Raw genomic sequence first — 115,343 nt, forward strand, 5'->3', positions numbered from 1 at the left:
GTGGCCACCCTTGTGGCCACCATCGTCGTGAGAACCATCATGGTCGGATTTACCGCCGCCCCAGTCAATATGGGGCTCGATGCTGGGGTTAACCTCAATGTGACGGTCTTCGCTATTGTCGACGTCACCGTTGTAGATGGTGCCATTGTTGTCACCGCCAACAACTGTGCCGCTGTTGTCTCCGCCAACGGAGGTGCTACCGGAGGTGCCACCGTTAGCCGTGCTACCGCCACCGGCACTGCCGTCGCTACCGGCGGTGCCGCTCGTCGAGCCGCCTTCGCCGCAGCAACCGCCGCCGGGCGCCTGGCACTGCTCGCCGATGTGCTCGACGCCGCGAGTCAGGTCATTACCGGCTGAGGTCATGACGGCGTAGATGGCCTCGATCGCCTGGAGGGCGGTCATGAGGACATCGAGGACAGGTCCAATACGATTGGTCCACTTCGAGGTCTTACCAGCCACCTGGGCTGTCGCAGCGGGCGTCGCGAGGCCGAACGATAAGATCTCTTCCGCGACGACCTCGAAACACGTGACAACGATATCCGCGATGGCGCTCACGACGGCGTCGTGGATATTGTCGACGGAGTCGGCGACCTTGGACAGTGCTTCGCCGAAAGCACCCGACGCCTCGGACACGCCGTTGATCGCGCTGTAGACGACGGCTTGACGCTCCTGGTAGGCACGTACGGCTTCGCCGTGCATGTCGGCAAAGTCACTCTCAGCTGCGCTCTCCAGCTCTTCGGCAATGGATGCGAGGGAGCTGGAGATGGAATCCCAGCTGGCGCTCATGCCGTACACCTGCCCGGAGTCGCCGGTCAGCTGGTTGACCCAGGATTTGAGCGGATCCACGTGCTGCATGATCCATTCGACGACCGAGCCAGCGATGCCACCGACAGGATCCAGCACCAGATTGCCGACCTCCTCAACGAGTCCCTGCGCGGAATCAACGAGGTGGGTGACATCGCCCGAGCGCAGATCCTGGGCAGCATTGTAGAGAGTGTCGAAGACGGCCAGGCCCTCTGTCGGGGTGGTGTAGTCGATACTCCGAGTGTATTCGGGGGCTTCGGGACTCACTTCTTAACTCCTTCGAACAGGAAGCGACGCAGCGTCCGCTCCTCATCCTGACGCTGACGGTAGAGGAATGTTTCGATGTCCTTATCGCCGCGATTATCCTGTCGCTCGAACAGTGAACGCACATCGTCCGTATTCGTATCGGGGTTGGCCTTGGAGAACTCCTCGATACGGGCGGACTGGGCCTTCTCCTGCTGCTCAACGAAGCTGCGGTAGCTGGCCTGCTGGTCGTTGCGCTGCTGCGACATGAAGGTATCGAAATCCCTGGATGTCGCCTGCGGGTGTTCCTGGACGTACTGACGGATCTGCGTTTCCTCGTCTGCGCGCTGACGCGACAGGAAGTCCGTCATCGCGTCCTGCTGCTGTTGCTGGTTGGACTCGATGAGGGTCTTCATCTGGGAGACATCCGTACCCGGGTGTGCCTCCGCGTAGCGTGCGAGAGCCTCGTTCTGGTCTTCCTTCTGACGCTCGTAGAACTGCGACAGGTCGGTGTTTTCGTCGTCGCGTTGCTTCTCGAGGAAGGCACGAAGGTCATCGTCGCTCGAGGTGATCTTGTCATGGCCGCCGAGCAGGCTGTCGAAGTCATTACCGGGGGCACTGTGATCCCCGTGCTTGCCATCGGAACCATCGTGACCGTCGGAACCGTCCTTGCCGTCGTGACCGGAACCGTCCTTGCCATCGTGGCCGGAACCGTCCTTGCCGTCATGACCATTCGAACCGTCGTGACCGTTCGAACCGTCCTTGCCGTCGTGACCGGTCCCATCCTTGCCATCGTGACCGTTCGAACCGTCCTTGCCGTCGTGACCGGTCCCATCCTTGCCATCGTGACCGTCGGAACCGTCCTTGCCATCGTGGCCGTCGGAACCGTCCTTGCCATCGTGGCCCGAACCATCGTGGCCCGAACCATCGTGGCCCGAACCATCGTGGCCCGAACCATCGTGACCGGAACCATCGTGACCGGAACCGTCAGAGCCGCCGGAACCGTCAGAGCCGCCGGAGCTATGCGTGCCAGGGGTCGGAGGAACCGGGGTGGAGGGCTTGTCGTCTCCGGAGCCATCGCCGCCGCCGCTGGAATCACCGCCACCGCCGCTGCTGGAACCGCCGCCGCCGCTGCTGGAACCGCCGCCGCCGCTGCTGGAGCCGCCACCGCCGCTGCTGGAACCACCGCCGCCGCCGCTGCTGGAACCACCGCCGCCGCCGGGCGACGGCGTCGGAGAAGGACCGGGCTGAGGCTGCGGCTGCGGCTGCGGATTCTCCTGCCCCTCATGAGCCTTCTTAATATCCTCCTTGATTTTCCGCTCAAGATCGTCCATCTCCTGAGCCCATTGAAGGAGGCAGTTAACGAGACGCTTCTCGGCACCGGCGCAGTCGGTGATCATCTTGGTCAGATTCTCGATCTGCGAATTGACGGGAGGAGCAAAGAAAGAACAAATGAGGCCGAATGCATTGCCGCTGACCTGACCATGCGTCGCGTTAGCGACGCCCACATTCGTGTCGAGGGTCGATGCGTTGTCGCTGACCGTGGACGCGTGGCTACGGATTGTTTCCGTATTGACGCCGAGATCCACCCCGCTCATCGCTGACCAGCACCCAACGAACCGAGCGTCGAATCGACGCTATTGAGGTACTCCTTGAGGGAACCGCCGTCCTCGCCGAAGCGCATGGTCGTCTGCGTACGCACGTAGTCACGCATGTTGCGCCCGGCGTCGGCGTATGCCTCCATGATCGCTTCTTCAACGTCGCGACCGCTGCCTTCGAGCGCGTCATCATCGATGGACAGTCGGACGAGCCGGCCGTTCGGATCGACCTCCACCTCGACCTCACGGCGGGAGTCGAAGCCGGTCGCCTTCGCGCTCTTGAGGAGTTCAACGAGGTCGCGGGCATCGGTAGCACGCTTTTCGGCGGCAGCCATCTGAGCTCGGAGGGTCTGTTTTACTTCTTCGGGGGTACGCCCCATCACATCTACCATACGGTTATCCTAACTGAGTTCCACGGTGTACGTACACCTCTTCATCTGACGAGACAGTTCAGAGATTCCGGCCTCGCCAGATGCCGTCTATACGTTCAGTATTGAAGCATATTGGCTGAGAGCGCCTCGCGTCCACTAATCTGCGTGATAGCGCGGGCTCGTCCCCAGATGAGCCGGGTATCCGTAGGCATCCGAGTTCAACACACCTTCGTCGACGCCCCGGTAGACGTACTCATCGTCGTTGTAGATAAAACGCGGATCAGCAACCCCGTCTGCATAGTCCTCAAAGTCATCGAAGGTGACAACGGGATTACCGCCCTTGTCTTCGAAGGGATTTGCGTCACGATACTGTGTGGGGTCAGAAGCGAGGAAAGCCACCGGATCAACCTCACCGTAACCGGTGCGTTCATTCCACTGTCCACCAGACCCACTGGCCGTGGCGGCGAGCGCCTGCAGGATCTGATCTGCCGTTATGTCGCTGCCAAAACCTGCCCACGCCAGCGCGAGAACACCGGCGATCAGAGGCGCGGAAAACGACGTTCCCGCGACCGTGTAGATACTATTCGTGCTGGCCCTCCGCGCGACCCCCTCGCCGACAGCGACGAGGGACACACCATCACCCCAGTTCGAGTAGTCCGCGTATCGCCCATCCGTCTCGAGAGCGCCGGCACCAATGACACCACCCCACGGGCCGAGAGTGTCATCCGGATTGCGTTCTCCGTCATTACCCATCGATACGACGATCGGCACCCCTTGAACGACGGCGCGGGCCACCGCCCAGCGCAACGCCTCTGTATCGCTGCGGGAAAAGGACGTGGAGATAGAGATAATGTTTGCACCGTCATTCAGCGCCTGTTCGATGAGGCTCGGTTGATCCGCCAGAGCATGGGGATTACTCCCGAGGGAGCAGTCCGACCCGGCGTCACGCTTGAGACCTGCCTGTGCGTAGCTATAAATCGTCGCCCCGGGGGCGACACCGAAGTCGGGAGCGACCAGAAACTGAGCGATATACGTCGCGTGATCGTTAGTGTCCTGATCTGTATTAACGGTGCACGGGGTCTTGTCTTGGATATCAGCCCCCTGTAGCTCGGGAATCGAGGTGTCGATATACCCATCGATGACGGCGATGATCACACCCTCTCCCGTGTATCCCTGTGCGTGCAAAGACGCCAGAGAATAGCGCGAAAAATAGGCCTCGTCGGCAGCTGTAATTTTGTGGTCCTCCGCTTGGGCGGGAGCAACGGGGACGACGGGTGCCACCACGATGCCTGCCGCCAGCGCGCACGCCGACACCATCACGCCCAGGGTGCGCAGGCCTCGAGACCAATGGAAAGAAAGGCTCATGTTTTCTCCTCTTTCGTCACTTCGCTGACGCTGCCACCGCTGGGGCACTATTGCTGGGCGTGATAGCGCGGGCTCGTGCCCAGATGGGCTGGGAAGCCGTAGGCGCCAGAATCCACTACCCGTTCGTCGATTCCTCGATAGACGTACTCGTTATCGTTGTAAATGTCTTCGGGATCCACGAGGCCATCGACATAATCGTCGATGTCGTCGGAAGTCAGCACGGGATCGTCACCCTTGTCCTCGAAAGGGTTCTCGTCCGGGTACTGAGTCGGGTCAGAGGCGAGGAAGGCCACCGGGTCGATCTCCCCGAAACCGGTCCGATCGTTCCATTGACCGCCCGAGCCGCGAGCGGTAGCAGCCAGTGCCTGCAGAATCTGCCCCGATGGCACGTCACCATCGAAGCCGTCCCATGCCAGGGCCAGGACGCCTGCAATCAGCGGCGTCGCAAACGAGGTTCCTTCGACCGTCTTCAGCTGATTGGTGCTGGCCTCACGCGCGTAGAACTGCCCGACGGCGGCGATGGAGACTCCGTCGCCCCAGTTCGAGTAGTCCGCGAATGTTCCGTCGGTTGCGAGCGCAGCGGAACCAATCACACCGGCGAAGGGACCCATGGTATCGGATGCGTTGTACTCGCCGTGGTTACCCATTGATACAACAACGGGAACGCCTGCCGCTACCGCGCGGGAAACCGCCCACCGCAGCGATTCCTCGTCGGCCTCATTGTAGGAGGATGTGATAACGATGATGTTCACGCCGTCGTTGAGCGCCTGCTCGATGAGACTCGGTTTGCGCGCGAGGGCAGCCGAATTGGAGCCGAGGGCGCAGTCTGAATCCACGTCCCCCCAGTCGTCCGCGTACGCGTAGTTGTAGATCGTCGCGCCAGGAGCGACCCCGAAGTCGGGCGCAACCAGGATCTGGGCGACTTCGGTCGCGTGATCGTCAGACTCCGCTTCATTGGTGACCTCACAGGGGGTCTTGTCCACGATATCTGCACCCTGAAGTTCGGGGATTGAGGCGTCGATATGACTATCAATGACCGCAATGATGACGCCGTCGCCGCGATACCCGCGTGCGTGCAGGTCAGCCAGTGAATAGCGGGAATAGTAGGCCTCGTCGGATGCCTGTACCTTGTGAGAATCCGCGTGCGCGGCCGGTGCAGGAGCCACCAACGTGCCCACCGCGAGAAGGCAGGCCGACACCGTCACGCACAGGGCGCGCAGGCGTTGGAAACGATTAACCAATGGCGTCATTATTGTCGTTCCTCTCGGTGAATCGGGTGGGTGGGGGCGACCTGCGCCGTGTCAGCGGACGGCAGGGCGCGCGAGACGCGACGGTGCAGTGACCAGAGCTACGACGCCAGCCCCTGCGGCGCCTCGCCTCACGACAGGTCTTCGTCTGGCTCTTCGACGACCGCTGGCCTGCCGCGCAGGTGCGACAGGATCACGAGGCCGGCGATCATGGCGACACCGAGCACGGCGATCGCGGAGACGATGTAGGCGCGGACCGTCAGGTTGTTGTCCCGTTGCGTCAGGTTTGGCGAGGCGACGGCGGGGCGAGCGGGGGCGGGGTGCGCAGCCGCGTTGGGGTGCGCTGGCCCGTATCTCGTGCCGATGTCGGTGAAGGTCAGCGCGTCAAAGGGGGCGACGATCCCCCACCCGAGCCCATCGGTGCGTTGGTCGGCGGTGCCGCGTACGGCGCTCACCTCCAGGCGGTACTTCCACATCTCGGGTCCCTCGTCCGGGTAGGCCGACGCGACGAGCGCCGCGAAACCTGCGGCGTAGGCGGTCGCATAGGAGGAGGAGGGCAGCGGCTGGTTGCCCTCGTATCCGCCGACGAGGCAGTCGGCCTGGTTGAACCATGTCGTGAGGATGACGCCGGCTGGAACAGCGATCCCGACGTGCGAACCGTGCACCTGCTGGTCGGAGGCTGACCCGTCGGCGTTCGAGGCCGTCACGCCGAGGACGCTCTCGTAGGCGGCCGGATACACGACCTTGTTTTGGTCCTGGCCCTGATACACGTTGCCGGTCGAGGCCACGACGAGGGCACGGCCGCGCACGGATTGGATTGCCGCTTCGAGGTTCGCGTCGCCCTCGGCCGCCGACTGGGCGACGACGATGATTTGCGCGCCATGGTCGGCAGCCCACTGGATGCCTCGGCCGACCTTGGACATGAAGGTCTCTTCGCCTTCCTTCGTCGACGTACCCTGCTCGAGTCCAGTGTCCACGCGGACGGGAAGAATCGTCGCCTCGGGGGCGACGCCGATGAGGCCAGAGTTCTTTGACTCGGGCAGTTCGCGGGCAGCAATCGCGCCGGCGATTGCTGTCCCATGCTCGCCCACGTCGACGCGCCCGTCGGTATTTTCGCCACTCAGATCCACGCCGGGCAGGACCACGGGGCCGTCGGAGGACTGAAAGTGTTCATTGCCTGCGGCCACACCCGAGTCGACGATGGCGACAGTCACGCCCTTGCCGCGGGAGATCTCCCACGCGCGCCGCACGCCCACGGCATCGAAGATGTCGGGCTGGTTCTTAATGTACGACGGCGAGTTCTCGGAACATTTCCCGTCCCCCGAGTCGGCCGGGGCGGTCGGCGTCGGGGAGGGAGATGCAGTCGGGGTGGGACGCACACTCGGCGTCGGCACCGGGTCCGCGTGCGCGGGGGCCGGGCCAAACGCGCCCCCAGCCCCGGCCTCGTCCGACGGGGTGAGGGGGGCGACGAGGGCGGCGAGCGTCAGGCCGGCGATCAGGGATGCCCCGACGAGGCCTCGGCCCAGCGCCCGGGATCTGGCACGTATGCGGCTCACGACAGCCCCGCTGAGGTAGCAGCCGCCTGAGGCGTCAACTCCGATCCGGGGGGAATGATATTGCCCCACGCCTGCGGGATCATCGCAACGTCATCCGATGTCCACCCGAGGGCCTTGAGCGAGATGGCGGGAGCATCGCCAAGCGAATGTCGGTACCCCATATCCGAAATGAAAACGTAGGCACCAGCATCGCCACCGCCCGCCGTCAGCGCCGCGACGACCCCGGAACCGCCGGCCACCGTGACCGTGCGCGACGTCGTCGGACCACCCGTCGCAGAGACCGATTCGGCGTCGTACGAGGCCTGGATAGCACGTTGTTCCTTCATTGTGTACAGGCCAAATTGCGGAACAGTCTTGTCCTTCGTGTCCATCTTGGTGCACAGGACGGTGCGGCTGGCCGCGTCAAGCTTGTCATCCTTCCACTCCGGGTTCGCGAAGTCATCGACGGCGGGCCAGTCCTCGCCGATGAAGTCGGCCTGCACGGGCGCGACGTCCTTGAACATTTCCGTCGGATACTGCTCGACCTTCGGTGCGTCCTGGTAGAGCTTGGCCGCAGTCGAATTGAAGACAGCCAAATCGGAGTCGTTGATGACCAGATAGGAGTTGAGGACCTCGCCATTGGAATTGATCTGCTCGACGACCGTGCCGATCGTCAGGTTCTCATTCTTGAGTGGGCCCGGCAGATTCCTCGCAGGCTCGCCAGCGTTGGGGATGTCGCTGTAGCTCCACGGCTTCAGACGAGTGCCGGAGGGGAAGAGGTCGAGCCACTCGGGTTCGACGATGATCGGGTACGCCGTCCTGTTCTGGAAGGACAGGACCCAGTCGCCCAGGCGGCTCACGGAGGCGTCAATAAGGTACTTCTTGTGGGTCTTCGCATCGATGAAGTACTTGTCCTCGCTGCCCACCGCCTGCACGAGGGCCGCGGTGGCGGGCTGAAGCGGGAAGTTATCCGCCGGCAGGTCCTGGGCGATCCACGTGTGGTAACTGGTCGGCAGGTCGCAGGAGAGCCACGTCGAGGCCAGGTCTGCGGATGCAGGCACGTCGTCTGGGACGCCGGGCAGGCCGATCTGGGCACCGCGCGGGGTGTCTTTGAGGGAGGAGGCACTGGCGCTGACGATCGTCAGGCCGGAGTCTCCCGCGAGGAGCTTCGCGGTCGTCACGTTGCTGATCGGGTGTAGCACGCCGTTCACTGACAGGTAGCGCGCGCCCGTGTCCTTGACGTCGACCAGCTTGTAGTTAGCGTCCGTCAGGTCTGGTTTGGCCGCGAAGCTCCGCAGGGCGATGCCGATGACACACACAATGATGGCGACGACGGCGCCGACGATGAGAGGACGCACCGGGGAGGGAGTGTCGACCTCGCGACCGCCAGGGGTACCCGACGTAAAGGCGGTAATCAGGCGGTTTCGGTTGAAGCGTTGGGCTTCGAGGATATCTTTACTGGTCGGCATAGCTCAGCCCCACATGTAGACAGCCAGGGGAATCAGGGCAAACAGCGACAGCACCGAGATAGTGTCGGCGAGTCGCGTCAGGTGCGGACGCGCACGAGGCCCGACGACATTCGTGATGACGAGCACGAGGGCCGCCGCAATCGCTGTGAGGGCTACCCACGCCAGCATCGTTGGTTCCGCGCGGGTGGCGAGGCTCGCGGTGATCAGGATCGTCACCAGACCCGTGAGAACACCGAGGAGGACCTCCACGCGCGCGCGAATCGAGCGGGTTTGGAGGATCAGGGAGATCGATCCGAGGAAGACGAGGATCAACGGGAGGAGCACTGAACGTGTGCCGGGCGCGCTCATCAACGAGACCGCGAGGAAAATCGCTGCCAACGCCCCGCCCGCGCGCAAGGCGACGACGAAGACGAAGGAAGTGCCGACCTGGTCGGTGATCGTTTGGGCGGGAATCTGCTCGGTCGTGTTCGCGTCGAGGATGCGCACGGGAATGTGTGCCAGGGCAATCCACGGCGCGATCTGGAGGAGGACGACAATGAAAGCGAAGAGGGCAGCGGAGACGCCGACCTGTGAGAGGGAACCGAGAGAGACCAGGAGACCCGTCGTCGCTATCACGGTACCGAGGACGAGGGGCGCCACGATCGAGATGCGGTAACGCTTGGGCAGTGTGAGGATCGCGAGCGAGCCGACAAGGAGGCCGACACCGATCCAGATCCACCCGGCTGTGTCCCACTGGCTCTGCGTGAGACGAAGCGCGGATGCGCAGGTCAGAAGGGGCACTGTGTGCGCCAGCGCGATGCCGCTGGGCCGGGGGCTCTGACGCGTGACGACAGCCGACGTGCCGGTGACGAGGAGGGCGGCGATGATGCCGATGACGCCATAGACACGGTTGAGCAGCGTGATGCGCTGGGGGTCCAAGGATGCGAGGGCATCCGGGGGCGTGGTCGCCAGGAGGAGGGCGGCAACGAAAATGAGGGCAGCGGCAGACAGCGCAGCAAGAATATGAGCATCATCACGTGTCCAAGGAGTGGACACTCGTTCGACGATTTGACCCACCGCTTCAGTGAGGTCGTCGTAGACCATGTCGGCAGCGCCTTCACCAAGAGGCTCGAGCGTGAGGGCGGCTCCCGCACGCACACCCTGGGCGGACAGCGACTTCGACTGGTCCAGCAGACGACCTGACGCGGTCCTCACCGAGAAGCCATCATTTGTCGGCTGATCAGTGAAAGCACCAACGGTTTCAACCATTCCAGGCAACAGCTCCACGAGAGGGATCGACTGCGGAATCGTCACGTCACTGCGATCAACGCCATAGGTAATCGTGAGCGGAATCAGCGCCACTCCTCGAGATGTTTTCGTTGCCATATGGTCCTCCCGTTTGCCGCGTGATGGGGATTCTAACTACACGACACAACCCTGTAAGTCTAGATTCTCGGTCAGCTTTTGTCATGATTTTTCCGTAACATCAAAAATAATCGTGAAAACATGGTTAGTATTCATATGTCCCCATGCTCTCACGCATCCCCGCGGGAGAGTCCACTCATACAAATGGAGGTTCACATGGCAGACCAGAGGGCCGCAGAAGGCGCCCTGAAGCAGGGCTTCTCGGCAGTTGAGTCCACCAAGGCCGACATCGACAGCCACCTCAAGCGCCTCGAGGGCGACCTGTCGACCATCGGCAGCTCTTGGCAGGGTTCCGCGTCGGCGCAGTTCACGATGCTGATGGCTCAGTGGCAGGAAAACGCCGCAAAGGTTAACCAGGCCCTTCAGGACCTCGCAGATAACCTGCGCGCCACTGATTCGTCGATGGAAGCCAACGAGTCGGAGACCGAGAACTCGTTCTCCAACCTGCTCGGCGGACTGTGAGAGATTAGGTAGATTAGGAGACTGACATGGATTTCCAGGTAAACTACGCCGCGCTTGACGCCGCCGCCGCTGACATCACAACCGGTGCCAATAACCTGCAGAACTGCCTCGACGACCTCGAGCAGACGCTGAACCAGCTGCGTTCCTCGTGGGAAGGCCAGACCCAGGAAGCCTACGACGATGCTCAGCGTCGTTGGAACCAGGGCCTCGCGGGCCTGAAGGACGTGCTGAACCGCACCTCCAGCGCTGTCGACGCCGCTCGCTCCAACTACCAGACGACGGACCAGTCCAACGCTGCCCGTTTCTGAGAGCATGAGCGCCTAGCGCTCTGGGGAGGGCCGTTCCATGTGGGGCGGCCCTCCCCTTTTCCATGCGCGCTGTGTCATGTGCGCTATTTCTCGTGCGCGCTGTGTCATGTGCGCTGTTTCTCGTGTGCCCGTCTTGCCGGGCCCGCGTTTACTCACATCCGGTGTTCGGTGCGTGCACTGCGCGAATGCTCGACCGCTGGATCAACTTCGGACATACCCGGCGTAATTTTCCATCCGGTTGAATTGACTATGTGCCGGGCAGCAGAAAACCGCCCCTTCCTTCGAAGGGGACGGCGGCGGGACGCATCCGACTGAACAAACTCAGACACTCACGCCCGGGGTCAGAGCCGCGTGCAGGGCCCGGAGTCAGAGCCGCGTGCAGGACCAGGGGTCAGAGCCGCGTGCAGGACCAGGGGTCAGAGCCGCGTACAGGGCACGGGGCCAGAGCCGGGACTGAGACCGGGACGCGTCATTCGAGTCAGCGAACAGAATCCGCGTCAGCGTGGACGATCGTGGCGCGACGTTCACCCATGAGGATCTCGGTGCCCGCAGGGACCTCAACGGCCTGACCGCCGGTCAACGCGGTGATACGCCCGTCGGGGGTACGGATCTGCGTGCCGTTCGCGGAGAACGAGTCCTCAATCCACGCCCCACTTGCTGTGGGACCCACGCGCATGTGCGTGCGTGACAGGGACACCGTCGTATCGGGAACGACGACAGCGCGCGACCCTTCGGCGGCTGCAGGTGCCCGCCCCAGGGTCAGCGGCATGTCGATAAGCTCACGCTGGCCCGAGTCGAAAATGAGCCACAGGAGCTGCGCACGCGGCGGCGTCGCAGGCGCACCCCACTGGGACTGGCCGGCACCTCCCCACTGCCCCTGGGCGGCGGCGCGCTGGGCAGCCTGCACGTCGCGACGACTCGGCGGCGGTCCAGGCACGCCCGAGGCCGGGGCCTGGTACTGCACCGGAGCAGAGAACGGGGGCTGAGCGGGTTCCTGGCGCATGGGCCCACCCCAGCCGTCCTGGGGCGCGGGCGACGCGGAGGGCGCAGGCACCGCCGGGGGCTGCTGGGCTGGCACCTGTGCGGGCGTGGACCGCTGGGGTGCCGGACGATGAGCCTCGGGCGCGCCCTGCGGTGGTGCGAGGAGCGCATCGAACTGCGTTGGCTCGTGAGCGGCGGGCGCGGACGGGAGCGGCACCGCCGGAACCTGCGCAGCAGCGGGCACAGCCGGAACCGCGGGCACGCTCGGCGCGGACGGGAGCGGCACCGCCGGAACCTGCGCAGCAGCGGGTGCAGCCGGAACCGCGGGCGCGCTCGGTGCCACTGGCGCACTGTAGGGATCGTTCGCTCGCTGACCGGGAGCCGAGTAGTCGGGCACGGACGAAGGAACGGGAGTCAGCGGGGCACTCGGCGCATCCCACCGACCCGCACCTGCCTGCACGCCTTCGAAGCCGCTGGGTGCCTGGCCGGGGCGGGGATCATCCACCGCCTGTCCGGGACCCGCAGCGAGGGCCGCATGTTTGCGCAGGTCGACGAAACGCGTATGCGTGGGCCCATTGAGCCACGTGCGCCCATCATGGACCATCGCGTACGAGGCCAGCAGACCCACAACCGTCACCTGAAGCAGCGCACTCAAGGCCGTGTAGCCCATGGCCGCTCCCAGCGAAGGAGTCTGGGCGTCATCCTCGTCTCGAATGAGGCACACGCGCATGAGGGCCATACCCGGGGTCCGCCCCGACACCCCCAGCATGACGCCGGAGGCAACCACGGCCTCGGCGATGATCAGACCGACCGTCACCGGCGTGAAATAGACGAACCACGTCACCCCCACCAGCGCCCCGAGGACCGCCAGATCGATGACGTACGCGCCGACGAGCCGCGAAGCGGTCGCGCGGGCGAAAGGAGTCTTCGTGGTATCACCCATTACAGGATCGCCCTCCAAGCAAACTCGAAGAGACCCGAGGAGAAAATCGCCGCGGGGAGAAGTGCAAAAATACAGAACGACTGCACGAAGTCGAGGATCGTGCCGATCAGTGCGGCATGTCCCTTGGGCTCATACAGCGTCATCCAGGCCACCAGCGCGATGCCCGTCAGGACGAGGACGCACACGGGCAGGACGGGATAGATCTGCGCGCCGACCGCCCAGGACTTCACCCAGGCGCCAAAGAGGAAGGCACACCCGATGCCGGCGGCACCAATGCGCGGCAGGACCCTCCCCATCGGCGTGCGGGCGCTCCTCGGCGCCGTTAACAGGGTCACCACGGACGCGATGACGATCACGAAACCGCCGACGCCTCGGCCCATGGCCACCGTTGGCATCACCGTGCGAGCGAGGGGGATACCACCCGCGAGGGTGAACAACGTCGAGGCGGTCAGCAGCAGCGTGTAGCGGGCATCGGTGTGTCCGATCGCCGTCTTCATGCGCCCGCCGGTCACCGGCGTGGGAGGGATCATCACAGGCTGGCGGATACGCGAGGCAATCGTTTGCACCGCCGCCGCATCGATCAGCTGGCTGTCGGGCACGCGCAACGCGAAGCGCGGGGCCATGAGGAACAGGAACACACCCAGGGCCAACGCGAGCGGCGCAATATTAATCAGGTGGAAGAACGGGTAGGCGCCAATCGTCACGAGGACGGTCGCACCGAGCCACGCCATCATGGCACTGAGCGCCGTCGGCGTGTTCGTCAGCGAGAGCACCGCCAGGGACACGACGAGGGCCACCCACACTCCGACAACGGGCGCGAGCGAGAGGGCATGGATACCCGCCATCGACACGAAGCCGATGGCGCTGTAACCCGCGAGCGCCGGCATCAGGAGGAGCAGGAGGGACATCGAGCGCAGCCTGCGCGAGGCAAACAGCGGAATGATCGCAACCGCGCAGCACACCAGGGCGCATACTCCGCGCGCCCACGTGGGGATCGACGAGGCCGCGAGCGCCCAGGCGGGTCCGTCCTCCCTGTGGGCGAGCCCACTCAGCGCTGCGTCGCCCATCATGGGCAGCAGGCACAGTGAGGAGACCGCACCAATGAGGAGGAAGCATAGGCCGACCAGGGCGAGGGTGGGGGAGAGCCACTGATTCTCGTAGCGCTCCGAGGCCTCGTTGAGCTGGCGGGCGGACAGGACCCGGCTGGACAGGGCGATCGTCGACCCAGCGGGCAGGTCGCGGCCGAGGACCGCAGCACCGTCGAGGGGACGCCCGTCGGCGTAGGAGATACGCACGGACGGCAAGGTGAGGTCGATGGCCAGCATGGCGCACAAACCTGCGACCGTGGTCCCTGTGGGAGCAGCGAAATCGGAGGCCCCATCGGAGTCGATAACGGTCACGGACACCATGGTGGCGCTCATGAAACCTCCGATCTTCGGGAAACAACAGTGCCCAGTGTAATGCACCGAGGCTAACCGTCGGTTAAAACTTGGAAGAGCACTCAGCTACACTGGGGACAGTCGCATCGAACACGTACGCGCGCAGCGCGAGGAGACCTGATGGTTACACGCAAAAAACGGCGGATTGCCGCGGTTCCGGAGCAGCCTTCCGGCAGCTTGGCCCTGCAGATGCCGCCGGAGAAGGCTGAGCCCGCATCGATGGGCAACGTCCTCATGATGGTCGTCCCGATGCTCGGTTCGACGGGTGTCATGATTTTCATGGCGATGCAGAACAACGGTGGCGGGCGTTCCATGCTCATGGGCGGCGGCATGTTGGTCGCTATGCTGGGCATGGTCGGCTTCAACATGTACCGCCAGTTCTCCCAGTACCGTACGCGCGTGAAGACGCAGCGTCGCGAGTACCTGTCTTACCTCGCGGAGACGCGCGAGTCGATCCGCAAGGTCGCTAAGAAGCAGCGCGCCTACTACAACTGGGTCTACCCCGACCCCGACGCCCTGGTGACCCTGGCAGCGAACGGGTCTCGCCTGTGGTCGCGTGAGGGCAACACCTACGACGTGCTCACGTTCCGCTATGGCAGTGGTACGCAGCCCCTGGGCTTGACGTTCGAGCGTCCGCCGATCGATCCGATGACGGAGATGGACGTCGTGTGTCTGTCGGCGATGGAACGCTTCATCGCGGTGCACGATCACACGGACAACGTGGGTAAGTTCCTCTACCTGGGTGATTTCAGCCATATCGAGGTCGTCGGCGAGGGTGAGAGCGCCTACGACGAGATGCGCGCCATCATGATGCACTTGGCGTGTTTCATCGAGCCTTCCAAGCTCAAGATCGCGGTCCTGTGTTCGGCTGATCGTCTGGGCGACTGGGAATGGGTGAAGTGGATGCCACAGGCGCGCTCGGCCAACGTTCGCGACGCCATTGGCCCGGCTCGCATGATTTCCACGGAACCGCGTGAGTTGGTCGAGATGATCGGCCCCGATATCGCGATGCGCGGCGCGTACCGCCCGGGCGAGGAGATGCCTGAGTGGCCTCATCTCCTCCTCGTGTGCGACGGTGCCGAGTTCCCCACCTCCTCGCCTTTCGGGTCGATGGCGGGCGTGCGCGGCGTGACGATCATGAGCCGCGCCCGCGAGTGGACGCCGATGAAGTCTCACACTGCCCTGCGCCTCGTCATCCACCCCAGCCCGAATCGCAAGGGCGCGGACGTCGTCGACGTGGTGACCATGGATTCTGTGCCCGAGTCAGCCTTCGCGGATCGGCTCAGCGCCGTGCAGGCCGAGGCCGTGGCTCGTCGCATGACCCCCTTCGCCACCCAGGAGAAGCTGGAAGAATCGGACACGCCGGTGGGCCGCTCGGACGAGTCGCGCCAGAAGGACCTCATGGAGCTGGTCGGCATCGGCGACATTCGCGACTTCGACCCGGAGAAGCAGTGGGTGCGACGCGAGGGGCGTGCGCGCCTGGCCGCGCCCTTTGCGGTGACGCCCGAGGGCCGGCCCGTCGTCCTGGACATTAAGGAATCCGCCCAGCAGGGTATGGGTCCGCACGGCCTGCTGATCGGTGCGACCGGTTCAGGTAAGTCCGAGGTGTTGCGTACCCTCGTTCTCGCGCTGGCTTTGACCCACTCCCCCGAGCAGCTGAACCTGGTGCTCGTCGACTTCAAGGGTGGCGCGACCTTCGCCGGCATGGCGGACCTGCCGCACGTGTCAGCCATGATCTCGAACCTGGAGTCCGAGCTCTCGCTGGTTGACCGTATGCAGGACGCCCTGCAGGGCGAGATGGTGCGCCGCCAGGAGATGCTGCGCCAGGCCGGCAACTACGCGAACGTGTCCGATTACGAGGCGGATCGCCTCGCCGGCAAGCACGAGTATCCGCCGCTGCCGGCCCTGTTCATCGTCCTGGACGAGTTCACGGAAATGCTCATGGCCAAGCCGGAGTTCGGCGAGGTCTTCATCATGATCGGTCGTCTGGGCCGATCCTTGTCGGTGCACCTGTTGCTGGCTTCACAGAAGATGGACCTGGGTAAGGCGCGCGGCCTGGAGTCGCACCTGTCGTACCGCATTGCGCTCAAGACGTTCACGGAGAGCGACTCGCGCGAGGTCCTGGGTATCCCCGATGCCGCGAAGCTGCCTCCGCTGCCCGGTTCGGGCTTCCTGAAGGCGGGCGGCGACGGCCTCGTTCGTTTCCGCGCGTCCTACGTGGCCGCTCCCCCGCCGGCGCGCACCCTCGCGTCGATTGCCGAGGCCTCGACGGCCGGCGCCCCGAGCGCGCCGATCGAGATCCTGCCGTTCACGGTCGCTCCCGTCATCACGCGCGAAGCCCTGGGCGAGGAGGAAGAGGTCGATCAGAACCAGGAGATCGTCCTGGCCGGTGACGAGGTGTGGGCGGACATGTCCGAGATGGACATCGCGGTGGCCAAGATGAAGGGCAAGGGCTACCCGGCGCACCAGGTGTGGCTGCCTCCGCTGGAGATTCCCGACACGTTCGCGACTCTCATGCCGGACTTGGCGCCGGATCCGGAGCTGGGCTTCATTTCTCGCGCCTGGCGCGAGTCCGGGGTCCTACGTGTGCCCCTGGGCACGGTCGACCTGCCGCTTGAGCAGCGCCGCGAGACCCTGGTCCTGGACCTGTCGGGCGCGGGCGGTAACTTCGCGCTCGTGGGCGGCCCGCAGACCGGTAAGTCGACGGCGCTGCGCACGATCGTCCAGGCCCTGTCACTGACCTACACGCCTCAGGAAGTCCAGTTCTACGTGATGGACTTCGGTGGCGGTACCTTCGCGGGCTTCGCGGGCGCGCCGCACGTGGCCGGCGTGGCGACGCGCGACACCGAGGAGGTACGCACGCGTATGCTCGCCGAGATCGCGGCGATCATGGATGACCGTGAACGCTACTTCCGCGCGCACGGCATCGACTCGATGGATACCTACCGTCGTGGGCGCCTGGCGGGCACCTACGACGACGGCTACGGCGACGTGTTCCTGGTCATCGACGGGTGGGGTGCACTGCGCTCCGAGTTCGATGGCCTGGACCGCGAGGTCACGACGATGATGAGTCGAGGCCTGTCGCTGGGCGTTCACCTGGTCATATCGGCGGCCCGTTGGATGGATATCCGCGCCGAGGCGCAGGATATTTTCGGGTCACGCCTGGAGCTGCACACGGCGAACCCGAAGGAGTCGATCGTCAACCGCGAGGGTGCCGCTCGTATCCCGAAGGGGCGCCCGGGGCGCGGCATCGACATGGCGGGTCACGAGATGATGATCGGCCTGCCGCGCGCGGACGCGGAGCAGGATCCGTCAACCGTGTCGCAGGGCGTGGCGTACACGGTCAACAAGATTCGCGAGTGCCTGGTGGCGGGCGAGGGCCCGAAGCTGCGTCTGTTGCCGCAGCGCATCACGCTTGCGGAGATCCTCTCGCAGCTGCCGGATCAGCAGATCCTGCCGCGCGGCGGCGGCGACATGGTGCTGGGCGTGGAGGAGTCGCGCCTGGGGCCGCTCCTGTTCAACACTCGCACGGAGGCGCACCTGTACCTGTTCGGCGACGGCAAGACAGGCAAGACTTCCTTCCTGCGGTCGATTATTTCCGAGGTCACGCGCCTGTACTCGCCCAACGAGGCGAAGATCCTGGCGATCGACATGCGTCGTTCGCTCCTGGGTGCGATCCCGGACGAGTATTCACTGCGCTACCTGACGAACCATGCCGAGGCGATGAAGCAGCTGCGTGAGCTGGCGAAGTTCCTGCGCACGCGCCTGCCCGGTTCCGACGTGACCGCCGAGCAGATTCGCGAGCGCACGTGGTGGTCGGGTCCGGAAGTGTGGATCTTGGTCGACGACTACGACCTGGTGGCCACCTCGTCAGGTAACCCGCTAATGGAGCTCATCGACCTGCTGCCGCAGGCGGGAGACATCGGTCTGCATGTGATCATCACCCGTCGTATGGGCGGCGCGTCGCGCGCGGCCTACGAGAAGGTCCTGCAGATGATGAACGACCTGGCTGTCACCGGTATCCTCCTGTCCGGCAATCCCAGCGAGGGCGCGATCATCAACGGCGTGAAGCCGAAGCGCGCGATCGCCGGCCGCGCGCAGGTCGTTCACCGAGAGCTGGGCGTCGTCGCCGCGCAGCTGACGTGGACCCCGCCAGCAATTTGATCGTTTGTTGACACAGCGGCCCCTTCGTCGCATATGATTGACCAGTCTGAAAGTAGGAGAAAAACATGTCCTCTCTCGTGTCCCACCGCGCTCGCGCAGCCACGGCTTCCCTGTTGCTCGCTTCCGTCGCCCTGTCCGGTTGCAGCATCTTGGGTGGTGCGCGAAATTCCAGCGATATTTCGAAGTTGCCCAACATACCCGAGGGGCAAAAGCAGCAGCTGGTCAGCCAGATGCAGTCTGCGTCTGGCCCGGAGAAGCAGGAGATCGCCGCGAAGGCGACGGCCCTGAGCAAGATGGTGGGGACGGAGCTGGTTGCGGTGGATCCCCCGTCGATCATCGACCAGACCTTCAAGTTGGATCCCAAGGGTAAGACCGTGGTGAACAAGGACGACAAGATCTACCTGATGATGTCGGCCACCGATTACTGGCGGCTGGGCCAGGACACCTACGACCTGTGCGTGGAGCAGGACTGCGAGTACTACTCGTCGTGGACGGTAGACGTGGAGGGGTCGGGTGCCGACCTGACGTACGTGTGGACCCTGAAGGTCGATGGTGACGATCAGCCCAAGGAGCCGCTGGTCCGCCGCTTCAAGGTCGGTAAGTAAGCGGCCCTGCGCATCGACACACTCTCTTCTTTTCTCATCAACCATTTAGGAGTCAACAATGGCCGGAAATCCAGACGTCAGTTACGACGACGACCAGCAGCAAGCAGCTGTACCGAAAGTGACCGAAACCTGGGACGCGGTGACGGGATCGCGCAAGCATACCGAGGCCCTCGGGTCCGCGCAGACATCCACCTTCTGGGGATACGAAGACGGGCCCGCGGACCTGCAAGGCAGTGCTGCGAAGATGTTCGAAGCCGTATCCGGACTTCTCGCGGGCGAATCCAACATGCTCAAGACGTTCGAGGCACAGATGCATGAGGCCATGACCCGCTTCACAGGCGCGGAATACGACAACCAGCTGGAGTTCAAAAACACGCAGGCCGACCAGCAGATGCAGGCAATCCGCTCCCAGAACCCGACCAAGTTCACCGCGATGCTTCACGCACTCGGTTTGACCCTCGAAGATCTCGGTTCCGCTGCGGGTCCACTGATCGCGCCCCCCACTCAGTCCGGAACTCCTTCTGGAGTCTCGCCGACTACAGTACCCGTTACTCAAAACACGCAGCCTGATGCCTGAGCTTATCAACAGCTGATCGAAAGGAGTTATATTGTGGTTGCTTCACCGAATTATGAGCGTCTTAAGGTCTTCATGGAGGCGGCTCGCGCCAACAAGGGGCTTGACGCGTGGGACGGGGATCACGACAAGGCCTTGAAGGGCTTTGATGACGCCGTTGAGAACCTGCGCGCCTATCGCGAGAGCCACGGCTTTACCGGCGCGACGGGTAAAGCCATGGATCGCTGGGTTGACGCGTCCATCACCCGTATCGAGAAGTATCGGGAGGGCTACGAGCGCGGCTATCACACCTACTCTCGAGGCCGTAACGTGATGGCCACGGCGCTGTCTGAGGCTGAAAAGCTCTCGCCGGACCTCCTCGACGCGAACACGGCGGCCATGCGCGATGACCTGCTCGTGTCGGTTCCCTCCAGCGAGCCCGGTACGGGCATCCGCTTCATGGGCAAGCTCTACACGACCGGCGCCGCCTACGTCGCCGCCGTCGAAGAGCAGGCGAACGAGCAGCGCGAGGCTGCGGCGAAGCGCATCATCGACATGGTGAACGACCGCACCTTGACGATCAGTGGCATCATGAAGGGCCAAGTCGCGAACAAGCCCAGCGATCCGGGTACCGAATTGAGGGACTACGAACAGCAGGAGAAGGACAAGGACACGAATCCGGGCGGCGGCGGTGACGGCACCCAGGGCGGTGGCGGCACCCGTGGCGGTGGCGGTGCTGGTGGCGCTGGCGGCGGCGACTGGGGATACGGTAAGGGTGATGACTTTGGTCGCGCCGCGGATCGTAGCCCTTCTTCTCCCAACTACCCCGGTGGCTTCGACCAGCCGTGGTGGAGCGAGGCCGACGCTGCCGCGGCCCGCAACCGCATCATCTCCTCGGGCGCGGTTCCCACGCAGGAGCCCGCCTACGGAGAGGCCGGATCGCGCACAAACCCCATCACCGATCCCCAGGACCTCATGGGCAGGGATCTGCTGCACACGCGCGTGAACGGCACGGCCTACCGCAATGGCGTCGTCGGCGGGCATACCCCGGCGCCGCCCGCGGATATGGATCACCCCCTGTGGCGCCTCAACGGCGGCGCGGCCTCCGCCGACGCGAGCACCACGGGACGCCTGGGTGGTGCTGGCGTGCTCGGTGCGGGTGCCCTCGGTATGCGCGGTGCCGCCCGCATGGGTTCCGGCGGTCTCGGCGCGGGCATGCGCGGCATGACCGGTGGCCTGGGCGGCGCGGGCGCCTCCGCCTTGAAGGTCGGCTCCTACTCCGGGTCGGGTTTTGGCTCCTACAATCCCCCCGCGGGTGCGAACGGCCTGGCCGGTTCCGGGGCGGGCGCGTCGGGCGCGACGGGCGTTGCCGGTTCCACCGGGGCGAACGGTGGCGCGGCTGGCGCTGCCGGTGCCGCGGGCAAGGGTGGCTCGGGTTCGGGCTTCATGGGTGCAGGCGCGGGTGCCGGCGCGGGCGCGGGCAAGCAGGACAAGAAGGGCCGCAAGCGCCAGTACGTCGCCTTCAAGTTCGAGGACGACGAGGACGATCTGCCCGTCGGCTACGTCAACCCCATGTCCCAGACCTACGGGTCTGACACCACCATCACCCCGGCCAAGAGCACGGACGACGGATGGGATCCGCGCCAATGGTGAGCCTATCCTCTCACGCCGCGCCCCGTTCTCCCTTCTCTTTCGTGGGGAGGGCGGGGCGCGCCGCGCGCGCCCTGACCACCGTCGCCTCCGCCCTGGCCCTCGCCGCTGGCGCCCTCACCCTGGTGCCGGCCCCGGCCCACGCGGACGACGCGGTGCCCTCACAGGAGTACTTCTCCTACTACCCTCTGAATACCGTGCATCAGAAGGGGATTACCGGTAAGGGTGTCACGATTGCCGTCATCGGCGGTCCGGTCGATACGAGTAATCCGGCCCTCAAGGGGGCGAACATCACTGATAAGAGCCGCTGCACCATCCAAGACTCACCCGAGGGCGTCCGCCACAATACTGACATGGCGATCATCCTGGTCTCCCCCATCTCGGGCGTGGCACCCGACGCGACCCTGTATAACTATCAGGCCTCCGCCTCTACGACAACATCGAACGGCTCGTGCGACTCCAACGGGGACCGGCTCAACACCATTGGAGCTCTCATTAACCAGGCCGTCGAAGACGGCGCCCAATTCATCTCGATCTCTCAAAGCGTCTCCGACTCTTCCAACGAGCTCAAATGGGCGGTTACTAACGCGATCACCAAGGGCGTCATCATCGTCGCCTCGGCCGGAAACGGTGCCACCGACGAGAACATCACACAGCTGGGCAGGTATTCCGGTGTCGTCGGCGTGTCCGCCATCAACAGTGATGGCACCTTCGCCTCCTATTCCTCCTGGGGCGATGGCGTGGTCACCGCCGCCTTCGGCGGACCATACACCACGTACGACGTGAACACAGGGGAGCCGGTCACCGTTCACGGCACGTCCATATCCGCCCCGCTCGTGGCTGGCATGTTGGCCCTCGCGCGCCAGAAGTGGCCCGATGCCACCACCAACCAGATCCTCCAGCTCCTGGTCCACACCGGCCTGAACCCCGACCACGACTGGAACAAGTACACGGGCTACGGCGCGGCTGCCCTGGGATCTCTCGTCAACCAAGATCCCTCGCAGTACCCCGACGAGAACCCCATCATCCAAAAGAACGGTGGTTCTGAGCCCACCGCGCAGGAGGTGCAGGACTACATCGACGGAGTCGCAGGATCCTTACAGTTAGACTCCTTCCCCGACACCTACGTCTACCGCGGAGCTGTCCAAGGAGTCGTCTACGACCACGGGTCCATCCCCGTCCACCTGGGAACCAGCCCCCGCTACCACCGGAAGTGACCATGACACTCGCGCGAACCACCGCGCACCCCGCGCCCCGTTCTCCCTTCTCTTTCGTGGGGAGGGCGGGGCGCGCCGCATCACCCACTACTTCTTCTTACGCGTCGTCTTCTGCGTGGTCTTTTGCGTCGTCTTCTTGTGGTAGCGCGGACTCGTCCCCAGGTGCGTCGGGTACGTGCTGTCCCGGCTGACGACGAGGCGTTCATCGAGGCCCCGGTACTGGTAGGAGTTATCGTTCAGGATGACGCGCGGATCCACGACGCCATCCTTGTAGTCCTGCACGTCCTGGCGGCTCGGCACCGTGTTCTCGCCCTTGTCCATGAAGGGATTCTCATCCGGGAAGGACATCGGAGAGGTCGTGAGCAACGCGTACACGTCAAGCGCGCCATAGCCAGTGTACGGGTTCCACTGGCCGCCGTTTCCGCCCACACCGGTGTGTGCCAGGCCCTGCATGATCTGATTGCCGCTCGCGCCTGGCCACCGCTCCATCGACAGCGCCAGCGAACCCGCGACGAGGGGTGTCGCAAAAGAAGTCCCCCACCAATTACCGCGCTCCTGCGACACACCGGAGCGCACGTACGGGCGCGCCAGGGCCGCCGTCGACACGGGGCTCCCCCAGTTCGAATAGTCCGCGATGACGCCGTTGTGCTCGATCGCGGCCACGCCCACAACGCCACCCCACGCGGGTAGCCAGTCCTTCGAATCGCGGGTCGAATCGTTGCCGACGCAGGCGACCACCGGGACTTCTTGCGCAATCGCGCGCGCCAGAGCCCAGCGCATACCCTCGTAAGTACTGGGGTAACTCGCTGACGTCGTGATCACGTCCACGCCGTCGTTCAGCGCAGTCTCAATGAGAACCGAGAGGTCGGAATAGCCTCGCAAGAACTCGCCAATCGCACAGTCGGGCCCAGTCCAATCGCCCGCAAAGGACAGCCCGTATGCGCGCAGCGTCGCGCCCGGCGCAATGCCGAACTGGGGCGAGACAATCTCTTGCGCAATGACCGTCCCGTGGTCCCAATACTTATCCTGAGAATTAACCTGGCAGGGACGGTAAATCTCAATATTGGCGCCCGCCAACTCCGGGATGCCCGTGTTCACTGGCCCATCGATGAGGCCAATCGTCTTGCCCTTGCCCGTAATCCCCGAGTTCCGTATCGCGTCCAGGTAGTAGTAGGAGTAGAAAGGCTCCTCATTCGCTCCGATCGCACTATCAGCAGAGGCCGGAGCCGCGGGAACCACCAGAGCCGTGAGCGCGAGCGCCCCGGCCACACCGATACCTGTGCCACGCCGCGCGACGCGACCGAACCCGTGCTTCATCACTATTCCTTTCGCTGCGCACCCCGGCGGCGCGCAACACGTCAGTCTACCATCCGGTCATGCGCGCGAGCGTGACGGCCAAACCGCCGTCACCGCGCCTCACGGCACCGTGACACACTGGGTGACGGGTGCCGATTCGCGGCCCGTGGCCTCCACGACGACGCTCACCGTCAGACAGTTCTCACCGCTGACCGCGCTCGTCGTCAGGCTGTTGCGGCGCATCGTCTCAGCGACCACGGCCTCGCCAGGGCGCGTCAGCAGATACTTAAAAGCCAGCTCCGTGGCCTGGTACTGCCCCTGCTGGGGGATATCCCAGCCCCACCGGATCTCTTTCCCATTCGGCGTCGCGGTGAGCCCCGTGACCGCCTGCGGAGGAGCCACGCTCGTATCCGTCCCCTGGTCGGCACTGCTCGCAGACCCGCCCGTCGCCTCGGCGCTCGGCGTTGCCTCGCCGCCACCGCCGCCCAGGTGAACGCTGTGCCCGCCGCCGGTCAGCATCGCAACCACCAAGCCAGCGGTCGCCAGCACCATGACGAGCGCAAGAACCGGCAGCACCCACGCGGGACGCTTCGACTCCCCCTCGACCAAGCCGGTCCTGCCCGTCGTCGAGTTGCCCGCCCAGGCCTCGTTCGACGAGGGCTGGGCACCATCCGCGAAACTACCGCGCCGGGTGCGCGTACGCTCCGCGTCGAGGGCCACCGGGGAGGGGGCAGACAGCGCGGAGGCGGGCGCACTCGAAGAAGCGACGACGCTCAGCTTCATCTCCGTGACCGGGCGATGCATCTCGCGCTCGATCGTCTGCAACGCGTAGCCAAGGGCCGCGGCAGAGCCGAAACGCTGCTCAGGATCCAGACTCATCGCGCGACGAACGATAGCCGTCACCGCCTCGGGCACGCCCGGACGGTCGATACGCGACACGCGGCCACGGGCCACGCGCTGGGCCACCGCCTGAGCAGAGTTATCCCCATCCACGACCTCAAAGGGCGAACGGCCCATCAGCAGCGTCCACAGGGTCGCACCCAGCGCCCACACGTCCTGCGTCGGATGGGCGCGCGCGGTGCCCGCGATCTGCTCCGGGGGCGCCCACATCACCGAGAAACCGTCGCGGCCAGCGCGCGGATCCGTCCCCACCGGCTCCGAGACTCCGAAGTCCGTGAGCACCGGCGACCCGTAAGCGTTGATCATAATGTTGCTGGGCTTAATGTCGCGGTGCACGTATCCCGCACGGTGCAGCATCTCCGCGCCGCCGCACATGCGGATGATCATGGACAGGGCCCGGTCCGTCGCCATCGGATTTGCGCGCACCTGGTCGAGGATGTTCGCCACGGGGCAATACTCCATCACCAGGTACGGGCGACCATCCGGCGTGCGGCCCGCCCCGTAGAGCTGGGCGACAGCCGGGTGACCCGACACGAGGGCCATGACGTCCGCCTCGCGGGCGATCCCGGCCTCGCCGTCCGCCCCACGATCACGCCGGGCAACCTTCACGGCCACCTCTCGGCTGGGCAGCTCCTGGCGGCACAGGAACACGTCCGCGAAACCACCCGACCCCAGCGGCCGGATCCACTGGTATCCCGGCAGAACCGGGACCATCCCGACGCGAGCGTCGCTATCCATCAGCGTGTTCCTTTCCTACGACCCATACGCCCCGTCAACGGCCGACGCTTCGCCCCGGATGCGGCGGCCGCCTGGCGGCGCGCGCGGCGTCGCCAGCGCAACGACTTCAGCGACAGCGCATAGCGCAGCCGCGCGAACGGGGAGACCGAGGCCGCCCACTCGCGGCGCAGCTCATCCACGTCCTCCCACGCCTGCTTCGCATCTTCAGGGCGTGCGCCGCCCGCGGCGAAGTCCGCGACATCCGCGCGACGCGCCACGGTGACCGGGCGGGGAACCGCGCCCGAGAACAGCGACCAGCCGGGCACACGCACGTCGGCCGCCGAGCGTGTGGTGGGCTTGCGGGACTTCGCCGCCCCCGCCTCGTCGTCCTCAGATTTGTCAGGCGTCCACTGCGAAGCCAACGCCCACGCGACCTCCTGACGGGTCAGGTGCGGCTCCACCACGAGGCCCGAATCGATCGCCGTATCCACCAGCTCATCCCACGAACCGCGCACCGACTCGGCGGCCTGCGCGCCGCGGCGGGCCTTGCGGCGGCGAGACTTCGCGAGCAGCACCGCCAGAACCGGACCGACCAGCAAGAACAGGAACACGGACACCGTCCCGATAGCCATCCACGGGATGTGCAGGCCGTTCGGATCGTGCGGGTCCGTCGCCTGGTCGCGGGTGGCCGGAGGCAGCTCGACCGGCTGTTCCGGGGGCTCCGGCGGCTGCAAAACCTGCGGCTTGGGCACAGACTTCGGCTTGTTGACCTGCGTCGTGGGCTGCTGATCGCGCGGAGGCGTCGGGTCGAAGGTCGCCCAGCCCACGCCGGGGAACTCGACCTCGACCCACGCGTGCATGTCCGAGCCCGTCAGGTCGACGCCGCCCGACGTCCCCTCACGGTAGGCACCCATGACGACGCGGGCATTAATCCCCTGCGAGTGCAGCATGAGCGCCATAAGCGTCGCGTACTGCTCGTCATCGCCCACCAGCGCCTCGGCGCTGATCATGCGCTCAATACGATCCTGGGAGGAACCGGGGCGCGAGTTAATCGTGTCGTCGTTCGAGTAAAAGCCATCCGTGTGCAGGTAACTCTCGATGGCGCGGGCCTTCTCCAGGTCCGAGCGCGCGCTCGTCGTGTGCTCCGATGCCAGGGAGTCCACATCCTTGGGCACATTTGTGTCCGTGCCCGCGTAGCGGGCCGCATCCACGCTGGCGAACTCCGAATCCTCGTGATCGCGCGGCATCGTCGTGCTCAGCGAATAGTTGAACTGGCCCGTCGGCCCCGTCGTCAGGGCGGTCTCCGCCCACAGGTCGTAGTTCAAGCCCTTCTGCTGCTCAGCAGCGTTCGGGTCGGAAGGCTCAAAACGCAGCACCGATACCTCGCCAAACGTCGGCACCCACGGGCCCAAGAGCTGCGAGGTAGACACCGAGGCCTGCTCTCCCGCCGTTTCTGCGCTGCGTCCCGGGATCGTGGACCCGACGCGGCGGTACCCAGCGGTACCATCAGCGTTGTTCGTCACACCCATGCCGAACGTCGTTCCGTCGTACACCTCCATCGCGCCCAGGCGCACGCGCGCCCCCTTGGGCAGATTGGACACGCGGATCAGGGATTCGTCCTCCAGATCCTTGTTGTAGTGGCGGTAACTGGACAGCGGAGAGGGATACTCGCGCGCATCCACGGGCGGTTCGACGACGTCACGGCCCACAACGCGGTCCGAGGCCGTGGGGCCCAGCAGTGACGCCGCGGGGAGGGCGGCCGCGACCATCACGCCCACCATCAGGGCACCCATGCCCACGCGCCACCACACGTGCACGACCTGACGCGACGAGCCACCCATCGTCGTGGATGCAGTGGTCGACGACGCGGACATACCGATCACGATGTCGGCACCCATGCGGGCACGGCCAATCGCCGACGCCCACGCCCACCACACGATCAGGCCAACCCACCACGCAATAACGAGGAGAGACGAGGGAGCCTCGTGCGTGGGCCCCCACACGATCGCAATCACTCCGGCGAGAATCAGCGGCAAGGACCCCCACATGGGACGCCCGTAGCGTACCGTGACGACCCCCGCTGCAACCGAGCACACGAGGCACGTCATCCACGGGACCATCGCCGGACCAACATAGGAACCGGCAGGGGGCGTCAGCGTCAGAAGATCCTTCCAGGCCTCGACCGAACCGATCACCAGCGTCTGGAGAGTGCGCGACGTGGGAACCACGACCCACCGGGTCGTGTCGCGCAGGGCTGCCGCCCCGCCCAACAGGAAGTGAGCCGCGACGACGCAGGCCACGATCGACAGCAGGTCCCAGCGCCACTTCGCCGCCGCCCACGCGATAGCGAGGCCGGTCGCGACGCCCGCGAGCGCCGCGATCACACCCTGACCGCCACCAAAGACGGACTCGAACTGTACCACCGGGCCAGCGAACAGAATGGCAAGAATCAGGAGGGACCACGCGGGCATGGCGGCGCGGTGCACCGAGCCACCCATGGTGGTTTCTTGGGCAGTCGACCGACGCGTTCGACGCGGCGGCGCGGCCTGACGAGAGGGGGTGCGGGTAGGCGTACTCACGCGTTCACCCCCCGCGACACGAGCATCGGCAGGTCCTCCAGGGAGGGGCAATCGATGATGACGCCACGCGTGATCTTGCGCCGACGCCTCGCCCGTCCCGGGACCACGCGAATGACGGACACGACCACGTCGACCGGCGCGATATTCGCCAGGCGTGCCGCTTCCTCGTCGTCGACGCCCGCTCCCACGACGATCGACAGGACCGAGATCCCGCCGCGTTCCATGATGCAGCGACGGACGATGCCCGCGAAGTCGGAACGAGTCGAGGTCTCCATTTCGGAGAGCGCATCCAGCATCGCCACGGGCGTTCCCGTCGGAATCCACTCGTCCGCGGTGTGCATCGACACGGTGCGCGCCTCACCCGACCCTGCGATCGCCAGCGACGCAGCGACCGACACGGCTGTCTCGAAGGAACGCCGATCCCACGCGTCCATGCGCGTGTCGAGGAGCACCATGTGGTGGGAACGGTGAGTCTCCTCGAACTGGCGTACGATCAGGCGGCCCAGGCGCGCCGTCGAAGGCCAGTGCACCGCGCGCCGGTCGTCGCCCGGCTCATAATCACGCAGTGCGTGGAAGGACACGTCCGAACTGGTCAGCTTCTCGCTGGCCACACCTTCGACATCCATCTGCATACCCGTCGCGTCAAACGAGAAGCGCACCGTCGGCGGATGCACGTGCACCAGGATCGGCTCGTCCCAGGAGCGCACGCGGCGCAGCAGGCCCAGGCCGTCCATACGCACGGTGCGCGCCGGGCCCACGTTGATCACGCCGCGGCGCTTCGTCATCACCGAAAATGCCTCGTTCCACGTGCTGTTCGCGCTGATCGGAGGCACCAGGAACTCGCCACTGCCTCGTCCGATCGTGACCTCCACGATCGTCGAACCCGAGCGATGCCCGGACTCGTTGACCACGCGGATGCGCCCCACCGCCACCTGGCCGGCGACGATGCGATCATTCTTCATGCGCAAGGACACCGACAGCGGCGACGGGGACGCGACCGAGGCGACCGCGACCACGAGGGCCACCAGACCCATCACGGCGACGATGAAGCCCTCCAGCCATCCGAAGGCCGCAGCAGCGACGCCACCCGCGGTCGTTACCGCGATCACCGCCCACCCGACCGGCGTGAGCGCGCCCAGCCAACGGGCCGCCGCGTCGTAACCGGGCAGAGCCCGCACGCGTTCGCCCATGGCACGCCACGCGCCGTTGAGAAGTCGACGTAGTTTCTTCACGCGAACATCACTCCGGACGGCATTCGCCGATGAGGTAGGACCCTTGCTTGAAGGCATCCTCGCTGTCTGCCTGGGTGGTCAGGCGCGTCCAGATCGGGCCCGCACCATCCACACGCACCCACTCCGTGCCGTTCGTGCGGTCGTTGCGCACGGGGCACACGTGCGGCTCCGAGGAACTCGACCAGCCCGGCGCGCTCAGCGTGAACGTGTGGCACGAGGCCGGGTTGAACCCGCGCTCGTCGCCGCGGCAGGTCTGCACCCACTGAGCGCTCACGTCGAGCTTCGTCACGGCGTCCGGATGCTGGCTCATCGTCTTCGAGCCTTGCGCGTTTTCCGCGGTGACACTCGCCCGGTACCGTTTGCCCTGCTCCAGGTTCGAGAACGTCACCTCCGTGGCGTTACCGGGCACGGGCTTCGTCTCGCTACCCAGGGTCACGTAAATCGTGCTGACCGCGGGATTAGCACCCACGGGATCCCACTGGACCGTCAGGCTCGTCGAATTGACGTTCGTGATTCTCACGCCTACCTCCGAGGGCACACCCGTCGCCGTACCCGTCGCCGCAACGACGGGAGAGACAGCCAGCGTGTTGTTCAAACCGATGCCCGTCTGGCAGAAGTAGTACGTCGTTGGCGCCCACCCGTTGGAGGGCACGATCGTGCCATCACTAATCGGCTGGCCACTGCCGCACCCGTTCTCGCTGGAGGAGTAGCGCAACGTCAGGTCGGAGGCATCGAAGCCTCGGCCCGTCGCAACCGACAGCCCGCTCACCCTCAGCTCACCCGGCGTGTTCGTTCCCGACAGGGTCGGGGCAGAAATCGGCGCGGGGGTCGTCGCAATCGAAACCTGCGCGTAACCGGCGCCGGCCTGGTCGCCGTCCGAGTTCGTCAGCACGACCGACACCGGTACCCCGCGACCGGTCTGCACGCCCGACAGCGTCACAGACGTCTGGCCCGGCCCAGCCGTTTCGGTCACGCCACCAGCCGTGACCGTGGTGGGACCCCAGCCTCGACCATTGGAATTGCCCAGCGACCACGAGACCTCAACCGTCGCGCGGTTCGGGTCCGAACCCGCACCCACCGGCACTGCCGACACGTTACCCGCCGGATCGGGGGCACCGTGCGGGTAGCTCGCCGTCGGCGAGGACGGCGGCGACGGCGTCTCCGCATTGTTCAGCGCCTGAACGGACACCGAGTACAGCTCACCGTTCTTCAATCCGCCGATGCGGATCGAGTTCTCAGAGCCCGATACCGACTGCGAGATCGGCTGGCCACCCGACGGCAAATTAACGAACACCATGTACGTGTGGATCGCAGACCCCGAGTTATTGGGCTTCACCCACGAGATATCGAGGGCACCATCGACACCCACGACCGTGGGTGCCGCCATCTGCTCGGGTGCCGCGTCGATCAGCACCTCAGCCGATGCGGTCGACGGATCCGAATCCCCGGCCTCGTTGTGCGCGACGACCGTGAAGGAGTGCTTCACGCCGTTCTCCAGGCCCGTGACCTGGACGCCCGGATCGCGCGTCGTGAAGGTCCGGCCGCTGTTCCTATCGGTGATCGTGTAGCCCGAAATCGTGCCGCCGTTCGCGGCGCCCGGCTGGAAACTCACGAACGCCGTGCCTGCCCCCATCGGGGTCACCGACACGTTCTGGGGCGGATCGGGACGGTCCAGGACCTTCACGATGACGCGGCCCTGCACGATGCGATCAGGGTCATTCGTCGCATCCATGACGCGGTACACGACGATCATGTCGCCGTGGAAGCCCGCCTTGGGCGTCACCGACAGAACATTCCCGTCGCCGGAGGCCGTTCCCTGACCCACGTGAACAGACGCGTCGAGGACGACGAGCGGCTCCGTAAACGGGTTCGTCGTGTACTCCGCCAGATTCACGTTCGCAGTCTGACCAGCGTTGACCTTGATGCGCGCGTCCGTCGTCGTCACGAGGGGTTTCGAGGACTTCACGATCGTCACCGGAATATCGGCATTGACCGCGCCCGAACCGTCATCGACGCTGACCGTGATCGCGCCGACCGGCCCCTTCGGCTGGTCCTTCTTGCCGGTCACCGTCAGATTGAAGCCGTCCAGGGACACGTCGACGCCACCGGGGGCCTTGACCACGGCGTACGTGAAGGAACCCTTCGCCTGATCGTCCGGGTCATCCACCATCTGCGTGAGATCCACCGTCACGGCCTCACCCTGTCCCACGAGGATCGGGGTCGGGGTCAGACGCGGCGGTAGGTTCCTGGCCGGCTGGATCGTCACCGGGATCGTCAGCGTCGAGGACAGGGCCGAGGCATCGTCCGACGCGCCGTCACGCACCGTGAAAGACAATGACGCCTTGCCCGACGCCGTGTCGGGAGCGCTCACCACGAGGTGCGTCGAATCCTGCAGAGATACCGAATCCAGGCCGCCGTTGAACTTCACCGAGGCCGCGTCCGTAATGATCGGGGAACGCGAATGATCGCGCACGAGCACGTAGTCGCCGATATCGAGGGTCGCCGACGAACCCGCGCGGATCGCCACCGGAATACGCGTCATATCCAGGCGCGGAGCCAGCAGGTCGGTACCCGGGACGGTCACGACCGCGCTCGCGCTCAGGCCGTCGGGATCCGTCACCGTGTAGACGACGAGGCGACGACGCGCATCCGGGGAAATTGACAGGTTCTGCCCCGACACGCTCACGCCCGAGCCCTGCGCCGACACCGTCAGCGCAGCCGTCGTGCCGTCCGGATCTTCGTCATTGACGAGGACGGGAACGCTCACGGGCTTCGAATCGGCGGGTAGGTCCGCGACAGACACGACGTCGTCGCGGGCAATCGGGGCGCGCAGCGGCGCATCAGCATCCACCGTCACCGTCAACTGCCCTTGCGCGCGTCCGCCTCGTCCATCCTGAATCTGGTAGGCGACGACGAACACGCCATCGGCTGCGGGGGCCTTGACCGTCACCGCATCCTGCGCCACGGTGACGGTAGCTGCGGGATCCGACACCGACACGGTCGCCGGGTCCGTATCGACCGACAGGGCGTCACCATCCGCATCCAAGTCGTTGCTCAGGACGTTGACACTCACCTCGCGTCCCGGTCGAATCGTCACCGAGTCAGGCACGGCCGTCGGGTTGTGGTTCTGCGATCCCGGGGGTGCAATACCAACGCGCACGCGGGCGCGCCCCTGCACGCCGAGGCGGTCCTCGACAATGTAGGAGAACGTGTCCGTACCGGTCGCGTTGTCGGAGGGCGTGTACTCCAGCCACTCCGTACCCAGCACGACGCTGCCCTTCGCGGGCGGCTGGTCAATGCCGACCAGAGCGACCGAGTCGCCGTCCGGGTCGATGCCGGTGAGCGGCACGGGGATGCGCGTCATTTGCCCCTGAACGGCCCACGCGCTCAGCGCCTTGGGCACGGGGGCGCTATTCGCGTCGGAAGCTGCCACGACCTCGAACGTCACGGTCGACGTCGCGCGGTTACCCACCGAATCAACGACCGTGTATGCCACGCGCACGACGCCGGGCTCAGTACCCGCAGCCAAGCGCACCTGGTTGCCGGTCACGAAGACCGTGCCCAGCTCGCCACCCGACATGACCTGCACGCCCGGGTCAACGTTCAGCGACAGACCGATCGGCGACCGGTCATTCGACAGGACAGCAACCGAACCAATGTCGCCCGCGCGTACCTTGGCGGTATCAGGATTCGCCTCGGGCGGCGTTTCCTCGCTCTGGGCCTCCGTCGGGATGACGCTCACCTGAGCGGTCGCGGAACCCGCGCCGTTGGACACCGTGTATGTAAACGCGGTGACGTCGCTCAAGCCCGCAGGTGACGTAATGCGCAGCAAGTGACGCTCAATGAGGGTTACCTCGAGGCCAGAGTTCGCGGGCACGTCAATCGATTGGACGACGAGCACGCCACCCGACGGGTCCGTGTCATTCGCCAGCGGCGCAATCAGCGAAGCGCCACCGCTGGGCAAAACCGCCAGGTCATCCTCGGCGATCGGCACCGCATTCGTATCGTCCGCGACCACGTCGACGCGGATGACGCCGACAGTCGTTGACGGTCCGTCGGAAATCGTGTAGGTGAACTGGAAGGAGCCCGGAACCGACCCCGTGAACGTCAGCGTGCCGCGCGACAGGTCGGCGCTCACAGACGTACCCGCCGGTGGCGTGCCCGCAGCAACGAGGTTCAGCGTATCCCCATTGGGGTCGGTGTCGTTCTCGACCGGGTCGATCGTCAGCGGCTCGCCCACGCGTGCCACGTAAAAGTCCGCGCGCGCAATGGGCGGCACGTTGCCGTTCTCCTGCACGCTCACCTGCAGCTCGCCCGCGGTCTCCGCGTGCCCGTCCGACATGGTGACGGCGATTGCCTTGACGCCCGCGCCGGAACCCAGGTCGCGGATCTGAACTGTCCCGTCCTCAGAGAACTGCACGGCCATGCCATCGGGAGCCGTCGCCGACTTCAGGTAGAACTGGTCTCCATCGGGATCAATCCAGTCCGACAGCAGGTTGTACTCCACCTGCGCGTTCGCGCCAACCTTGACAACCGGGTGCTTGAGCTGACGCGGACCCTCGTTCTGGCTCCACGGGTGAATCGTCACATTCACCGTCGCCGTCGCACCCGCGAGGCCGTCCGAGGCCTCGTACGTGAAGGACGTCGACCCGCTCGTCATAGACTCCGGAATGTCCGTGATCTGTAGGGCGCGCCCGCCCCTCGTGCGCACGACCGTCCCGAACTCCGGGTTCGTCAGGGCGCGCGCCGTCAGCACGTCGCCGTCATCATCCGAGTCGTTGTCGAGGACCGGCAGGAGCGTCGAACGACCCGGGCGGATGCCGAAGTCATCGTCGACGGCCTCGGGCGGAGTGTTCTTGTCGTTGTGCTCCGGCTCGGAGACCTGCTCGCGATCATCGGGAGTCGGAGTATCTTCTTCCTCCTGCTCCTCGGTGGGGATCTGATCCCAGTTGTCGACGACAACCATGTTCTTGTCCGGCAGCCACAGCGTGCCCGTCGACACATCATTGAGGACGATGCGCGTGCGGTTCGTCCGGAAAACGGCGGACGTGGCCTCGGCGAGCGTAGGCACAGTCTGCGCCTGGTTGCGCGTCGAATCCGTGCAGGTGCGCACGAAGGCGCCCGAGCCCGCCCACGCGCCGTAGGAGCAGCCGCCGTGGAAAACCGGGGGTGCGGGCGTGCCCTTCTGACCGCCGTCCGAGGCCGGCTGGCGGTCCACCGACTTGCCGTTCAGGGAGACGGCCACGAGCTCAGCATCGGTGGCCAGCAGGACGGAGGACGCATCGTCGCCGGGGGCCTGCAGGACCGCGCCGGTCACGTGCTCCTCGGCGAGGTCGCGTACCTTGCCGCCGGGCAACACCAGCTTGTTACCGGCCTGGTCGTAGATGACGGGCTTGTCACCGACCGCGGTGATCGTCGGTATTCCGGCCGGGGTGAAATCCTTGATCTCCGTGGTCTTTGCACGCCAAGCCTGGCCCTCTCGCGTGAGCGTGACCAGCTTGGAGGACCCGGGAGAGTATGCGAAGACCGTCCCCGTGACCGACACCGTGACGACCCCGTCGCTCAGGTCGTTCGCGATTGCATCCTCGCGCACGAGCGACATGGAAGCCGGTTCGTTGGCATCACCCACCCACAGCAGGCCCTCGTTGGGGTCGAGGACGGCCAACACGGACCCGCCCTGGACCTGGACCGCATTCTCGGGCAGCGTGATCGCCTGGCCCAGCGAGAAGGACGTGGAGCGCACGGGCGTAACCGTACGGCCCACTGTTTCCCCCAGCGTCACGTCGCCGCCGGCCTGCCCGATGTCGAAGGACGCGGACTTGACCGAGACCGTGCCGTCGAGCATGAGCGCGTCGTAGTTGAGGTGGCCCAGGAGCTTACGATCCTGGTTCGTCACCCAAATGCCACCGTCATCGACGCTGACCTGGGTGACCTCGACGCCGCGGTAGACCACCGCGAGGACGCACAGCATCACGGACACCAGCAGGACGGCGATTGCGGGCATCCGCTTCGACCAGGTGTTTCGCGTTCGACGCGCCTTGTTCATGTCGCTTCCTCAGTCTTCATGTGCGCACTGTTGTGGGGCGGTATCTGTATCCGCGTGGCCATGGTGAGCCATTCCAAGGATACACACCGACCAACCCTATGGATAAACGCCCGAGACAACAACAGGTACTGAATAAGTTCAAACGCCTGGTGACTCGTTCGCGCCGCGTTCCCGCGCTTCCCGGGCGCACGAGAACCTGACCACAGCGACGTATTTGGATGCTCGTTCTCGTTCGACGAGGCCGGAGAGCCAGACCCTTACCTCCGCGGGCCCTCCGCGCTCGGCTCGCGTCGTTGTGCCCCCTTCGGCGCGCACACCCGCGGCCTTCTTCGCGCGCGCGGACCGCAGATGAGGGTGGGTCGGGTTACGGTGAGTGCATGGCGAAAGAGAAGATCACGTACCGCTGCTCCGACTGCGGCTGGACCTCCCCCAAGTGGGTGGGCCAGTGCCGCGAGTGCGGGGCGTGGGGCACGGTCGACCAGGCCGGCGAGGTCACGGGGGGCGCGCGCACGGCGGCCGCCACCCCACGGCGTCCCGCGCTGCCCATCGGCGAGGTCGACGGCGAGCGCGCCTCGTCGCGTTCGACGGGCGTGGGCGAGCTGGACCGGGTCCTCGGCGGCGGGATCGTGCCCGGTGCGGTGATCCTCCTGGCGGGTGAGCCCGGCGTCGGCAAGTCGACGCTGCTGCTGGACGTGGCAGCCAAAGCCGCGCGCACGGCGGCCGCGGGCGGGCGCGGCCCCGTCCTCTACGTGACGGGCGAGGAGTCGGCGGCCCAGGTGCGCGGGCGCGCGGAGCGCATCGGCGCGCTCGAGCCGAACCTCCTCATCGCGGACGAGACAGAGCTCGGCGTCGTCCTCGGCCACGTCGAGGCTTCGCGCCCCTCCCTGCTGATCGTCGACTCCGTGCAGACCATCTCCTCCTCCCAGGTCGAGGGCGGGGCGGGCGGCGTCGCGCAGGTGCGCGCGGTCGCGGCCTCGCTGATCCGCGTCGCCAAGGAGTCCGACCTGCCCACCCTGCTCGTCGGCCACGTGACGAAGGACGGCGGGATCGCGGGCCCGCGCGTCCTCGAGCACCTCGTGGACGTCGTCTGCCAGTTCGAGGGCGACCGCCATTCGCGCCTGCGCCTGCTGCGCGCGGTGAAAAACCGTTACGGCCCCACGGACGAGGTCGGCTGCTTCGAACTGACCGACTCGGGGATCTACGGCCTCGCCGACCCGTCCGGCCTGTTTCTGTCGCGCACGACGCGCGGCGTGCCCGGCACGTGCGCGGCCGTCTCCCTGGAAGGGCGCCGCCCGCTGCCCACGGAGATCCAGTCGCTCGTCGCTCCCTCCTCGGGCGGCTCGCCTCGGCGTACCACGTCGGGCGTGGACCACGCGCGCGTCGCCATGATCCTCGCGGTCCTGCAGGCCCGCATCGGCGCGGACACGTCGGGGGCGGACGTCTACGTGTCCACGGTGGGAGGCGCCCGCACGGTCGAGCCGGCGATCGACCTGGCGATGGCCATCTCGATCGTGTCCTCACTCAAGGGCGTTCCACCTCGCCCGGACCTCGTGGCGGTCGGCGAAATCTCCCTGACGGGCGAGGTCCGGGCGTGCACGGGCACTCAACGTCGCCTCGCCGAGGCCGCACGGCTGGGATTTGCCGCCGCCATCGTTCCCGCTCAGGGCAGCGAGGATCTCGCGGGCGTCGACGGCATCACCGTCTTTACTGTGTCGGATCTGGCGACGGCTATTCGCGTCGCTGTCCCGGCAAACTCGCAATAATAGGTATCACACCTACTCGTCTGGGAGGAAACCACATTGACGTCCGATGCAGCGATCCTTCGTGAGGCACTGCGCGCAGTCGCGCCCGGTACGCCATTGCGAGAAGGACTGGAACGAATCCAGCGCTCCCACACAGGTGCCCTCATCGTCCTGGGATATACGCCCGAGGTGCAGGCCATCTGCTCGGGCGGCTTCGACCTCGACGTCGCTTTCACGGCCGCGCGTCTGCGTGAGCTGTGCAAGATGGACGGCGCCGTCATCATCGACCCCAACCTGTGGCGCATCCGCAAGGCCAACGTGCAGCTCTTCCCGGATCCCACGATCCCCACCGACGAGTCCGGCATGCGCCACCGCACCGCGCAGCGCACCGCACGTCAGACCCACCTGCCGGTCCTGTCCCTGTCCGCGTCGATGCGCATGATCTCCATCTACGTGGGCACCGAGCACCGCCTGGTGGAGGAGCCCGAGGCCCTGCTCTCGCGCGCCAACCTGGCGGTGGATACGCTCGACCGCTACAGTCAGCGCCTCGACGAGGTCCTACAGACCCTCACCATCCTCGAGATGCGCGACAGCGCAACCGTGCGCGACGTCGCCACCGTCATGCAGCGCATGGAGATGATCCGACGCATCACCTCCGAAATCACGGAATACCTGGAGGAGCTCGGATCCGAGGGGCGCCTGCTGGCCCTGCAGGTCGAGGACCTCGTGCGCGGCTCCGCGTCCGAGCGGGCCCTCGTCATGCGCGACTACATCCGCGACCCCGACGACGTCGCCCGCGTCGAGGCCGAGCTGTCCTCCCTCGGGTCGGAGCGCATCGTGGACCTCACCGCGATCGCGAACATCCTCGGGCTGGACGTGTACGAGGTCGCGGACCTGGACCGCGAGATCACGCCGCGCGGCGTGCGCGCCCTCTCCCTGGTCCCCCACCTGTCGTGGGGAGCCATCAAGGAGGTCTCCGCGCACATCACGACGCTGCCCGCACTGCGCGCAGCCACCACCGAGGAACTGGAAGCCATCGAGGGTATCGGCCCCTACCGTGCCAAGCTCATCACCGAGAACCTGGCGCACCAGGCGCAGGCGGTCAGCTCCGGCCTCGTCGGCTGGTAGACCCTAGCGGCCCGACTGGGTTCCCGGCTGCGGGCCGGACTGAGCTCCCGACTGCGGGGCGGGCGCGGGGGTCACGTCGACCACTGTCGAACCGACCTCGCGCGTACCCATGGTGACCGCGACCTTGTAGGTCCCGGCAGACGCGGCACTCGCTCCACCCGCGGGTGTCGTGCAGCCGTTCGTGTACACGTAGCCGTCCCAGCGCAGCGCGCCGGTCCACGTGGCGCCCGGGCGCAGGAGCAGGGTCGTCGACGACTGCTGCTCCTCGCCGCACTTCGCCGAGTTGTAGACCTGCAGGTCACCCGTCGAGATCTGCAGGCCGAAGCGCGACAGGGACGTCGAGCAGGCGACGGAGCCGCGGTTTTCGAGCGTGAGGGTCACGGGCATCGCCGAGCCGGACGAGGTCGTGGACGCCTTCGCGGTGACCGTGATGTCGCGGTCCAGGCAGGTGGGGATGTCGATCGTCGTGCCGTCGGTGAGCAGGCCGTCGGCCGTCGCCTCCTGGCCGCCCTTGAGGGTGTAGCCGGATGCGTCCACCGCGCCCGATTGGACGGACTGGGGGCTGGACTGTGGGGTGGGATCGGCGCTGACGGCTCCGATGATCGCGCGGACCATAGCGACAATGCCCCACACGAGAAGCGCGAGGATAAGAATCAGGCCGAGGCCCGTGATAATGCGCCGCGGCCACAGGTTGACCGGCGGACGGCCGCCGCCCGACGACTTCTTCTGAGCGGGCCTCTTCGCGCCGGAGGGGCGCTGGGCAGCGCCTGTACGCCCCCGCTTCACGGACGCCGAGGCCTTCGACGAGGCCGGACGAGCAGCAGATGCGCGGCTGCCGGCTGCGGCGCGGGACGCGCGATCACCCGTGCGACCACTGGCGCCTCCCGACGTACTACGCCTGGAGGTGGGTCGCCTGGGGGAATTCTTACGCTGGTCAGCCACGCATCCACGATACCGGGCATGGCGCGCCGGATACGGCTAACGCTCGGGACGGGGGCGACTTTCACACGCGGCGCGCGGCGCGCGCTCCTGCGACGAGCGGGCGATCAGGCGGCCGCGCTGCGCTTAGAGGACGTCGATCCCTCGTCGTCGGGGTTGATGATGCACCAGCGTTCGATGGCGATCGCGATGATGGTCCACACGATGCCGACGAGACCAGACAGGCCCGCCCCGATCGCGTTGGCCGCCATCGCGGGGGCTTCGAGCTGCGTGAGGGACACGGCCATCAAGCCGATGAGAATTCCGGTCAGGCCGGAGCCGACGAGGGCGCTCGTGCGCGCAAAAACCGCGACGCGCATCGCGCCGATCGCATCGATCCACGTGTCTTTGCCCGCGCGCAGGCGGCGCACCGCCAGGCCGGACCAAATGAGGCAGGCCGTGGCGATCGCAAAGATGACGGCGGGTCCCGGGGTGACGATCAACGGGGTGCCGCCCTGGCGCATGTGCGCCAAGAAGCCGAGGAAGCTCAGGCCGGCGGCCACGAGGCCCACCGCCGCCACCCACACGATCGACACGGGTTTCATTTAGCGCCTCTTGACGATCGGGATCGCTCCGGTCATCGTGGGCCGCACGACGACGCGACGCAGGATGCCGGTCTGTGTGGCCTCGTCCTCGGGGATGGGGCCGACGGGGGTGTTGTCGGGCAGTCCGGGGGCGAGGATGGTCGAGCGCCCGTCGGCGTGGACGGTGGCCTTGGGGGGCTCGTCGTCGTGGCCGAGGCCGGAGCGGTCGTCGACGACGCGCACGTCGTGTGCGGAGCTGACGGAGAAGTTCCAGTCGGGCAGCGCGATCGAGGAACGGGTTTCCTCCCGCTTGGGTTCAAAGACGGGGACCCAGCGGGGTTTTTCGGTGCCGCTCGGCTTGTAGGTGCCCGTACCTATCTTGCGGGTCATGCGCCCGGCAGCGGAATCCGCGGGAACGGAGGAGACCGGGTGCCAGGAGGGGCGTGACGAGGCGCGATCTGCGCGGTGGCGGCGTTCGCGCTGGGGCGTGGCCTCGCGCGAGGACGCCTCGTGGACGGGCGCGCTGTCCTGCGCGGGCGCGCTGTCCGGCGCGGGCTCGCTGTCCGGCGCGAGCACGCTGTCCGGCGCGGGCGCAGCGGGCACCTGGACGGCCGGCGCCGCCTCGACGGGGGCGAAGCGCGACGCGTCGGCTGCGGGCGCAGCCGGAGCTGCCGTCTGCTCAGCCGCAAGCTGGGCGGGGGTCTGCGGCTGCGGGATCGCCGCGGCGTCAACCGCGAGCGATTCCTCGCTGTTCGTTTCCTCCGGAGCCGACGTCGCCTCGGGACCAGGCACGGCCTCGGGGGCCCACGCCGAGTGCGGTGCGGGCACGGCCTCGGGCGACGGCGCACCAGCGGGAGTCGACACGGTGTGAGGCGCGGGCGGAATCGAGGCCTCGAGCGCGTCGGAGAAGGACGCGCTCACCTCGATAGCGGGCTCACCCGGGCGGGTCACGAGGTTGTCGACCTGGCTGATTTCGCCGGTCAGGGCCTCGATGAGCTCGCGCATGTCGGCGCTGGCCTGCTCGGCGCGCTGGGCCAGGAGCTGGTCCGAGTCGGCCATGACGGCCGCCGGGTCTTCGAGCCAGTCGTCGACGGCGTCGATGATGCCTTCGCGGTCGGGGGTGTGGGCCAGCAGGTCGGACACGCGACCCACGCCCTCGAGGACGGCGTCGGGGTCACACAGGAGCCACGGCGCCAGGACGAAGGCGCGGTCCTTGGCGCGCGGGTGCGGCAGGGTGAGGACCGGGTCGGCGGAGGCCAGGCCCTCGATCTGGATGATGTCGATGTCGACGGTGCGCGCGCCCCAGCGCTCGTGGCGTTCGCGCCCCAGCTCGCGCTCGATGCGGCTGGTCTGGGCGAAGAGCTCGTCGGGGCTCGCGATCGCGGAGCCGATGACGACGGCGTTCCAGTAGTCGGGCTGGGGAGCCTGGCCGGGAGCCAGCACGGGCTTCGTGCGCATGATCGGCGAAACGTCGTCGATCTGGAAGCCTTCCATGTAGGACAGGGCCTCGACCGTGTGCATGAGCGTGACGGGAACGTCCCCGAGGTTGCCGCCGATCGCCAGGACGACGCGACGCGAGCGCAGGTGCGCCGGTCGGGAGGTGTCCTCCTCGCGCGCTGCCTCGGCGGCGTGCGCACCTCGGCGCGACGGGAGCGCCTCGCGGTGTTCCTGCTGCGCGGGGCTGGGGGCCTGGGCACGGCCGTAGGCCTCGATCTCGCCGGTGAGGACCGAGCCGTCCTCGGCCTCGTAGATGCCCTTGAGGGACAGCGATAGCGGCATCGCGTCAGTCTCACCCGCGCGCACGGTCACCGACACGTCCGCGAAGGGGTGGTCGATGGGGGCGTCGGGCTTGTGGACGGTGACCTCGGTGCCGACGACGCCCTCGTGGCTCATGACGCGCTCGGCGATGGTCTCAGCGAGGGTTTCGATCAGGTCGACGGCGGTGCCCGTGAGGACCGCCATGGCCTCGTCGGCGATATCCGCGTAGGAAACGGTGGCGGCGATGTCATCCGTGGCACCCGCGGTCTCGACCCACATGATGATGTCGGCGCTGAAGCGCTGGTCGCGGGCGCGCTCGAAGTCGTAGACGCCGTGATTGGCCATCGCCCCCAGTCCTTTGAGGGCGATGATGACGCGTCGGTTAGTCAACGTCGTTCTCCTTTCGGGCGATGGCTGCCACGGTGGCGGCTACGTCGTGGACCCGCACGGCCCACGCGCCTGATACCGCGCAGTAGGCGGCGATGGCCGCGCTGTCGGCGTCCACGTCGCCCCCGAGGGCCTTGACGAAACGCTTGCGAGAAGCGCCGACGAGGACGGGATAACCGCCCTCCAGGAAGCGCGGCAGTTCGCGCAGAACCTGCCAGCACTGGTCGCCCGTCAGCGAGAAGCCGAGGCCCGGGTCGATGACAATTTTATCAGCTGTCACACCAGCATCAATAGCGTCTTGAACCTGGGAGCCCACGCGCTCGATAAGCGTGCCCACGAGGTCCTCCCCGTAGTCGAAGTGCTCCCCCGGCATGCCCGGCAGCGCGCGGTAGTGCTGGATGACGTACGCGCAGCCCGAGGCGGCGACCGCCGCATTCATCTCGGGGTCCCAGCACCCGCCACTGACGTCGTTGATAATCGCCGCACCGGCTCGCGCGGCCTCGCGGGCCGTGGTCGCGTGCAGCGTGTCCACGGACACGACGACGCCGTCGGCAGCCAAGGCCTCGACGACCGCGCCGATGCGCGCCCACTCCTCGTCCGCACTGATGCGCGTCGAATTCGGCCGCGTCGACTCCCCGCCCACGTCGATGAGGTCCGCGCCCGCGGCCACCATCTCGCGCGCATGGCGCAGCGCGGCGGCCACGTCCGCGTAACGGCCCCCGTCCGAGAAGGAATCGGGGGTGACATTGAGGATGCCCATGACCGCCGTGCGCCCACCGGGCAGGGTCAGATCGCCTGGCAGCGCCAGGGACGGGACCGGGAACGAGGCCGGGGCGGCGGGCAGGGGCAGGGCGCTCATCTCATCGGCTCCCGGATAGGACGAGGGCCATCATTTCGGCGCGCGTCGCCCCGTCGCTCATGATGCCGCGCAGCGCGCTGGTCACTGTCGACGAGCCCGGCTTGGAGATGCCGCGCATCGACATGCACATGTGCTCGGCCTCGATGACGACGATGACGCCCTGAGGGTGCAGGATCTCGTCGATCGCGTCGGCCACCTGGGCGGTCAGACGCTCCTGGACCTGGGGGCGGCGCGCGTATCCCTCGACCACGCGCGCCAGCTTGGACAGGCCCGTCACGACGCCGCCGCGCGGGATGTAGCCCACGTGGGCGCGCCCGTAGAAGGGCAGCAGGTGGTGCTCGCACACCGAGAAGAAGGTGATGTCGCGGACCAGGACGAGCTCGTCGGTGCCCGCGTGGAACTGCGTGCGCAGGTGCTCACGCGGGTCCTCGGTCAGGCCCTTGCACATCTCTCGCCACGCGCGCGCCATACGGTCGGGCGTGCCGACCAGGCCCTCGCGCTCGGGGTCCTCCCCGATCGCGACGAGCAGGTCGCGCGACGCCTTCTCAACGCCTGCGGGATCGTAGGTCACTCCTGCTCCTCTTCCACGCCCGAGGCGTCGATGACGTCAGTCGGCGACACGTCGATACCCTGCACGGGAACGGACGTCCACTCGTCCTCGGCCTTGATGCCGACCGGGTGGCCCAAAACCACGCCGGGGACGGCCGCGTCGGACTGGTAGTTCCACACGGGACGCTCGGGGGCCTTGATGACGTCCTTGAAAATCTCGCGCAGCTGCGCCTCGTCGAGGGTCTCTTCCTCGAGCAGGCGCGATGCCAGCGTGTCGAGGACGCCGCGGTTTTCCGAGAGGATCCGCCACGCCTCGCGCATCGCGTTGTCGAGGAGGCGACGCACCTCCTCGTCGATGATCGCGGCGGTCTCATCGGAGAAGGAACGCGGGGCCTCGCCGGACCCGTGGCCGAAGGCCTCGGTGTCGGCGTCGCCGAGCTTGACCATGCCAATGCGGTCACTCATGCCGTAGTCAGTGACCATCGCGCGGGCCGTCTTCGTGGCCTGCTGGATGTCGTTCGCGGGGCCGGTCGACGGATCGCGGAACACGATCTCTTCGGCGACGCGCCCGCCCATGCCGTACACCAGATCGTCGAGGAGCTGGTTGCGGGTCTTGTTGAAGCGGTCCTCGGTGGGCATGACCATCGTGTAGCCCAGCGCGCGGCCGCGCGGCAGGATCGTCACCTTCGTGACCGGATCCGTGTAGTTCAGCGCGGCGGCGGCCAGGGCGTGGCCGGCCTCGTGGTAGGCAGTCACGGCCTTATCGTGGTCGTTCATGACGCGAGTACGCTTCTGCGGGCCCGCGATCACGCGGTCGATGGCCTCGTCGATAGCGCGCTCGTCGATGAACTGCATGTTCGAACGCGCGGTGAGCAGCGCAGCCTCGTTCAGGACGTTCGCCAGGTCCGCGCCCGTGAAGCCGGGGGTGCGCTTGGCGATCTGACGCAGGTCCACCTGCGCGGTGAGCGGCTTGCCCTGCGCGTGGACCTTGAGGATGGCCTCGCGGCCCTTCAGGTCGGGGGCCTCGACGGCGATCTGGCGGTCGAAACGCCCCGGGCGCAGCAGCGCCGGGTCGAGGATATCGGGGCGGTTGGTCGCCGCGATCAGGATGATGTTGGCGCGCTCGTCGAAGCCGTCCATCTCCACGAGGAGCTGGTTGAGCGTCTGCTCGCGCTCGTCGTTGCCACCGCCGATGCCGCTGCCGCGGTGGCGACCCACGGCGTCGATCTCGTCGACGAAGATGATGGCCGGCGCGTTCTTCTTCGCGCGCTCGAAAAGCTCGCGTACACGCGAGGCACCCACGCCGACGTACAGCTCCATGAACTCCGAACCGGAGATCGAGAAGAAGGGGGCATTCGCCTCGCCGGCGACGGCCTTGGCGAGGAGCGTCTTACCGGTTCCGGGAGGACCGTAGAGCAGGACACCGCGCGGGATGCGCGCACCCACCTTGTGGAACTTGTCCGGGGACGCCAGGAACTCGCGGATCTCCTCGAGCTCCTCCACGGCCTCGTCCTCACCGGCGACGTCCGCGAAGGTCACGTCCGGGCGCTCCTGGTTGAATTCCTTGGCGCGCGACTGGGTGAAGCCGCCCATCATGCGCGAGCCCGACATGGAACGCATGACGAAGTAGAACGCGCCCATGAGGATCAGCAGCGGAATCAGCAGCTGAATAATCGCGCCGAAAGCACCGGACTGCGGGCGCACCGCGTTCCACCCCTTGGCGGGCGCCTTGTCGGCCACCGTGTCCAAGATGTCCTTCGTCTGCACGTAGGAGTACGTGAAGTACACGCGCTTACCCAGATCGATGGTCCTGTCGTCGCCGCCGGTGGACTGGTGGACGTAGTTCTCCGTGAGCGTCAGATTCACCTGCTGGGTGCCCTCGTTGAGGACCACCTGCTCCACCGTGTCACCCGAGATGAGCGCCAGGCCCTCCGAGGTCGTCACCGCACGCGGTTGGTTCGTCTGCCAGAGGAACCAACCGCCCACGAGCAGCACGATGAGCGGAACCAGCACCCACCCCAGGCTGGGGCGTTTGTTCTTGATCTTCTCGTTCACGGGCATCCCTTACAGGTAGGCGTTCTCAGTTGGTGTAGACGTGCGGCTGCAGCGTGCCGACGAAGGGCATGTTGCGGTACTTCTCGGCGTAATCCAGGCCGTAACCGACGACGAACTCGTCGGGAATATCGAAGCCCACGTAGGCGACGTCCACGTCGACCTTCGCGGCCTCGGGCTTACGCAGGGCGGTCGCGATCTTGACGGAGGCGGCACCACGTCCGAGCAGGTTCGCCTGCAGCCACGACAGCGTCAGGCCCGAATCGATGATGTCCTCGACGATCAGCACGTGACGTCCGGCGACGTCCTGGTCGAGGTCCTTCAGGATGCGCACGACGCCCGAGGTCTTGGTACCCGAACCGTAGGAGGACACGGCCATCCAGTCCATCTCGAGGGGGGTGTGCAGCTTGCGCGACAGATCCGCCATCACCATGACGGCACCGCGCAGAACGCCGACGAGCAGCAGGTCTTCACCCGCGTAGTCGCGGTCGATCTGTTCGGCCATTTCGGCGAGCCGACGGTCCATATCCTCGGCGGTGACCAGGATTTCCTTCAGGTCGTTTCCCATGTCGGTGGCGTCCACCGTGTCCTCTTTTCGTATCGATGCTACGCGAGCGATTCCACTATAAGCGTGCCATACAAACGCTCGCCTGTACCAGGAAGGATGAGATTCTCACTGTCAGCGCAACATCCTGTGACCGCGCAGTGGGTGCCGGGCCGCTCTCGGGGGCGTCTCTCGCGGCGTATTCCCGCTGTTCAGTCGGGGTCTGGGGCCGTCGGGTCGCCTCTCCCGCGCGCGACGAAGACGATGCGCGCGCGGGCTCCGTGTCCAACGCGCGATGCGCTCCCCCCAGGCAGGTGGATGGGCCCCTGCCCCCGCCACGCGACCACGAGGTCGTCGATGGCGTCCACGTGAGCACTGGACAGCGCCCGGATTCCCGCCGCTTGTGCCCCCTCACGCAGAGCCCGCGTACGCACCGCCCGGGGAGCGCCGCGCAGGGGGGCGACCGCGAGCGCCACGGGCGAGTCCGCGCCACCGGGGTCCGTTTCGTCGGCGACGCGCAAGGCGGCGACTCGCGCGGCGTCAGCGAGTTCGCGCGCTCGGTCGATGAGGGCGTCGTCGTCCTCGGCGCACAGGGCGGCGGTGCGCGCCAGCGCGGGGACGGGATCGACACCCAGGGCCGAGGCCAGGGCCGGCATCGCCCCGTGCCGCAGGGCCGAGCGGCGCAGCGGACTCCCGTCGGCGGCCCGCCAGGGGCCGTCGATGTCGTTCGTGGGGTCGTGCACCGGGGTGAGGCCCGCCTGGGCGCACGCCTCCTGCGTATCTGTTCGCCGCAGCTTCAAGAGCGGGCGCAGCCACGTCACCCCGTCCGCCTCGCGCGAGATGGGGGCGATGGCCCGCAGCGAGGAGGGGCCCGAGCCGCGCGCCAGGCGCAGCAGCACCGTCTCGGCCTGGTCGTCCATCGTGTGGCCGAGGAGGATCGGGGCACCCTCGCGCACACCAACCGCACGCAGGACCGCGCGCCGCGCGTCGCGGGCCGCACCCTCGGGGCCTCCGGGGCCTCCCACCGTCACGGTCTCGACAACGGCGCGCGCCCCCAGGGATGCCGCCAAATCCGCGACGCGGCGAGCCTCCTCGGCGCTCCCCTCGCGCAGCCCGTGATCGACCGTCACCGTGACCACCGGGATCCCCGCTCGCGCCGCCACGTCAATCGTCGTCAACGCCAACGCCAACGAATCCGCGCCACCCGACAGACCGACGACGAGAGCGGGAGGGGCCCCGGCCTCGTCGATGAAGGAGGTCAGACAAGCGCGCACAGCGAGGGAGCAGGTGCGCAGGGAGCCGCGCGGGTTCGCCCCCACGAGGCGGGAGGCGTCAGCGCACACGCGCCAGCCACGCGGACGGATCCGCGTACTCGCTTGCGGTCGGCAGCGCCTCGACGCCCGACAGGAGGCGGGTGATCGCGCCCTCGCGCACGACCGTGCGCGCGAAGCCCTCGGTCTGCGCCTGGAGGGCCTCGACGCCAGCCAGCGGCATACCGGCCGCCGCGCACGCGCGCACCAGCGCCACCCCGCCGGCGTGCGCGCGGTGGGTGCGCAGCCACTGGATCGACGGCAGGTCGCGAGGCGTGAGGACCTCCATCTCGGCGGTGGGCAGCGCGTCCAGGAGCAGGACGATGCGCACGAGCTCGTCGCTGCGCTCGGGCAGCGCGCGCATCAGGTCAGCGATGTAGGGGACGAGGTAGGGGGCGTGGGTGAGGTGGACGCCGCGCAGGCCCGTGCACAGGGACACCCACCGGCACCAATCCGTCTGGTCGAGGGCGTAGCGCTGCGCGTCCGCGAGCACGTTGGGGGCCACGAGGATCCGACGCCCCGTGCGCACGTCCCAGATGCCCGTGGCGTCCTTGGCCAGGGCGCGCAGGATGACGGCTTCGGCCGCCAAGACGAGGGGTGTGCGCGTGTCCTCGAAGTTATCCAGGAGCGAGCCCACCGAGCGGATCAGCCCGCGCCGATCCACGACGATGGTCGAGGAGGCGGCGACCTGCGCGGAGGCCTCGGGCAGGGTGGAGAGCGCGGCGAGCCGACGGTCCGACCAGGCCACCGAACGACGCAGGCGCGCCACCACGGCGGAGGCACCCACGCGGGAGGCCGACGGACCCGCATACGACAGCGAGGCGAGAACTCCCGCGACGTCGCGCGGGCCAAACGGCATATCCATGGGCCTAGTCTAGCCCGGCCAGGCCCTCCTCGAAGGCGTCCAGGTGCCCGCGCGTGGCGTAGGCGCCCTCGGTGACGTGATCATGCCCGATCGACACGAGGAGGACGCGCCCACTCTGGGTCAAGACGGAGCCCGACAGGGAGGTGACCTCCTGGAGCGAACCCGTCTTGGCCTGCACGTTTCCCGCGGCCGGGGCCTCGGTCATGCGCTGGGAGAGCGTGCCCACGAGGCCCGCCCACGGCAGAAGGCGCATCGTGTCCGCGCCTGTTCCCTGCCCCGCGTACGAGGCCTTGAGGACGCCGACCAGCGTGTTGGCGCTGATCTTATCGTTGCTGGACAGGCCCGAGCAGTCCTCCAAGGTGAGTCCGTCCGTGGGGACACCGGCCTGCGTCAGGGCCTGACGCACCGTCTCGGTCGCGCCCTCGTAGGTCGAGGGGGAACCGGCGGCGCGCGCGGCGAAGCGGCAGTATTGATCCGCGAGAGTGTTATCGGAGTGCGCGAGCATCCAGCGCAGCTGCTCCCCCATCGTCGCCGAGCTCACCGACGCGATAGTGGCCGCGCCCGCCGGACCGTCCCCGGCCTCGCCGAGCGTCGCCGTGATGCCGGCGGCACCCAGCGCCTGCGAGAAAACCTCGGCGACGCGACCAGGTCCGTCCGCGTAGAAAGCGTTAGCGCCCTCGTAGGTGCGCCCCGCGTCGATCGCCATCGGCCCAACGTGCCCCTCGTAGGAGCCGACCTCCTGCGCGTCCCACGACGCCAGGTGCGAGGCCCCGTCGAAGAGTGAGCCGCGCCAGTTCAGGGTCACCGAGGTGATGCCGCGCTGCTTCAGAGCTGCCGCCGCATCGTTCGCGAGGGTCTGCAGGCCCGCGCGCCCCGACACCTCGACCTCGTCGGAGGTGCCGATGCCCAGGAGCAGGTCGCCCTCGGAGTCCAGGTAGAGAGTCTGATTGTCAGTGCCCAGGAGCGCGCTCGTCGTCAGCGTCGCCGTCGGGTCCAGGTTCGCCAGCGCGGTGAAAGCCGTGAGCGTCTTCGTCGTCGAGGCCGGCGTGTGAGCCGTCGACGCATCCGCGTCCAGCAGCACCTCGCCGGTCTGCGCGTCCACGACCGTGCCCCACGCCGTGTAGCCGCCCTCGGCTGCGGCCGCCGCGACCGGCGCCCACAGGGCCTCCACGTCCGCGGCGCTCACCGGATTCCCCGCACCCTTCGCGTCGCCCGAAACCGGTGCCGCTTCAAGGGTCGAGGCCGTGGGAGCGTCCGCCGGAGTAGCCGCTTGCGGGGAGCAGCCGGAACCCACCAGCGCCGCCGTCGCCACGAGCGCGGCGCTAGCGCTTACAATTGCCCCCATAGACGTGCGATGCATGGATGTCCCTTCGTGGTTATTTCGGTAACTACACTACCTGTCCATGTGCCCACACAACCAACTGGACCCCCGAGTTTCGGGGCTGACGCGGAAGGCACGGCCATGGAATTTGACGTGACCATCGAGATCCCCAAGGGGAACCGAAACAAGTACGAGATTGACCACGAGACGGGTCGCATCCGCCTCGATCGTATGCTCTTCACCTCGACCCGCTACCCGGACGACTACGGTTTCATCGACGACACCCTGGGCGAGGACGGCGACCCGCTGGACGCCCTCGTCCTCCTCGAAGAGCCCACGTTCCCCGGCTGCGTGATCCGCTGCCGCGCGCTCGGCATGTTCCGCATGCGCGACGAGAAGGGCGGCGACGACAAGGTCCTGTGCGTGCCCGCCTCCGACCAGCGCGCCTCGTGGCGTACCGAAATCGAGGACGTGTCGGAGTTCCACCGCCTGGAAATCCAGCACTTCTTCGAGGTCTACAAGGACCTCGAGCCCGGCAAGAGCGTCGAGGGCGCCCACTGGGTGGGCCGCGAAGAGGCCGAGGCCGAAATTCGCCGCTCCTACGAGCGCCTGAAGGACCACGAGGGCGAGCACTGAGCTGACGGCTTGTGAGGGGGCCATGCGGACGAGCGTCCGCGCGGCCCCCTCTTTGTCTGCGCACTGCTCATTGCGGCGCTTCCCCTGACTGCCCACGTTCCTCGTTCCCGCCGACGAGTCGCCTGAAGCGCCGCTGCGCGGGCGTCAGGTTCTTCGCAGTCACAAACCCCTTCAGGCTGTTATCCGATCGCTGGGGTGCAGCGTCCGACGTCGCTCCCATGAGGCTTACAGGAGCCCGAACTGCAAGTCTTTCTCGCAGAGAAGCGTCAAGCACCGAGACTGGCGAGGATACCCGTGCGGGGGTAAACCTCGGCGCTCGTGAGCGTGCCGGGCGTTCGACACAGCTCGTCGAGGGACACATAGGGCTCGTCGTGGGCGCGAAGTCTGCGCTCAAACTCGGCCGACGCGACGCGCACCGGAAGGTCAAGCCCATCGGGGCTCGTCAGCGTCATGGAGACGTACTCGATGTCGCCAGCATCGTCGTTAGTGTGGTTGACGGCCCGATACATCCCGTCGCAGCTCACCGACTCGTAGCGAACCGGCCCCGACCGACTGTCGGCCAGGGCTGGAGCGGCATACGAGTAGCCCCGCCACGCGACGCCGCCCACCACGAGAGCGGTGACAAGAAACGGAACAGTCAGGGCAGCAAACCAACCCACACTCCCCCACCCCACGTCCGGCGCGCGCAGGGAGAACACGAAGCGGAGGGGCCATGCGAGTAGGCGCAGGACGAGCGGAACCCATCCGAGAAGGAACATTATCGGGGCACCGATGAAACGGGCCCGCCCCCGAAGCGCCTCCTCACCCAGGTCATAGCGCCACAGCAGCATCCACACGCACAGGTAAAGCAAGGCGACGACGGTCATGAGCACTCCACAGGCCACGCGGCCACCGCAACCGCTCATCTCGCCCTCACCCTGGGAACTAGCCGCCGCCCCACTCGAAGAATTCGCCCGCGGCGCTTCACCCGCACAGGCATCCCCCGACGCAGCTTCGACCGATATCGAATCGTCGCTTGTCACTCGCCCATCGTATCTCCCAGCGCGCGATCCAGCGGCACCCGTGGTCCCGCCTCGCACCCGCGCGAGGAGAGCAGCGTCGACTGCGTGCCGACCGCCGCGTCCGCGAGGCATCTCGCACCCGCGCGAGGAGAGCGGCGTCAGTGACTCCTCCATGCCTCGACAATGGTGCCCGTGCGCTCGTAAAGGGAGATCCCGATCTGCGTGCCGGGGGTCTGGCAGGCCTCGACGATCGTGTTGTAGAGGGGCGTGCCTTTCGCGGCGTGGCGGTCGAGCTCGTATTGGCGCAGGTCGTATGCGCGCACGGATCCGTCGCCCTGGGTGAGCTCGATGTGCACGAAGGGGCCGTCGTCGCGTTCCTCGGGAGTCATGGCGGTGCACGTGACGCCCTCGCGGATGACGGGGCCATCGCGCCAGTCGAGGGCAGTCTGCCCGCCGAGATCCCAGGCGGTCATGCCAACCACTCCGAACACCACGAGCGAGGCCACAACACCCAGGAACGCGGTGCCGGGGTGGGCTTCCGGCGCATGCTTGCCGATGGGCGACGGCTTGATCCGGCGAATCAAGTCGATCGCGAAGCGACTGAACGCAGACCAGACGATGGGGAGGAACGCGAGGACAGCGATGGCCGCGACAATCACCCTCGCTTGACCCAAGTGGAACGCCCACTGCCCCCAGTGATCCCTGGTCAAGAACCCAATGAAGGACCACGCCGGAAACACCACGAAGGACAGGAGCGCCAGGGTGCGCCAGAACGCGGACAGCGGCTTGACGACGCGTGGGACCGTGGGAGTGGTGCTGCTCGTGGGGGTTGTGCTGCTCGGCGTGGTGTTGCTGCTGACGTCCGGGGCACTCATGCCGTTCATGCTAGCGAACAGGCCCCACAACCCGCGCGTAAACCCTCTCATACGAGTGTGGGCCCTCAAGCTCGCACGTTAACCCGCTAATCCGAGCGCGGGCAGGGCCGCCCACGAACGAAATAGCGGGTTCAGGTGCGAAATAGCGGGTTTACGTGCGCATCAAGGGGTCGACGCGCACCTACCCACTGTTGGGTGGCATCGGTAGCCCACCTGGTGGCCACCTCGACCCACCAATGCGCACGTAAACCCACCTAGTGGAGCGCTGGCACCCCCGCACAGGGCACACACACCGGTACAAAACTCCCCCGGCAACCCCCGCACAGGCGCACACACAAACGCCGGGGGCCGGGCAGACTCACTGTCTGCCCGGCCCCCGGACGATCAAGCAACGACGCGGCTCAGAGCCTCACGGCGTAGGGCATGATCGAGCCCCAGCTGTACACGCCGGTGATGGGCACAGGCATCCCCCGACGCGGCTCCTCCCGATGCTGACTCGTCGCTTGTCACTCGCCAATCGTATCTCCCAGCGCGCGATCCAGCGGCGCGCCAAGCCCAGCCTCGCACCGGCGTGAAGTGAGCGGCGTCAGTGATTCCTCCACGCCTCGATAATGGTTCCCGAGTGGGGGTACACGACGATCCCGATCTCCGCACCCTCTGAGCGGCACGCGTCAATGACCGTCGCGTAGGGCTGTTCGCCCGCCTCCACCCTGTCATCCATCCACCTCTTGCGTTCCCTGTACTCCCACGACGAGCCGTCCGAGCTGACCAACTCGAACACGTACTGTGCTTTGCCGGAGTGCGTGACGCTGTTGTCCACGTCGAAATCACGGCACGTGACGGCCTCGTGGCGCACGGTCCCCGAACGCCAATCCTGGACGTAGGGGGTCAGGAAATACAGCGAGGCGTACCCAAACGCCCACAGGATCGACGCGGACATCCCGAGCCCAAGGAGCGGAGCGAGGAGCGACGCAACGCCGCCGCGCCTGCCCGACGACGACGGAACGACGCACCTCCAGGCCACCCGCGCGAGCCACCGCAACGAGGCCCAGACAACCGGGAACCAGAACACGAGAACCAGGAGCGGCACCCCAAGGCCGGCAAGGCCCGCGTACAGCCTCCATATCGTCCACGGGTCGGCCCCCACCAAGACACACACCACGAGGTACGCCTGGATGACCCAGATACCGATGATCACCCACCTCGAGCGCCTCTGCGCGGGCGTCAGATTCTTCGAGGTGAAGAGCTTATGCATCAAATTACCGGGGGCCGTCTGCGCAGCCGTATCCGAAGTCGTTGCCATGCGGCCACAGTAGCCCAGTCCTCGCCCCTGTCTGCCAGGCAGTATCAATCAGCGGGAGCGGCCCGTCCCCGAACAACGTGACTCAACCAGACGGGCCGGGAGCGAGCACCGCCGCGACCCCCGCGCTCGCGCCGCGTCCCCTAGACGCGTCGCCAGGCTTCGGCGATGATGCCCGTGCGCTCGTAGACGGAGACGCCGAAGCCGGGGCCCTGCGCCTCGCACAGGGTCATGATGGCGTTGTAGGGGCTATCCTCGCGTTCCATCTCCTTTTCGAGGTCGGAGAGCCCGAACTCGAAGTGCTGCGAGTATCCGTCGGCACTCACCAGGTCGAAGATGACGTAGGTTTTGTTTGCGCGCTTCAGGAAGGTCTCGTCCCCTTCTTTGTGCGCGTTCTGGCAGCTCACGTTCTCGTGGCGGATCGGTCCGTCCCACCAGTCCTGGACAGCGAGGCCGTAGCTTCCCCATGCCCGGGAGGCGACGAACGCGAGGATGCCGGCAGCGAGGACAAAGGAGAAGGCGGCGGCGAAGGGGCGAGGCTTCTTCGCATGCTTGGCGAGGAGGGGGGCTTTCTGGGCCCTGATGAAGTCACGGAGCGTCCACCGAAGCGAAGCCCAGACCACGGGGACCCACAGGAGGATGAAGAAAGCGGGGATGACGGCGGCCGCCATCTGGGCGCGCATCGACCATTGCCCCCACGAGCCGCGCAGGCCGAATCGCCAGAACAGCCCGTACACGACGATGACGATAAGTCCGACGAAGACGCGGAACGCGCGCTTAGTCGAGGTGTCAAGCGGGACGGACACCTCTTCGCCGGCCGACGCCGCGCCGGGTTCGTGTCGGTCGCTCTGAAGGGCTGAGTTCTCCATGCCTTCATGCTAGCCACATGACCCCACAAGCGCGCTCGCGGATTCCTCGTCGGGGCACTCTTCTGCGCCGGGCGCGCCATCCGGAACTTGTGGCCTCATGACGGCAGCACCAGGTAAGACTCGCGGCCCATTGAGTGGCTATCGCGGCCCCTCAGGTGGCCACCTCGACCCCTTAACGCGCATCTCAAGGGGCTGAGGCGCACCACCGGACGGCACTCATCGCCGTGTGTGATCACCTCGATCAAGCCAGGGCAGACGTCCTCGCGTTCGCGTCCTTCCCCACCGGGGTGTGGACCCAGATCTGGTCCAACAACCCCAACGAGCGCCTCAACCGCGAAATCCGCCGACGCACCGACACCGTGGGAATCTTCCCCAACCGCCACGCAATCATCCGCCTGGTCGGAGCCGTCCTCGCCGAACAAAACGACGAATGGGCCGAAGGCCGACGCTACCTCAGCCTCGACATCCTCACCAAATCACGACTCACACCCCAACCCACCCAACAGGAGGAACCCCCACTCCAACTCAGCGCATAACCCAACCCGAAGGACACAAAACGATTACACCACTCCACAGGACTTGACCCACGCAGCGCACACTCCCCGGTACAAAACTCTCCCGGCAACCCCCACCTCAAGGCCAAACCGGTACAAAACTCTCCCAGCACAGCAAAAAACACACAATTCGGCCCATTTAACGCGAGCAGGGAGAAAATTATCCCGGCCAGGAAGCAAACAACCCGAGCAGGGAGAACTTTTTCCCGCAAACCACCGCCCACGAGCCACGCAGCGCACACTCCCCGATACGAAACTCTCCCGGTAACCCCGACCTCAAGGCCAAACCGGTACAAAACTCTCCCCACACACGGCGTGTAAGCCCAGCCATACACAAGCCCACAACACACAACCCACACAAGCCCGCACACAAACGCCGGGGGCCGGGCAGACTCACTGTCTGCCCGGCCCCCGGACGATCATGCAACGACGCGGCTCAGAGCCTCACGGCGTAGGGCATGATCGAGCCCCAGCTGTACACGCCGGTGATGCGCACGGGCACGCCGAAGGTGGGAGCCTCGATCATCTGACCGCCGCCCAGGTAGATGGCGACGTGGTAGATGCCGGACTGGGTGCCGTTGGAGGACCAGAAGATCAGGTCGCCGGCCTCCATAGAGCCGATCGGCACGTGCGTGCCGTAGCTGTACTGGGCGCGCGAGAGGTGCGGCAGGTCGACGCCCGCGCTACCCCAGGCGAGCATGGTCAGGCCGGAGCAGTCCACGCCGCCGTAGGATTCGCCGCCCCACACGTAGGGCACGCCGAGGTAGCTCTGCGCGGTTGCGATGGCGGTGGAGGCACCACCGCCACCCGAGTAGGAGGGTGCCGAGTACGAGGGCTCTTCGTAGGAGTAGGAGGGCGCGGAGTACGAGTAGCCGTCGTCATCATCCTCATCGTCGGAGGACGACGACGAGGAGGACGAGGCCTGGGCCGCGGCGGCCGCATCGGCTGCGGCCTGGCGTTCGGCGGCGGCCGCGGCGTCGGCCTGACGCTGGGCTTCCGCGGCGGCAGCGGCCTGCTCGGCCGCGATACGTGCGGCTTCCTGACGCTCGGCCTCGAGGGCGGCTTCGCGCTGGTTAATGAGGTCGACCGTCGTGTTCTGTTTGGTGGCGAGCTCCTGGACGTAGGCACTGCGCTGGGCGGCGACGATCGCGGCCTCGTTCTGGGCGGCGGCTGCGGCCTGGTTGGCGGCGTCCGTGCGGGCCTGGACCTCGTCCGTGGCGGCCTGCTGGCTGGCGAGCGCGGTGTTTGCGGCGTCGCGGGTCACCTTGGCGACCTGCTCGAGGGCGGCGACGTTCTGCATCTTCGCCTCGGCGGAGGAGGAGAAGGAGTTGATGCCGGCCTGCTTGGTTTCGACGCTGCGCAGGCCGTCGGAGTCCAGGTATGGGGCGAGCGCATCCAGCGTGCCACCGCCGCCTCGGTAGGCGGCCTGGGCGACGGAAGCGATCTGCTGCTTGCCTTCCTGGAAGGCGGCTTCGGCGGCGTCGGCCTCGGCCGAGGCCTGGCTGGCGGTCGCGGTCGCCTCGGCCAGCGCGATGTTCGCCTCGTTGAGGTTTTCGCCTGCGATCTGCGCGTTCTGCGTCGCGGTTGCGGCGCTGGCGCTGACCTCGGCGAGCTTGACCTCAATCTGGGCGACGCTCATCTTCGCAGCCTCTTCGGCAGCCTGGGCGGCTGCGATCTCTTCCTCAGAGGGGGCGGCTTGCGCCATCTGGGGCAGCACGAGGAGGGCGCAGGCGGCGATTGCCGTCAGGCCCGTACGAATGGTTCCGCGTCGTCTCATCGTTTGTCTCATCTCGTCTGTTTACGTGCGCCGGCGGGCGCGTACTGGAAAAAAGCCTAACCACTTTCGTCACGCTTGGCAACAAACACACCACAAAACTCAACTTTCACACAAACAACAATCGCAACATTAGTGACATCAGCATCATGATTACCGCACAAATACCAGCGCTTTCATGACACTTTCAACCATCGCCGTGAGCCTGCTCACATATCTGAGCGCCACACCGCCACCCGTTACAAAAGTCCATCATCCGGGACCACCGCGCCCCGGCCTCGTCGATGACAAACAATGGGAACCATGAACCGTCGAATGTGCCGCTGACTGCGCGTCAGCACCAGCGACTGCCGCGCAGTCCCCCGACAGCGGGACGCGCCTCGACGCATGTTCACTTACCGCAGCTGCGGCCCGCCGGAGGGGAACCAGAGACGACCCACCCCCGACCCTAGGAACCGCACCATGACAGCCAACGACTGGTCCTTCGAAACCAAGCAGATTCACGCCGGATACGACCTCGACCCCGCCACGGGCGCGACCGCCCTGCCCATCTACCAGACCTCCTCCTACGCTTTTGAAGACACCGCGCAGGCGGCGAGCCGCTTCGCGCTGCAGGAACTCGGCCCCATCTACACGCGCCTGACCAACCCGACGACTGACGGCGTCGCCGCCCGCATCGCGGCCCTCGAGGGCGGCGTCGGCGGCCTCCTCGTCTCCTCCGGCCAGTCCGCGACCGCCCTGTCGATCCTCGCCCTGGCCGTGGCCGGCAACAACGTGGTCGCCTCCCCCTCCCTGTACGGCGGCAGCGTCACCCTGCTGAAGAACACGCTGGGACGCCTGGGCATCGAGGCGCGCTTCGTCCCCGACCCGCTCGACCCCGAGGCCTGGCGCGCGCTCGCCGACGACAAGACGGTCGCCTTCTACGGCGAGACGATCCCCAACCCGCAGGGCGACATCCTCGACATTGAGCCGATCGCAACGGTCGCTCACGAGGTCGGCGTGCCCCTCATCGTCGACAACACGGTCGCGACCCCCTACCTAGTGCGCCCGATCGAGTGGGGTGCCGACATCGTCGTCCACTCGGCCACCAAGTACCTGGGCGGCCACGGCACGTCGATCGCGGGTGCGATCGTCGACTCGGGCAACTTCGATTTCGCCTCCCAGCCCGAGCGCTTCCCCCTGTACAACACGCCGGACGAGTCCTACCACGGCCTCGTCTACGCCCGCGACCTGGGCGTGGGTGGCGCGCTGGGCGCGAACCTGGCGTTCCTGCTGCGTATCCAGACGCTCATCAACCGCGACCTGGGCGCCGTCACCTCGCCTTTCAACGCGTTCCTCATCTCGCAGGGCATCGAGACGCTGTCGCTGCGCATCGAGCGCCACGTCTCCAACGCGCTGGCGGTCGCCCGCTTCCTCGAGGCCCACCCGGACGTCGAGTCCGTGAACTACGCGGGCCTGGAGTCCTCCCCCTACTACGAGCTGGGCAAGAAGTACGCGCCGCTGGGCACGGGCGGCCTGCTCTCCTTCGTCATCAAGGGCGGGTACGAGGCCGGCCGGGCCTTCGCGGACGGCGTGCAGCTCCTGCCGGTGGTCGCCAACATCGGCGACGCGAAGTCCCTCGTCATCCACCCGGCCTCGACGACGCACTCACAGCTGACCGAGGAGGAGCTGGCCAAGGCCGGCGTCGCGCCCGGCACGGTGCGCCTGTCGATCGGCCTGGAGAACATCAAGGACATCCTCGCCGACCTGCAGCTGGGCTTCGACGCGGCCCGCGCGGCCACGGCCTGATAGACCCGTCGGCGGCCTCGGAGACAAATACACACACTCCTGAGGCTCCGAGGCCGCCGCTGCCCCTCCCCATCTCGCGCATCCACCGCGACAGCAACACGTCACTGCGAAAGAAGGACCTCATGAGCCGCCACAACCTGCCTCCCGCACCCACATCCGGCGCGTGGCGCGAGGGCGACCCGGTCGCGTTCCGCAAGTTCGCAAACCTGGGCGCTCAGCGCCTGGAAAACGGTGAGATCCTGCCCTCCGTGACGCTCGCCTACGAGACGTGGGGCACCCTGGACGAGGCCTCGTCGAACGCGGTCCTCATCCTGCACGCGCTGACCGGCGACGCGCACGTGTGCGGCGAGGCCGCGCCCGGCCAGCCGACCCCCGGCTGGTGGGAGCAGATCGTGGGCCCGGGGCGCATCATCGACACGGACCGCTACTTCGTGGTGGCCGCGAACGCGCTGGGCGGCTGTCAGGGCTCCACGGGCCCGGCGTCCCTCGCCCCCGACGGCGCGCCGTGGGGCTCGCGTTTCCCCGTGATCTCCACGCGCGACCAGGTCTACGCCGAGTCCCGCCTGGCCGACCTGCTCGGCATTAGCGAGTGGAGCATCGTCGTGGGCGCGTCGCTGGGCGGCCAGCGCGCGATCGAGTGGGCGGTCAGCTACCCGGAGCGCGTGCGCCGCCTCGTGGTCGTGGCCTCGGGCGCGCAGACGACCGCCGACCAGGCGGCGTGGACGCACACGCAGATCCGCGCGATCCAGCTGGATCCGGCGTGGCGCGGCGGCGACTACTACGCGGGTCCCGGCCCCACCGCCGGGCTGGCGCTCGCCCGTCAGATCGCGCACACGACCTACCGCTCCCCCTCGGAGCTGGACGAGCGTTTCGGCCGTATCCCCCAGAATGACGAGGATCCGCTGCACGGCGGTCGCCTGGCGGTCGAGTCCTACCTGGACTACCACGGCGAGAAGATCGTGCGCCGCTTCGACGCGGGTTCCTACGTGACGCTGTGCCGCACGATGCTCTCCCACGACGTGGGCCGCGACCGCGGCGGCGTCACCGAGGCCCTTAAGGCGGTCACCGCGCGCACGCTGGTCGTCGCCGTCGATTCCGATCGCCTGTTCTTCCCCGAGCAGGTCTGGCAGATGGCGGCCGGCATCTCGGGCGCGTTCTACCGCGAGATCCACTCCGACCACGGGCACGACGGCTTCCTCATCGAGCACGACCAGCTCACCGCCCTCCTCGACGAGTTCCTCAACGAGCGCATCCCCTCGCGCGCGTCCTCCTTCGCCTGATCCACGCTCAATTCTCGCCGAGGCCGCCCGCGCTTCCTCCTCATCAACGAGGCGCCGGTGGCCTCGCGCGTTATGCTGACCCCATGAGCGTTACCAGCAATCCCACGCCCGGCGGCGAGCAGATGCCGGACACGAGCGGGCTTCCCGACCTGTCCGGGGTGGGGGCCGAGGCCTCGGCGCCCGAGGGGATCCCCGAGCGCGACGTCATGGCCCCGTGGGGCGAGGCCGGTCCCCCCGGACCCCAGTGGCGCACCGACATTCTGGGGGAGGGCTACCAGTCGCGCACGATCGAACTCCTCGACGACGCGGAGGGTCCCTGCGTGGCGACCCTCGTGCGCGCGTGCCCGCCGAAGAGCGCCCGCATGACGGTCCTGTACCTGCACGGGCGCAACGATTACTTTTTCCAGACGGAGATGGCGGATCGGCTGCGTGAGGCGGGCGCGGCGTTCTACGCGCTGGACATGCGCAAGTACGGCCGTTCCCTGCGTCCCCACCAGACGATCGGCTACACGGACGACCTGTCCGTCTACGACGAGGAGATCGGCGAGGCCATCGAAATCATCCGCTGCGAGCGCGAGGACGAGCCGATCGTTCTCATGGGACACTCGACGGGCGGCCTCGTCGCGACGCTGTGGGCGCACCGCCACCAGGGGGTCCTGGCCGGCCTGATTCTGAATTCGGCGTGGTTGGAGATGCAGTCGATGGCCGCCTGGCGCGGGGCGATGACCCCCGTCATCGGGCGCATCGCGTCGCGTAACCCCATGTGGGAGGTTCCCTCGGGAGGTGCGGGACACTACGGCCGTTCGCTCGCGGGGCGCGCCTCCTCGGGTCTGCCGATCCCGGAGGGCCTGAGCCCCGACGACCCGTCGGTCGCGGGCTGGCCGATCATCCACGAGTGGAAGCGCCCCGAGTCCTACCCGATCCCGGCCTCGTGGTTGGAGGCGATCATGGCCGGTCACGAGACGATCGAGAAGGACGTGCACCTGGACTGCCCGGTCCTGTCGATGGTGTCGACGTCCTCCTATTTCGACGAGGAGTGGTCCGAGCGCGCCTTCACCTCTGACACCGTGCTGGATCCGGTCGTCATCGCCCAGCGAAGCCTGGGCCTGTCTGACCTGGTGACGATCGCGCGTTTTTCCGGCAAGCACGACCTGGTCCTGTCGGACGCGCCCGTGCGCGAGGCCGTGTACGCGACGATGCGCGGGTGGTTGGACGCTTTCGTGCGGTGACTCCCCGGTAGCGAGGAGGCCCGGGATCGCGTGATCCCGGGCCTCTCGTCGTCTTCTCGCGTCGCGCCGTGTGGGCGCTTCGTCGTCGCGCGTTAGTGCTTGGCGGAGCGGTGGCCTCGCGGCGCCTGCGCGTATTCGCGCACGATCTCGCGGTTGACCTCGTCGAGCGCTTCGGCCAGGGTCGGGCCCAACCGGTCGCCGATGCGCACCTGACCCCAGACGTCGATGTGGCCCAGGCCGCGCGCGGTCAGGAGCGTGTCGAGCGAGGGGTAAGTCAGGCCGGCGCCGGACACCGCGCCACTGGCCGCGAGCACGAGGTCACCGGGCAGACCGAGCTCACCGCGGGCAATCAGGGGCGTGTCCTCGCCGAGGATCTGGGCGAGGGTGCGCAGGCCGGACTCGTCGCGGCCGAGGACGGGCAGGCCCTCCGCGCGGGCTTGAACGACCTCGGGAGATTCGTCGGCGCGGTCGACGAACGAGGCCGTGGCCGCGTCCGTGGCTCCGCCGTCGTTGAGTTCGCTCGACTCTTCGCGGGCGCGGCGCGTGGCGCGGCGGCTCATGTGGGCGGGAGGCTCCCAGCGGGGCGCGTCGTCCTCGGTGCTGACCTGCTCGTCGGCGTGTTCGGGCACGTCGTCGCCTTCCTCGTCCGGTTCCGTCTCTGTTTCCGCGTGATCGGCAGGTTGATCGCCGACATGCTCGGCGGCCTGATCGTCAGCGTGTTCGCCCGCTTGTTCGTCGGCGCGTTCGTCGGCTTGTTCGCCCGCCGCCATATCCTCGTCGGACTCAGCGTTCTCCTCCGCGCGGGGTTCCTCGTGGTCGGGGAGCTCGCCCGTCTCCTCGGTCTCGCCGTGCTGCGTTGCGGCGGCATCATTGGACTCGTGCTCGTCTGACTCGGGAACGTGCTCGGCGTGCGAGTCGGCGTCACGTTCGTCGGCATCCTGAGCGTCGGCCTCCGCGTCCTCAGCGCGGTCGGCTTCGACAGATTCGTGCGCGTACTCGTCGCCATCCTCGGCAACCGCATCGCCGTCGACGTGCTCGTCGGTCTCGATGCGCTCGTCGCCAGCGTCCTGCTCGGTGGCCTCATGCTCGTCCTGAGCGTCGGCCTCGGCCTCGTCCTGTTCGTCCTCCTCGGAGGCGGGACGCCAGGGCGCCGGGGGCTCCTCGTCGATCGGGTAGGTGAACACCTCGCGCAGGTGGGGCGCGACCTTCGGCGTGGGGCGCGTCGTCGGCGTCTCAGAATCGGACTCGACGGAGGCGTCGGCGTCGACCTCTTCGATGCTCTCCTGCGCGGGTGCCACGATCTCGGGCGCGGCAACGGATGCGGAGGCCAGGAGCTGCGGGGCGTGGCCATACAGGCGCGGACCCACCGCGTTCACGTCGAGGAACAGGCGGCCATTCGACATCTGGCGCAGGTTCATGAGGTGCACCTCGACGCCCGAAGTCGCCAGGATGGACAGGGCGGGGCGCACCGAAGGATCGATCTCACCGGCGACGATGATGAGTCGCGGGCCGGGCCCCACGGCCCGGGGCATCGAGTCGCGGAACTGCGCCCAACCGGCCCGGAAGCCCTCGGGGCCCGAGGGGTACTCGCTGGCCAAGTCGGACCACGAGATCGAGGCGACCTCAGCCAGTCGCGACAGGGAGGTAATAAGGGTCTCGGAGTCGAGTTCCTTCAGAATTTCGACGGACACGATCTGCCCCGAGACATCGAGAGCTGTCAGGCGCGGCGTCTCCTCGTCGCCCTGGCCCGTCATATCACGCCAGGTCACGGGGAACAGCGGGCGCGACACGATCTGCAGGACCTGCTGGCAGATAGCGTCAACCAGTTCGGGACCCAGATCCTGCGCAACCGGATATCCGAATTGAGCGGGGACGAGGTGTCCATCCTCGAACTCAAACAGGGCCATCGCTCTTTCCTTCACGTGTATGGGGCGCTCGGGGCCATTGTTTCATACGTTCCAAAAGAAACAAGGATGACACAGGCACAATGGGATGGATACCACGTAAGCATCCACGCGCGGGTCGCCCGCCGACAAGGGGCCTCGGGTACGGCTCACCACGCGCCCACAGTCCTTCACATCGGTAGAATAGTGAGCAAGGACAGCTTCTTTTGACCCCGGGACAGGACACCGACGCTCAGCCCCAGCATCGGCAAGACAGGCCTCGAAACTTTTTCCGGCGACCGCGCGAATTCTGCGCGAATGATGGCACGCACATCCCACCACTGCGTCACCTCGCCCAGGCTCGGACACCCACGGACAACGTCTCGCCATTTTAACAGGCCCACAACACGGGCGAATACGCGGAGCGCGCCACCACGCACATACAGCACCCAACGCATCCCACTGACACATGCCGAGCAACTATGAGCCATACCCCGCCAGCGTGGGACCAATGTCGTGTACGATGGCACATGTCGCTCGCAATCCGGATGGCACAGCATCTTCCATCCGGTTAGACTACTGCGCGGCAGAATACTTGAGACAGAACAGGGTGGCATTCAATGGGCAGAGATAAGCTGCGCATCGTTGAATACTCGGTGCCGGAGCCGCAGGTTCCCGCGTCCGAGGAAACGCGCCGCGAACTGTCCCCCTACTGCCTGAACACTGAAGCATCACCCCGCTTGTACCCAAAGTCTGAGCAGGTGGTCAACCCACACCTGCCTCCCATTGAGCGCATGCCCGTCCCCGTGACACCCTTCCCCAAACTGTTCCGCGACGACCCGGAACCCGCGTGATCTTCAGGGCCGCAGGCATCCACTGCCTCGGCCCTCTCCCATTACCCGAAGCATCACGGCCCCCACGCCCGCCCCAACCGGCCACGGCCTCGCGCGACCATCCGCACACCGGATATCCGCCGCCCAACGCGCGCCCGCGTGACACACTGTCACCATGAGCGAGAGCTTCCTGACGGACCTGCGCGCACTCATCGACGTCGATTCCTCGACCGGTACGCGTGCGCGATACTCCTCCGACGCCGGCCTCACGCGCATCCCGCCCCTGGCCGTCGCATTCCCGCGCACGCCCGAGCAGGCGATCGCAGCCTTCGACCTCGCCCGCGCCCACGGCGTCCCCCTCACCGCCCGAGGCGGCGGCACCTCGTGCGCGTCCAACGCGATCGGCCCCGGCCTCGTCCTCGATTTCTCGCGGCACATGAACCGCGTCATCTCCATCGACCCCGAGGCCCGCACCGCCACGGTCGAACCCGGCTGCGTCGGCTCCACCCTCCAGGCCGCGGCGGCGAAGTACGGCCTGCGTTTTGGCCCCGACCCCTCCTCCCAGAACCGCGCGACGATCGCCGGCATGGTCGCCAACAACGCGTGCGGGCCGCACGCGACCGCCTGGGGGCGCACCTCCGACAACATCGTCTCCCTCGACTGCGTGGACGGGCGCGGGCGCCGCTTCACGGCCACGACCGGCCGCGACTCGGCGCTGCGCGACGTGCCGGGGCTCGCCTCCCTCGTCGACTCGAACCTGGCCCCCATCCGCACGCAGCTCGGCCGCTTCAAGCGCCAGGTCTCCGGCTACTCCCTCGAGCACCTCACCCCCGAGGGCGGGCGCAACCTCGCCGCCATGCTCGCGGGCACCGAAGGCACCCTCGTCCTCATCCTGTCCATCACCGTGCGCCTCGTGCCGCTGCCCGACGCGCCCGTGCTCGCTGCCCTCGGCTATCGCTCCATGATTGAAGCCGCCGACGACGTGCCCGCGCTCCTCGCCCACTCCCCCCTCGCCGTGGAGGGCATGGACCGCCGCCTCGTCGACGTCGTGCGCGCCCACAAGGGGCCCGGCGCCGTGCCCGCCCTGCCCGAGGGCGAAGGCTGGCTCCTCGTCGAAGTCGGCGCCCCCGGCGAAGACGTCACCGCCTCCTTGGAGCGCGCACGCGCCCTGTGCGCCGACTCCGCCGCCATCGACACGGTCGTGTACCCGCCGGGGGAGCAGGCCTCGGCCCTGTGGAGGATCCGCGCCGACGGTGCGGGCCTGGGCGGGCGCACCCCGCCGGATGGCGCGGGCGGCGGCGATCAGCAGGCCTGGCCCGGCTTCGAGGATGCGGCCGTTCCGCCCGAGAACCTCGGGGCGTACCTGCGCGACTTCACCGCCCTCATGGAGGAGTTCGACATCGACGGCCTCCTGTACGGGCACTTCGGCGACGGCTGCGTGCACGTGCGCCTCGCCATGCCGCTCGAGACCCCCGAGGGCGTGGCACACTCGCGCGCCTTCCTCCAGTCCGCGGCCCGCATCTGCGCCGCCCACGGCGGCTCCGTCTCCGGCGAACACGGCGACGGGCGCGCTCGCGGCGAACTCCTGCGCTTCATGTACACCCCCGAGATGCTCGACCTGTTCGCGCGCGTCAAGCACGTCTTCGACCCGGACAACCTCCTCAACCCCGGGGTGCTCGCCTCCCCCATGGACGAGGCCGAGGCCGCCTCTCGCGCCCGGGCGCGCAATGCCGGGGCTGGCGGTGTTGCCGGCGGCGCGCTCGAGCTGCAGCCCGGCGTCGACCCCCTCGACTTTGGCCTTCGCCGCGTCGCCGCCCGCCCCATGCCCGCGGACGGCGGCTTCGCCTTCACCCACGACGGCGGCGACTTCACGGCGGCCGTCCACCGCTGCACGGGCGTCGGCAAATGCCGCGCGGGAGTGTCCGGCACCTTCATGTGCCCCTCCTACCTGGCCACGCGCGACGAAAAGGACGTGACCCGCGGCCGGGCCCGCATCCTCCAGGAGGCGGCGAACTCGCAGCTCGTCAAGGCCATCGACTCCCCCGAGGTCCTCGAAGCCCTCGACCTGTGCCTGGCCTGCAAGGCCTGCTCGGCCGACTGCCCCGCCGGCGTCGACATGGCCCGCTACCGCTCCGAAGCGCTCTTCCGCACCTACCGTGGCCGCATGCGCCCCCTCAGCCACTACACGCTCGGCTGGCTGCCGCGCCTCACCCGCGTCACCGCGCGCGTACCCGGCCTCGCGGCCGTCGCGAACGCCATCATGTCGATCGCTCCCCTGCGGTCGCTGGCCTTCCGCCTCATCGGTCTCGATCCTCGACGAGGCATGCCCGCCCTCCAGTCCGGGACCTTCACCGCGTGGGCTCGCCGCCGCTCGCTGCTGGCGGATTCTGTCCCGGCTGGCGACGCAGCATCTTCTTTCACCGCGACTCCCGGCACTGCGACTCGCGCTGCCGCGAGTTCCGCAGCCGCGACCGATGCCCGCGAACGCGGCGGTATCCCCGCCGCGTCAATCCCGGCCTCGCCTGGCACCACCCGCGAGCGCGGCGGTGCCCCGGCCTCGTCAACCCCGGCCTCGTCGATGACAGCCTCCCCGATCCTTTCCGGGCCGCGCGATCCCAGCGGGCGGCCGTACGCGCTCGTGTGGGCAGACTCGTTTAGCCAGACCCTGGACGATGCGGGGGCGCGCGCGGTCGTCGACGTGCTGGAGGCGAACGGGTTTGCGCCGATCGTCGCGCCGGATGCGTGCTGCGGCCTCACGTGGATTACGACGGGTCAGCTGACGGGTGCGAAGAAGCACCTGTCGTCGCTGCTCGGCGTGCTCGCGCCTTTTGCGGCGTCGGGGATCCCGATCGTCGGGGTCGAGCCCTCGTGCACAGCGGTACTGCGCGACGACCTGCTGGACCTGCTGCCCGAGGATCCGCGCTCGGCGCTCGTGTCTGGTGCGACGCGCACCCTGGCCGAGGTGCTGTCGGCCGTGCCCGCATCCGCGCGCAAGCTACCGAGCCTGGAGGGCGTCGAGATCGTCGCGCAGCCGCACTGCCACCACTACTCCGTCATGGGGTGGGACGCGGACCAGGCGTTGCTCGAGTCGCTGGGCGCGCGCGTGACGCGGCTCGAGGGCTGTTGCGGCCTGGCCGGTAATTTCGGCATGGAGGCGGGCCACTACGACCTGTCGGTCGCGGTCGCGTCGCATTCGCTGCTGCCATCCCTGTCGGCGAAGCCGGACGCGGTGTATCTGGCGGACGGATTCTCGTGCCGAACCCAGGCCGCGCAGCTCGCGGGCCGCGGGGGCGTGCACCTGGCGACGCTACTGGCGGGGCGCGCTGGCTGAATGCCGGTGCTGCGGTGCTCCACGGGTGCTCCGGGCGGAGCTTGCGGGTCGTGCTCGGCAATTTCGCACGTAATTCCCCTTGCGGGTATTTCAAACTGAGAACATCGGTCGTTGGAATTGCAACGTTTTCAGACGCACTTAAAAAATGACCGCCTTAAATTACGTGCGAGATTTGTCTGAGACAGTTGTCGCCGCCGCCCTCCGGTACCACGGCAGGGCCCCGCATGGTTTCTGGTATTGCTGTGTGGTGCCACTGGCGTTCCGGGCACCACCGGGCCCGGCCGCTGCGTGTGCCCGTCGACGGCGGCCCGCCCGCGAGCCGTCCGCGCCGTGAGCTTCGCTCGGCGCGTCGGCTCGTTGTCCGGCCAGGCCCTGCCACCACCCACAGGCACCGCTGCAGGGCCCTCCGACACCCTCCACACCGGTGCCACCTGGTCTGCTGATAGGTGTGGCACGTTGTTTCGAAGCCCGAGTAGGCACCGCCTCCACCCACAGGCACGGCAGCCGGACCCCGCTTCCACGATGTCGCTTGTTCCTAAGTGGTGTTACACCATTTAGCTGGGTATTACACCAGTTCCCAGGCGGTGTAATGCTCCCTAAGTGGTGTAATGCTCCCTAACCAGTACAGACCTCATCGAGCATGGACATGAAAACGTCGACTCGGGCCATCACACGCTTCAGTCGGCAACGCCCACAGCGCCTCAGCATTCTCAGGGATGGCAACTTGATGCGGACGAAGGAGCTGGATCGCCCACGCTCGCAACGCATCGAAGTCTTCATAGTCTCTCCAAGAGACCCTGTATATCGTCCAACCGGCACTACGCAAGTCGTTTTCTCGCTGGATCCAGTCACGCTTCGCCCGGGCGAACTCAGCATTGTCCTTGCCCAGCTTTCCAATCCCATCGAACTCGAAGATGATCATGAGTCCCGGAATCGCGATGTCCGCAAAGTAGCGGCGCCCGTTGACGACGATCTCAAACTGGGTCACGACTTCGAAGGCACTCACCGACTTGAGGACCCACAGCAGCGCAGCCTCGGCAGGGTTGTCGCAGCCCGGGTCAGCGGCGACTATCAGGCGCTGTGCACGCCTGTAGGGGACACATTCTTTTTGATGCCGATACAGATCCAAGCATTCAAGCATCTTGCCTCGAACGCGTTCAGCTCGTTGCCTACTTTTTTCCTGAGATGGCAACACGAACCGAGACTCGTGATGCAATGCCATGCAAATCGCCACGAATCCGCTGAGACGTTCCGAATAACAAGCCATGCGAACTGCCGCTTCAACGACAGATTCACATCGCAACCGATCAACGATCTCGATGCTGCGATCAGAGGGCTTCTTTACTGTCGAACACACGAACGTCGCTGGAATAGTCACCGTTTGCATGGTGACAGTCGGCATTGAGCGCCTCCCATGCCTCGACGCGCACCAGATCACGACATCGGGATTTGCCTCCCAGAGCGGTATTGACCGCGCAACGAATGAACTAGCGCCTACGAACACCGGAGAGCAGGAGCTACTGTCACTCACAACAAGTAATCGAGCCCTGGCCACGAGAGACCATATCTCCCAGTAGGTCATCGGCGGGCCGGATCGATCGATCATGACGTAGCGGCCACGCTGGATACGAAGTACATTTCCTTGCGACAGATTCCCCACTGAAGGCCGTCCATCAGTCGAAGACCTGATAACAGTCAGCGATTGAGCGTTCATATGCCCATCATCCGCACGACGACAAGCGTTGTCACGACCCGACAGCAACCCTGTGGATAAAGCCCAGTCGCTCCGAAGGTATGTGGATAACTGCCACTCTCGCATGCATCTGTGAACACTCGTGGCACAATCGCTGGTCGGCTTCGATCAAACACCAGCATTCTCCGCATATCCGCTTGTTCCTAAGTGGTGTTACACCATTTAGCCGGGCATTACACCACTTCCCAGGCAGTGTAATGCTCCCTAACTGGTGTAATGCTCCCTAACTGGTGCAGAACTACCCATCACATGACGCAGTCATCGAGAGAGGCACGCAAGGACACAGCAGAAGCTCACGCCCCCGATGGACTCAACCGCCACGTACCCGGCTCAATCCACATGTGCGGACGCACGGCCTCACCCCGACCCTGCACGCACCAGGCCCACAACCTTCGCCGAGGCCGGGGTGCCCGTCGCGCGGGACCAGCGAGCCACGACATCCGAAACATCGATGGACGGATCGACGAGCAGCGCGGTGGACAGCGCCTCCGCCAGCACGCCCGACGAGGCCACGACGCTGACCTGCCGCACGCCCGAACGCGCGGGGTAACCCGTACGCGGGTCGATGATGTGGTGGTCCAGCAGGCGCGCGGTCCGGCCAGGAACATCGGAGTTAGTAGATGCATGGGCCTGGCCAACGGCATCAGAATTGGCTGGTACACGGGCATGAGCATGAGCGAGCGCCTCAGCGTTGGAGGACTCGGAGCCGGGTAGGTAGGCATACACCGCGGTGAGGCCGGGCCCCAGAGGCTCCGCACCACGCGCATCCACGTCGTCACATCCTTCGTTGCGAGGGGATGTACCACCCTCACCGGATGTTTCACGCAATGTTTCACGCGCGAGGCCCAACACGGGCTCCGCCAGAGAACCCGCCACGTGCACCGCCGCAGGCACCGCCGCACGCTCCGCCGCGGGCCCCGCACAAGCCGCACGCAGGCGACCCAGCTGCCCCAGGTTGTCCCCGGACGTCGACAGGGACGCCATGCCCCCCGCAGGCAGTTCCACGACGCCAGCAATTGCCGTGGGCGCACCGTGGGGGTCGCGCAGGCCGACGCGCCACGGCGAACCATCGGCGCGAGTACCACTCACAGACACCGACGACGTCCCCACTGACACCAATACGCCGCGCGCCCCCATAGACACCGCCAGGTCGCGGCACGCATCAGCGGTGTACCCCTTCGCGATGCCACCCAGATCAACGCGCGGGCTGGGCACCTCCATACCACCGACGGACTCGCCAGGAACGCGCACCGCCCAGCGTCGCTCGCCCACACGCGACAGTAAGTCCCACGACGACGCGCGCAACGCAGCCTCTACAACACAAGCAGACGGCGCAGGAGGCAAGGGCCTGCCCGCAACATACGCCGCCCGCATCGCCTTGACGTCCCAGGCGGCGACGAGCGGCCCGATCATCGGGTTGAACGCTCCCCCGGTGCCCTCCGCGAGCGCCAACGCGTCACGCAGCAACCGGTCGGTCTCCTCAGAGACGACGAGGCCGGGGCCAGCCTCCGCATCGCTGGTTCCTTCGCGGGATGGTTGCGGGTGGCGACGGGGACTGTTTGGCGTATCTGTGACCGAAGCAGATGATGTCATGCAGTCGGCGAACGAGGCGGCGCGATGAGCGGCATCTCTGCACGCATCACCGGTCGGCGACAACGCTTCGCCACCGCGCGCGTCGTGGCTGCACGCGGGACCGCGTACAGCGGCATTGAGCCGCGATACCTCGGAAGAAACCCGGAAAACGCTCCACAGGTCCTCGTGGCGGGCAACGACGCCCACGAGAGCGTTGACGATCGCCATGCCGTCCCCGCCCCACCCGATGATGTCGACGCGGGTGCCCATCGCGGGGAAGGATGAGCGCCACGTGGGCACAGGCTCAGCTGTCGGAGCCGTCGACGTCGCCGTCCTTGGTGGAGTCGTTCAGGCCGGGGATGTTGATGTCGTCGGCGCCGTCGGGCGAGACGCCCTGGGCGGCCGCGATGGCTCGGATGGCGGCCTGCACGAACTGCTGGTGGGCGACGGTGGCGCCGGTGATGACGTCGACTTTGGCGGGGTCGCCGACCTTCGTGAGGTTGTCGGAGTACTCCTGGTAGGAGGCGACGGCGGCCTGCGCCTTCTTGTAGTAGTCCTCGTTGAAGACCTCGCCCGCGGAGTTCTTGCCGTAGTTGGTGCCCTTGTCGGTGCCGTCGGCGAGCGTCGTCTCGTAGGACGTGGAGGTGATGCGACCGCCCTCGACGGTGATGGTGATGGTGCCGATGGAGCCCTGGTCATCGGCGTTGGACTGGGCGGTCCAGGTGCCGTCGCTCATGGGCTTGGTCATGTCGAGGCCGGTGGAGGGCGCGCACGCGGCCAGGATGGTCGCGCCGAGGGCCCCGAGGACCGCGTACGAGGCCGGGGAGGCCCAGCGGGATCGAGTGTCGGGGGTGGTGGGCGTGGTCATCGCACCTTGTCCTTTCCGCTGCGGGCGTCGCCGTCGCGCGGGACGGACAGCCCGGAGGAGCGTTCTTCGAAGTCGTGGTCGTGCCACGTTTCCTTCACGACCTTGCCGTGGTCGAGTCGGATTTCGCGCTGACCCTGCTCGGCGACCAGCGCATCGTGGGTGACGACCATGAGGGTCGTGCCCTCCTTGTGGAGCTGGTTGAACAGGTCGAGGACGATTTCCTCGTTGGTTTCATCCAGGTTGCCCGTGGGCTCGTCGGCGAGGACGAGCTTGGGGTAGTTGATGAGGGCACGGGCCACGCACACGCGCTGCTGTTCGCCGCCGGAGAGCTGGCGGGGCAGGTGGGTGGCGCGGTCGGCGAGGCCCACGCGGTCAAGGGCCTCGAGGGCTTCCTTCTCGTCGGGCATCGAGTGGTAGTACTGCGCGACCATGATGTTCTCGAGGGCCGTGAGGTGGCCGATGAGGTGGAACTGCTGGAACACGAGGCCAATCGTGCGGCAGCGCACCTCGGTGAGCTCGTCGGCGGTCAGGTCGGAAATGTCGTGCCCGTCCAGCATGACGGTGCCTGTGGTGGCGGTGTCCATGGCGCCGACGATGTTCATGAGGGTCGTCTTACCGGAGCCGGAGGGGCCGACGATGGAAACCCACTGGCCGCGAGGGATCTCGAGGGAGACGTTGTCGAGCGCGTGCAGGTCGCCGTAGATCTTGGAGACGCCCTCGAGGGTGAGCAGCGCGTCCGTGGCGGCCGACGAGGCCTGGGGGGCGGTGGAGGTGGTCATGGTGACTCTCATTCTCCGCGCAGGACGAGCGCGGGGTCGACGGCCAGTGCGCGGCGCACGGGCGGGAGACAGGCGAGGACGGCGATGAGGATCGAGCAGGCGACCGTGCCGAGGAGGATGACGGGGTGCAGCGAGATCGATCGGTGGAACACGGAGGTGGAGATGAGGACGGCGAGGCCGTAGCCCGCCCCGGCACCCAGGACGCCTCCGATGAACCCGAGCATGACGCCCTCACCCATGAACTCGCGGGTAATGGAGCGCCCGGTCGCGCCCAGGGCCTTGCGCAGGCCGATCTCGTTGCGTCGCTCGGTGACGACGGCGATCATCGTGGTGGACACGCCGATCATGGTCAGGGCGAGCACGATGACGGTGATGACGATGAGCAGGGAGCGCAGCATCGCCAGCACGCCGGTGTCGGACTGGGCGAGGCGGCGCACGGTCTGGGCGTGAATGTCGGGGTTCGCGGCGTTCATCGCGTCGGCGATGGCGCTCAGCTGGTCGCCCTCCAGGGCGATCGAGTACTCGGCGAGCGACACGGCGTCGGCCTGCCCGGTCAGGGCGCTCATGTCCTGGCTGGTCATGTACACGTAGCCGTCTTCGTTGCCGCCGGTCTTGAGGATGCCGGACACGGTCAGGGTGACGGTACGCGGATCGACCTTGAGGGCCGAGGCCTGCGCCCCCGACTGCGCGGCGGCCTTCGACGAGGCGCTCGCGTCCAGCTGACTGACCGTGATCGTGTCACCGGCCTTGACGTCGATCGTCGAGGCGATCTGCTCACCGACGAGGATCTGACCCGTCGCAGCGGGCCATTCCCCGTCCACGTACCAGTACGGGTTCATGGCGTGCACGGCGTTCAGGTCCGCGCCGCCCGCGACGTAGGGCTGGTCGTTAATCGTGACGGTCTCGTAGTCAAAGGACGCGGATCCGACCAGTGCGCTCGCGGGTACCTGGGCGGTCGCGGCGGCCACGGCCTCGTCGGTCATGGGCACGTCCCCGGCGGGGGTGACGACGAGGTTGGCGCCGTAGGAGCGGATTTCTCGGGCCATCTGCGCGGGCACGTCGACGGCGATCGTCACGAGGCCGGACAGCGTGGTCGCTCCGATGGCGACGGCGAGAATCGCGATAAGGACGCGGGAGCGTCGGCGCAGGATGGAGGAGATAACCATCCGCCAGAACATTGCTCGTCTGGACATGGGCATCACCTTCCGTGCAGGACTTCAGCCGCGTTGAGGCGCAGCAGGTAGCGGATCGCCGGGATGGAGGCTCCCAGGACGACGAGGATCACGAGGACGGCGACGAGGCCGACGACGACGGGCACGAACGCGATCGACGAGTGGAACACCATGTAGCCGATCGCTTGGGCGAGCACAATGCCTCCTCCGTAGCCGAGGACCCCACCGGCCAGGCCGACGATGATCGTCTCCGTCAGGAACAGCGAGATGATCTGTTTATCTTTCGCGCCCACGGCCTTCATGAGGCCGATTTCGCTGGAGCGCTCCATGACGCCGGCGGTGACCAGGTTCGCGATGGCCAGGGCCGAGGCGATGAGCGCCAGGATGGTCACGAGGACCATGAGCAGCTGGGTCTTCTCCAGGATCGTGCCTTCGGACTCGGCGACCTGGCGGACCGGGCGTGCCACGGAGTCCGTCATGACTTCCTCGATCTGGTAGGCGATCGAGGAGACGTAGGCGGTGCAGTACCAGGTTTCCTTCTCGGACACGCTCAGCGAGTTCGGGTTTTTCGCGGCCTTGCGCGCGAGGTCGTTGTCGGGCGTGGTCAGGGCGGAAACCTCGACGCTGCCGACGACGTTCTCGCGCTGCAGGAGCTCCTGGGCTTGCGCCAGCTGGATGTACACGCCGCGGTCGGCGTCGTCGCCGCTGGTGAGGATGCCGCGCACGGTGAACTCGCGCGTGATCCCCTCGCGGGTGAGGGTGAAGGTGTCGCCGACGCCGAGGCCGTGGGCGGCCGCGTAGGTGGTGCCGACGAGGGCGCCGTTCTCGTCGTCGTCTGCGGGCCACGAGCCCTCGATGCCCCACCAGCCGCGCAGCTTGTCGAGGCCGGTTTCGACGCTCTCGCCGGTGGCCAGCTCGAGGTGGTGGCTGAACCAGGTGCCGGTCGTGGGCACGTGCTCGCCGCTCGCGTCCGTGGCGGACACGCTCAGCAGGGGCGCGAAGTCGAGGATGTTGTAGGTCCAGAAGATCGTCTTGATGTTGCCGAGCTCGTCCTCGCGCAGGTAGGAACGGGACTCGGTGGTCTCGCCTGTGGAGTACAGGTCGTCGAGGACGGCCGCGCCCTGGGGGCGCACGACGATGTTGGCGCCGTAGGACTTGAGTTCCTGGTTGACTTTGTCGCCCACGTTGAACATGACGGAGAGCATGGACGTGGCGACGCAGGCGCCCAGCGCCACGGTGAGGGCGATCATCAGGTGGCGGTTACCGCGCCTCGTGAGGGCGCCGCGCAGCATTCGGAAGAACACGCGATCCCCTTACTTCGCGAAGATGGAGGCCGAGGCCTCGAGAGCCGAGATCGGCACGGTCAGCGTGCCGTTGGAGACCTTGTAGTCGATGGGGATCGGGTTGCAGCCGCCCTTAAAGCCGATGGTCGCGATGTTCATCGCCACTTCACACAGCTTGCAGATGACCTTGCCGTCCTTCTCGTAGTAGCCGGTGGGGCCGCAGATATCGCACGCGTCCAGGCCCACGCCGAAGGAGGAGCCGGACTTCTGGATGACGATGAAGCGCACCTTCACGCCGCCCGAGGTCGTGTACTCGTAGCGGTGCAGGTGGCCGTCGGAAATGTCGGCGAGGTTGACGCTCACCTGGTCGTCGACGACGCTGAACGACTCGGGCGCGGACAGCTCGACCTCCTGGCTGCCGTAGGCGACGCCGACGGTGATGAGCAGCGCGCCGCACAGGTAACCGAGGGCGGCGGTGCCCGCCATGGACTTGTAGAGGCGCGAGCGCGCGCGGCCCAGGCGCCCCTCGGCGGGGTTGGCCCCCACGGTCGGGATCGAGCGCGAGGCCAGCCACGTGAGCACCACGACGGCGCACAGGGCCAGGCCCGCGGCAAGCGTGAAGACGGCCTCGTGGTTAATGAACCAGGAGATGGTGTTCCACGCGTCCTTGGGGATCGAGATCCAGCGCTTGGCCTTGAGGATGCGCACGATCATCAGGGAGTGGTTGGCTAGCAGGGCGACCATGATGAAGGCCGCCGGCCACACGCGGTTATTCCAAGCGCACAGGCGGTAGGACACCCAGGCGACGAAGCTGACGAGCAGCCAGGCCAGCGTATATCCGAGGATCGCGAGGACAACCTGGCTGGAGTAGATCTCGACGCCGCCCGAGAGCATCATGACGGCCTGGTTCATGGCGGTGGGAACGGCGCGGAACAGGACGGCCGCGATGTAGAGGGCACCGACGATGCGCAGGAGCGTATCGCCGCTCACCGCGGTCTCCATCGACGAGGCCGCCCGGGCCTCGTCGTCACCATCGCCGGGCAGGAGGGAGCGCACGCGGCGCGAACGCAGCGCGACCAGCGCGAGGAAGAGCAGCGCGAGAACAACCGCGGCGGGGAGCGTGAACAGGCCGACGGTCTGGCGGTTCACGGCCTTGGGGGCTTCGACGTTGATCACCGTCAAGACCAGGGAGGAGATCATACCCAGGCCAATACCGGCCCACACCGCTAGCGACCGCGCCTTCTTGCCGCGGCGACCATGCCCGGCGGCCGGCATGAAGCGGATGACGGCACCGACGGCGAGCATCGTCAACAGCAACGTCAAGGTTGCTTCGCTCATCTGCTGAAGCATTGGCTTTCCTCCCGAAATAAAGGTTCACCGAAGTCGTAGCTACGGTGTCGATTCTAGTCCCCTCACGGGGCGAGGGCCGAGGCCAGCAGTCCCAGAAAGGAACCACGACCTCGGCCCCGCGAAGTGTGCGCGTCGATCACCAGGAGACGGCCGTGGGATCCCACTGCCAATCCGGGAACTCGGCGACGAGCGGCTCGGTCCAGAAGCGGCCCTCAACACCCGTGGTCTTGTCGGTGTGCAGCAGCCAGCCCGTGGGAGGCTTGATCGAGAAGGTCACGTCGTAGGTGCCGGCGTCGAGCTTGGGCAGGTTCAGGCCGTAGTGCGGGCCGTCGGAGGCGTTCATCGGCATGAGCGTGCCCTCCTGGACGGTCGCGCCGGACTTGTCCTTGATCGTGTAGTCGACGGTCAGGCCGGGGATGAAGTCGCCCGCACCGAAGCCGAGCTTGTTGTCGGCGGCGGCGGAGATATCGGCCTCAATGTGCATCGAGGACTCGGCGGCCGGGGTGCCCACCTCGGGCTCCATGTCGACGGGCTGGAAGTAGACGCCACCCACGACGAGCGGGCCAACGTGGACGTCGTCGCCGAGGGGCTGCTCTTCGAAGCCAGCATCCTCACCGGGGGCGGCGGCACCCGAGTCAGCCGAGGCCGAGGCCGGCCCCGCGGGCTTCTCGCTGGAGGACGAGGAGGAGTTGTTGGAGCAGGCAGCCAGGGTGCCTGCGAGGGCCAGCGTGGCCAGGGCCGCGCCGACGCGGAACAGAGAACGCTTCATGTGATGATCTCCTGTGCGTGTTGGTTGGGTGAAAAGTCGGTGTCGCTCGACTGATGTCATTCCTCGGCCCGCGACTGGGCGGCGGCCTCGCGGGCGAGGCGAGCTTTTCCGAAGAAGTAGAGACCGACGATGATGGCGAGAACGATGGCTTGCGCGGCCAGGTTCTCCACTCGGGGGTAGATCCCCAAGAGGTCGATGGTGGGGAAGCCGGAGATGGGCGTCAGGGACACGACGTCCGCCTCCTGGAGTTCCCCGATACCAGAACCCGTGAACGTGATGGCCATGAAGGCCATCAGCAGCGAGGTAATGGTGAAGAAGGGGCGCAGCGGGATGCGCACCGCCGCGAACTGGATGAGCAGGTAGATGATGACGAGGGCCACGAGGCCGACCGCCAGGCCGATCCACACATAGTGGACCTTGTCGCCCGCGGCGGCGACGATCGGGACGTAGAACAGGATCGTCTCGGCACCCTCGCGCAGGACCGCCAGGAAGGAGATGAAGGCGAGGCCCAGCAGGGAGCCGCTGCTCAGCGAGGCGTCCGTCTGCTTCTTGATGTACTCGTCCCACGCCTTGTTGGAGGACTTGTTGATCATCCAGTTGGACACCCAGATCAGCATGACGACCGCGAAGAGCGCGGCGAAGCCCTCGAGGAGCTCCTGGTTCGCGCCCGCCAGGGAGGTGACGTAGCTGAAGAGGAAGGCCAGGCCGATGGACAGGCCGAAGGCGAGCGCCACGCCGCCCCACACGATGGGTGCCTTGTTCTTGTGACCGGCCTTGGCCAGGTAGGCCAGGACCGCGGCGACGACGAGGATCGCCTCCATGCCCTCACGCAGGATCACGAGGAGGGAGGGCAGGAACTGGGCGATCCACGGGGATGTGCCCGAGCCGTCGGCGGTCTTGTCGGCGGCCTTGCCGGTGTAGCCGTCGAGGCTGTTGGCGTCCTCGCGGATGTAGTTCGTCAGCGTCGAGAGGTGCTGGTCGACCGCGGCCGAGTCGTTATCGGTCATGGCCTTCTTGAGGAGGGAGAACTCCATCTCCACCTGGGAGACGCGCGAGCCGGAGATGCGGCTCATGACCTGCTTCTCCATGCCGGTGATCTCGTAGTGCTTGTAGTAGGCCTCGTTGACCTTGTCCTTACCGGCCTTGGCGTCGCCGCCCTTGTAGGCGTTGGCGCCGTCCTGAAGGATGCCGTTGATGGTCTTGGCGACCTCACCCCACGCGCCGGGGCTGTAATCGTCCGACGAGGCCTGGGCTGCCGAGCCCGGAGCCACGCCGTCCAGGGAGGCACCGTCCTCGACCATGTACTGCTTGAGGGTTGTGGCGTGACTGTCAACGCCCGCACTGTCGGCGTCAGTCATGGCCTTCTTGAGGAGGGAGAACTCCATCTCCACCTGGGAGACGCGCGAGCCGGAGATGCGGGCCATGACCTGCTTCTCCATGCCGGTGATCTCGTAGTGCTTGTAGTAGGCGTCGTTGATCTTGTCCTTGCCGCCCTTGGCGTCGCCCGCCTTGAAGGTGGACACACCTTCGTCGATCAGGCCGTTGATCGTGGTCGACACATCGCTCCACGTCTGATCAGCGGCGCGCGAGGGCGAGGCGAACATCGCCACGGCCAGGGCCGCCATCACGGCCACGATAAGAACGCGACTAAGTCGCTGACCAACACTGCGCGCGTGAGCGCGAATACTGCCTGCGTGAGCACACATACTGCCTGCGTGAGCGCGAAGCACTGACACCGCTTGCCTCCTGACGATCCGGCGATTAGGTAACGCCGGGATGATGGAATCCCTAACCATTGAGCGTAGCCACATCTCGCCCAGGTGGAAAGTAGTCCGTTTAGGTTGTCCTAAATTGTGATCATGCTGTGACGGTGTTTAGCGCGCATGTACGCCGCCATTCGGGGACCAAGGACCCAGGATTGTCACTTGCTGACGCAATGCCATAAAAATAGTGCGGTTGCAACGAAAACACAGACACCCAACACCCGCACGCGACTACCATCACTCGCGCGCCGATCACCCGAAGCTCAGGCCTTGGCGAACCGCAACCTTCGCCCGCCACAAACACGCGCGGCAACCAACACTCACAACAACGCGCGCTCATTACTTTGTTTCAAACTCTGTCAGAATATTGGGCAGCACCATCGACGACAGGAAGAGGAAACCACCCATGACAACCGATCCGAATGCCCAGCCCTTGAGCGCGACGCCAACATCCCCCGTGGCCGACGCAAGCCCGCAGGGCCCCGCGTCCGCGGCCCCCCTCCCCCTGCGCGACGGCACCGTGGAGAGCGAGCCGGCCCCGGCCTCGTCCCCCATGCGCCCCACGCGTGCCGAGTGGGTGCGCATCGCGATCTTCGGGATCCCCTACGCCGCGTTCTTCCTGGTGGGAGTGCCGACATGGATCTTCCCCGAGTCGTGGGACCTGACCGCCATCAACCTGGCGATCGACACGGTTTTGTTGATCCTCGTCCTCGCGTTCTTCGCACGCGAGTTTTTTCCCGCATTTTCCTACCTGCGCACGCGCCCCGTGCGCAAGATCGCGCTCCTCTTCGGCCTGTGGCTCCTGGTCGTCATCGTTCAGGCCTCCGTCCGTTTCGCGCTCTACGGAGGCAACCCGCCAGTTGCCGAAAACCAGCAGCAGGTCATCAACGCCCTGTATGACGGGACCCTTGGCCTGGCGTTCTCCTTCTTCGTGACCGTTGGCGTGCCCGTGATTGAGGAGATTTTCTTCCGCCACATCCTCATCGGCAAGCTCAGCGCGTACGCCCCCACGTGGCTCGTCGCATCGATCTCAGCGGCACTGTTCGCCTACATGCACAGCCATCAGTGGCAGGACTTCTTCTCCTACCTGCCGCTCAGCATCGTTTTGACGCTCGTGTACGTGAAGTCCGGGAAGAACGTCGCCTACTCGTGGCTGTTCCACGCGCTCAACAACACAATCATGGTGATCCTCATGTTCGCCGCGCAGGGAGCGCTGCAGAACGCCTGATTGCTGGATGTCGTGACGCCCCGCCCGAGCCCGGGCGGGGCGTTGCTGCACGTCCGCTGTTTTTGGACGGGCGCGCCGCCACCAATCGGGGGGAATTGCACTACACGAGGGTTCGACACGCCGGCGACACTCCGTAAGAGGGCTTCGTGTAGTGCAAAACCCCCATCGCCGGCGCGGAGAACGCCAGGACACGGAGGACTCGGCCGCACTGCCCATGAGCGGTGCCAGGGCGCTGCTATAGCCCAGCAACTGGCACGAGCACTACGCCAGAGCAAGACATTATTCGCCTAACAACAACCACGCCGGGCCCCTTGGGTACAAAACTCTCCCAGCACGAGCTGCACGGCACACGTCCGGTACAAAACTCTCCCTGCACACCCGTCCTCGCCGCATATCCGGTACAAAACTCTCCCAGCACACCCGCCCTCGCCGCATATCCGGTACATAACTCTCCCCGCACACCCGTCCTCGCCGCATATCCGGTACAAAATTCTCCCAGCACACCCACCCTCGCCGCATATCCGGTACAAAACTCTCCCTGCACACCCGAAATAGCTCAATTTGGCGCTTTTTCTGCATGCAGGGAGAGTTTTATACCGTTCTCACCACCAAGAAGCTGAGCAGGGAGAATTTTGTACCGATTGCGAGGCAGAGTTGGGGCTAGCCACGACAGCACGGCACGCCCTACTAGTGCGGAAGGCACCGGAGGAACCGGGGGGCCAGGCCGCGGCACCCGTGGATAACGGGACCCGGCCGCGGTGCGAGCTTCGGCCGGTTGGTAGGACCACGCCGCGGCACCCGTGGGCGGCGACATAACCCAGCCCCAAACAAATTTCGCATGCAATTCCCCCACGACACGAATCGACGCACGCTCAAAAACCGCAGAATATCAACGATTAGATTTCAACACTTGAAATACACTCAGGAGAATTGCATGCGAAATTGCCGGACGACAGACGGGCCTGGCTGCGGTGCCCGTGGGTGGCGACAGGGCCTGGCCGGACATCGAGCCGACGCGCCGAGCGAAGCTCGCGTGTAGCGATCTCGCGGGCGGGCCGCCGCCCACGGGCACACCAAGCAGCCCGGCCCAACGGGCAGCCCGGCCCAACGGGCAGCCCGGCCCAACGGGAGGGCCGCCGCCCACGAGCACACCAGGCCCCACTGGTGTGGAGGGTGCCGGAGGGACCGGAGGGCACGGGCGGGCTTCGAGGCGCGGCACCGAACGAAGTGAGGATGCCTAGCCTCGCGGGCGGCCGGGACCTCCGGTGCCCGGAACACCCGTGGGGCCGCAACACCACCGGCACCAACAACGTAACGAGGCCGCGACCGGTTTCCCGGCCACGGCCTCGCCACTCAGTCAGCGCCGATCAGAAAGACGGCACCGCGCGGATCGGCACCGCGCTCATCAAAGCAACGGCGCCACCAGCGATCAGGCGGTCATGTCCACGTGATCCTCGACCGCGGCGCGGCCGGCCTCGAGGCGGGCGACGGGGACGCGGAACGGGGAGCAGGACACGTAGTCCAGGCCCACACCATGGAAGAAGTGGATCGACTGCGGGTCGCCACCGTGCTCGCCACACACGCCGAGCTTGATGTTCGGCTTGGTGGAGCGGGCGCGGCGCACGCCTTCGGAGACCAGGGTGCCCACGCCGTGGACGTCGATGGACTCGAAGGGGGAGACGCCGAAGATGCCGGCCTCGATGTACTGCGGGAAGAACACGCCTTCGACGTCGTCGCGCGAGAAGCCCCACACGGTCTGCGTCAGATCGTTGGTGCCGAAGGAGAAGAAGTCGGCTTCCTCGGCGAGGTCCTCGGCCGTCATGGCGGCGCGCGGCAGCTCGATCATGGCGCCGATGGAGACGCCGGACAGGTCGACGCCGCGGGAGGAGGCGACGGAAGCGATGATGCCTTCGGCCTCTTCGCGCACGAGCTGGAGCTCACGCACGGAGCCGACGAGCGGAACCATGATCTCGGGGCGCGGGTCGAGGCCGCGGCCCACGAGCTGCGCGGCCGCCTCGCACAGGGCGCGCATCTGCAGGGCGAACAGGCCGGGCAGATAGATGCCCAGGCGCACGCCGCGCAGGCCGAGCATGGGGTTCTGCTCGTGCATGCGGCGAACCTCGACGAGCATGGCCTCGTCGGCGGGGTCGAGGGTGCCGGTGGCCTTGCCGACGGCAACCTTGGTCTCCAGCTCGATGAGGGCGGGCATGAACTCGTGGAGCGGCGGGTCGATGAGGCGCACGGTCATCGACTTGCCATCCATGACCTCGAGCATCTCGAGGAAGTCCTGCTTCTGCAGCTTCTCGAGCTCGTCGAAGGCGGCCTGGCGCTCGTCGGACTCGGGGGCGGAGAGGATGGCGCGCTCGACGAGCGGGCGGCGCTCACCCAGGAACATGTGCTCGGTGCGGCACAGGCCGATGCCCTCGGCACCGAACTCGATGGCGCGCTTGGAGTCGAGGGGGGTGTCGGCGTTGGCGCGCACGCGCAGGCGGCGGACCTTGTCGGCGTGGGACAGGAGCTTGTCGACGGCTTCGACGAGCTCGCGGGTGCCCGCGTCTTCGCCGGCGGCGGCGAGGCCGGCCTCGAGGCCTTCGGCGAGGTAGGTGGTGACGGGCGAGTCGGTCACGGGGACCTCGCCGCGGAAGATTTCGCCGGTCTGGCCGTCGATGGCGATGGTGTCGTCGGCGGTCAGGACGAGGTCACCGATGGTGACGGTGCCGGCGGCTTCGTCGATAACGAGGGACTCGGCACCACACACGCAGGTCTTGCCCATGCCGCGGGCGACGACGGCAGCGTGCGAGGTCTTACCGCCGCGCGCGGTAAGGACGCCCTCGGCGGCGACCATGCCGGGCAGGTCGTCGGGGTTGGTCTCGCGGCGCACGAGGACGGTCTTGACGCCTTCGCTGGCGGCTTCAATGGCCTGGGCATTGTTGAAGGCGATCTTGCCGACGGCGGCACCCGGGGAGGCGGCCATGCCTCGAGCGATGAGGTCCTTGTCGGCCTTGGCGTCGAACTGCGGGAACATCAGCTGGGTGAGCTGGTCGCCGGTGACGCGGCCCAGGGCCTCGTCGCGGGTGATGAGCTTTTCGCCGAGGAGCTGGGTGGCGATACGGAACGCGGCGGCGGCGGTGCGCTTGCCGACGCGGGTCTGGAGCATCCACAGCTTGCCGCGCTCGATCGTGAACTCGATGTCACACATGTCGCGGTAGTGGGTCTCAAGCTTGCGCATGATGGCGCGCAGCTCGTCGTAAACGGGCTTGTTGATGCGCTCGAGGTCGGACAGGGCCAGGGTGTTGCGGATGCCGGCGACGACGTCCTCGCCCTGCGCGTTCTCCAGGTAGTCGCCGTAGACGCCGGAGTGGCCGGAGGAGGGGTCGCGGGTGAAGCACACGCCGGTGCCGGAGTTTTCACCCATGTTGCCGAACACCATGGTGCAGATGTTGACGGCGGTGCCCAGGTCGTGGGGGATGCGTTCGCGGCGGCGGTAGATGCGGGCGCGCTCGGTGTTCCAGGAGCGGAACACGGCCTCGATGCCCATGTCCATCTGGGTGCGGGGGTCCTGCGGGAAGTCGTGGCCGGTCTGTTCCTTGACGATGCCCTTGAAGGTTTCGACGAGGCCCTTGAGGTCCTCGGCGTTCAGCTCGGTGTCGCCCTTGACGCCGCGTGCGGCCTTGAGGTCGTCGAGGGCGTCGGAGAAGAGGTCGCCGTCAATGTCGAGGACGGTCTTGCCGAACATCTGGATGAGGCGGCGGTAGGAGTCCCACGCGAAGCGCTCGTTACCGCTAACGGCCGCGAGGCCGAGGACCGACTCATCGTTGAGGCCGATGTTCAGGACGGTTTCCATCATGCCGGGCATGGAGAACTTCGCGCCGCTTCGCACGGAGACGAGGAGCGGGTCGGAGGGGTCGCCCAGGTGGCGACCCATCTGGTCTTCGACGCCGCGCAGGGCGCGGGTGACCTCGGTGGCCAACGACTCGGGAACCGTGGAGTCCTTGAGGTATGCACGGCACGCCTCGGTGGTGATCGTGAAGCCGGGGGGAACGGGCAGGCCGAGCTTCGTCATCTCGGCAAGGTTGGCTCCCTTTCCTCCGAGCAGGTCCTTCATGGACTTGTCACCCTCGGAGAAGTCGTACACATACTTGACCATCGTGGTCCTCAACTTCCGTGTTTGCGATGTCCGGCCCATCGACGGGCCGCTACCAGGGGTAAGAATACACGCTTCAAGGGACCTAGGTCACTTCGAGACGCCCCGCCGTATGATTGTTCTGACATATGCGCGTCACAGACGAGGCCGGGGCAGCCACGCGCTCCCCCCTCCCCCTCGGAAAAGACAGAAAAATGCTGGTGGGGCAGGCCGCCAGGCCCACCCCACCAGCATCGATAAACGATGTCAGCGCACGCGGAACTCGATCGTGGTTCCCTCGCCCACGTCGATGAGGTCGCCGTCGTTCAGGGCGATCGTCACCATGGGGGTGACGTCCTGGAACGAGCCGTCGGCGTGACGCAGAACGGTGCCGTTCGCGCTGCCCAGGTCCATGAGGGCCCACGAGCCGGGCGTCGTCATCATGACGGCGCAGTGCGAACGGGAAATCTCGGTTTCGGGGCTGGGCACGCGCAGGACCGTGGCCACGGGGCGGCCGGTCAGCGCACGGGCATCGGGGTCGCGGCCGATGACGACGTCGCGGGAGACCTCGACGGGCACGGTGCCGCCGTGAATCAGGAAGGCGACGGGGGCAGCGGGGCCGGAGTTCGCGGGGGCGAGGCGCAGGATGGTCGCCTCGGTGTCGGTCTCAGCACCCAGGCCGGCCAGGCCCTCGGCGCTCATGGCCTCGGGGATGGCGGGAGGCTCAGCGACAGGAGGCTCAGCAACAACCTCGGACGAGGCCGGGGTACCGGACTCACCAAAACCGCCCTGGCGCTCGGCGGACTCGGCCGTATCGACCGGCGGCTCCTCGGCGTCGGCGACGACGTAGAGCTCGCCGGAGGGCTGCTCGGGCTCCTTCGCAGGCACCTCCTCGGGGGGCTCCTCGACGTGCTCGGCGGCGGCCTCGGGAACCTCCTCGGCGTCGGGGGTGCGCGAGGCGGGGCGCAGCGACACCGGGCCGTTGCTGGTCGCGGCGAGGAACTGGGCCTCGACGGCGGCCAGATCCACGGACGACGTGCGCGTGGAGGGTTCCGGCAGTTCCTCGCGGGCGTCGCGACGCGCGCGGCGCTCGTGGTCCGGAATGTCGGGGTTGATAAGGAAGCCCATCGTGTCGACGGGCATCGAGGCGAGGGCCTCGACCTCGTCGAGCGCACGGCCGATGCGGATCTCGCCAGCCTCGACGCGATCGGCGGCGGGCACCATCCACGTGACCTCGTCGCCGTCAATGATCGTGGCCTCGAAGGTCTGCCACTCGCCGGGGTTGAAGGGCCAGGCCCAGATCGGGTCGGTCCAGACCTGCTCGGTGATCTGGCCGGCGGCGCGCATGCGCAGCTGAATGCTGCCGAGGACCGTCAGGTAGGGCTGCTCGCCGGCGCAGTCCAGCAGGAGGGCGTCGCCCTTCTCAGCCTGGACGTGGGACAGCCACGCCTGGGTGTCGGCGCGTCCCCACACCACGTCGGCCGCAGAGTCCGCGAAGTCGAGCGGAACCAGCGCCGCGCCGAGGGGACCCGTGACGAGCATCGCGCCCTGCCCGCGGCACAGGAAGCGTCCAATCTGAAGCATCAGTTACTGCCTTCTCTACGAGGGACCCGGCGAGCGGTCTCAATCGACGCCGGACGTACTGGTTGAATCATCCGATTCATGACATTCGATGTCAATGTTACTCGTGATTTGGTTCCTGCGTAAACTACAACGGCGGTCGTATTGTCCCGCGTTCCCGTCTCCAGTGAGGCGCGCACGAGTCTGTCGGCCGTCCCCTGCGGGCCGTCGCCAGCCGCAACAACCGCATGAATTTGCGAATCGCTCAGGACGCCGTGCACCCCGTCTGTACAGATGACGGCCCGGTCGCCTTCTTCCAGCGGCATGATTGTGTAGTCGGCTTTCACACTTCCGGTCTGCCCGGCACCCAGGGCCTTCGTCACAACATTCGCGGGAGGGATCACACGAGGTGCCCCGGAGGTGGCCGCGAGGTCGCGCGCCTCCTGCAGCGCCGAGTGATCGTGCGTGAGCTGGCGGATGCCACCGCCGCCCACGACATAGGCGCGCGAATCACCCACGTTAAATGAGAGCCAGTAGGGCCCCTCGGCGGTGCGCAGCACCATGAGCCCCGACAGGGTCGTGCCGGGCGCGCTCATCGGATTATCGGCGGGCGCCAGCGACGCCACCGCGTTAGCCGCCGCGTCGATCGCGACGGACAGATCCACCAGATCAACGGGGCGATTCCCGAGGCGGTCCGAGCTCAGAAACTCCTGCAGGGTAATAACGGCCTTCGACGAGGCCTGGGCCCCACCTAGGTGGCCACCCATTCCGTCGGCGACGGCGAAGACCGGAGGAACCGCCAGCCAGGAGTCCTCGTTCTCGGAGCGAACCGGACCGATATCGGTCGAGGCGCCCCATCGAACTGCGGGCCGTTCCGCATGTTCCTCTAGAGACATGAACCTTCATCCTTTAGCTGCGTTGAGCGCGAGGGACTGCGCGCGATACTAACCATTTTACACCCGGCGTGACCAGGGTCTCGTCCGACAAGAGCAGAGAGCGGACGAAAAAAGCAAACCGACTGATCGTAGTACGTCACGGGGCCTCCACGCAGGCCTGCACCGGGTCGGACATGCGACCGGACGAGCGCGACACGGTCGTGATCTCGATGCAGTTCTGCCCGCTCGCACCATCGACCGTCACGCTCGTCGACTCCACGCGACCGCGCGACGCCCCGGCAGCCCCCGAGCCCTCGTAGGCGTACAGGATGTCCTGGGGCGAGGGCCCGTCGGGAGCGGTCCACGTCCAGGTCACCATTCCGTCGGAGTACTGCCCGGACAAGCCCGACACCTGCGGGGGAGCTGAACCCAACGCGTCACCGGGGGCCGGGGAAGCACTCGTCGTCTCAGGTGCGGGAGAGATGCGCGTGAACGAGCCTTGGCCGCGCAACATTCCCACGATGAGGCCGGCCGCGATCACCGCGGCCAGCAGCGCCAGGAGCACGCCGGCGACCGGGGACATCCCCTTTTTGGCCGCCGAGGGATCCTCGACGACGCGACGAGCCGAGACCTCGTCCGCGTCCCCGGATCGTTCGATCTTCCACGAGTCCGCAACCGCCTCGACGCCGCCGGAACCAGCCCCGCCCTCGAAGGAGTACGAGTTCGAGCGCAGGCGCGTCTTATCCGGATCGATGACGGGCGCCCCGCGCAGGCGCGTCTTCTGGTCGCCCGCGGTGTGAGCCGAGGCCTTGGAGCGCTTCTCCTTGATCTCCATCTCGGTGCGCGGCAGGCCCAGCTCCTTCTGGACGCGTTGCAGGCCCTGACCGAACTCCATCGCCGAGGGCGTACGCTCGGCCGGGTCGATCGTCATCGCGGCACGCAGCACGCGCTCCAACTCCGCCGGGGCATCCGCACGCCCGAGGCCACGCATGCGTCCGCGCTGCACGCGGTTCGCGATCGACGCAGCCGAGTTATCACCGATCGGATCCTCGAAGGGGCTGCGCCCCGTCACGAAGGTCCACGTCGTCGCAGCCAGCGCCCACACGTCCTGCAGGGGCGAGGCCGGGGAATTCACATCCTGCTGCTCCGGGGGTGCCCACAGCACCGAGAAACCATCGAAGGCGCCAACCTCGAGCTGACCCACCTTCGAGGCGACGCCGAAGTCCGCGAGCACCGGCTTGCCGTAGGAGTCCAGCATGATGTTCGACGGCTTAATGTCGCGATGCACGTAGCCCTGGCGGTGGAACATCTCCACGCCGCCGCTGATCTTAATCATCGTGTCGAGGGCCTTGTCGAGCGGCATCGGGCGCGCACGCACCTGCGTGAGCAGGTCCGCGACCGGGCAATACTCCATGATCAGGTACGCGCGACCGTCGGCCGTCGTCCCCACGCCGTGCAGCTCGACGACCGAGGGGTGGCCGGCGAGCAGCGTCATCGCGTCGGCCTCGCGGTGCAGTTCCTTCGTGCCGCGCTCATCGCCCTGGGTACGCACGACCTTGATGGCCACCTCGCGGCTCGGCAGCTCTTGACGATAGAGGAAGACGTCGGCGAAGCCGCCCTGACCGAGCGGGCGCACCCATCGGAAGCCGGGAATATCAGGGCCCTTCAGGCCCGCGACCGGGGGCGTCAACGATCCTCCTCCTCATGCATCGTGCGTGCGATGGACGCGCTCAGGCGCAGCTTACGGCGCATGCGCAGGCTGCGCAGCGACAGCGCGCGGCGAATGCGCACGAAGAATCCGGCGCGCTTGCCCACCTGGGCGCGCAGGGCACCCACCTGCTCCCACGCGTCACGCGCGCGGTCACGGGAGGCACCGTTGGACGCGAAGTTCGCGACGTCCGCGTAGCGCGCGATCACGACCGGTGCTGGCACGTCGTCACCGAAGCGGCTCCAGCCATCGATCACGTAGCGGCCCTTGCCAGCCACGGCCTCGTCGATTTCCACGGAGTCCGTCGACCCGTCGTCCCCGTGGCGCACCTCGCCCGTCACCAGCGTGAAGGGGTCGCCCGGGTCCTCGCCGAGCTCCCACTGCGAGGCCAGCGACCAGGCGGTCTCCTGCCTGGTGCGACCCACGTCGATACGCAGGCCCGAGTCTGCGGCGAGGTCGACGACCTCATCCCACGAGCCAACGAGCGCCTGGGCGGCCGCAGCGCGGCGGCGACGCCTCCGGCGGCCCGCCTTGTAGAGCAGGATGAGCAGCGGGGGAAGCAGCACGAGCAGGAAACCACCCGCGATGCCGGCGACGACGCCCCACGGGAAGGGGGCGGCCGGAGGAGTCATCGGATCAGCGTTCTGGTCGCGCGTCGTCGGCGGCAGCTCGGCGGGAGCCTCCGGAGGCTCCGGCGGCTGCAGGACCTGCGGACGCGGCACGGACCGAGGCTTGGGGACCTGCGTCTGCGGCGTGTGATCGCGCGGCGGCGTCGGATCGAAGACGACCCAGTTGCCACCCGCGAACTCGACCTCGACCCACGCGCGAATGTCGGAACCGCGCAGCGTCGCGCCGCCGCCCTGGGAGCCGCCCTCCGGGTAGGCGCCCATGACCACGCGCGCGTTAATGCCCAGCTGGTGCAGCATCAGCGCCATCAGCGCCGTGTACTGCTGGTCGTCACCGATGAGGTTGTTGTCGTCGGAGAGCATGCGCTCGAGGCGGTCGGCGCGCACGCCGGGGCGCGAGAACTGCGTGTTCTCGTTGAGGTAGAAGCCGTTCGTCGACAGGTAGTGCTCAATCGCGCGCGCGGCGGCCAGCGCGGTGGACGCGTTCTGTGTGATTTCGGCTGCCTTCGTCGCGACGGCCTCGGGAACGTTGGTGTCCGCCATCGTGAAGGGCGCGACCGCCAGGGTCGCCACGTCCTCGTCGCGCACGGGGGCCGTGAAGGTGGTCGTCACGGAGTAGCTCATCGTCCCCGCGGGGCCGGTCGTCAGCGCGGCGTTCGACCATGTGTCGACGAACAGGCCTTCCTTCTGGGCGCTCGCATGAGGACCCGTGAAGGTGATCTGCGAGGGCGCACCCAGGATGGGTACCCACGGACCGGACATGCCGGTGGTCTCCACCGTGACGATGGAGTTGCCCTCGGGGCGCCCGGGGATCGTCGTTTCGACCGGAATATAGCCGGTGTGCGCGTCATCGCGCTTGTTCGTCATGCCGAAGGTCGTGCCGTCGTAGACGTCCATGGCGGCGATGCGCACGCGCTGGTTCTCGGGCAGGTCGGACACGGTCAGGAGGGTCTCATCCTTCAGGTCCGTCGTGTAGTGGCGGAACGATGCCATCGGCGAGGGATAGGCCTGAATATCCAGGGGCGGCTGAACGAGGTCACGGCCGACGACGCGCGTCCCCGAGGACCCCAAGTAGGACGCTGCGGGCAGCGCAATACCCACGGAAATCGCGAGCACCGCGAGCGCACCCATGACCCGGGTCCACACGTAGACGGTCGAGCGGGAATGACGCCCGAGGGTGTTGTCCGCGCCGGGCGCGCTCGAGCGGCCCACGAGGACGTCCTGGCCCAGGGTGATGCGCTGATACTGCGCGGCGACCGCCCACCAGGCTGCCAGGAGCGCCCACCAAGCCAGCACCACCCACAGGGGCAGGGTGTGGCGCGACAGTCCAAAGAAGACGGAGATGACGCCCATCAGGACGACGGGGATGGAGCCCAGGACCGCGCGGCCAAAGCGCGCGGTGATGATGCCGGCGAGGAAGGCCAGGACGAGGCCGCTCATCCACGGCACGAGGGCGGGGCCGGAGTAGACCGACACGGGTGCCGTCAGCGTCAGGAGGTCCTTCCATGCGCGGAAGGAACCCAGGACCATGACCTGCAGCGTCTTGCCGGTCGGCAGGAGGCCGAAGAGGGCCTCGGAGCGCAGCGCGGCCGCGCTTCCGAGCAGGAAGTAGGTGACTACGACGCTGAGCACGCTCGTCACGCCGTCCCAGCGCCAGCGCGTCGAGGCGGCGGACAGTGCGAGGCCGCAGATGACGCCCGCTCCCGCGGCGATGGCACCCACTCCCCCGCCGAAGACGGGTTCGAAGGCGGCGACGGGGCCGACGAAGAGCAGCGCGAGGATCAGGAGCGACCAGATCGGCAGTCGCGTGCGATACGTCGCAAAGCGCTGCGTGATCGTCAGCAGGCGGTTGCGCGTCGTCTTGGGCTTGGGGGCATCCGAGGACTGCTCGCCCGCGCCGCGATCACGCTTCTCGGTCGCATCAGGGATCTCTCCCACCGCACGGACGTGCGTCTCGTTTGCCTCGGGCCGGGCCTGCGACTCGATGCGCTGAGCGCGCGGCTTGGTGTTGACGTTGCTGCTCATGCCAGGCCTCCAGCAACGATGATGCGCGGCAGGTCGTCGAGCGTGGAGCAGTCAAGCAGGATACCCCGGCCGAGGTCGCGGCGGGCGCGCTCGTTCTCGGCACCGATGCGGATGATGGAGACGGGCACGTCGATGGGTGCCAGTCGGGCCAGGTGCGCCGCGTCGCTATCGCTCACCTGCGGGCCGACGATGAGCGTGAGCGCGGAGACGCCGGCGCGCTGGGCCACGGCCTCGCGCACGCGCAGGGGCAGGTCCCCGAAGGAGCGCGCCGAGACCTCGGACAGCGCATCCAGCATCCGCATCGCGTGCCCCGAGGGCAGCCAGGACTCCGTCGTCGTCAGCGAGACGGGACGCGACTCGCGCAGGTTCGCTAGGCCCAGCGAACCCGCGACAGACACCGCGGTCTCGAAGGACTCGTAGTCCCACGCGTCGCGCGACGTGTCCAGGACGATGACGTGGTGCGAGCGGTGCGTCTCCTCGTACTGGCGCACGATGAGCTTGCCGAGGCGCGCGGTCGACTGCCAGTGCACGGCGCGCCGGTCGTCGCCCGGCTCGTAGTCGCGCAGGGCATGGAAAGACACGTCGGAACTGGAGAGCTTGCCGGTGGACACGCCCTCGACGTCCAGCTGGAAGCCGGTCGCGTCGAATGGCACGCGCACGGTACGAGGGTGCACGTGCAGGACGACCGGCTCGTCCCACATGCGCACGCGGCGCAGCAGGCCCAGCGCGTCGGAGCGCACGGCTCGGGCGGGGCCGATGCTGATGAGGCCGCGGTGACGCGAGGAGATCAGGAACATCTCGTCCCAGGTCTCGTGGGCGCCCAGCGGGGGCACGACGAATTCGCCGGTGCCCGAGCCGATCGGCAGCTCGATGATGCCCGAACGCACGGAGCGAGAGCGCTCGTTACGCACCGAGATCTCGCCGACGGCGGTCTGGCCGGCGACGATGCGCTCGTTCGGCACGCGGATCGAGACGAGGTGCGGGGGTCGCCACGCCACGCGCAGGACGGCCAGCGCCAGCGCGACGACGCCCGCGAGCGCACACGCCAGGGCCTCGACCCATTCGAGCGTCACCGCGAGCACCAGGCCCGCGATGATGAAGGCGATGACCGCCCAGCCGATCGGCGTGACCGCCGAGGTGAGGGCTTTCAGGGGATGCGAAGGACCGGCCTTCGCCCTGCGGGGCGAGACCATCGTGGGGGTGTCCGTGCGCTTCCCTGTCATCGTTGTGTCCGGCCAGTTCCTTACGCGCCGACCGCGGGGGCGGGCACGGAGGTCAGGGCACGCTGAATGATGCCTTCGGCGGTCGCGCCGGAGAAGGCGGCGTCGGGGTCGACGATGACGCGGTGTGCCCACACGGGCACGGCGAGGGCCTTGATGTCGTCGGGCAGGACGAAGTTACGGCCCTGCGCGGCGGCCCACACGCGGGCGCAGCGCACCATGCCGATGGCGCCACGGGTGGACACGCCCAGCAGCGAGGACTCGTCCTCGCGGGTGGCCTCCGCCAGCGCGGCCACGTAGTCGAGCACGGCGCGGTCCGTGTGGTTCGCCGAGGCCAGGGCGGCCCAGGCGACGATGTCCTGACCGGTCACGAGGGGACGCAGGTTCTTCGAGCGGTCCGGGGAGGCCGAGCCGTCGAGGACGTCGATCATGGCGCTACGCGAGGGGTAGCCGATCGAGGTCTTCATGAGGAAGCGGTCGAGCTGGGCCTCGGGCAGCGGGTAGGTGCCTGCCTGTTCGACGGGGTTCTGGGTCGCGATGACCATGAAGGGCTGGGGGGCGGGGCGGCGCACGCCGTCGACCGTCACCTGGGCCTCTTCCATGACCTCCAGGAGGGCGGACTGGGTCTTGGGCGACGCTCGGTTGATCTCGTCGGCCAAGACGATCTCCGCGAAGACGGGGCCGGCGTGGAAGACCCACTCGCCCGTCTTCTGGTTGAACATGTTGACGCCGGTGATGTCCGAGGGCAGCAGGTCGGGGGTGAACTGGATGCGCGAGTGCGTACCGTCGATAACGGCGCTGATGGCGCGCGCCAGCGCGGTCTTGCCGGTACCGGGGGCGTCCTCGAGCAGGAGGTGGCCGCCGGCGAACATCGTCGTGAGTGCGAGTCGCACGGCCTGGCGCTTGTCCAGCACCGCCACGGACACGCCGTCGACGAGGCCCTTGAAGACCTGGGCGAACCTGGTTGCATCCTCAATGGAAAGGGTCATGAGTTGTCCTATGTTTCTCTTGTTGCTCGTAACGGGGAAAGTATGGTCGTCTTATTCGACTCGGCAGCTCTTCACGATGTTCCGCGCATTGAGCTCTTTGGCGGTGATTGCCTCCGTCAGGATACCCGGTATGCTCGGCGTGTCCCGTGAGAAGCGGAATTCGGTGTCCTGGGCGGGGCGACCGGTGCTGACCGTGCAGATGAGCGTGACGCCCGATCCGAACTGGGAGGCTCGTTTGGCCGTCAGCGTCATCGAGCCGCATTCCTGCCCGTTCGAACACGTGGTTTTTCCGGTGAAGGTCGCGCCGATATTTTCCGCGGCTTCGGTGGTCTTGAAGGTGGCTTCTACCTGCCGGTGCGACCCACCGGCGCCGACCATTTCGACGACAACCGTGTACTGGTTGACTGGTGCCAGGCCCTGGACCGCCCACGAGGTCATCGGACCACTGAACGTCTGCTTAGTCGACCCCTCCATTCCTTTAATCCACACGCTGGTCTGCACGGGGTTGACGCCGGCGGGGATAGTCCACGACACGGACGCGCTGTTGATGTAAGGGGTGACCGACACGCTGAACACGGGGATCGTGGTGTCTTCGTCGTCATCGGGGCCCGAGCGCTGGCCGTTGCCGACCGTGCCGGAGGCCGAGACGACCGGGCTCCAGACATAGTCGTTCGGGCCACGTTTACCGCGCTGGCAGAAGTAATAGGTCATGGTCGCGCCCGGGGTGAGCGGGCCGATGTCGAAGTCGCCGCGATCACCGTTGTTGAGACGAAGCGGGTTGCCGGGCGCCGTGCACCCCGCCGCGCTGTCCGCGTAGAAGAGCTCCAGGTCGTTGACCGTGTAGCCGTTGCCTTCCTTCAGGCGCGCATTCGAGATCCTGAGCTTGCCCAGGGCGTTGTCCGAGGGCGGGCCCAGGCGCGGTGCGTCGGGGGCCAGCGGCGTCGTCTTGGCAGGAGTGGGGTCCTCGTGGACGACCACTGGAATGACGTAGCCAGGAGAGGTCGCCGTGTCACCGTTCGTGTTACTCACGGTCACGTACACGGTGAGGGCCACGCCGTAGGGAACGGTCATCTGGGTGCTGGTGGTTCCGCCCGAGAGGGTCTTGGTGGTGCCGTTGACCGACACAATCGTCTGGCCCCATCCGGCGCTGCCGGAGCTCCCCAGGGACCAGGTGATGGTCGCCAGAGCGCCATTACCGTCGTGCTGCTGGGCGCTGGCGCTCGTGATGACCGGCTGATCGGGGCCGCGTCGCGTCGCCTTCGGGGTGCCATTCACACCCGGGGATGCCTGGGAATTACCATTCGCGTTCGTCGCGACGACCGTGACAGTGTAGTTCTGGTCGTTCACGAGACCGCTGATCGTGCACGTGCGAGCCCCACTCGTCGTGCAGGTGCGTGAACCGGTCGCAGCGGTCGCGTACACGGTGTAGCCGGTGATGGGGGACCCATTGTTGTTGGGGGCGTCCCATGTCATCGTCAGTTCGCCATCGCCGGGGGTAACACTCGGTCCGCCCGGGCGATCCGGGACGCCGGTGGGCGTGATCTCGTTGGATGTGGTGCGAGCGGATTCGCCCTGCTCGTTCACCGCACTCACCGCGAAGCTGTACTGCTGCCCCGTCCTCAGGCCGTTCACTTCGCACACGGTGTTCGGGCAGTCAGCGATCTTCGCGCCGCTGGAGTCGTAGAGACGGTAGCCGGTGATGGGCGAGCCGTTCGACGCGGGGGCATCGAAGGTCACCCTCGCGCCGGTGGCACCCACGGCCTCGGCGACCACGTTCGTGGGCGCGCCCGGCTTGTCCGTCACCGTGACGGTGATGGTGCCCTGCACGACGCGCGAGGGGTCTCCCAGCTTGTCGTTGACCTGGAAGCCCACCGAGATCGTGCCGGTGGATCGGGGCGTGACCATGACCGCCGTGCCGGAGGACGCGATGTCCGCGTTACCCAGGGACACCGCGGTTCCGACGAGGGAGATCGGCGTGTCGGGGAACGGGTTGGTAGCGCGCGAGGCCACGTCAACGATCACGGTATCCCCGACCTTCGCGTTCACGGAGTACGGTGGCACCTGGATGCGCGGCTTCGTCGTCGAGACGATCTCGACGGGGATCGAGGCGTTGACGGTGTTGCCCTGCTCGTCGGTGACGCTCACGGGGATGGAGCCGGCGGATCCGGGGGTCGCGCCCTCGGGGGCGGAGACCGTCAGGACGGTACCGGACAGCGACGCGGACACGGCACTGGGTGCCGAACCCATCGCGTAGGTGAAGGTCGAGGCGTCCGTCCCCTCGGGGTCGCGCACGGCGAGCGCGAGGTTCTGCGTGACGGCAGCGCCCCCGGCCTCGACGCGGATCGCGGTCGGGGCGAAGGTCGGCGGCTGGTTCGTGGTCGCCTTGATGCGCACGGGCAGCGACAGCGAGGCGCTCAGCGCGCCAGCGTCATCAGCAGCGCCGTCCGCGACCTGGATGAGGAACGCGGAATTACCGCCGAAGGTCGCGGTAGCCGTCAGCGTCAGCTGCGTCGAGGAGTCCGCCACGACGGAGTCCAGGCCGGTCTGGGGCACCGGGGAGGTCCCATCGACCAGGCGGGGGCTGCGGCCCGAGCGGGTCACGACGTAGTCCGACAGGTTGATCGTGCGCGAGGTGCCCGCGTCCATTTCGATGGGCAGGGCCGCAGCGTTCAGGAGGGGCGCGGTGGAGTCGCGTCCGGGCACGGTCACGACGGCGGAGTTCGTCAGGCCATCGCGGTCCGTGATCGTGTAGACGACGAGGCGCAGGGTGTCGGTCACCGGGATCAGCAGGGCGGATCCGTCAACCGTCACGCCGGATTCGCCGCTCGTCACGGTCAGCTCATCGACGCTGCCGTCGGGATCCTCGTCGTTCTCGAGAACCTTCACGCGCACGGCGGAGCCATCGGTGGGCAGGTCCTCGTAGGTGACAAAGTCGTCGCGGGCGATCGGCGCCTTGAGCGGCGCGTCGTCCTGCACGTACACGGTCACGGTGCCGCGCGCGGAGCCGCCGCGGCCGTCACTGACCGTGTAGGACACGAGGTAGGTGCCGGCCTGCGAAGGCGTGTGAATCTGCAGGGTCGAGGAGGAACGGACCTGCGGGTCAAGTTCGGGCGTGGCCGTCTCGAGGCCGTCTTCCTCCAACGTGAGGGGATCACCGTCGGGATCAACGTCGTTCGAGAGGACGTTGACGGTCACCATGCGCTCCGGGCGCGTGAGCACCGTGTCGGGTACGGCCACCGGGTTCTGGTTGAGCGAGGGGGCCGCGGAGATCGCGACGCGCACGCGCGCGGAGGCTCGTGCACCCTGACGGTCGGTGACCGTGTAGGTGAAGGAATCCGTACCCGAGGCGTTCTGGTTCGGCGTGTAGTCAATCCAGGTCGACTTCACCGTGGCGCTGCCCTGCTGCGGCGAGGAGTCGAGGCCCGTCAGGCTCACGGAGTCGCCGTCGGGGTCGATGCCATCGAGGGTCACCGGGATGCGGGTCGTCTGCCCCGCGGCCGCCCACGCGCTGATATCACGGGGGCGAGGAGGCTGGTTCTGGTCGGACGCGGCGACCACCTCGAAGGTGACCGTGCTCGACGCGCGGTTGCCCGCGGAGTCGATGACCGAGTAGGTCACGTCCATGATGCCGGGGTTGGCACCGGCCTCGAGACGCACCTGGTTACCGGTCACGAAGGGGTTTCCCAGCGCGTTCGTCGGGTCGTAGGCGAGCGTCGACTCGACCTGCAGGTTCAGGCCCGCCGGGGAGCGGTCGTTCGACAGGACCGACACGGTGCCGACGTCGCCGACGCGCACCTTGGCGCGGTCGGGCTTGAGGACGGGCGGCAGGTCGGAGCGATCGGCCGCGCCGGGAATCACCATGACGTCCGCGGTGGCCTCGCCTTGGCCGTTGGAGACCGTGTAGGAGAAGGTCGCGGTCTGGGTCAGGCCCGACGGCGCGGTGACGCGCAGCAGGTGGCGGTCGATGAGAGCCACCTCGAGGCCGGGAACGTTCGAGGCGTCGACCGACGTGATGGACAGCAGGCCACCCGACGGATCATAGTCATTATTCAGGGGCGCAACCAGCACGGATCCGCCCAGCGGGAGGACCGCCGTGTCGTTCTCGGCGACCGGCGGCAGAGCGGTGGCCTCGACGACCTCGACGCGGATGATGCCCAGCGTCGTGGCGATGCCGTCGGACACCGTGTAGGCGAAGGAGTAGGAGCCTGGCGCGGTGGCGCGGAAGTCGATCGTGCCACGGTCGAGGTCCGGTGAGATCGTCGCGCCCGCGGGAGCACCCGAGACTGCGGCCAGGCTCAGGGGATCGCCGTTGGGATCGGTGTCGTTCTTGAGCGGGTCGAGGGTGACCGTCTCTCCCGGGTGCGCCTGGAACAGGTCGCCGTTCGCCGACGGAGGCAGATTTCCGGCCTCCTGGACCGTCGCGATGAGCTCGCCACGCGTCTCTGCCCCCTGGTCGTCCGCGACCGTCAGGACGACGGTCTTCGGGCCGGGCGCGCTGCCTTCATCGGTGATCGTCAGGGAGCCGTCCTCGCTGAAGGACACACTCAGACCCTCGGGCGCCTCCGCGTTCTTAAGGTAGATCGGGTCGCCATCGGGGTCTCGCCAGTCGCTCAGCGCCTGGTACTGAATCTGCGCATTCGCACCGATCTTGACGGTCGATGCGCGCAGCTGGTTCGGTGCCGCGTTCTGGCTGTAGGGGTGAATCGTCACCTGCACGCGGGCGGAGGCCGTGGCCTGCCCGTCGGAGGCCTCGTAGGAGAAGGATGTCGAGCCGGTCTGGTTCGCGTCGACGCCGGAAATCTGCAGGGCGCGGCCGCCGCGCGCGACGGAGATCGTCCCCCACGCCGGCGCGCTCGTCGGGGCGGCGGTCAGCACGTCTCCGTCGAGGTCGGAGTCGTTGTCGAGGACGGGCAGGACCGTCGAACGTCCCGGACGGATACCGAAATCGTCATCCACGGCCTCGGGCGGGGTGTTCTCCTCGCGCTGCTGGGGATCGGCGACCTCGTTCGTGAGCTCGGGGCTGTCCTGCTCCTCCTCGGTCTCCTCGAGCTGGTTTTCGACCTCGTCCCAGTTGTCCATGAGGACCATGTTCGAGTCGGGCAGCCACACGCTGCCCTGCGCGACGTCGTTGAGGACGATGGCCTTGCGGTTCGTGCGGAAGACGATCTCGCGAGCGGTCGTCAGCGTATCGACGACCATCTGCTTGTTCGCGGACGGGTCGTCGCAGGCGCGCATGTACGCGCCGCTACCGGTCCACGCGCCGTACGCGCAGCCTTCGTGGCGAACGGGCGCCGCGGGATTGCCGCTGACGCCACTCTCAGTGGCGGGCGTGATCGCCGGGGCGCCGCCCGCCAGCGGGATCGACACGAGGTCCGAGGGCGTGGCGAGCAGGACGGAATCCGCCTTCGGTCCGGCCAGCTGCAAGATGCCGCCCTCCTCGACTCCGGCGGCGCTCAGGTCGAGCTTCTTGCCGCCCGGGAGGAAGAGGGTGTTGGACTGCGAGTCGAGGGCGACGACCTGGTCGCCGACGACAGTCATGCTCAGCTGGGCGTCCTCGGGGATTCCTTCGATCCGGCTGGTCGCGGCCTGATCGACGGTCCCCTGGCGCTTCACGGTCGTCAGCGTGCCCGAGGCGGCCAGGGAGTACACGGAGCCGTCGAGTCCGGTCACGAACGCGCTCGCACCCATGTTCGAGGACAGGGCCGCTCCCTCGGACAAGTTCGCGGGGCTCGGCGCGGTGGCCGACGTGGTCCACAGGGTGCCGTCGGTGGGGTTGAGGACGCCGAGGACGTCGCCGCCCTGCATCGCGCTCGAGCCGGAGGGCAGAGCCGTCGGGGAGCCGAGGGAGACCTGGGTGACGTTGACGGGAGCGACGGTCAGCGAGGTGAGGTCGGAGACGGTGACGGTCTCACCCGCCTGGCCGACGTCGAAGTTGGTGGCCTCGGTGCGCAGGGCACCGTCGAGGATGCGGGCCTCGTAGTCGAGGTGGCCGACCATCTGCTTGGACTTATTGGTCACCCAAATGCCACCGTCGTTGACGTTGACCTGCGTGACTTCAGCACCCTTGTAGATGACGCCTGCGATGCACAACGCAGCAACGACCAGCACCAGGACAAACGCCGGTAGACGCCGCCTTGTGCTGGTTACTTTTCGTTGCGAGTGCGCGCTCATTGACCCTCTCCCGATTGCTGAGTAGCCTCCACGCAATAGTGTGACACGACTACACCGCAGCCTAATGGTTAATGAGAATCTATCAGATGCGCAGTTACTTAACAACTAGAAGGCGGCCCGTCGCAGTACGACGGGCCGCCTTCCGAAGTGTCCGGCTTGTCAGCCGCTAACAATTGGCGAGTAAATCACTCTCCGTTGAAGGTGAACTTGCGGTCTTTTCCTTCTCCAGACACGCCAACGGTAACAACCTGACCGGGTTGCAGTTCTCCGAACAGGATGCGCTCGGACAGCGCGTCCTCGATCTCGCGCTGGATCGCACGACGCAGCGGACGCGCGCCCAGGACCGGGTCGAAGCCCACGTCCGCGAGCAGCTCGCGCGCCTCGTCCGTCAGCTGCAGGCGCATATCCTGAGCCTCCATACGCTTGGCCAGCTTCGCGATCATCAGGTCGACGATGCGCGCGATCTCCGGCTTGGTCAGCGGCGGGAACACGATCGTGTCGTCGACACGGTTGAGGAACTCGGGACGGAAGTGCTGCTTGAGCTCCTCCGCGACCTTCGACTTCATGCGGCCGTAGTCGTGCGTCGAGTTGTCTGCGGTCTGGAAGCCCGTGAGGACACCCTTGTTGATGTCGCGGGTACCAAGGTTCGTCGTCATGATGATGACGGTGTTCTTGAAGTCCACCTTGCGGCCCTGCGAGTCCGTCAGGCGACCCTCTTCCAGGATCTGGAGCAGCGAGTTGAAGATGTCCGGGTGAGCCTTCTCGACCTCGTCGAAGAGGACGACCGAGAACGGCTTGCGGCGCACCTTCTCCGTGAGCTGGCCACCCTCGTCGTAGCCGACGTAGCCGGGAGGAGCGCCGAAGAGGCGCGAGGCCGTGTGCTTCTCGGAGAACTCAGACATATCCAGCTGAATGAGAGCATCCTCGTCGCCGAAGAGGAACTCAGCGAGGGCCTTCGCCAGCTCGGTCTTACCCACGCCGGTCGGGCCGGCGAAGATAAACGAGCCACCGGGACGGTTCGGATCCTTCAGACCCGAGCGCGTACGACGGATCGACTGGGCGAGGGCCTTGACGGCCTCGTCCTGGCCGATGACGCGCTTGTGCAGCTCGTCTTCCATCTTGAGCAGCTTCGCGGTCTCGGTCTGGGTCAGGCGCACGACCGGGATACCGGTCGACATGGCCAGGACCTCGGCGATCTCCTGATCCCCGACCTCGGCGATCTCGTCGGACGCGCCGCCCTTCCAGGCCTCTTCTTTCGCCTTGCGTTCATCGGACAGCTTCGACTCCTCGTCGCGCAGCGACGCAGCCTTCTCGAAGTCCTGATCGTCGATGGCCGCCTCCTTATTGCGGCGCACCTCGGCGATCTTCTCGTCCAGCTCGCGCAGCTCCGGCGGCGCGGTCATGCGGCGAATGCGCAGGCGCGCCCCGGCCTCGTCGACCAGGTCGATGGCCTTATCGGGGAGGAAACGATCCGAGATGTAGCGATCCGCCAGCTCGGCGGCCGCCTGGATCGCGGCGTCCGTGATGATGACGCGGTGGTGCGCCTCGTAGCGGTCGCGCAGGCCCTTGAGGATCTCCACCGTCTCCTCGACGCTGGGCTCCTCGACCTTCACCGGCTGGAAACGGCGCTCGAGGGCCGCATCCTTCTCGATGTACTTGCGGTACTCGTCGTTCGTGGTCGCGCCGATCGTCTGGAGCTCGCCGCGCGCCAGCATGGGCTTGAGCATCTGGGCCGCGTCAATCGAGCCCTCGGCGGCACCCGCACCCACGAGGGTGTGGATCTCGTCGATGAACAGGATGATGTCGCCGCGCGTGCGGATCTCCTTGAGGACCTTCTTCAGGCGCTCCTCGAAGTCGCCGCGGTAGCGCGAGCCAGCGACCAGCGACCCCATGTCGAGGCTGTAAATCTGCTTGTCCTTGATGGTTTCGGGCACGTCGCCGTGCACGATCGCCTGGGCGAGGCCCTCGACGACCGCGGTCTTACCGACGCCGGGCTCACCGATCAGGACCGGGTTGTTCTTCGTGCGGCGCGAGAGGACCTGCATGACGCGCTCCATCTCGACGCGGCGGCCGATGACGGGGTCCAGCTTGTTCTCGCGCGCGGCCTGCGTCAGGTTGCGGCCGAACTGCTCGAGGATCGCGGAGTTGGAGCGCTCCGGACCGCCCGATCCGCCCACGCCCGCACCCACGGACTCGCGGCCCTCCTCGTCGCCGCGCTGGTAGCCGCTGAGCATCTGGATGACGGTCTGACGCACCTGCGCCAGGTCCGCGCCCTGCTTGGTCAGCACCTGGGCGGCCACGCCCTCGCCCTCCTTGAGGAGGCCGAGCAGCAGGTGCTCCGTGCCGATGTAGTTGTGGCCCAGCTGCAGGGCCTCACGCAGGCTCAGCTCGAAGACACGCTTAGCGCGCGGGGTGAAGGGAATGTGACCCTCGACCGGCTTCTCACCCTCGCCGATGATCTCAATGACCGAGGCGCGGACGGCCTCGCCCTTGATACCCATCGTCTCCAGGGCCTTGGCGGCGACGCCCTCACCCTCGGAGATCAGGCCGAGCAGCAGGTGCTCCGTGCCGATGTAGTTGTGCTTGAGACCGCGAGCCTCGTCCTGCGCGAGCACGACGACCCGGCGAGCGCGGTCGGTAAAGCGTTCGAACATGCCTCTCCTCATTGTGTAGGACAGGCACTTCGCCGAGCTCGGCGTACACCCGTCCCAGTTGACTGGTTACAGCCTACGGAAAGCGGGAGCGCCGTGCGCGCGCTTTCGCCCTCGGCGCAGGGGCGGTGGCCGAGGCCGCGGCGCGGGTGCAGACTGCGAACGGCTGGTCGGGGCGCGGGGCGCGGCGGGGGCGGGGCGCGGGGCGTCAGCGTTGGGCCAGGGGCGAGGCCGAGGCCGGGTGCGGGGCGTCGGCGTTGGGCCAGGGGCGAGGCCGGGGCCGGGCACCACCGCAACTCCCCCTGGGAACTCCCACCCCAAAAACGCATGCAATTCCCCCACACCAGATTTCACCAACCCCCAGAAACGTTGGAATTGCAACGACCATGTTTCAACACATGAAAGGTTGCCATGGGAATTGCATGCGACGTTGTGGGGAAACTACGCGATGGGGCCACACCCAGAATCCAAGCAGCTAGCCCCACAAGAAACGACTAACCCCACAAGAAACTCTGCATGCGACCGAACGCAGCAATGCACCAGTTAGAAAGCATTGCACCAGTTAGGGGGCATTACACCAGTTAGGGAGCATTACACCACTTCCCAGCTGGTGTAATACCCACCCAAGTGGTGTAACACCACTTAGGAACAAGCGTGGACGCGGAGCTGTCGAGAGGATTCAACCCTATCGGCAGGATTCAACCTCATCGGGAAGATTCAAGCCGATCAGAAGGGGTTGAACCTTACCGATCAGGTGCGACGCCCCATCGGTAACAAGTGAGAGTACGGATCCAGGCGCACCTGACCACTTAGCTCGAGGCACGGCAGGCGCGCCAGCACTGACGAGGCAGGGACGGCCGAGGCAGGGACGGGCGAGGCCGAGGCGCACCACCGCAACTCCCCCTGGAAACTCCCTACCTAAAGTCGCACGTAATTTCCCTCGGTAAGTTTTCGACAGGCCCCACAAACGTTGCAATTACAACGACCGCATTTCAAAACGTGAAAAGTTGATAGGGAAATTACGTGCGAGATTTATGGGAAACTGTGCCCACGCTCCCTCCCAAAAGTCGCATGCAATTCCCCCACGCCAGATTTCATCGACGCCTCAAAACGTTGGAATTGCAACGGTCATATTTCAACACTCGAAAGGTTGCCATGGGAATTGCATGCGACGTTGTGGGGAAACTACGCCTCGACGAGGACCGTGAACGGGCCGTCGTTGACCAGCGAGACCTCCATCATCGCCCCGAACTGGCCGGTCTCGACATGCAGGCCCCGGCCACGCAGATCCGCAACGACCGCATCGACGAGGGGCTCAGCCTCATCACCGGGCGCGGCATGAGCCCACGAGGGCCGACGCCCCTTGCGCGTGTCCCCATACAGCGTGAACTGCGAGATCACGAGGATCGGGGCACCCGCATCCACCGCGGAACGCTCGTCATCCAGGATGCGCAGCTCAGCGATCTTGCGGGCAACCGTGGCCACCTGCTCGGCACCATCGCCTCGCTGGACGCCCAGGAGGACGACGAGGCCTTGGCGTGCTCCGCCGGTGCCCTCCCCTGACGGGGTGGCGTCGCCAGGGGTTGCGGCGAGGTCACCGGGGGCACCCGCGCCACGCGAGCAGGCCTGAGCCGCAGAACCGGCAGAACCACCAGAAAGAGCAAGGCGACCGACGACCTCACCGTCGACCCGCACCTCGCCGGAGGTGGCGCGCTGGATGACGGCGCGCATCAGCGCGACCCCAGGGCAGAGCCGAGGCCACCGAAGCCCGTGGAACCGCCGCGTTGGCCGGCCTCGCGAGAGAGGTCGGCACCCGGGCGCGTCTCCGGGGACACGGAGGACTTGCCGTGGACGGGCACGATTTCCTCCTGGGCGGCGGCGACGCCGTCGATATCGAAGACGGTCGTGGGCGGCACTGTGCGGGCGATCAGCGCGAGGGCAACCGGGCCCTCGTCCGCGTGGCGCGCCGAGGAGGTGATGACGCCAACCTGGCGGCCGCCCACCTCGATGGGCGTGCCGGGTGCGGGCAGGTCGCCGCGCGAGCCATCCAGCTGCAGGTAGGTCAGGCGGCGCGGGGGTCGCCCGAGGTTGAGGACGCGCGCGATGGTTTCCTGGCCGCGGTAGCAGCCCTTCGACGTGTGGACGGCGGTGCGCAGCCAGTCCACCTCGGGTGGGATCGCGCGTGCGTCGGTCTCGCGGCCCAGGCGCGGCTTCCACGCGGCGATGCGCATGGCCTCCCACGCCAGGTATCCGGCGCGGCGGCGCGATCCGGCCTCCGGCGACGCAGCCAGCCACGCGGCCTCGAACTCGTCCGCGTCCTGCCGTGAAACAACGTGAAACATCATGGGCGTGCGCGCGCCGGGGTGACGCTCGCCCTGGAAATAGGCGGCCCCACCGTCGACCACGCCGGGCCACGGGTCCTCCCAGGTCCACAGGAGCCCGGGCAGGTCAGCCACGGCAGCGTGCGAATTTGCGCCCGCGCGGACCGAGGAGAACACGACGACATCACTCTCAGAAACAGCGACGCGCAGCGCGAAACGCATCGAATCCAGGAACGCCACAAAGCCGGAAAGATCAGCGCGCTCCACGATCAGGTGCAGCGCGGTCCCGTCGTCGCTCGCGCCCGCCCAGTGCTCGACGCGCCCCTCGGGCGAGAGGATCAGCAGCTCGCGGCTCGCGCCGGGGACGAGGTCGGTGACGATCTGGGAGGCCAGCGACGTCAGCCAGGTGAGCCGATCGGCCCCCGACACGGAGATGACCGCCAGGTCCGGGCGGCGCACCAGCGCGCGGCCACCCTCGAGGGCCCACTGCTCCCCCGACGGGTCCCCGAAGTGCGGGGTCGCGCCGAAGGAGGCCACGGCCTCGTCGACGAACTCGGAATCAACCGAAGGCTCAGACAAGGAAGCCATCCTGGGAGTCGTCGATGCCTTCGATGACCTCACCGGAGGCGGTCGAGGCCTGCTCGGTGCGGTGCAGGCGGCCGGAGATCTCGACGTCGGCCTCGTCCTCGCCGTCGAGCGTGCGCTCCTGCGTCCACATGAGCTCGCCCGCGACCAGGCCGAACATGCGGCCCAGGTGCGTGAGGCGGGTGGCATCCGCGCCGAGCGCGATCGCGTCGGAGACCATCTGCACGCGCGGGCCGACGCTCACGCCGTCCCACACGGCGCTGTGACCCTCGGTAGAGGCGGAGGTCGCCGTGAACTCGCGAGGGTTGTACTGGCCGGGCGGGGGCAGCGGTGCGTCGGAGGGGGCGACGGAGACGTACAGGGTCTCTTCGCTGATCAGGGTGCCCTTCTGGATGGCGGCCAGGCCCTGCGCGGCGTCCCACGTGGGGTCGATCGGGGCCGAGGCCTCGCCCGCGTACACGCGGGTCACCAGGCGCATCTGCTCGCCGACGACGTCGCCGCGGATCTCCTCGATGACTGGCGAATCCGCGGGGGCCTCGGCGGAAGCGTCCTGGCCGGGGGCGGCGGGCTGTGCGTGCATACCCCATCCCTCCCAGGTTCCGAGCATCCACGCGACGGGAGCGACGAGTGCGGGCAGGTCAGCAGGTATCACCATCATGGCTCCAGCCTAACGCCTCGGGTGGGCGTGGGCGCGCGAGCAGCGGCGCACGCAGCTGGCAGCGAACAGGGACGAGGCCGGGGCCCACCCGCGCGGGCCCCTGCCCCGGGTGCGACCGCGCACGCCACGGGTCATCGCACGCCGCGGTTCTCAGATGCCGCCGATGCGGATCATCGCGTAGACGGGCAAGGCTGCGACGAGGAACTTCGCGGCGCCTCGGCCCAGAACGTGAGCGAGCTGCGCGGAAGCGGCGCGCTCACCCAGCAGCGCGTCGACGACGGAGACGGCGAAGCCGACGCCGAAGCCGGTGACGCCGCCGAGGGTCAGGAAGGCGACGAAGTCGCCGAAACGCTTGGCGATGAAGGGGAAGACGACGGGCAGCAGGTCCGACGTCTGCCCGAGGATCCACGCAATCGAGGCCGCGACGAGTCCCGCCATGATGCCGGTCAGCATCGCGTAGACGACGCCCGCCTTTGCGCTGCGTCCCGAGCGCGCCGACGCCGCCGCGATAATCGCGATGAGGGCGGCCATGGGGACGATGACGGACCAGCGCTCATGGACGGTGAGGGAGACCCACATGGACCCGGAGGTGACGATGAGGAGCGCGGTCACCGACGAGGCGAGGGCCGCGGTCAGCGACGTGGACCCCCAGTGCTCGCTCGTGTGCCCCACCGAGTGATCGCGGGGCGCGGGCGCGTCCAGGATCGTGGCGGCAACCAGGGCGACCAGGGTGATGCCCGTTAGGGGCACGGCGATGTCGAGGTTCTTCCAGTAGGCGACGGCCATCGGGGTCAGCGCCCCACCCAGGGCGAGGACCGCCTGCGCGAGCCACGGCATGTGCAGGCGCGCGAGCGTCGGCCAGCCGAGGGCCAGCAGGAACGAAGCGATGGCGACGACGGGACCGACGCTCCAACGCGAACCGGGCAGCCACCAGGCGACGATGGTCGCCACGGCCAGCAGGGTGACGGTGAGGGTACCGATTCCGTTGGGCACGTGCCGGGTCACCAGGGTCTCGCGGCGGCGCCCGCGGTTCGAGCGGGTTCGGGGTCGCGTGGGCGGGGTCGAAGTCATCACGCTTCCATGGTCCCACATGTGCGCGCCCGACGAGGCAGGGGCAGCCCGCGCGGGTCGGCTCTCGCGCGGGCGGACTGGGCATGGCGTGCCTGGCGCCGGCTGCGGCCTCGGCGACGGCGACGGGACGCGAGCTGTGGCGCACGCCCCGTGTGGGTTGATGCACGCCGCCACGGGATGCGCGCGGGCAGGGCCGGCCGTAAAGTTTAGGGGCACGCCGAACCGGTATGCCCCGGGCTCCAAACTCTGCCGCTACGAGCGGCCTTCGCGCCGACAGGCGCATTCGGTTCGGCGTGCTTTGTCGTCTCTATGCGCCGACGGTGGCGCGTGAAACAAGTGGGGGCCGGTGCTGCGTCGCAGCATCGGCCCCCACTGTCGTTCAGCCAACCGTCACATCAGCGGGTAGCGCACGATCGTGGCCTCGCGGCCCGGGCCCACGCCGATGGACTGGATGCGGCAGCGCGACAGCTCTTCCAGGCGCTTGATATAGTCCTGGGCGGCGCGTGGCAGCTCCTCGAAGGAACGGCACTGCGAGATATCCTCGCTCCAGCCGGGCAGCTCCTCGTACACGGGCACGGCGGCCTCGAAGCCTGCCTGGTCGAGAGGCATTTCCTCGGTGCGCACGCCGTCGACCTCGTAGGCGACGCACACGGGGATCGTCTCGTAGCCGGAGAGAACGTCGAGCTTGGTCAGGCAGATGTCAGTCAGGCCGTTGATGCGCGTCGCGTAGCGCATGACGACGGCATCGAACCAGCCGGTGCGGCGCGGGCGACCCGTGGTCACGCCGAACTCGCCGCCCTTGGTGCGCAGAGCCTCGCCGACCTCGTCGTCCAGCTCCGTGGGGAACGGGCCCTCGCCGACGCGGGTCGTGTACGCCTTGGCGACGCCGACGACGCGGTCGATGCGGGTCGGGCCCACGCCGGAGCCGGTGAGCGCGCCGCCCGCGGTCGGGTTCGAGGAGGTCACGAAGGGGTAGGTGCCGTGGTCGATGTCGAGCATGGTCGCCTGGCCGCCCTCGAAGAGGACGGTCTCGCCGCGGTCCAGCGCGTCGTTGACGACGAGGGACACGTCGCACATCATCGGCTTCACGCGGTCCGCGAAGGACAGCAGGTGGTCGGACACCTCGGCGGGGTCGAGGACGGGGATATCCACGGCCTCGAAAATGGTGTTCTTGGGGGCCAGGGCAGCCTCGACCTTGGCGCGCAGCTCCTCGGGGTGGAAGAGGTCCTGAATGCGCAGGCCGATACGGTTCATCTTGTCGGCGTAGGTGGGGCCGATGCCTCGACCCGTCGTGCCGATGAGGTTGTTGCCGCGCGCACGCTCGTTCGCCTGGTCCATGAGGCGGTTGTACGGCGGGATGATGTGCGCGTTGGAGGAGATGCGCAGGCGCGAGCAGTCGACGCCGCGCGCGGTGATTTCCGCGAGCTCCTCGAAGAGCACGTCCAGGTCGACAACGACGCCGTTGCCGATGATGGGGGTGACGCCTTCGGAGAGGATTCCGGCGGGCAGGAGGTGCAGCGCGTACTTTTCGCCGTCAATAACGACGGTGTGTCCGGCGTTGTTTCCTCCGTTGAACTTCACGACGAGGTCGGTGTGCTGGCCGAGCTGGTCAGTGGCCTTGCCTTTGCCTTCGTCGCCCCACTGGGCGCCGAGAACGATGACGGCGGGCATGAGTATCTCCGTTTAGTTGGGTCTGTTACGCGGGCGCGCGCAACAGACCCATCCTACCGGAGGAACGACGAGGCCGGGGCACCGGCTGGTCGCGTCAGTTTCCAGCGGCGACCAGGGCGACGCCGACGCCCCACGCGGTGGCGCACGTGAGGGCGGCGATCAGCTCGATGGCGATCGTCCAGCCGAAGGCCTTGAGGGCCTGAACCGTCGCTTTCCAGGCGGTCGCCGTGTCCTTGCTGCGCAGGTACTCGACGACGAAGATCGCGGCGATCATGCCGAGGACGAGGCCCAGGGGCAGGCCGATGAACCAGCCGACGACGCCACCCAGTGATCCCCACACGAGCGTGGACTGAGGGATCCCCGCCTTGTTCATGCCGCGCGCGGGAATCACGTATTTCAGGACCGTCCCGAGGATCAGGACAACGGCCGCGATAGCGAAGATAATCCACGCGGCGCTCGTGCCGGTCAGCCACGCCCACACGAGGATCGCACCTCCGACGACGGGCGCAGACGGCCAGATCTGCACAACCGCGCCGATCACTCCAATGAGGATGACGATGCCAATGATGACGGTACCCAGGACACTCATGGCCTCATCGTATCGTCTCCGTTCGCCCCAGTGTTTCGTCAGACTTCCCGTGCACTGATAGCCTGGCCTCGTCACCCCGAGCCCCAGGAATACCGATGGATATCACTCCCCCGCGCCTGCCGCTGGATTCCCTCCTGAAGAGGCGCCCCATGACGGTGTACACCGTGTCGTGTCCACCGGCGGAGGCCGTCGCGCGCTGCGTGGCATTTTGGCGTGCCGTCGGTATCAAGCGCGAGTCGACCACCATGTGCAAGCGTTTCGCGGACATCGGCTGGTCGGGCAGCGAGGTCACGGTCTTGCCCGGGCAGGTCGAGAACCGAAAGCGGTTCCGTGACCGCCATTTTCCTGATGATCTCTCAGATGTTCCTCCCAGCTTGCTGCTGGGAGGCCTCGCCGTCTACCTGACGTCGAAGGCGGTGCGCGCGCAGCTGCGCCACCTCAACAAGACAACGATCATCATCGCGGCGCGCCCTATGCCCAATACCGAGCAGCCGTCAACCGAGCTGTGGTGTTTCCCCTGGGACACGGCGATTCAGCGTGCCCGCCCCGGAAAAGATCCCTTCGCCCGTGTCTTCGAGTACCTGCACACGGCCCTGCACCAGCAGGGCGTCCTGGAGGCTCCCCCACGCCTCGTCGACGGTGAGGAACTGCCCGAGGACCACCCCCTCTCCCCCGCCAACATCACCCAGATGCGGGGCAGCTTCCTCGATCCCGTCGCCAAGTACCTCCCGTCGAAGGAGCGATCATGACCCCCGGTTTCTCGTTGCGCCGGATTCTCAACCGCCGCAGGTACTTCTACGCGCTCATCGCGGCCGACCCGAATCAGGCGGTCACGCATGCTGTCGACTACTGGGTGTCCAAAGGCGCCTGGGGTGAGACGAACGGCATGCGCGACCAGCTCGCCCAGCACGGATGGGTCGGCGCGGAGATCATCATCGGCAGCGACCTGCGCAGCCTGGCGATAAAGCCTCTCCTCGACGCTATTCCCGGCATTAGTCTCGTCCCCTCCGCGACACCCACGCCACTCAAACGCACCAGTCAGGAGAGGACCGAGATCCTCGTCGCCGCACGTTCCTGCTCGGTTGGGGGACGCCCAGCGTCCGAACTCTGGTGCTGCGAGGCTCGCATCCTGCACGATGACCGCTGGGGCACAGACGCGTTCATGGACATGTCTTTTCGCGAACTCGCTGGCGCACTACAGCGGCAAGGGCTCCTCCTGGAAGCCCCACGATTCTTCCACGGCGCAGACCTGCCGAAAGACCACCTCTTCACGATCGAAGGCATCCTCACAATGCGGCGAGCCGCCAAAAAGGAACACGGTCGGCGCCCCCTTCGATTCTCGGGATGCTGAGGCGCGCGGCCTGGCGCAGTATTGAGTCGTCCACCGGCCCGTACCGTGAGTCGAGGCTGACGGCAGGATTTCCCCGCAGGAGCGCGCGAGCATAGACGCACGCCCCGTTGATCGCACAAGAATATCGCCGCGGGCGCTTCAAGCACCCGCGGCGAGACGACAGACAGTCCGGAAGGCTCAGCCCTGCGCGCGCAGGGACGCCACCTCGTACAGGGCGATGCCCGTCGCAACAGCCGCGTTAAGGGACTCGACGGTCGACGCGATCGGGATCGACACGATCTGATCGCAGGTCTCGCGCACGAGGCGGGACAGGCCCGCACCCTCGGCACCAGTCACGACCACGAGGGGGCCGTCCGCCAGCGACAGGCCGCGCAGAGGCGCGTCCCCGCCGCCGTCGAGGCCGACCACGAAGTAGCCGGCCGCCTTGGCCTCTTCGAGGGCGCGCACAAGGTTCGTCGCACGAGCCACGGGCACGCGGGCGGCCGCACCGGCCGACACCTTCCACGCCGTCGTGTTGACGCCCGCGCTGCGACGCTCGGGGATGATGACGCCGTCCGCACCGAACGCGCCCGCACTACGCAGGACCGCGCCCAGGTTGTGCGGGTCCGTCACCTGATCGAGGGCGACGAGGAGCGGGTGACCCAGCTGCTGCATGGAACCCGCGATCAGGTCCGAGGCATCGGCGTACTCGTAGCCGCGCACCTCAATGGCGACGCCCTGGTGGACAGCGCCATCGGTCGCGACATCCAGATCGCGGCGGGTGACCTCGTACACGGGCGCACCCATCGCGGAGGCGAGGCGCACGACCTCCTCCACGCGGTCATCCTTCACGTTGTCGAGGATGAAGACGCGCTCGATCGGGACCGAGGCGCGGGCGGCCTCGGCGACCGGGTTGCGGCCGGCGATCAGCTCGTGACCCGGCTTGATGCGAATCGACGACTTGGCACGAGCGCGAGCGATCGCGGCCTCCTGAGCCTCGCGGGCCTCGCGCTTCACCTTGCGCTTGTGGGCGGGATGGTAGGTGCGATCCTCGGCCTTGGGGGTCGGACCCTTACCTTCGAGGCGGCGGCGCGAGTGCCCGCCGGTACCGACCTGCGCGCCCTTCTTGGTGCCCTTCTTACGGATGGCGCCGGGGCGCCCGCTGTGTGAGGCCATAGTGTCTCCTCGTTTTCTCGTGAACTGACACAAGCGTACGGGTTTTAGGCCGCCGCGGGGCCACAGGGGCGCGCGCGGGGGCCAAAATCACGCTGCCCGCAACGGTCACGCCCCCTGCGGAGCTTCCCCGCCCTCCTCGACACGATCAACGGGAGTATCTTTCAGCCGGCGATAGTCGACGGCCAGGAAAATCGCCAAAACGAGAACACCCGACGCGTAGCCGGCAACGCCCACCCACGAGACACCATTCATGCCGAACCAATTCACGAACGGGCGAGCCAGCACGAGAGCAACGATGCAGGCGACAACATTGCCGACAAAACTCGCCACATAATCACGCACAGACAGCAGCAAGTCATTAAAGAACCAGCCGAAGGCCGTGATCACCGTGCACAAAACCGCGGGCTGGAGCAGGAAAGTATTACCCCTGATCTTCTCACCGAACAGGAGCGTCAAGACCGGCTCACCAACAATCTCCAACCCCAGTGCTGACACGGCAGCAATGGCAACGATCGCGCCGATCGTCTTCCACAACAGCGTGAGCGCCGAGCGCTTGTTCGAATGAAAACGCTCAGCGAACACACCCATCAGCGGACTGTAGACGTAGGTGGCACCCATCTGCACAATGACGGCGAGCGACGCGACAGCCTGATACACGCCCAAAGCCTCAGCACCATCGCTCGCAGCAAGCATCTGACGCGGGATCGTCAAAACCGACGTCGCTGCAATCTGAGCCACGACGAGAGGCGCCAACGAAACGAGAGTCTTCGCCGCACGCCCAAAGCGCACCTGCGGACGAATCGGCTCAAACATGCACGCGCGAGGCGCGTCATACAGAGCGCCGACCAGGATGACGACCGCCGTCATGAGACCCACAGCGAGGAGCAAGGAATCAAAAAACCACAGGCCCACCGCGAAAGCAACGAGCGTACCAATACCCTGCATCACGTAGGATTTTCCAGCAAAATCAAGGCGCAGGTGCCTCTGGTCAATCGCGTGGAAAACCTCGATGAAATTCGTCGCCAACGAGTACACGAGATACAACGAAATAACAGGCAACGCATCATAGGACGTCGTCACGATGGAATAGACGACACCGACCAGGAATGCCACGAGAGACAGCACCGAACGCAGCCCGACATATTCACGCGAGGTGCGCTCCCCCGTCACATCCGTCACCTGGACCGTGCGCAGGCGGAAGTCAGCAATCGGGTTCACGAGGTTCGCTATCGCCATGGCGAGCGCGAGCATGCCCGCAGCATCAAAGCCAGTCGCGAGGCGCACCACCAACACCGACGAGACGAGGTAGTTGCAGCCCAGGCGCGTCAAGGAGCCCACGGAGCTCCACATCATGTTGGCCTTCAGCGAGAGTTTCTCAGGTGCCTCAGCGCTTTCCTCGTCGGTCGCCACGGCCTCGTCGGTCGCCACGGCCTCGTCCACGGAGGCCCCCTCTCGGGCGGGGTCCTGCGGCATTTCCATGAGCCCCCCTCAACGGAACATCGTATAGCGGGCGAGAAGCGCAACCGGGTAGCAGACAACCGCGAGCGCCTTGCTCGGCGCCATGGAAATAGCCCCCTTCTGATGGGCGAGCATGCATCCGACGAGGAACAGACTCGTCTCGCGGGCACGCGACTTCAGAGTGGTGGAACGCGCCGCGCAGTAACGCTTGTGCTTCCAATAGCCGATCGGATTCCTCTTGGCATTGGACGCAAAATTCTGCGTCAGACCGTCGGGCAGATAGTGGCAAATCGTGAGAATCTCGTTATCTGCCAGCATGTTGTAGCTCTCGTCGATGAGGAACCACACGGAAGATTCGGCAACGAACTTCTCACCGGGAGCCACCTCAAAGGGGTAGCGACGTAGGATCTCGGTGCGGTGAATCAGCGACGTATCGCCACGGAAACCCATCTTTTCGTGTAGGTCCCACAGCGTCACCGCACGCACCCCGTCGGGCATCCACGTGCCCATGGGGGTGTGCTCGTCAGTGCCGCGCAAGGCGACGATTCCCGCGAAGGAATCATCGCCTCGGATCTCCTCCCAACGCGTAAGAACATGCTCCACCGCGGTCGGGACGAGGTGGTCGTCTGAATCCACGACAAAGAACAGCTCACTGCGACAGCGGGCGACACCCGTGTTCGTTGCCCGAGGCTTTCCGCCGTTCTCCTGCTTGACATAGTCGATCGAGATACGCCCCTCAGCAATCCAGCCTTGGACGAGAGACTCCGTGTCGTCAGTGGATCCATCATCCACGATCATCCATTGGAAATCCGTCGACGTCTGAGCCAGCAGCGACTCATACAGCGCAGGCAAAATGTACGCGCGGTTGTATGTCGGGGTAAAAACACACAGGGTCGGGGCAGCGGTTGTCATCCGTATTCCTTCCGGCGAACGGCCTACGTCAGTGTTCTCCCGATTCAGTCTAGTTCCCCACCTGCGCCGTCGCCAAGGACTCCGCGCCCGTCAACCCCGCGACAGCATGGCTGCGATCTTCCCGACCGTCGAGCCGGAGCGGATCGTCACCTGGCGGTAGAAGTCCTCGCGCAGGAGGCGCTTGTGGTAGGCGGTCTTCAGAAATGTCTTCTCGTCAAACTTTCCCCAGAACACTGCGTGCCTGCCGAAGTGCACGGCCTCGTCACCCAGCTCCATCGCCTCAATGCGCTCGCGCACGTGGGCCGAGTCGAGGCCGCGCGTGTAGAAGAGCGCGTCGCGGCGGGCGACCTCGCCATGCCACCAGTCGGGCAGGTTGCGCAGCTCCGCGACATAGTCCTGCGCCGCCAGGAGGGCCAGCCGAATCGGGAAGTCGTATCGGCGAGCCAGGAGATCCTCAACTGTGCGGGCAACGTCCTCGTGCGGGGTGTTGGGCCCGGCACCGGCCTCTGCGTCGGCCTCTGCCTCGGCCTCGAAGAGGAGATTGCCGCTGTTGATGTATGTGCGCACGTTTGTGAAGCCTTCGGCGGCAATCTGCTCGCGCAGCTCGCTCATGACGACCTTGTTCGTACCGCCGACGTTGATGCCGCGCAGCAGCGCCACGTATTCCATGCGTTCCTCCCGTGTTGGCGACTCCCCGCGTGGTCGGACACCCCAGGCCGCCCATCGAGAACTGCGGAACCAGAATCCCCTTCTCTAAAACGCAAGCAGATGCGACGCAGCCCCGGGAGCATGCATCAAGCAGAGGCCACCCCGGGGCATCCACTGACAATGGTAGGCTAGGACGATGAGCGATAGCAAGCGTAGCGACGAAGCTAACGAAGACCTCCTCGCGTACATCACTGAACCCCGTCTCCGACCGTACCTCCAAACCTGCGACGGAGATCCCTCACTCGCTCTCGATCTCTATGCCTGGAACACACGCATGGCGGCCGCCTGCCTACCGATGCTATCTCAGACAGAAATTCTCCTGAGAAATGCGCTTGACGAACAACTCAAAGAGTACTTTGACGAAGCTATGCGAGGCATCCCTTGGTTTTTACAGAAATCGTGCCAACTGAAACAACCGGAACAAGACGCGATTTCTTCAGCACGCGAGATCATGGTGCGGGAGAAGAAAACGGAATCACGTGATCAGATTATCGCAAACCTTACGTTTGGATTCTGGGTTCGAATCCTAGGAGTCAACTATGAAGACTTGTGGAGAAGAGCTCTGCACCGCGCTTTTACAGACCCAAGCACAGGTAGACCACCGAGCGCTAAACATATTCGGTCACTTGTGAATGACGTACGACAATTCCGCAATAGAGTTGCGCACCACGATTACGCCCAAGACTACGATCTCCCGATGCTCATGTCACGCGTAAACGAACTTACCAAGCTAATATCGCCGCAATTTAGCGCATGGATAACAGAGAATTACCAAGAAACCTGGGATTCACAATGGCGTGGACGACCGATTACAAAGCAGGAGACCATAGTCGTCCCAAACAGCAGGGGCAACTGGGAGACCTACAAGAGGAAGTCCGCCTACATCTGCCCCGCCGGAAAATACTTCAGGGAGGAGATTAAGCACCTCGCGTTTTACGCGTCACGATGTATTCAACGCCAAGTTCCTCGCATAACACTAATAGTAGATTCAGTCACCTGGACACTAGAGCACGCAACTGAGCTAGAAGCATCAACTTCTCAAGACGATAAGAAAATAGCAGATCTCATCAAATGGACTTTGAGTGAAGAAGGTGAGCGCATACTCGGCTCCAATTTTCAAGGCAGCCGACAGATGAAGGTGGTACTCCTAACTTCGTATCGGGATGAACAGAATCCACAGCAGAAGGATGGGCACATCATTCTTCCACACGAAATCCCCCACAACGAGTCTGGCAGAGGGAGCGGTTTCGTCCGCCAACACAGGTACACTTCCCTTCACCGGCTCCAATCAGCTTCAACAACAGCAGACCTCTAGAGACCCTACGAAGGCTCCCACCTACAGATAATTCCTCACGCCACCAGTACGACCTCCGCGGCACCCGTGGGCGGGCGGCCGGGCCTAGCTACGGCCGGAACAACAGCGCGAGGGCCGCTACACCCGTTATGGGCCGCTGCACCCGTTACGAGGCGCGACACCCGATCAGAAGGGGTGCACTGCCTACGGATCGGGTGCAGCGCACCAAATCACAAGAGCAACCGCGGAAACTGCGAGACGCGGGCCTGGCTGCGGTGCCTGTGGGCGGCTGCGGCGCCTGTGGGCGGCGGCGGGGCCTGGCCGGACAACGAGTCGACGCGCCCGCCCCAGACACATTTCGCACATAATTTCCCGCGGTCACTTTTGGAGATAGCCCGAAAACGTTGCAATCCCAACGACATGAATTCAATGTTTGAAGTACTCGCAGGGGAATTACGTGCGAAATTGATGGGAGAGCAGCCCGTGAGGCAACGCGCCGAGCAAAGCTCGCGGCGCGGACGGCTCGCGGGCCGCCGCCCACGGGCGCGTCAAGCAGCCCGGCACGACAAACAACGCGAAGCCGCCCG

Annotated in this window: 78 protein-coding genes and 1 pseudogene; 20 read left to right on the forward strand and 59 right to left on the reverse strand. The window is 66.8% G+C overall.

Annotated features, from left to right (window positions below):
• From O3684_RS04500 to O3684_RS04535, 8 genes are all read right to left on the reverse strand, one after another.
• The coding region (locus tag O3684_RS04500; RefSeq protein WP_500065307.1) for a hypothetical protein at positions 1 to 1,071 on the reverse strand (1,071 nt) is incomplete at its 3' end.
• Positions 1,068 to 2,645 (reverse strand): hemophore-related protein, encoded by a 1,578-nt coding sequence (locus tag O3684_RS04505; protein WP_500065308.1) that lies wholly within the window; start codon positions 2,643 to 2,645, stop codon positions 1,068 to 1,070. The genes O3684_RS04505 and O3684_RS04500, both read right to left, overlap by 4 nt.
• Positions 2,642 to 3,037: a YbaB/EbfC family nucleoid-associated protein gene (locus tag O3684_RS04510; protein WP_500065309.1), complete on the reverse strand. Its 396-nt coding sequence runs from the start codon at positions 3,035 to 3,037 to the stop codon at positions 2,642 to 2,644. Before O3684_RS04510 ends, O3684_RS04505 begins: the two co-directional genes overlap by 4 nt.
• A 135-nt stretch (positions 3,038 to 3,172) precedes the next feature.
• Positions 3,173 to 4,381 (reverse strand): S8 family peptidase, encoded by a 1,209-nt coding sequence (locus O3684_RS04515; RefSeq protein WP_500065310.1) that lies wholly within the window; start codon positions 4,379 to 4,381, stop codon positions 3,173 to 3,175.
• Positions 4,382 to 4,428: 47 nt separating this feature from the next.
• Positions 4,429 to 5,631: a S8 family peptidase gene (locus tag O3684_RS04520; RefSeq protein WP_500065312.1), complete on the reverse strand. Its 1,203-nt coding sequence runs from the start codon at positions 5,629 to 5,631 to the stop codon at positions 4,429 to 4,431.
• 128 nt (positions 5,632 to 5,759) lie between these two features.
• Positions 5,760 to 7,184, reverse strand: a complete 1,425-nt coding sequence (locus O3684_RS04525) for a S8 family serine peptidase (protein WP_500065313.1) — start codon at positions 7,182 to 7,184, stop codon at positions 5,760 to 5,762.
• Positions 7,181 to 8,632: a type VII secretion protein EccB gene (gene eccB, locus O3684_RS04530; protein ID WP_500065314.1), complete on the reverse strand. Its 1,452-nt coding sequence runs from the start codon at positions 8,630 to 8,632 to the stop codon at positions 7,181 to 7,183. The genes O3684_RS04525 and eccB overlap by 4 nt, the downstream gene beginning before the upstream one ends.
• 3 nt (positions 8,633 to 8,635) lie before the next feature.
• Positions 8,636 to 9,997: an EsaB/YukD family protein gene (locus tag O3684_RS04535; RefSeq protein ID WP_500065316.1), complete on the reverse strand. Its 1,362-nt coding sequence runs from the start codon at positions 9,995 to 9,997 to the stop codon at positions 8,636 to 8,638.
• Between the two features lie 195 nt (positions 9,998 to 10,192).
• Between O3684_RS04535 and O3684_RS04540 the strand changes: the two genes are divergently transcribed.
• Both O3684_RS04540 and O3684_RS04545 read left to right on the forward strand, forming a co-directional pair.
• On the forward strand, positions 10,193 to 10,498 hold the full coding sequence (locus tag O3684_RS04540) for a WXG100 family type VII secretion target (protein WP_500065318.1): 306 nt from the start codon (positions 10,193 to 10,195) through the stop codon (positions 10,496 to 10,498).
• Positions 10,499 to 10,524: 26 nt separating this feature from the next.
• Positions 10,525 to 10,806 (forward strand): WXG100 family type VII secretion target, encoded by a 282-nt coding sequence (locus tag O3684_RS04545; RefSeq protein WP_500065320.1) that lies wholly within the window; start codon positions 10,525 to 10,527, stop codon positions 10,804 to 10,806.
• Between the two features lie 478 nt (positions 10,807 to 11,284).
• Here O3684_RS04545 and O3684_RS04550 read toward each other — a convergent pair whose 3' ends face one another.
• Together O3684_RS04550 and O3684_RS04555 are read right to left on the reverse strand one after the other, a co-directional pair.
• The gene (locus O3684_RS04550; protein WP_500065321.1) at positions 11,285 to 12,730 is read right to left on the reverse strand and encodes an RDD family protein; all 1,446 of its coding nucleotides are present in this window, start codon (positions 12,728 to 12,730) and stop codon (positions 11,285 to 11,287) included.
• On the reverse strand, positions 12,730 to 14,151 hold the full coding sequence (locus O3684_RS04555) for a hypothetical protein (RefSeq protein WP_500065323.1): 1,422 nt from the start codon (positions 14,149 to 14,151) through the stop codon (positions 12,730 to 12,732). Before O3684_RS04555 ends, O3684_RS04550 begins: the two co-directional genes overlap by 1 nt.
• 138 nt (positions 14,152 to 14,289) lie before the next feature.
• Between O3684_RS04555 and eccCa the strand changes: the two genes are divergently transcribed.
• The 5 genes from eccCa (at position 14,290) to O3684_RS04580 (ending at position 22,358) form a co-directional block, all read left to right on the forward strand.
• Positions 14,290 to 18,333, forward strand: a complete 4,044-nt coding sequence (gene eccCa / locus O3684_RS04560) for a type VII secretion protein EccCa (protein ID WP_500065324.1) — start codon at positions 14,290 to 14,292, stop codon at positions 18,331 to 18,333.
• 65 nt (positions 18,334 to 18,398) lie between these two features.
• Positions 18,399 to 18,938 (forward strand): hypothetical protein, encoded by a 540-nt coding sequence (locus O3684_RS04565; protein ID WP_500065326.1) that lies wholly within the window; start codon positions 18,399 to 18,401, stop codon positions 18,936 to 18,938.
• A gap of 58 nt (positions 18,939 to 18,996) precedes the next feature.
• The gene (locus O3684_RS04570) at positions 18,997 to 19,515 is read left to right on the forward strand and encodes a hypothetical protein (RefSeq protein WP_500065327.1); all 519 of its coding nucleotides are present in this window, start codon (positions 18,997 to 18,999) and stop codon (positions 19,513 to 19,515) included.
• Between the two features lie 33 nt (positions 19,516 to 19,548).
• Positions 19,549 to 21,144, forward strand: a complete 1,596-nt coding sequence (locus O3684_RS04575; protein ID WP_500065328.1) for a hypothetical protein — start codon at positions 19,549 to 19,551, stop codon at positions 21,142 to 21,144.
• Entirely contained in the window at positions 21,138 to 22,358 is a 1,221-nt protein-coding gene (locus O3684_RS04580; RefSeq protein ID WP_500065329.1) for a S8 family peptidase, read from the forward strand. Before O3684_RS04575 ends, O3684_RS04580 begins: the two co-directional genes overlap by 7 nt.
• Positions 22,359 to 22,445: 87 nt before the next feature.
• On the opposite strand, the gene O3684_RS04585 is transcribed toward O3684_RS04580, so the two are convergent.
• The 5 genes from O3684_RS04585 to O3684_RS04605 form a co-directional block, all read right to left on the reverse strand.
• Positions 22,446 to 23,675, reverse strand: a complete 1,230-nt coding sequence (locus O3684_RS04585; protein ID WP_500065330.1) for a S8 family peptidase — start codon at positions 23,673 to 23,675, stop codon at positions 22,446 to 22,448.
• A gap of 99 nt (positions 23,676 to 23,774) precedes the next feature.
• On the reverse strand, positions 23,775 to 25,292 hold the full coding sequence (locus O3684_RS04590; RefSeq protein WP_500065331.1) for a serine/threonine-protein kinase: 1,518 nt from the start codon (positions 25,290 to 25,292) through the stop codon (positions 23,775 to 23,777).
• Positions 25,292 to 27,769 carry a transglutaminase domain-containing protein gene (locus O3684_RS04595; RefSeq protein ID WP_500065419.1) on the reverse strand — a complete coding sequence of 826 codons (2,478 nt, stop codon included), beginning with the start codon at positions 27,767 to 27,769 and terminating at the stop codon, positions 25,292 to 25,294. Before O3684_RS04595 ends, O3684_RS04590 begins: the two co-directional genes overlap by 1 nt.
• Positions 27,770 to 27,846: 77 nt before the next feature.
• Complete coding sequence (locus O3684_RS04600; protein WP_500065332.1) at positions 27,847 to 29,082, reverse strand: DUF58 domain-containing protein; 1,236 nt, start codon at positions 29,080 to 29,082, stop codon at positions 27,847 to 27,849.
• 7 nt (positions 29,083 to 29,089) lie between these two features.
• Positions 29,090 to 35,128, reverse strand: a complete 6,039-nt coding sequence (locus O3684_RS04605) for an Ig-like domain-containing protein (protein ID WP_500065333.1) — start codon at positions 35,126 to 35,128, stop codon at positions 29,090 to 29,092.
• A gap of 377 nt (positions 35,129 to 35,505) precedes the next feature.
• Between O3684_RS04605 and radA the strand changes: the two genes are divergently transcribed.
• Both radA and disA read left to right on the forward strand, forming a co-directional pair.
• Positions 35,506 to 36,891 carry a DNA repair protein RadA gene (radA, locus tag O3684_RS04610; protein ID WP_500065335.1) on the forward strand — a complete coding sequence of 462 codons (1,386 nt, stop codon included), beginning with the start codon at positions 35,506 to 35,508 and terminating at the stop codon, positions 36,889 to 36,891.
• Between the two features lie 36 nt (positions 36,892 to 36,927).
• Complete coding sequence (disA, locus tag O3684_RS04615) at positions 36,928 to 37,998, forward strand: DNA integrity scanning protein DisA (RefSeq protein ID WP_500062845.1); 1,071 nt, start codon at positions 36,928 to 36,930, stop codon at positions 37,996 to 37,998.
• Positions 37,999 to 38,001: 3 nt separating this feature from the next.
• Here the strand turns inward: disA and O3684_RS04620 are convergent, their stop codons facing one another.
• The 10 genes from O3684_RS04620 to dacB all read right to left on the reverse strand — a co-directional run bounded on the left by O3684_RS04620 (position 38,002) and on the right by dacB (position 49,184).
• Positions 38,002 to 38,940, reverse strand: coding sequence for a hypothetical protein (locus tag O3684_RS04620; protein WP_500065336.1), 939 nt, complete (start codon positions 38,938 to 38,940; stop codon positions 38,002 to 38,004).
• A 104-nt stretch (positions 38,941 to 39,044) separates the two neighbouring features.
• Positions 39,045 to 39,521 carry a DUF3180 family protein gene (locus O3684_RS04625; RefSeq protein ID WP_500065337.1) on the reverse strand — a complete coding sequence of 159 codons (477 nt, stop codon included), beginning with the start codon at positions 39,519 to 39,521 and terminating at the stop codon, positions 39,045 to 39,047.
• Positions 39,522 to 41,648 carry a 2-amino-4-hydroxy-6-hydroxymethyldihydropteridine diphosphokinase gene (gene folK / locus O3684_RS04630; RefSeq protein ID WP_500065339.1) on the reverse strand — a complete coding sequence of 709 codons (2,127 nt, stop codon included), beginning with the start codon at positions 41,646 to 41,648 and terminating at the stop codon, positions 39,522 to 39,524.
• Positions 41,641 to 42,504: a dihydropteroate synthase gene (gene folP, locus O3684_RS04635; RefSeq protein WP_500065340.1), complete on the reverse strand. Its 864-nt coding sequence runs from the start codon at positions 42,502 to 42,504 to the stop codon at positions 41,641 to 41,643. Before folP ends, folK begins: the two co-directional genes overlap by 8 nt.
• Position 42,505: 1 nt before the next feature.
• Complete coding sequence (gene folE / locus O3684_RS04640; RefSeq protein WP_500065341.1) at positions 42,506 to 43,075, reverse strand: GTP cyclohydrolase I; 570 nt, start codon at positions 43,073 to 43,075, stop codon at positions 42,506 to 42,508.
• A complete protein-coding gene (gene ftsH, locus O3684_RS04645; protein WP_500065342.1) occupies positions 43,072 to 45,108 on the reverse strand; it encodes an ATP-dependent zinc metalloprotease FtsH in 2,037 nt (678 codons plus the stop codon). The genes folE and ftsH overlap by 4 nt, the downstream gene beginning before the upstream one ends.
• A gap of 25 nt (positions 45,109 to 45,133) precedes the next feature.
• Complete coding sequence (hpt, locus tag O3684_RS04650) at positions 45,134 to 45,688, reverse strand: hypoxanthine phosphoribosyltransferase (protein WP_034474950.1); 555 nt, start codon at positions 45,686 to 45,688, stop codon at positions 45,134 to 45,136.
• Between the two features lie 173 nt (positions 45,689 to 45,861).
• Positions 45,862 to 46,992: a tRNA lysidine(34) synthetase TilS gene (gene tilS, locus O3684_RS04655; RefSeq protein WP_500065344.1), complete on the reverse strand. Its 1,131-nt coding sequence runs from the start codon at positions 46,990 to 46,992 to the stop codon at positions 45,862 to 45,864.
• Positions 46,982 to 47,824 carry a zinc-dependent metalloprotease gene (locus O3684_RS04660; RefSeq protein WP_500065345.1) on the reverse strand — a complete coding sequence of 281 codons (843 nt, stop codon included), beginning with the start codon at positions 47,822 to 47,824 and terminating at the stop codon, positions 46,982 to 46,984. The genes tilS and O3684_RS04660 overlap by 11 nt, the downstream gene beginning before the upstream one ends.
• 4 nt (positions 47,825 to 47,828) lie before the next feature.
• Positions 47,829 to 49,184, reverse strand: coding sequence for a D-alanyl-D-alanine carboxypeptidase/D-alanyl-D-alanine endopeptidase (dacB, locus tag O3684_RS04665; RefSeq protein WP_500065347.1), 1,356 nt, complete (start codon positions 49,182 to 49,184; stop codon positions 47,829 to 47,831).
• 102 nt (positions 49,185 to 49,286) lie between these two features.
• Here dacB and O3684_RS04670 point away from each other — a divergent pair, with 102 nt between their 5' ends.
• Positions 49,287 to 49,781, forward strand: a complete 495-nt coding sequence (locus tag O3684_RS04670; RefSeq protein ID WP_500065348.1) for an inorganic diphosphatase — start codon at positions 49,287 to 49,289, stop codon at positions 49,779 to 49,781.
• Positions 49,782 to 50,047: 266 nt separating this feature from the next.
• Here O3684_RS04670 and O3684_RS04675 read toward each other — a convergent pair whose 3' ends face one another.
• The 4 genes from O3684_RS04675 to O3684_RS04690 form a co-directional block, all read right to left on the reverse strand.
• A complete protein-coding gene (locus O3684_RS04675) occupies positions 50,048 to 50,647 on the reverse strand; it encodes a hypothetical protein (protein ID WP_500065349.1) in 600 nt (199 codons plus the stop codon).
• Positions 50,648 to 50,940: 293 nt separating this feature from the next.
• Complete coding sequence (locus tag O3684_RS04680) at positions 50,941 to 51,657, reverse strand: hypothetical protein (protein ID WP_500065350.1); 717 nt, start codon at positions 51,655 to 51,657, stop codon at positions 50,941 to 50,943.
• 586 nt (positions 51,658 to 52,243) lie between these two features.
• Positions 52,244 to 52,960, reverse strand: coding sequence for a hypothetical protein (locus tag O3684_RS04685; RefSeq protein ID WP_500065351.1), 717 nt, complete (start codon positions 52,958 to 52,960; stop codon positions 52,244 to 52,246).
• 140 nt (positions 52,961 to 53,100) lie between these two features.
• Entirely contained in the window at positions 53,101 to 53,826 is a 726-nt protein-coding gene (locus tag O3684_RS04690; RefSeq protein ID WP_500065352.1) for a hypothetical protein, read from the reverse strand.
• A 215-nt stretch (positions 53,827 to 54,041) separates the two neighbouring features.
• Between O3684_RS04690 and O3684_RS04695 the strand changes: the two are divergent.
• Positions 54,042 to 54,362 (forward strand): annotated as a pseudogene (locus O3684_RS04695) (transposase); the annotation flags it as partial.
• Between the two features lie 454 nt (positions 54,363 to 54,816).
• On the opposite strand, the gene O3684_RS04700 reads toward O3684_RS04695, so the two are convergent.
• Positions 54,817 to 56,157, reverse strand: a complete 1,341-nt coding sequence (locus tag O3684_RS04700) for a C40 family peptidase (RefSeq protein ID WP_500065354.1) — start codon at positions 56,155 to 56,157, stop codon at positions 54,817 to 54,819.
• 459 nt (positions 56,158 to 56,616) lie between these two features.
• On the opposite strand from O3684_RS04700, the gene O3684_RS04705 reads away from it, so the two are divergent.
• The 3 genes from O3684_RS04705 (at position 56,617) to O3684_RS04715 (ending at position 60,451) form a co-directional block, all read left to right on the forward strand.
• Entirely contained in the window at positions 56,617 to 57,942 is a 1,326-nt protein-coding gene (locus tag O3684_RS04705; RefSeq protein WP_500065355.1) for an O-acetylhomoserine aminocarboxypropyltransferase/cysteine synthase family protein, read from the forward strand.
• A 122-nt stretch (positions 57,943 to 58,064) separates the two neighbouring features.
• Positions 58,065 to 59,222 carry a homoserine O-acetyltransferase MetX gene (gene metX, locus O3684_RS04710; RefSeq protein ID WP_500065356.1) on the forward strand — a complete coding sequence of 386 codons (1,158 nt, stop codon included), beginning with the start codon at positions 58,065 to 58,067 and terminating at the stop codon, positions 59,220 to 59,222.
• 83 nt (positions 59,223 to 59,305) lie between these two features.
• A complete protein-coding gene (locus tag O3684_RS04715) occupies positions 59,306 to 60,451 on the forward strand; it encodes an alpha/beta hydrolase (protein WP_500065358.1) in 1,146 nt (381 codons plus the stop codon).
• A gap of 92 nt (positions 60,452 to 60,543) precedes the next feature.
• On the opposite strand, the gene O3684_RS04720 is transcribed toward O3684_RS04715, so the two are convergent.
• Positions 60,544 to 62,358, reverse strand: coding sequence for a hypothetical protein (locus tag O3684_RS04720; protein ID WP_500065359.1), 1,815 nt, complete (start codon positions 62,356 to 62,358; stop codon positions 60,544 to 60,546).
• A gap of 596 nt (positions 62,359 to 62,954) precedes the next feature.
• On the opposite strand from O3684_RS04720, the gene O3684_RS04725 reads away from it, so the two are divergent.
• Positions 62,955 to 63,188, forward strand: coding sequence for an ABC transporter (locus tag O3684_RS04725; RefSeq protein ID WP_500065361.1), 234 nt, complete (start codon positions 62,955 to 62,957; stop codon positions 63,186 to 63,188).
• A 154-nt stretch (positions 63,189 to 63,342) separates the two neighbouring features.
• On the forward strand, positions 63,343 to 66,498 hold the full coding sequence (locus tag O3684_RS04730; protein WP_500065362.1) for an FAD-binding and (Fe-S)-binding domain-containing protein: 3,156 nt from the start codon (positions 63,343 to 63,345) through the stop codon (positions 66,496 to 66,498).
• 631 nt (positions 66,499 to 67,129) lie between these two features.
• Here the strand turns inward: O3684_RS04730 and O3684_RS04735 are convergent.
• From O3684_RS04735 to O3684_RS04775, 9 genes are all read right to left on the reverse strand, one after another.
• Complete coding sequence (locus O3684_RS04735) at positions 67,130 to 67,900, reverse strand: putative endonuclease domain-containing protein (RefSeq protein WP_500063913.1); 771 nt, start codon at positions 67,898 to 67,900, stop codon at positions 67,130 to 67,132.
• A gap of 708 nt (positions 67,901 to 68,608) precedes the next feature.
• Positions 68,609 to 69,844 carry an FAD:protein FMN transferase gene (locus O3684_RS04740; protein ID WP_500065420.1) on the reverse strand — a complete coding sequence of 412 codons (1,236 nt, stop codon included), beginning with the start codon at positions 69,842 to 69,844 and terminating at the stop codon, positions 68,609 to 68,611.
• A gap of 283 nt (positions 69,845 to 70,127) precedes the next feature.
• On the reverse strand, positions 70,128 to 70,691 hold the full coding sequence (locus O3684_RS04745; RefSeq protein ID WP_500065363.1) for an FMN-binding protein: 564 nt from the start codon (positions 70,689 to 70,691) through the stop codon (positions 70,128 to 70,130).
• Positions 70,688 to 71,470, reverse strand: a complete 783-nt coding sequence (locus tag O3684_RS04750; protein WP_500065365.1) for an ABC transporter ATP-binding protein — start codon at positions 71,468 to 71,470, stop codon at positions 70,688 to 70,690. The genes O3684_RS04745 and O3684_RS04750 overlap by 4 nt, the downstream gene beginning before the upstream one ends.
• Before the next feature lie 8 nt (positions 71,471 to 71,478).
• Entirely contained in the window at positions 71,479 to 72,663 is a 1,185-nt protein-coding gene (locus O3684_RS04755; RefSeq protein ID WP_500065366.1) for an ABC transporter permease, read from the reverse strand.
• Positions 72,664 to 72,668: 5 nt separating this feature from the next.
• The gene (locus tag O3684_RS04760) at positions 72,669 to 73,946 is read right to left on the reverse strand and encodes an ABC transporter permease (RefSeq protein ID WP_500065368.1); all 1,278 of its coding nucleotides are present in this window, start codon (positions 73,944 to 73,946) and stop codon (positions 72,669 to 72,671) included.
• Positions 73,947 to 73,955: 9 nt separating this feature from the next.
• On the reverse strand, positions 73,956 to 75,275 hold the full coding sequence (locus tag O3684_RS04765; protein ID WP_500065369.1) for a Fe-S-containing protein: 1,320 nt from the start codon (positions 75,273 to 75,275) through the stop codon (positions 73,956 to 73,958).
• Positions 75,276 to 75,411: 136 nt separating this feature from the next.
• The gene (locus O3684_RS04770) at positions 75,412 to 76,044 is read right to left on the reverse strand and encodes an iron transporter (RefSeq protein ID WP_500065370.1); all 633 of its coding nucleotides are present in this window, start codon (positions 76,042 to 76,044) and stop codon (positions 75,412 to 75,414) included.
• Between the two features lie 56 nt (positions 76,045 to 76,100).
• Positions 76,101 to 77,750, reverse strand: a complete 1,650-nt coding sequence (locus O3684_RS04775; RefSeq protein WP_500065371.1) for an FTR1 family iron permease — start codon at positions 77,748 to 77,750, stop codon at positions 76,101 to 76,103.
• Positions 77,751 to 78,213: 463 nt separating this feature from the next.
• Here O3684_RS04775 and O3684_RS04780 point away from each other — a divergent pair, with 463 nt between their 5' ends.
• On the forward strand, positions 78,214 to 79,035 hold the full coding sequence (locus O3684_RS04780; RefSeq protein ID WP_500065374.1) for a CPBP family glutamic-type intramembrane protease: 822 nt from the start codon (positions 78,214 to 78,216) through the stop codon (positions 79,033 to 79,035).
• Between the two features lie 1,429 nt (positions 79,036 to 80,464).
• Here the strand turns inward: O3684_RS04780 and ppdK are convergent.
• The 15 genes from ppdK to O3684_RS04855 form a co-directional block, all read right to left on the reverse strand.
• Positions 80,465 to 83,182 carry a pyruvate, phosphate dikinase gene (ppdK, locus tag O3684_RS04785; protein WP_500065376.1) on the reverse strand — a complete coding sequence of 906 codons (2,718 nt, stop codon included), beginning with the start codon at positions 83,180 to 83,182 and terminating at the stop codon, positions 80,465 to 80,467.
• A gap of 243 nt (positions 83,183 to 83,425) precedes the next feature.
• Positions 83,426 to 84,742: an FHA domain-containing protein gene (locus O3684_RS04790; protein ID WP_500065377.1), complete on the reverse strand. Its 1,317-nt coding sequence runs from the start codon at positions 84,740 to 84,742 to the stop codon at positions 83,426 to 83,428.
• Positions 84,742 to 85,614, reverse strand: coding sequence for a PP2C family protein-serine/threonine phosphatase (locus tag O3684_RS04795; RefSeq protein ID WP_016460923.1), 873 nt, complete (start codon positions 85,612 to 85,614; stop codon positions 84,742 to 84,744). The genes O3684_RS04790 and O3684_RS04795 overlap by 1 nt, the downstream gene beginning before the upstream one ends.
• A gap of 136 nt (positions 85,615 to 85,750) precedes the next feature.
• Positions 85,751 to 87,283, reverse strand: a complete 1,533-nt coding sequence (locus O3684_RS04800; protein WP_500065378.1) for a serine/threonine-protein kinase — start codon at positions 87,281 to 87,283, stop codon at positions 85,751 to 85,753.
• A complete protein-coding gene (locus O3684_RS04805) occupies positions 87,280 to 89,952 on the reverse strand; it encodes a transglutaminase-like domain-containing protein (protein ID WP_500065379.1) in 2,673 nt (890 codons plus the stop codon). The genes O3684_RS04800 and O3684_RS04805 overlap by 4 nt, the downstream gene beginning before the upstream one ends.
• Positions 89,949 to 91,175: a DUF58 domain-containing protein gene (locus tag O3684_RS04810; RefSeq protein ID WP_500065380.1), complete on the reverse strand. Its 1,227-nt coding sequence runs from the start codon at positions 91,173 to 91,175 to the stop codon at positions 89,949 to 89,951. The genes O3684_RS04805 and O3684_RS04810 overlap by 4 nt, the downstream gene beginning before the upstream one ends.
• A gap of 20 nt (positions 91,176 to 91,195) precedes the next feature.
• Complete coding sequence (locus O3684_RS04815; RefSeq protein ID WP_500062976.1) at positions 91,196 to 92,161, reverse strand: AAA family ATPase; 966 nt, start codon at positions 92,159 to 92,161, stop codon at positions 91,196 to 91,198.
• Between the two features lie 51 nt (positions 92,162 to 92,212).
• Positions 92,213 to 98,332 carry an Ig-like domain-containing protein gene (locus O3684_RS04820; protein WP_500065381.1) on the reverse strand — a complete coding sequence of 2,040 codons (6,120 nt, stop codon included), beginning with the start codon at positions 98,330 to 98,332 and terminating at the stop codon, positions 92,213 to 92,215.
• Positions 98,333 to 98,517: 185 nt separating this feature from the next.
• Positions 98,518 to 100,986, reverse strand: coding sequence for an ATP-dependent Clp protease ATP-binding subunit (locus O3684_RS04825; protein ID WP_500062978.1), 2,469 nt, complete (start codon positions 100,984 to 100,986; stop codon positions 98,518 to 98,520).
• Between the two features lie 1,182 nt (positions 100,987 to 102,168).
• Positions 102,169 to 102,714: a D-aminoacyl-tRNA deacylase gene (dtd, locus tag O3684_RS04830; RefSeq protein ID WP_500065382.1), complete on the reverse strand. Its 546-nt coding sequence runs from the start codon at positions 102,712 to 102,714 to the stop codon at positions 102,169 to 102,171.
• Complete coding sequence (gene ygfZ / locus O3684_RS04835) at positions 102,714 to 103,883, reverse strand: CAF17-like 4Fe-4S cluster assembly/insertion protein YgfZ (protein WP_500065421.1); 1,170 nt, start codon at positions 103,881 to 103,883, stop codon at positions 102,714 to 102,716. The genes dtd and ygfZ overlap by 1 nt, the downstream gene beginning before the upstream one ends.
• Positions 103,876 to 104,547, reverse strand: a complete 672-nt coding sequence (locus O3684_RS04840; protein ID WP_500065384.1) for a heme-binding beta-barrel domain-containing protein — start codon at positions 104,545 to 104,547, stop codon at positions 103,876 to 103,878. The genes ygfZ and O3684_RS04840 overlap by 8 nt, the downstream gene beginning before the upstream one ends.
• 150 nt (positions 104,548 to 104,697) lie before the next feature.
• Positions 104,698 to 105,618, reverse strand: a complete 921-nt coding sequence (locus O3684_RS04845; RefSeq protein WP_500065385.1) for a hypothetical protein — start codon at positions 105,616 to 105,618, stop codon at positions 104,698 to 104,700.
• A gap of 390 nt (positions 105,619 to 106,008) precedes the next feature.
• Complete coding sequence (locus O3684_RS04850) at positions 106,009 to 107,289, reverse strand: adenylosuccinate synthase (RefSeq protein WP_500065387.1); 1,281 nt, start codon at positions 107,287 to 107,289, stop codon at positions 106,009 to 106,011.
• A gap of 94 nt (positions 107,290 to 107,383) precedes the next feature.
• Positions 107,384 to 107,878 (reverse strand): DUF456 domain-containing protein, encoded by a 495-nt coding sequence (locus tag O3684_RS04855; protein ID WP_500065388.1) that lies wholly within the window; start codon positions 107,876 to 107,878, stop codon positions 107,384 to 107,386.
• 95 nt (positions 107,879 to 107,973) lie between these two features.
• On the opposite strand from O3684_RS04855, the gene O3684_RS04860 reads away from it, so the two are divergent.
• On the forward strand, positions 107,974 to 108,627 hold the full coding sequence (locus O3684_RS04860; RefSeq protein ID WP_500065389.1) for a hypothetical protein: 654 nt from the start codon (positions 107,974 to 107,976) through the stop codon (positions 108,625 to 108,627).
• Positions 108,624 to 109,229 carry a hypothetical protein gene (locus O3684_RS04865; RefSeq protein WP_500065391.1) on the forward strand — a complete coding sequence of 202 codons (606 nt, stop codon included), beginning with the start codon at positions 108,624 to 108,626 and terminating at the stop codon, positions 109,227 to 109,229. Before O3684_RS04860 ends, O3684_RS04865 begins: the two co-directional genes overlap by 4 nt.
• 177 nt (positions 109,230 to 109,406) lie before the next feature.
• Here O3684_RS04865 and rlmB read toward each other — a convergent pair whose 3' ends face one another.
• The 4 genes from rlmB to O3684_RS04885 form a co-directional block, all read right to left on the reverse strand.
• Entirely contained in the window at positions 109,407 to 110,384 is a 978-nt protein-coding gene (gene rlmB, locus O3684_RS04870; protein WP_500062987.1) for a 23S rRNA (guanosine(2251)-2'-O)-methyltransferase RlmB, read from the reverse strand.
• A gap of 105 nt (positions 110,385 to 110,489) precedes the next feature.
• Positions 110,490 to 111,863: a lipopolysaccharide biosynthesis protein gene (locus tag O3684_RS04875; protein WP_500065392.1), complete on the reverse strand. Its 1,374-nt coding sequence runs from the start codon at positions 111,861 to 111,863 to the stop codon at positions 110,490 to 110,492.
• 9 nt (positions 111,864 to 111,872) lie between these two features.
• Complete coding sequence (locus tag O3684_RS04880) at positions 111,873 to 112,754, reverse strand: glycosyltransferase family A protein (protein ID WP_500065393.1); 882 nt, start codon at positions 112,752 to 112,754, stop codon at positions 111,873 to 111,875.
• 90 nt (positions 112,755 to 112,844) lie between these two features.
• The gene (locus O3684_RS04885) at positions 112,845 to 113,423 is read right to left on the reverse strand and encodes a DUF1697 domain-containing protein (RefSeq protein WP_500065394.1); all 579 of its coding nucleotides are present in this window, start codon (positions 113,421 to 113,423) and stop codon (positions 112,845 to 112,847) included.
• Between the two features lie 175 nt (positions 113,424 to 113,598).
• Here O3684_RS04885 and O3684_RS04890 point away from each other — a divergent pair, with 175 nt between their 5' ends.
• Positions 113,599 to 114,777 carry a hypothetical protein gene (locus O3684_RS04890; protein WP_500065395.1) on the forward strand — a complete coding sequence of 393 codons (1,179 nt, stop codon included), beginning with the start codon at positions 113,599 to 113,601 and terminating at the stop codon, positions 114,775 to 114,777.
• The last annotated feature ends 566 nt before the right edge of the window (positions 114,778 to 115,343 follow it).

The sequence above is a fragment of the Pauljensenia sp. 20925_1_27 genome (assembly GCF_041432835.1).
GTDB lineage: Bacteria > Actinomycetota > Actinomycetes > Actinomycetales > Actinomycetaceae > Pauljensenia.

Bases quoted from the DNA above. Each gene is read 5' to 3' on its own strand.
- O3684_RS04865 (WP_500065391.1), top strand. From the start codon at position 108,624: ATGACCCCCGGTTTCTCGTTGCGCCGGATTCTCAACCGCCGCAGGTAC.
- O3684_RS04810 (WP_500065380.1), bottom strand. From the start codon at position 91,175: ATGACAGGGAAGCGCACGGACACCCCCACGATGGTCTCGCCCCGCAGG.
- O3684_RS04580 (WP_500065329.1), top strand. From the start codon at position 21,138: ATGGTGAGCCTATCCTCTCACGCCGCGCCCCGTTCTCCCTTCTCTTTC.
- O3684_RS04660 (WP_500065345.1), bottom strand. From the start codon at position 47,824: ATGGATATGCCGTTTGGCCCGCGCGACGTCGCGGGAGTTCTCGCCTCG.
- O3684_RS04825 (WP_500062978.1), bottom strand. From the start codon at position 100,986: ATGTTCGAACGCTTTACCGACCGCGCTCGCCGGGTCGTCGTGCTCGCG.
- O3684_RS04795 (WP_016460923.1), bottom strand. From the start codon at position 85,614: ATGTCTCTAGAGGAACATGCGGAACGGCCCGCAGTTCGATGGGGCGCC.
- eccB (WP_500065314.1), bottom strand. From the start codon at position 8,632: ATGCCGACCAGTAAAGATATCCTCGAAGCCCAACGCTTCAACCGAAAC.
- O3684_RS04555 (WP_500065323.1), bottom strand. From the start codon at position 14,151: ATGAGCGCCACCATGGTGTCCGTGACCGTTATCGACTCCGATGGGGCC.
- O3684_RS04845 (WP_500065385.1), bottom strand. From the start codon at position 105,618: ATGACTTCGACCCCGCCCACGCGACCCCGAACCCGCTCGAACCGCGGG.
- metX (WP_500065356.1), top strand. From the start codon at position 58,065: ATGAGCCGCCACAACCTGCCTCCCGCACCCACATCCGGCGCGTGGCGC.
- O3684_RS04605 (WP_500065333.1), bottom strand. From the start codon at position 35,128: ATGAACAAGGCGCGTCGAACGCGAAACACCTGGTCGAAGCGGATGCCC.
- O3684_RS04520 (WP_500065312.1), bottom strand. From the start codon at position 5,631: ATGACGCCATTGGTTAATCGTTTCCAACGCCTGCGCGCCCTGTGCGTG.
- O3684_RS04680 (WP_500065350.1), bottom strand. From the start codon at position 51,657: ATGAGTGCCCCGGACGTCAGCAGCAACACCACGCCGAGCAGCACAACC.
- O3684_RS04510 (WP_500065309.1), bottom strand. From the start codon at position 3,037: ATGGTAGATGTGATGGGGCGTACCCCCGAAGAAGTAAAACAGACCCTC.
- O3684_RS04740 (WP_500065420.1), bottom strand. From the start codon at position 69,844: ATGACATCATCTGCTTCGGTCACAGATACGCCAAACAGTCCCCGTCGC.
- rlmB (WP_500062987.1), bottom strand. From the start codon at position 110,384: ATGGCCTCACACAGCGGGCGCCCCGGCGCCATCCGTAAGAAGGGCACC.
- O3684_RS04505 (WP_500065308.1), bottom strand. From the start codon at position 2,645: ATGAGCGGGGTGGATCTCGGCGTCAATACGGAAACAATCCGTAGCCAC.
- O3684_RS04570 (WP_500065327.1), top strand. From the start codon at position 18,997: ATGGCCGGAAATCCAGACGTCAGTTACGACGACGACCAGCAGCAAGCA.
- O3684_RS04545 (WP_500065320.1), top strand. From the start codon at position 10,525: ATGGATTTCCAGGTAAACTACGCCGCGCTTGACGCCGCCGCCGCTGAC.
- O3684_RS04860 (WP_500065389.1), top strand. From the start codon at position 107,974: ATGGATATCACTCCCCCGCGCCTGCCGCTGGATTCCCTCCTGAAGAGG.
- O3684_RS04890 (WP_500065395.1), top strand. From the start codon at position 113,599: ATGAGCGATAGCAAGCGTAGCGACGAAGCTAACGAAGACCTCCTCGCG.
- O3684_RS04590 (WP_500065331.1), bottom strand. From the start codon at position 25,292: ATGGATAGCGACGCTCGCGTCGGGATGGTCCCGGTTCTGCCGGGATAC.
- O3684_RS04585 (WP_500065330.1), bottom strand. From the start codon at position 23,675: ATGAAGCACGGGTTCGGTCGCGTCGCGCGGCGTGGCACAGGTATCGGT.
- O3684_RS04550 (WP_500065321.1), bottom strand. From the start codon at position 12,730: ATGGGTGATACCACGAAGACTCCTTTCGCCCGCGCGACCGCTTCGCGG.
- O3684_RS04765 (WP_500065369.1), bottom strand. From the start codon at position 75,275: ATGCTTCAGCAGATGAGCGAAGCAACCTTGACGTTGCTGTTGACGATG.
- O3684_RS04885 (WP_500065394.1), bottom strand. From the start codon at position 113,423: ATGGAATACGTGGCGCTGCTGCGCGGCATCAACGTCGGCGGTACGAAC.
- O3684_RS04770 (WP_500065370.1), bottom strand. From the start codon at position 76,044: ATGAAGCGTTCTCTGTTCCGCGTCGGCGCGGCCCTGGCCACGCTGGCC.
- O3684_RS04880 (WP_500065393.1), bottom strand. From the start codon at position 112,754: ATGACAACCGCTGCCCCGACCCTGTGTGTTTTTACCCCGACATACAAC.
- O3684_RS04515 (WP_500065310.1), bottom strand. From the start codon at position 4,381: ATGAGCCTTTCTTTCCATTGGTCTCGAGGCCTGCGCACCCTGGGCGTG.
- ppdK (WP_500065376.1), bottom strand. From the start codon at position 83,182: ATGGTCAAGTATGTGTACGACTTCTCCGAGGGTGACAAGTCCATGAAG.
- O3684_RS04540 (WP_500065318.1), top strand. From the start codon at position 10,193: ATGGCAGACCAGAGGGCCGCAGAAGGCGCCCTGAAGCAGGGCTTCTCG.
- O3684_RS04840 (WP_500065384.1), bottom strand. From the start codon at position 104,547: ATGATGGTGATACCTGCTGACCTGCCCGCACTCGTCGCTCCCGTCGCG.
- dacB (WP_500065347.1), bottom strand. From the start codon at position 49,184: ATGCATCGCACGTCTATGGGGGCAATTGTAAGCGCTAGCGCCGCGCTC.
- O3684_RS04755 (WP_500065366.1), bottom strand. From the start codon at position 72,663: ATGTCCAGACGAGCAATGTTCTGGCGGATGGTTATCTCCTCCATCCTG.
- folP (WP_500065340.1), bottom strand. From the start codon at position 42,504: ATGAGCGCCCTGCCCCTGCCCGCCGCCCCGGCCTCGTTCCCGGTCCCG.
- O3684_RS04715 (WP_500065358.1), top strand. From the start codon at position 59,306: ATGAGCGTTACCAGCAATCCCACGCCCGGCGGCGAGCAGATGCCGGAC.
- O3684_RS04815 (WP_500062976.1), bottom strand. From the start codon at position 92,161: ATGACCCTTTCCATTGAGGATGCAACCAGGTTCGCCCAGGTCTTCAAG.
- radA (WP_500065335.1), top strand. From the start codon at position 35,506: ATGGCGAAAGAGAAGATCACGTACCGCTGCTCCGACTGCGGCTGGACC.
- O3684_RS04735 (WP_500063913.1), bottom strand. From the start codon at position 67,900: ATGCCGACTGTCACCATGCAAACGGTGACTATTCCAGCGACGTTCGTG.
- O3684_RS04820 (WP_500065381.1), bottom strand. From the start codon at position 98,332: ATGAGCGCGCACTCGCAACGAAAAGTAACCAGCACAAGGCGGCGTCTA.
- O3684_RS04685 (WP_500065351.1), bottom strand. From the start codon at position 52,960: ATGGCAACGACTTCGGATACGGCTGCGCAGACGGCCCCCGGTAATTTG.
- O3684_RS04625 (WP_500065337.1), bottom strand. From the start codon at position 39,521: ATGAAACCCGTGTCGATCGTGTGGGTGGCGGCGGTGGGCCTCGTGGCC.
- dtd (WP_500065382.1), bottom strand. From the start codon at position 102,714: ATGCGCGCCGTCATCCAGCGCGCCACCTCCGGCGAGGTGCGGGTCGAC.
- O3684_RS04745 (WP_500065363.1), bottom strand. From the start codon at position 70,691: ATGACCACGCCCACCACCCCCGACACTCGATCCCGCTGGGCCTCCCCG.
- O3684_RS04675 (WP_500065349.1), bottom strand. From the start codon at position 50,647: ATGACCGTCGTCGCCTTGCTTTACCTGTGCGTGTGGATGCTGCTGTGG.
- O3684_RS04670 (WP_500065348.1), top strand. From the start codon at position 49,287: ATGGAATTTGACGTGACCATCGAGATCCCCAAGGGGAACCGAAACAAG.
- O3684_RS04875 (WP_500065392.1), bottom strand. From the start codon at position 111,863: ATGGAAATGCCGCAGGACCCCGCCCGAGAGGGGGCCTCCGTGGACGAG.
- O3684_RS04595 (WP_500065419.1), bottom strand. From the start codon at position 27,769: ATGGGTGGCTCGGTGCACCGCGCCGCCATGCCCGCGTGGTCCCTCCTG.
- O3684_RS04855 (WP_500065388.1), bottom strand. From the start codon at position 107,878: ATGAGTGTCCTGGGTACCGTCATCATTGGCATCGTCATCCTCATTGGA.
- O3684_RS04750 (WP_500065365.1), bottom strand. From the start codon at position 71,470: ATGACCACCTCCACCGCCCCCCAGGCCTCGTCGGCCGCCACGGACGCG.
- O3684_RS04805 (WP_500065379.1), bottom strand. From the start codon at position 89,952: ATGAGCAGCAACGTCAACACCAAGCCGCGCGCTCAGCGCATCGAGTCG.
- O3684_RS04780 (WP_500065374.1), top strand. From the start codon at position 78,214: ATGACAACCGATCCGAATGCCCAGCCCTTGAGCGCGACGCCAACATCC.
- eccCa (WP_500065324.1), top strand. From the start codon at position 14,290: ATGGTTACACGCAAAAAACGGCGGATTGCCGCGGTTCCGGAGCAGCCT.
- O3684_RS04775 (WP_500065371.1), bottom strand. From the start codon at position 77,750: ATGTGTGCTCACGCAGGCAGTATTCGCGCTCACGCGCGCAGTGTTGGT.
- O3684_RS04725 (WP_500065361.1), top strand. From the start codon at position 62,955: ATGGGCAGAGATAAGCTGCGCATCGTTGAATACTCGGTGCCGGAGCCG.
- O3684_RS04790 (WP_500065377.1), bottom strand. From the start codon at position 84,742: ATGCTTCAGATTGGACGCTTCCTGTGCCGCGGGCAGGGCGCGATGCTC.
- O3684_RS04690 (WP_500065352.1), bottom strand. From the start codon at position 53,826: ATGGAGAACTCAGCCCTTCAGAGCGACCGACACGAACCCGGCGCGGCG.
- O3684_RS04535 (WP_500065316.1), bottom strand. From the start codon at position 9,997: ATGGCAACGAAAACATCTCGAGGAGTGGCGCTGATTCCGCTCACGATT.
- O3684_RS04705 (WP_500065355.1), top strand. From the start codon at position 56,617: ATGACAGCCAACGACTGGTCCTTCGAAACCAAGCAGATTCACGCCGGA.
- O3684_RS04730 (WP_500065362.1), top strand. From the start codon at position 63,343: ATGAGCGAGAGCTTCCTGACGGACCTGCGCGCACTCATCGACGTCGAT.
- O3684_RS04565 (WP_500065326.1), top strand. From the start codon at position 18,399: ATGTCCTCTCTCGTGTCCCACCGCGCTCGCGCAGCCACGGCTTCCCTG.
- O3684_RS04720 (WP_500065359.1), bottom strand. From the start codon at position 62,358: ATGGCCCTGTTTGAGTTCGAGGATGGACACCTCGTCCCCGCTCAATTC.
- O3684_RS04700 (WP_500065354.1), bottom strand. From the start codon at position 56,157: ATGAGACGACGCGGAACCATTCGTACGGGCCTGACGGCAATCGCCGCC.
- O3684_RS04850 (WP_500065387.1), bottom strand. From the start codon at position 107,289: ATGCCCGCCGTCATCGTTCTCGGCGCCCAGTGGGGCGACGAAGGCAAA.